At 49.5% G+C, this 115,343-nt stretch carries 112 protein-coding genes, 1 tRNA gene, 1 pseudogene and 1 CRISPR repeat array (2 of these 115 cut by a window edge); of the genes and pseudogenes, 40 read left to right on the top strand and 74 right to left on the bottom strand.

Annotated features, from left to right (window positions below):
• The 4 genes in view from MN202_RS02970 to rpoE are tightly spaced (at most 41 nt apart) and all read right to left on the bottom strand, a layout consistent with a single transcriptional unit that may run on beyond the window.
• On the bottom strand, window positions 1–62 hold the 5' end (the start) of the coding sequence (locus MN202_RS02970; RefSeq protein ID WP_335734600.1) for a SoxR reducing system RseC family protein. It extends 385 nt beyond the left edge of the window; only the first 62 of its 447 coding nucleotides appear in the window; its start codon is at window positions 60–62; its stop codon lies off the left edge, out of view.
• Window positions 62–991: a MucB/RseB C-terminal domain-containing protein gene (locus MN202_RS02965; protein ID WP_335734599.1), complete on the bottom strand. Its 930-nt coding sequence runs from the start codon at window positions 989–991 to the stop codon at window positions 62–64. Before MN202_RS02965 ends, MN202_RS02970 begins: the two co-directional genes overlap by 1 nt.
• Before the next feature lie 2 nt (window positions 992–993).
• Window positions 994–1,608 (bottom strand): sigma-E factor negative regulatory protein, encoded by a 615-nt coding sequence (locus tag MN202_RS02960; protein WP_335734598.1) that lies wholly within the window; start codon window positions 1,606–1,608, stop codon window positions 994–996.
• A 41-nt stretch (window positions 1,609–1,649) separates the two neighbouring features.
• The gene (gene rpoE / locus MN202_RS02955; RefSeq protein ID WP_335734597.1) at window positions 1,650–2,225 is read right to left on the bottom strand and encodes an RNA polymerase sigma factor RpoE; all 576 of its coding nucleotides are present in this window, start codon (window positions 2,223–2,225) and stop codon (window positions 1,650–1,652) included.
• A gap of 148 nt (window positions 2,226–2,373) precedes the next feature.
• Here rpoE and nadB point away from each other — a divergent pair, with 148 nt between their 5' ends.
• The gene (gene nadB, locus MN202_RS02950) at window positions 2,374–3,978 is read left to right on the top strand and encodes an L-aspartate oxidase (protein WP_335734596.1); all 1,605 of its coding nucleotides are present in this window, start codon (window positions 2,374–2,376) and stop codon (window positions 3,976–3,978) included.
• 8 nt (window positions 3,979–3,986) lie between these two features.
• Here the strand turns inward: nadB and MN202_RS02945 are convergent, their stop codons facing one another.
• Together MN202_RS02945 and MN202_RS02940 are read right to left on the bottom strand one after the other, a co-directional pair.
• Entirely contained in the window at window positions 3,987–4,406 is a 420-nt protein-coding gene (locus MN202_RS02945; protein WP_418333865.1) for a protein YgfX, read from the bottom strand.
• A complete protein-coding gene (locus MN202_RS02940) occupies window positions 4,393–4,644 on the bottom strand; it encodes an FAD assembly factor SdhE (protein WP_335734595.1) in 252 nt (83 codons plus the stop codon). Before MN202_RS02940 ends, MN202_RS02945 begins: the two co-directional genes overlap by 14 nt.
• 84 nt (window positions 4,645–4,728) lie before the next feature.
• Between MN202_RS02940 and ygfZ the strand changes: the two genes are divergently transcribed.
• From ygfZ to MN202_RS02895, 9 genes are all read left to right on the top strand, one after another.
• On the top strand, window positions 4,729–5,769 hold the full coding sequence (gene ygfZ / locus MN202_RS02935; RefSeq protein ID WP_335734594.1) for a tRNA-modifying protein YgfZ: 1,041 nt from the start codon (window positions 4,729–4,731) through the stop codon (window positions 5,767–5,769).
• 10 nt (window positions 5,770–5,779) lie between these two features.
• Complete coding sequence (locus MN202_RS02930) at window positions 5,780–6,265, top strand: FKBP-type peptidyl-prolyl cis-trans isomerase (protein WP_335734593.1); 486 nt, start codon at window positions 5,780–5,782, stop codon at window positions 6,263–6,265.
• A 42-nt stretch (window positions 6,266–6,307) separates the two neighbouring features.
• The gene (locus tag MN202_RS02925) at window positions 6,308–7,318 is read left to right on the top strand and encodes a DUF2804 domain-containing protein (RefSeq protein ID WP_335734592.1); all 1,011 of its coding nucleotides are present in this window, start codon (window positions 6,308–6,310) and stop codon (window positions 7,316–7,318) included.
• A gap of 102 nt (window positions 7,319–7,420) precedes the next feature.
• Window positions 7,421–8,371, top strand: coding sequence for a M23 family metallopeptidase (locus MN202_RS02920; RefSeq protein ID WP_335734591.1), 951 nt, complete (start codon window positions 7,421–7,423; stop codon window positions 8,369–8,371).
• The gene (locus tag MN202_RS02915; protein WP_335734590.1) at window positions 8,275–8,706 is read left to right on the top strand and encodes a bactofilin family protein; all 432 of its coding nucleotides are present in this window, start codon (window positions 8,275–8,277) and stop codon (window positions 8,704–8,706) included. Before MN202_RS02920 ends, MN202_RS02915 begins: the two co-directional genes overlap by 97 nt.
• 94 nt (window positions 8,707–8,800) lie before the next feature.
• The gene (locus MN202_RS02910) at window positions 8,801–10,114 is read left to right on the top strand and encodes an amidohydrolase (protein ID WP_335734589.1); all 1,314 of its coding nucleotides are present in this window, start codon (window positions 8,801–8,803) and stop codon (window positions 10,112–10,114) included.
• Between the two features lie 273 nt (window positions 10,115–10,387).
• Entirely contained in the window at window positions 10,388–11,764 is a 1,377-nt protein-coding gene (dbpA, locus tag MN202_RS02905; protein ID WP_335734588.1) for an ATP-dependent RNA helicase DbpA, read from the top strand.
• A gap of 161 nt (window positions 11,765–11,925) precedes the next feature.
• A complete protein-coding gene (locus tag MN202_RS02900) occupies window positions 11,926–12,252 on the top strand; it encodes a nuclear transport factor 2 family protein (RefSeq protein WP_335734587.1) in 327 nt (108 codons plus the stop codon).
• Complete coding sequence (locus tag MN202_RS02895) at window positions 12,249–13,175, top strand: helix-turn-helix transcriptional regulator (RefSeq protein WP_335734586.1); 927 nt, start codon at window positions 12,249–12,251, stop codon at window positions 13,173–13,175. Before MN202_RS02900 ends, MN202_RS02895 begins: the two co-directional genes overlap by 4 nt.
• Before the next feature lie 22 nt (window positions 13,176–13,197).
• On the opposite strand, the gene arfB is transcribed toward MN202_RS02895, so the two are convergent.
• Window positions 13,198–13,617, bottom strand: a complete 420-nt coding sequence (gene arfB / locus MN202_RS02890) for an alternative ribosome rescue aminoacyl-tRNA hydrolase ArfB (RefSeq protein ID WP_335734813.1) — start codon at window positions 13,615–13,617, stop codon at window positions 13,198–13,200.
• 159 nt (window positions 13,618–13,776) lie between these two features.
• On the opposite strand from arfB, the gene MN202_RS02885 reads away from it, so the two are divergent.
• Window positions 13,777–15,681 (top strand): propionyl-CoA synthetase, encoded by a 1,905-nt coding sequence (locus MN202_RS02885; protein WP_335734585.1) that lies wholly within the window; start codon window positions 13,777–13,779, stop codon window positions 15,679–15,681.
• Between the two features lie 39 nt (window positions 15,682–15,720).
• On the opposite strand, the gene MN202_RS02880 is transcribed toward MN202_RS02885, so the two are convergent.
• The 12 genes from MN202_RS02880 to MN202_RS02825 form a co-directional block, all read right to left on the bottom strand.
• The gene (locus MN202_RS02880) at window positions 15,721–15,957 is read right to left on the bottom strand and encodes a hypothetical protein (protein ID WP_335734584.1); all 237 of its coding nucleotides are present in this window, start codon (window positions 15,955–15,957) and stop codon (window positions 15,721–15,723) included.
• Window positions 15,958–16,282: 325 nt separating this feature from the next.
• Window positions 16,283–18,967: a CRISPR direct-repeat array (repeat unit 32 nt; unit sequence GTTTCAATCCACGCGCCTGCATGAGGCGCGAC).
• A 175-nt stretch (window positions 18,968–19,142) separates the two neighbouring features.
• Window positions 19,143–19,436: a CRISPR-associated endonuclease Cas2 gene (cas2, locus tag MN202_RS02875; RefSeq protein ID WP_305974171.1), complete on the bottom strand. Its 294-nt coding sequence runs from the start codon at window positions 19,434–19,436 to the stop codon at window positions 19,143–19,145.
• A 14-nt stretch (window positions 19,437–19,450) separates the two neighbouring features.
• Entirely contained in the window at window positions 19,451–20,467 is a 1,017-nt protein-coding gene (gene cas1c, locus MN202_RS02870) for a type I-C CRISPR-associated endonuclease Cas1c (RefSeq protein WP_335734583.1), read from the bottom strand.
• Window positions 20,448–21,098 (bottom strand): CRISPR-associated protein Cas4, encoded by a 651-nt coding sequence (gene cas4 / locus MN202_RS02865; RefSeq protein ID WP_335734582.1) that lies wholly within the window; start codon window positions 21,096–21,098, stop codon window positions 20,448–20,450. Before cas4 ends, cas1c begins: the two co-directional genes overlap by 20 nt.
• Window positions 21,088–21,927 carry a type I-C CRISPR-associated protein Cas7/Csd2 gene (cas7c, locus tag MN202_RS02860; RefSeq protein WP_335734581.1) on the bottom strand — a complete coding sequence of 280 codons (840 nt, stop codon included), beginning with the start codon at window positions 21,925–21,927 and terminating at the stop codon, window positions 21,088–21,090. The genes cas4 and cas7c overlap by 11 nt, the downstream gene beginning before the upstream one ends.
• Window positions 21,927–24,023 (bottom strand): type I-C CRISPR-associated protein Cas8c/Csd1, encoded by a 2,097-nt coding sequence (cas8c, locus tag MN202_RS02855; RefSeq protein WP_335734580.1) that lies wholly within the window; start codon window positions 24,021–24,023, stop codon window positions 21,927–21,929. Before cas8c ends, cas7c begins: the two co-directional genes overlap by 1 nt.
• The gene (gene cas5c / locus MN202_RS02850; protein ID WP_335734579.1) at window positions 24,020–24,730 is read right to left on the bottom strand and encodes a type I-C CRISPR-associated protein Cas5c; all 711 of its coding nucleotides are present in this window, start codon (window positions 24,728–24,730) and stop codon (window positions 24,020–24,022) included. Before cas5c ends, cas8c begins: the two co-directional genes overlap by 4 nt.
• 8 nt (window positions 24,731–24,738) lie before the next feature.
• The gene (locus tag MN202_RS02845; RefSeq protein WP_335734578.1) at window positions 24,739–26,169 is read right to left on the bottom strand and encodes a CRISPR-associated helicase/endonuclease Cas3; all 1,431 of its coding nucleotides are present in this window, start codon (window positions 26,167–26,169) and stop codon (window positions 24,739–24,741) included.
• A gap of 3 nt (window positions 26,170–26,172) precedes the next feature.
• Window positions 26,173–27,204 carry a CRISPR-associated endonuclease Cas3'' gene (locus tag MN202_RS02840; RefSeq protein ID WP_335734577.1) on the bottom strand — a complete coding sequence of 344 codons (1,032 nt, stop codon included), beginning with the start codon at window positions 27,202–27,204 and terminating at the stop codon, window positions 26,173–26,175.
• Between the two features lie 149 nt (window positions 27,205–27,353).
• Window positions 27,354–28,193 (bottom strand): BrxR family helix-turn-helix transcriptional regulator, encoded by an 840-nt coding sequence (locus MN202_RS02835; RefSeq protein ID WP_335734576.1) that lies wholly within the window; start codon window positions 28,191–28,193, stop codon window positions 27,354–27,356.
• A 72-nt stretch (window positions 28,194–28,265) separates the two neighbouring features.
• Complete coding sequence (locus tag MN202_RS02830) at window positions 28,266–28,565, bottom strand: nucleotidyltransferase family protein (RefSeq protein WP_335734575.1); 300 nt, start codon at window positions 28,563–28,565, stop codon at window positions 28,266–28,268.
• Window positions 28,558–28,992, bottom strand: coding sequence for a nucleotidyltransferase substrate binding protein (locus MN202_RS02825; protein WP_335734574.1), 435 nt, complete (start codon window positions 28,990–28,992; stop codon window positions 28,558–28,560). The genes MN202_RS02830 and MN202_RS02825 overlap by 8 nt, the downstream gene beginning before the upstream one ends.
• Before the next feature lie 149 nt (window positions 28,993–29,141).
• On the opposite strand from MN202_RS02825, the gene MN202_RS02820 reads away from it, so the two are divergent.
• Window positions 29,142–29,215, top strand: a tRNA-Gly gene (locus MN202_RS02820).
• A gap of 3 nt (window positions 29,216–29,218) precedes the next feature.
• On the opposite strand, the gene MN202_RS02815 is transcribed toward MN202_RS02820, so the two are convergent.
• The 8 genes from MN202_RS02815 to MN202_RS02780 all read right to left on the bottom strand — a co-directional run bounded on the left by MN202_RS02815 (window position 29,219) and on the right by MN202_RS02780 (window position 35,451).
• A complete protein-coding gene (locus tag MN202_RS02815; RefSeq protein WP_335734573.1) occupies window positions 29,219–29,506 on the bottom strand; it encodes a type II toxin-antitoxin system RelE/ParE family toxin in 288 nt (95 codons plus the stop codon).
• Window positions 29,499–29,711: a hypothetical protein gene (locus MN202_RS02810; protein WP_335734572.1), complete on the bottom strand. Its 213-nt coding sequence runs from the start codon at window positions 29,709–29,711 to the stop codon at window positions 29,499–29,501. Before MN202_RS02810 ends, MN202_RS02815 begins: the two co-directional genes overlap by 8 nt.
• A 167-nt stretch (window positions 29,712–29,878) precedes the next feature.
• On the bottom strand, window positions 29,879–30,826 hold the full coding sequence (locus tag MN202_RS02805) for an HAAS signaling domain-containing protein (protein WP_335734571.1): 948 nt from the start codon (window positions 30,824–30,826) through the stop codon (window positions 29,879–29,881).
• Window positions 30,826–31,173 (bottom strand): PadR family transcriptional regulator, encoded by a 348-nt coding sequence (locus MN202_RS02800; protein ID WP_335734570.1) that lies wholly within the window; start codon window positions 31,171–31,173, stop codon window positions 30,826–30,828. The genes MN202_RS02805 and MN202_RS02800 overlap by 1 nt, the downstream gene beginning before the upstream one ends.
• Before the next feature lie 237 nt (window positions 31,174–31,410).
• A complete protein-coding gene (locus MN202_RS02795; protein WP_335734569.1) occupies window positions 31,411–31,662 on the bottom strand; it encodes a hypothetical protein in 252 nt (83 codons plus the stop codon).
• On the bottom strand, window positions 31,652–32,131 hold the full coding sequence (locus tag MN202_RS02790) for a hypothetical protein (RefSeq protein ID WP_335734568.1): 480 nt from the start codon (window positions 32,129–32,131) through the stop codon (window positions 31,652–31,654). The genes MN202_RS02795 and MN202_RS02790 overlap by 11 nt, the downstream gene beginning before the upstream one ends.
• Before the next feature lie 9 nt (window positions 32,132–32,140).
• Window positions 32,141–32,455 (bottom strand): DUF883 C-terminal domain-containing protein, encoded by a 315-nt coding sequence (locus MN202_RS02785; protein ID WP_335734567.1) that lies wholly within the window; start codon window positions 32,453–32,455, stop codon window positions 32,141–32,143.
• Window positions 32,456–32,697: 242 nt separating this feature from the next.
• Window positions 32,698–35,451 carry a choice-of-anchor B family protein gene (locus MN202_RS02780; protein ID WP_335734566.1) on the bottom strand — a complete coding sequence of 918 codons (2,754 nt, stop codon included), beginning with the start codon at window positions 35,449–35,451 and terminating at the stop codon, window positions 32,698–32,700.
• 80 nt (window positions 35,452–35,531) lie between these two features.
• On the opposite strand from MN202_RS02780, the gene MN202_RS02775 reads away from it, so the two are divergent.
• The 4 genes from MN202_RS02775 to MN202_RS02760 all read left to right on the top strand — a co-directional run bounded on the left by MN202_RS02775 (window position 35,532) and on the right by MN202_RS02760 (window position 40,737).
• Entirely contained in the window at window positions 35,532–36,281 is a 750-nt protein-coding gene (locus MN202_RS02775) for an MbnP family copper-binding protein (protein WP_335734565.1), read from the top strand.
• Complete coding sequence (locus MN202_RS02770) at window positions 36,278–37,411, top strand: MbnH family di-heme enzyme (protein ID WP_335734564.1); 1,134 nt, start codon at window positions 36,278–36,280, stop codon at window positions 37,409–37,411. Before MN202_RS02775 ends, MN202_RS02770 begins: the two co-directional genes overlap by 4 nt.
• A gap of 79 nt (window positions 37,412–37,490) precedes the next feature.
• Window positions 37,491–39,443: a DNA topoisomerase III gene (locus MN202_RS02765; protein WP_335734563.1), complete on the top strand. Its 1,953-nt coding sequence runs from the start codon at window positions 37,491–37,493 to the stop codon at window positions 39,441–39,443.
• A gap of 139 nt (window positions 39,444–39,582) precedes the next feature.
• A complete protein-coding gene (locus MN202_RS02760) occupies window positions 39,583–40,737 on the top strand; it encodes a serine hydrolase domain-containing protein (protein WP_335734562.1) in 1,155 nt (384 codons plus the stop codon).
• 208 nt (window positions 40,738–40,945) lie between these two features.
• On the opposite strand, the gene MN202_RS02755 is transcribed toward MN202_RS02760, so the two are convergent.
• A complete protein-coding gene (locus MN202_RS02755; protein WP_335734561.1) occupies window positions 40,946–41,383 on the bottom strand; it encodes a hypothetical protein in 438 nt (145 codons plus the stop codon).
• A gap of 401 nt (window positions 41,384–41,784) precedes the next feature.
• Here MN202_RS02755 and MN202_RS02750 point away from each other — a divergent pair, with 401 nt between their 5' ends.
• From MN202_RS02750 to MN202_RS02740, 3 genes are all read left to right on the top strand, one after another.
• On the top strand, window positions 41,785–41,973 hold the full coding sequence (locus tag MN202_RS02750) for a hypothetical protein (protein ID WP_335734560.1): 189 nt from the start codon (window positions 41,785–41,787) through the stop codon (window positions 41,971–41,973).
• A gap of 170 nt (window positions 41,974–42,143) precedes the next feature.
• Window positions 42,144–42,572, top strand: coding sequence for a hypothetical protein (locus tag MN202_RS02745; protein ID WP_335734559.1), 429 nt, complete (start codon window positions 42,144–42,146; stop codon window positions 42,570–42,572).
• Between the two features lie 32 nt (window positions 42,573–42,604).
• Window positions 42,605–43,897, top strand: coding sequence for an Ig-like domain-containing protein (locus MN202_RS02740; RefSeq protein ID WP_335734558.1), 1,293 nt, complete (start codon window positions 42,605–42,607; stop codon window positions 43,895–43,897).
• A gap of 166 nt (window positions 43,898–44,063) precedes the next feature.
• Here the strand turns inward: MN202_RS02740 and MN202_RS02735 are convergent, their stop codons facing one another.
• From MN202_RS02735 to xerD, 12 genes and pseudogenes are all read right to left on the bottom strand, one after another.
• Window positions 44,064–44,648: a DUF6151 family protein gene (locus tag MN202_RS02735; protein ID WP_335734812.1), complete on the bottom strand. Its 585-nt coding sequence runs from the start codon at window positions 44,646–44,648 to the stop codon at window positions 44,064–44,066.
• A 58-nt stretch (window positions 44,649–44,706) separates the two neighbouring features.
• Window positions 44,707–45,138, bottom strand: coding sequence for an acetyltransferase (locus MN202_RS02730; protein ID WP_335734557.1), 432 nt, complete (start codon window positions 45,136–45,138; stop codon window positions 44,707–44,709).
• A gap of 110 nt (window positions 45,139–45,248) precedes the next feature.
• Window positions 45,249–46,007 (bottom strand): hypothetical protein, encoded by a 759-nt coding sequence (locus MN202_RS02725; protein ID WP_335734556.1) that lies wholly within the window; start codon window positions 46,005–46,007, stop codon window positions 45,249–45,251.
• A 119-nt stretch (window positions 46,008–46,126) separates the two neighbouring features.
• On the bottom strand, window positions 46,127–46,609 hold the full coding sequence (locus MN202_RS02720; protein WP_335734555.1) for a hypothetical protein: 483 nt from the start codon (window positions 46,607–46,609) through the stop codon (window positions 46,127–46,129).
• A gap of 254 nt (window positions 46,610–46,863) precedes the next feature.
• A pseudogene (locus MN202_RS02715) lies at window positions 46,864–46,983 on the bottom strand (amino acid--tRNA ligase-related protein); the annotation flags it as partial.
• A 52-nt stretch (window positions 46,984–47,035) separates the two neighbouring features.
• Window positions 47,036–47,257, bottom strand: a complete 222-nt coding sequence (locus MN202_RS02710; RefSeq protein ID WP_335734554.1) for a hypothetical protein — start codon at window positions 47,255–47,257, stop codon at window positions 47,036–47,038.
• Window positions 47,254–47,769 (bottom strand): type VI secretion system amidase effector protein Tae4, encoded by a 516-nt coding sequence (locus tag MN202_RS02705; RefSeq protein WP_335734553.1) that lies wholly within the window; start codon window positions 47,767–47,769, stop codon window positions 47,254–47,256. Before MN202_RS02705 ends, MN202_RS02710 begins: the two co-directional genes overlap by 4 nt.
• A 227-nt stretch (window positions 47,770–47,996) precedes the next feature.
• Window positions 47,997–49,517: a lysine--tRNA ligase gene (gene lysS, locus MN202_RS02700; RefSeq protein ID WP_335734552.1), complete on the bottom strand. Its 1,521-nt coding sequence runs from the start codon at window positions 49,515–49,517 to the stop codon at window positions 47,997–47,999.
• A gap of 34 nt (window positions 49,518–49,551) precedes the next feature.
• Window positions 49,552–50,650, bottom strand: a protein-coding gene (gene prfB, locus MN202_RS02695; protein ID WP_335734551.1) for a peptide chain release factor 2 whose coding sequence is annotated in 2 segments (ribosomal slippage) — window positions 49,552–50,574 and window positions 50,576–50,650 — 1,098 coding nt in all. Because the reading frame shifts where the segments join, the coding sequence is not laid out codon by codon here.
• A 119-nt stretch (window positions 50,651–50,769) separates the two neighbouring features.
• Window positions 50,770–52,503: a single-stranded-DNA-specific exonuclease RecJ gene (recJ, locus tag MN202_RS02690; RefSeq protein ID WP_335734550.1), complete on the bottom strand. Its 1,734-nt coding sequence runs from the start codon at window positions 52,501–52,503 to the stop codon at window positions 50,770–50,772.
• 6 nt (window positions 52,504–52,509) lie between these two features.
• Window positions 52,510–53,226, bottom strand: coding sequence for a bifunctional protein-disulfide isomerase/oxidoreductase DsbC (gene dsbC, locus MN202_RS02685; protein WP_335734549.1), 717 nt, complete (start codon window positions 53,224–53,226; stop codon window positions 52,510–52,512).
• A gap of 19 nt (window positions 53,227–53,245) precedes the next feature.
• Complete coding sequence (gene xerD / locus MN202_RS02680; protein ID WP_472511561.1) at window positions 53,246–54,190, bottom strand: site-specific tyrosine recombinase XerD; 945 nt, start codon at window positions 54,188–54,190, stop codon at window positions 53,246–53,248.
• Window positions 54,191–54,301: 111 nt separating this feature from the next.
• Between xerD and fldB the strand changes: the two genes are divergently transcribed.
• Entirely contained in the window at window positions 54,302–54,820 is a 519-nt protein-coding gene (fldB, locus tag MN202_RS02675; RefSeq protein WP_335734548.1) for a flavodoxin FldB, read from the top strand.
• 139 nt (window positions 54,821–54,959) lie between these two features.
• A complete protein-coding gene (gene yjjJ / locus MN202_RS02670; protein ID WP_335734547.1) occupies window positions 54,960–56,303 on the top strand; it encodes a type II toxin-antitoxin system HipA family toxin YjjJ in 1,344 nt (447 codons plus the stop codon).
• Window positions 56,304–56,377: 74 nt separating this feature from the next.
• On the opposite strand, the gene MN202_RS02665 is transcribed toward yjjJ, so the two are convergent.
• Complete coding sequence (locus MN202_RS02665) at window positions 56,378–57,088, bottom strand: tRNA1(Val) (adenine(37)-N6)-methyltransferase (protein WP_335734546.1); 711 nt, start codon at window positions 57,086–57,088, stop codon at window positions 56,378–56,380.
• A gap of 74 nt (window positions 57,089–57,162) precedes the next feature.
• Here MN202_RS02665 and srmB point away from each other — a divergent pair, with 74 nt between their 5' ends.
• Entirely contained in the window at window positions 57,163–58,386 is a 1,224-nt protein-coding gene (gene srmB, locus MN202_RS02660; RefSeq protein WP_335734545.1) for an ATP-dependent RNA helicase SrmB, read from the top strand.
• Window positions 58,387–58,530: 144 nt separating this feature from the next.
• Window positions 58,531–59,580 (top strand): S66 peptidase family protein, encoded by a 1,050-nt coding sequence (locus tag MN202_RS02655; RefSeq protein ID WP_335734544.1) that lies wholly within the window; start codon window positions 58,531–58,533, stop codon window positions 59,578–59,580.
• 164 nt (window positions 59,581–59,744) lie between these two features.
• Here the strand turns inward: MN202_RS02655 and MN202_RS02650 are convergent, their stop codons facing one another.
• The 4 genes from MN202_RS02650 to MN202_RS02635 all read right to left on the bottom strand — a co-directional run bounded on the left by MN202_RS02650 (window position 59,745) and on the right by MN202_RS02635 (window position 64,653).
• Window positions 59,745–60,641 (bottom strand): hypothetical protein, encoded by an 897-nt coding sequence (locus tag MN202_RS02650; protein ID WP_335734543.1) that lies wholly within the window; start codon window positions 60,639–60,641, stop codon window positions 59,745–59,747.
• A gap of 211 nt (window positions 60,642–60,852) precedes the next feature.
• The gene (locus tag MN202_RS02645; protein WP_335734542.1) at window positions 60,853–62,151 is read right to left on the bottom strand and encodes an inosine/guanosine kinase; all 1,299 of its coding nucleotides are present in this window, start codon (window positions 62,149–62,151) and stop codon (window positions 60,853–60,855) included.
• 83 nt (window positions 62,152–62,234) lie between these two features.
• Window positions 62,235–63,011 carry a peroxide stress protein YaaA gene (yaaA, locus tag MN202_RS02640; RefSeq protein ID WP_335734541.1) on the bottom strand — a complete coding sequence of 259 codons (777 nt, stop codon included), beginning with the start codon at window positions 63,009–63,011 and terminating at the stop codon, window positions 62,235–62,237.
• Window positions 63,012–63,036: 25 nt separating this feature from the next.
• Window positions 63,037–64,653, bottom strand: coding sequence for a tetratricopeptide repeat protein (locus MN202_RS02635; protein ID WP_335734540.1), 1,617 nt, complete (start codon window positions 64,651–64,653; stop codon window positions 63,037–63,039).
• A gap of 205 nt (window positions 64,654–64,858) precedes the next feature.
• Here MN202_RS02635 and tal point away from each other — a divergent pair, with 205 nt between their 5' ends.
• The 3 genes from tal to MN202_RS02620 all read left to right on the top strand — a co-directional run bounded on the left by tal (window position 64,859) and on the right by MN202_RS02620 (window position 67,745).
• Window positions 64,859–65,809: a transaldolase gene (tal, locus tag MN202_RS02630; RefSeq protein WP_335734539.1), complete on the top strand. Its 951-nt coding sequence runs from the start codon at window positions 64,859–64,861 to the stop codon at window positions 65,807–65,809.
• Between the two features lie 25 nt (window positions 65,810–65,834).
• A complete protein-coding gene (gene pgi / locus MN202_RS02625) occupies window positions 65,835–67,454 on the top strand; it encodes a glucose-6-phosphate isomerase (RefSeq protein ID WP_335734538.1) in 1,620 nt (539 codons plus the stop codon).
• Between the two features lie 117 nt (window positions 67,455–67,571).
• Entirely contained in the window at window positions 67,572–67,745 is a 174-nt protein-coding gene (locus MN202_RS02620) for a DUF3545 family protein (RefSeq protein ID WP_335734537.1), read from the top strand.
• Between the two features lie 46 nt (window positions 67,746–67,791).
• On the opposite strand, the gene ung is transcribed toward MN202_RS02620, so the two are convergent.
• From ung to MN202_RS02585, 7 genes are all read right to left on the bottom strand, one after another.
• Window positions 67,792–68,448 carry a uracil-DNA glycosylase gene (gene ung / locus MN202_RS02615; protein ID WP_335734536.1) on the bottom strand — a complete coding sequence of 219 codons (657 nt, stop codon included), beginning with the start codon at window positions 68,446–68,448 and terminating at the stop codon, window positions 67,792–67,794.
• On the bottom strand, window positions 68,448–69,731 hold the full coding sequence (thrC, locus tag MN202_RS02610; protein WP_335734535.1) for a threonine synthase: 1,284 nt from the start codon (window positions 69,729–69,731) through the stop codon (window positions 68,448–68,450). The genes ung and thrC overlap by 1 nt, the downstream gene beginning before the upstream one ends.
• 22 nt (window positions 69,732–69,753) lie before the next feature.
• Window positions 69,754–70,722, bottom strand: coding sequence for a homoserine kinase (gene thrB, locus MN202_RS02605; RefSeq protein WP_335734534.1), 969 nt, complete (start codon window positions 70,720–70,722; stop codon window positions 69,754–69,756).
• Between the two features lie 5 nt (window positions 70,723–70,727).
• On the bottom strand, window positions 70,728–73,187 hold the full coding sequence (gene thrA, locus MN202_RS02600; RefSeq protein ID WP_335734533.1) for a bifunctional aspartate kinase/homoserine dehydrogenase I: 2,460 nt from the start codon (window positions 73,185–73,187) through the stop codon (window positions 70,728–70,730).
• A 259-nt stretch (window positions 73,188–73,446) separates the two neighbouring features.
• A complete protein-coding gene (locus tag MN202_RS02595; protein WP_335734532.1) occupies window positions 73,447–74,406 on the bottom strand; it encodes a sensor domain-containing diguanylate cyclase in 960 nt (319 codons plus the stop codon).
• Window positions 74,406–75,020, bottom strand: a complete 615-nt coding sequence (locus tag MN202_RS02590) for a chemotaxis protein (RefSeq protein WP_335734531.1) — start codon at window positions 75,018–75,020, stop codon at window positions 74,406–74,408. The genes MN202_RS02595 and MN202_RS02590 overlap by 1 nt, the downstream gene beginning before the upstream one ends.
• The gene (locus MN202_RS02585; protein ID WP_335734530.1) at window positions 75,017–75,382 is read right to left on the bottom strand and encodes a response regulator; all 366 of its coding nucleotides are present in this window, start codon (window positions 75,380–75,382) and stop codon (window positions 75,017–75,019) included. The genes MN202_RS02590 and MN202_RS02585 overlap by 4 nt, the downstream gene beginning before the upstream one ends.
• Before the next feature lie 189 nt (window positions 75,383–75,571).
• On the opposite strand from MN202_RS02585, the gene MN202_RS02580 reads away from it, so the two are divergent.
• Together MN202_RS02580 and MN202_RS02575 are read left to right on the top strand one after the other, a co-directional pair.
• Entirely contained in the window at window positions 75,572–77,320 is a 1,749-nt protein-coding gene (locus tag MN202_RS02580) for a sensor histidine kinase (RefSeq protein WP_335734529.1), read from the top strand.
• A gap of 43 nt (window positions 77,321–77,363) precedes the next feature.
• The gene (locus MN202_RS02575; RefSeq protein WP_335734528.1) at window positions 77,364–78,263 is read left to right on the top strand and encodes a recombination-associated protein RdgC; all 900 of its coding nucleotides are present in this window, start codon (window positions 77,364–77,366) and stop codon (window positions 78,261–78,263) included.
• Here MN202_RS02575 and MN202_RS02570 read toward each other — a convergent pair whose 3' ends face one another.
• The 14 genes from MN202_RS02570 to MN202_RS02505 all read right to left on the bottom strand — a co-directional run bounded on the left by MN202_RS02570 (window position 78,264) and on the right by MN202_RS02505 (window position 93,154).
• A complete protein-coding gene (locus MN202_RS02570) occupies window positions 78,264–79,109 on the bottom strand; it encodes an HDOD domain-containing protein (RefSeq protein ID WP_335734527.1) in 846 nt (281 codons plus the stop codon). It lies immediately after the preceding gene.
• Between the two features lie 45 nt (window positions 79,110–79,154).
• Window positions 79,155–81,815: an ATP-binding protein gene (locus MN202_RS02565; RefSeq protein WP_335734526.1), complete on the bottom strand. Its 2,661-nt coding sequence runs from the start codon at window positions 81,813–81,815 to the stop codon at window positions 79,155–79,157.
• 97 nt (window positions 81,816–81,912) lie between these two features.
• Window positions 81,913–83,202 (bottom strand): NCS2 family permease, encoded by a 1,290-nt coding sequence (locus MN202_RS02560; protein WP_335734525.1) that lies wholly within the window; start codon window positions 83,200–83,202, stop codon window positions 81,913–81,915.
• Between the two features lie 79 nt (window positions 83,203–83,281).
• Complete coding sequence (gene nqrM / locus MN202_RS02555) at window positions 83,282–83,494, bottom strand: (Na+)-NQR maturation NqrM (RefSeq protein ID WP_335734524.1); 213 nt, start codon at window positions 83,492–83,494, stop codon at window positions 83,282–83,284.
• 10 nt (window positions 83,495–83,504) lie between these two features.
• A complete protein-coding gene (locus tag MN202_RS02550; protein ID WP_335734523.1) occupies window positions 83,505–84,530 on the bottom strand; it encodes an FAD:protein FMN transferase in 1,026 nt (341 codons plus the stop codon).
• A gap of 62 nt (window positions 84,531–84,592) precedes the next feature.
• A complete protein-coding gene (gene nqrF, locus MN202_RS02545; protein ID WP_335734522.1) occupies window positions 84,593–85,825 on the bottom strand; it encodes an NADH:ubiquinone reductase (Na(+)-transporting) subunit F in 1,233 nt (410 codons plus the stop codon).
• Window positions 85,826–85,843: 18 nt separating this feature from the next.
• Window positions 85,844–86,452 (bottom strand): NADH:ubiquinone reductase (Na(+)-transporting) subunit E, encoded by a 609-nt coding sequence (gene nqrE / locus MN202_RS02540; RefSeq protein ID WP_335734521.1) that lies wholly within the window; start codon window positions 86,450–86,452, stop codon window positions 85,844–85,846.
• Between the two features lie 10 nt (window positions 86,453–86,462).
• The gene (locus tag MN202_RS02535; RefSeq protein ID WP_335734520.1) at window positions 86,463–87,092 is read right to left on the bottom strand and encodes an NADH:ubiquinone reductase (Na(+)-transporting) subunit D; all 630 of its coding nucleotides are present in this window, start codon (window positions 87,090–87,092) and stop codon (window positions 86,463–86,465) included.
• Complete coding sequence (locus MN202_RS02530) at window positions 87,085–87,870, bottom strand: Na(+)-translocating NADH-quinone reductase subunit C (protein ID WP_335734519.1); 786 nt, start codon at window positions 87,868–87,870, stop codon at window positions 87,085–87,087. Before MN202_RS02530 ends, MN202_RS02535 begins: the two co-directional genes overlap by 8 nt.
• Window positions 87,863–89,074 (bottom strand): NADH:ubiquinone reductase (Na(+)-transporting) subunit B, encoded by a 1,212-nt coding sequence (locus tag MN202_RS02525; RefSeq protein ID WP_335734518.1) that lies wholly within the window; start codon window positions 89,072–89,074, stop codon window positions 87,863–87,865. The genes MN202_RS02530 and MN202_RS02525 overlap by 8 nt, the downstream gene beginning before the upstream one ends.
• A 2-nt stretch (window positions 89,075–89,076) precedes the next feature.
• A complete protein-coding gene (locus tag MN202_RS02520; RefSeq protein WP_335734517.1) occupies window positions 89,077–90,414 on the bottom strand; it encodes a Na(+)-translocating NADH-quinone reductase subunit A in 1,338 nt (445 codons plus the stop codon).
• A 317-nt stretch (window positions 90,415–90,731) separates the two neighbouring features.
• On the bottom strand, window positions 90,732–91,925 hold the full coding sequence (gene fabV / locus MN202_RS02515; RefSeq protein WP_335734516.1) for an enoyl-ACP reductase FabV: 1,194 nt from the start codon (window positions 91,923–91,925) through the stop codon (window positions 90,732–90,734).
• Between the two features lie 128 nt (window positions 91,926–92,053).
• On the bottom strand, window positions 92,054–92,395 hold the full coding sequence (locus MN202_RS02510) for a BolA family protein (protein ID WP_335734515.1): 342 nt from the start codon (window positions 92,393–92,395) through the stop codon (window positions 92,054–92,056).
• A gap of 126 nt (window positions 92,396–92,521) precedes the next feature.
• Window positions 92,522–93,154 carry an alpha-ketoglutarate-dependent dioxygenase AlkB family protein gene (locus MN202_RS02505; protein ID WP_335734514.1) on the bottom strand — a complete coding sequence of 211 codons (633 nt, stop codon included), beginning with the start codon at window positions 93,152–93,154 and terminating at the stop codon, window positions 92,522–92,524.
• A 23-nt stretch (window positions 93,155–93,177) separates the two neighbouring features.
• Between MN202_RS02505 and MN202_RS02500 the strand changes: the two genes are divergently transcribed.
• From MN202_RS02500 to MN202_RS02480, 5 genes are all read left to right on the top strand, one after another.
• On the top strand, window positions 93,178–94,341 hold the full coding sequence (locus MN202_RS02500; protein ID WP_335734513.1) for a methyltransferase: 1,164 nt from the start codon (window positions 93,178–93,180) through the stop codon (window positions 94,339–94,341).
• Between the two features lie 2 nt (window positions 94,342–94,343).
• On the top strand, window positions 94,344–94,898 hold the full coding sequence (locus MN202_RS02495) for a YajG family lipoprotein (protein ID WP_335734512.1): 555 nt from the start codon (window positions 94,344–94,346) through the stop codon (window positions 94,896–94,898).
• Window position 94,899: 1 nt separating this feature from the next.
• A complete protein-coding gene (locus tag MN202_RS02490) occupies window positions 94,900–95,481 on the top strand; it encodes a peptidylprolyl isomerase (RefSeq protein ID WP_335734511.1) in 582 nt (193 codons plus the stop codon).
• A gap of 54 nt (window positions 95,482–95,535) precedes the next feature.
• Window positions 95,536–95,856 (top strand): hypothetical protein, encoded by a 321-nt coding sequence (locus tag MN202_RS02485; protein WP_335734510.1) that lies wholly within the window; start codon window positions 95,536–95,538, stop codon window positions 95,854–95,856.
• Window positions 95,857–95,919: 63 nt separating this feature from the next.
• The gene (locus MN202_RS02480) at window positions 95,920–97,251 is read left to right on the top strand and encodes an AmpG family muropeptide MFS transporter (RefSeq protein WP_335734509.1); all 1,332 of its coding nucleotides are present in this window, start codon (window positions 95,920–95,922) and stop codon (window positions 97,249–97,251) included.
• 20 nt (window positions 97,252–97,271) lie between these two features.
• Here the strand turns inward: MN202_RS02480 and MN202_RS02475 are convergent, their stop codons facing one another.
• The gene (locus MN202_RS02475) at window positions 97,272–97,514 is read right to left on the bottom strand and encodes a helix-turn-helix domain-containing protein (protein WP_335734508.1); all 243 of its coding nucleotides are present in this window, start codon (window positions 97,512–97,514) and stop codon (window positions 97,272–97,274) included.
• Between the two features lie 226 nt (window positions 97,515–97,740).
• Between MN202_RS02475 and MN202_RS02470 the strand changes: the two genes are divergently transcribed.
• Complete coding sequence (locus tag MN202_RS02470) at window positions 97,741–97,914, top strand: hypothetical protein (RefSeq protein ID WP_335734507.1); 174 nt, start codon at window positions 97,741–97,743, stop codon at window positions 97,912–97,914.
• 65 nt (window positions 97,915–97,979) lie between these two features.
• Here MN202_RS02470 and erpA read toward each other — a convergent pair whose 3' ends face one another.
• Window positions 97,980–98,321: an iron-sulfur cluster insertion protein ErpA gene (erpA, locus tag MN202_RS02465; RefSeq protein WP_335734506.1), complete on the bottom strand. Its 342-nt coding sequence runs from the start codon at window positions 98,319–98,321 to the stop codon at window positions 97,980–97,982.
• A 165-nt stretch (window positions 98,322–98,486) separates the two neighbouring features.
• Here erpA and MN202_RS02460 point away from each other — a divergent pair, with 165 nt between their 5' ends.
• The 4 genes from MN202_RS02460 to hemL all read left to right on the top strand — a co-directional run bounded on the left by MN202_RS02460 (window position 98,487) and on the right by hemL (window position 103,067).
• Window positions 98,487–100,193, top strand: a complete 1,707-nt coding sequence (locus tag MN202_RS02460) for a chloride channel protein (protein WP_335734505.1) — start codon at window positions 98,487–98,489, stop codon at window positions 100,191–100,193.
• Window positions 100,190–100,621 (top strand): CopD family protein, encoded by a 432-nt coding sequence (locus MN202_RS02455; RefSeq protein WP_335734504.1) that lies wholly within the window; start codon window positions 100,190–100,192, stop codon window positions 100,619–100,621. Before MN202_RS02460 ends, MN202_RS02455 begins: the two co-directional genes overlap by 4 nt.
• Before the next feature lie 107 nt (window positions 100,622–100,728).
• The gene (locus MN202_RS02450; RefSeq protein ID WP_335734503.1) at window positions 100,729–101,742 is read left to right on the top strand and encodes an aspartate carbamoyltransferase; all 1,014 of its coding nucleotides are present in this window, start codon (window positions 100,729–100,731) and stop codon (window positions 101,740–101,742) included.
• Window positions 101,743–101,786: 44 nt separating this feature from the next.
• A complete protein-coding gene (gene hemL, locus MN202_RS02445) occupies window positions 101,787–103,067 on the top strand; it encodes a glutamate-1-semialdehyde 2,1-aminomutase (protein WP_335734502.1) in 1,281 nt (426 codons plus the stop codon).
• On the opposite strand, the gene MN202_RS02440 is transcribed toward hemL, so the two are convergent.
• From MN202_RS02440 to pepB, 6 genes are all read right to left on the bottom strand, one after another.
• Window positions 103,064–105,151 (bottom strand): winged helix-turn-helix domain-containing protein, encoded by a 2,088-nt coding sequence (locus MN202_RS02440; RefSeq protein ID WP_335734501.1) that lies wholly within the window; start codon window positions 105,149–105,151, stop codon window positions 103,064–103,066. The two genes, hemL and MN202_RS02440, sit on opposite strands and share 4 nt — an antisense overlap.
• 86 nt (window positions 105,152–105,237) lie before the next feature.
• Entirely contained in the window at window positions 105,238–105,453 is a 216-nt protein-coding gene (locus tag MN202_RS02435) for a hypothetical protein (RefSeq protein WP_335734500.1), read from the bottom strand.
• Window positions 105,454–105,534: 81 nt separating this feature from the next.
• Entirely contained in the window at window positions 105,535–107,685 is a 2,151-nt protein-coding gene (locus MN202_RS02430; RefSeq protein ID WP_335734499.1) for a winged helix-turn-helix domain-containing protein, read from the bottom strand.
• 21 nt (window positions 107,686–107,706) lie between these two features.
• Window positions 107,707–109,977 carry a penicillin-binding protein 1B gene (gene mrcB, locus MN202_RS02425; RefSeq protein WP_335734498.1) on the bottom strand — a complete coding sequence of 757 codons (2,271 nt, stop codon included), beginning with the start codon at window positions 109,975–109,977 and terminating at the stop codon, window positions 107,707–107,709.
• On the bottom strand, window positions 109,974–112,463 hold the full coding sequence (gene hrpB, locus MN202_RS02420; RefSeq protein WP_335734497.1) for an ATP-dependent helicase HrpB: 2,490 nt from the start codon (window positions 112,461–112,463) through the stop codon (window positions 109,974–109,976). Before hrpB ends, mrcB begins: the two co-directional genes overlap by 4 nt.
• A gap of 43 nt (window positions 112,464–112,506) precedes the next feature.
• The gene (pepB, locus tag MN202_RS02415) at window positions 112,507–113,799 is read right to left on the bottom strand and encodes an aminopeptidase PepB (RefSeq protein ID WP_335734496.1); all 1,293 of its coding nucleotides are present in this window, start codon (window positions 113,797–113,799) and stop codon (window positions 112,507–112,509) included.
• Window positions 113,800–114,047: 248 nt separating this feature from the next.
• Between pepB and dksA the strand changes: the two genes are divergently transcribed.
• Both dksA and gluQRS read left to right on the top strand, forming a co-directional pair.
• Complete coding sequence (gene dksA, locus MN202_RS02410; RefSeq protein WP_068232704.1) at window positions 114,048–114,497, top strand: RNA polymerase-binding protein DksA; 450 nt, start codon at window positions 114,048–114,050, stop codon at window positions 114,495–114,497.
• A gap of 1 nt (window position 114,498) precedes the next feature.
• On the top strand, window positions 114,499–115,343 hold the 5' portion of the coding sequence (gluQRS, locus tag MN202_RS02405; RefSeq protein WP_335734495.1) for a tRNA glutamyl-Q(34) synthetase GluQRS. 49 nt of this gene lie beyond the right edge of the window; the window shows 845 of its 894 coding nt (coding positions 1–845); it begins with the start codon at window positions 114,499–114,501; its stop codon lies off the right edge, out of view.

Here is a 115,343-nt window from a genome sequence, read left to right as displayed (position 1 = left end):
GTGGTGGTGAGCCAGACGCCGCCGGCTTGGGTGGCCACCACAGTGGCAATTTCTTCAACCATTAATGCACAGCCGCTGCCAGTTGCCGGGCCGTATCAATACTAACCGGACCTATCACGGTTACTTCGACCTGACTACCGCTTTGTACATAGATAGTGGTCGCACCATCACGATAGGCTTGTGTCGGTAAGCGCTGCGAATTCTGGACAAATACCGATACCTGATGCAGGCCATCGCTAAGCAGCCAGTAACTTAGCAGATTGCTATCCAATTGTGGCAAGGCTGCAGGCTCTGACACCTCGGTATAACCCTGCGGTAACCAGTTTAACTGATGGCTTTTACCGGTCACATTAGTTGCAGTAGCCAGCTCCGGCGCCGCGGGTAAGTCAGTCTGCAGTAAGGCGACTAAGCCTTCTGGCAATTGCGGAGCAATCTGCATATGGGTAACTAACCAGCGCTCCAGTGCATTTTGCTGCTCTGACATAGTATCTATGCGTAATGGAAAACCGGTTTGATCATCCAGCCAGAGCCAGTAATCATAGCGGCCATTGTCTTTTGCCGTCAGGCGCAGTAACTGCGCTGTGCGACCCGACATCACCGAGTTACTGCCAGCTACCGCATGGTACAATTGTTCAATATTGGCCCGCGGCTCAAACAATACCGCCGGTAACTCGGCAATACTGTCGCTGCGGGTAACAAAAGGCGGCCGGTCGGCCAGGAGGTAATACACCAACGCATCGCGGCGCAGTATATCAACGCCACTGGTATCAAGCGGGATTAAATGTTCAATCTCATGTTGCTCGGTTTTACCATGCAACCAACGGTAAGTGTCTACTTTGGTGCCTTTTAGTACCACAAAAGACGCATCAAAATTATATTGCTTTACCGCATGCTGCACTTTATCAAACAAATCCCAGGCAGTCTGTTCAGCCGACGCGGCGGCTGACAGGCTAACTAAGATTAAGGCACTACAAAAGCCAGTAAATCGCATGCTCATTGCTCAGGTTGCTGTTCGCTTCTTTCCGTGGTCTGGCTGGCCTGACGAGACTGCTCCATCACCCTGACCTGCTGGCGATGGGCGTTTAACAGTACTTGCAAACGTTGCTGTTGTTCCAGCATAGCCTGGCGCTCCTGCTCAGCAAAACGGTCTTCGACTGTGGTTTGACTTAAGCTAACCGGGGTATAAAACCCCCCTATAGGTTGGGTATGCAATACCGGTAATGGCGAAGTCACATCTGTTTGCGGTTGCTGATATTGCTGCATACCAATAACGGCTAACACGGCAACACCTGCGGCGACGGCGCCTTGCGCCACCGGCTGCAACCAGCTGCCATTTGCCGCCTGTACCACAAACTGGCGTACACGCTGCGACAAACTGCGGGAACTGTTTAAATGATACTCGGGCTCGTCAGCCAACAGGTTGGCAAAATCGGTCGCAAAATCGGCGTTTAACGGGCTTTGCTCCCGTCGCAGGACTGCCCCGACCAGCTGATAGCGGTCCAGTTGCTGCTGTAACTCGCTGTCGGCTAATAGCTGGTCAAGCTGCGCTTTTGTCAGCGGTTGATTATCGCTGGCAGCAGAGAGCCATTGCTGATGTTCTGACGACATAATGTTTCCTGTCTTTAAATTACTGGTTGTTACCATCACTGCTAGCTTATTAACGGCTTAAGCTGCAGATCAATTGCTTCACGCGCCCGGAAGATACGGCTTCTGACTGTACCTATAGGGCAGCCCATCACATCCGCAATTTCTTCGTAGCTTAACCCTTCCAGTTCACGCAATGTTATCGCAGTGCGCAGCTCGTCGGGCAGTTTTTCAATGGTGCTAAACACCACATTACGGATTTCATCAGATAACAACAGTTTTTCTGGTGAATCCTGCTCTTTTAATGCATCACTGCCGTCGTAATATTCGGCATCTTCTGCGTCTACATCTGTTGCCGGAGGCTTACGACCATTGGCAACAAGGTAATTTTTAGCACTGTTTACCGCAATACGGTAGAGCCAGGTATAAAACGCACTTTCACCGCGAAAACCGGGAATAGCGCGGTAAGCTTTAATAAAGGCTTCCTGGGCTACATCTGCTACGTCTCCGTGGTTAGAGACGTAACGCGAAATTAAGTTCGCAATACGATGCTGATATTTTCGCACCAATACATTAAACGCCGCTTTGTCGCCTTGTTGTACACGCTGGACAATCTGCCAGTCCAATTCTTGCTCGCTCATATCTGAGCTTATCCCCTGTAATACTAATTCTGATCCGCACTGGCGCTGGTCTAGCGTCACCTTAGGACCGGCGATGACAGAAATAGTTCTGCTAACGATGACAAAAAAGCTACAATAGCCCGACTTCAACTGATGGCAAGTGTATCGCATGATGCAAGCAAAAGAATATCTGTGTGATGTATTAATTGTTGGCAGCGGTGCCGCCGGCCTGTCGCTGGCACTGCAACTGGCCGAGCAGGCTCAGGTTATTGTACTTAGTAAAGGCCCGTTGCGCGAAGGTTCGACCCTTTACGCCCAGGGCGGCATTGCGGCGGTATTTGATGAAAATGACAGCATCGCCTCGCATGTCGATGACACCCTGATTGCCGGTGCCGGTTTATGTGATAGCACTGCGGTACAATATACGGCCGGCCATGCCAAAGCAGCTATGGAATGGCTGATAGCCCAGGGTGTTCCGTTTGATCAGTACCGCGATGAAGATGGCAGCCTGAAATACCATTTAACCCGCGAAGGTGGACACAGCCACAGACGCATTTTGCACGCCGCCGACGCTACCGGCCAGGCAGTACAAATTACGTTGGTGGCTCAGGTTAAAGCCCATCCGAATATTCGCTTACTGGAAAACTACAACGCCATAGATCTGATTAACGGCCGCAAAATAGGCCGGGATCCCAAGCAGTGCTATGGTGCCTATGTCTGGAACAAAAGCGCCGCCAAAGTAGAGCTGGTGCGTTCTCGTTTTACCGCCCTGGCTACCGGCGGCGCCAGCAAAGTTTATTTGTATACCAGTAACCCTGATGTCGCCAGTGGTGATGGCATTGCTATGGCCTGGCGCGCCGGTTGCCGGGTAGCCAACATGGAATTTAACCAGTTTCACCCTACCAGCCTGTACCATCCGGATGCGCCGAATTTTTTAATTACCGAAGCCATGCGTGGTGAAGGCGCCTATTTAAAGCGGCCAGATGGCAGCCGCTTTATGCCCGATTTTGATGAAAGAGCCGAATTAGCGCCACGCGATATTGTCGCCCGCGCTATCGATTATGAGATGAAACGTCTGGGCGCGAACTGCGTTTACCTGGATATCAGCCATCAGCCAAAAGATTTTATTATTGAGCACTTCCCGACAATTTATGCCAAATGCTTAAGTGTCGGTATCGACATTACCCGCCAACCGATACCGGTGGTACCGGCAGCACACTATACCTGTGGCGGCGTCATGACCAACCTTAACGGCCAGACCGACATCAGCAACCTGTATGCGGTGGGTGAAGTGGCCTACACCGGCTTACATGGTGCTAACCGGATGGCCAGTAATTCATTGCTCGAATGCGTAGTCTTTGCCCGGGCAGCGGCGCAGCGTATATTGAGTCAGCTCGATAGCAACAGTGAGTTGCCGGCGTTGCCGGTGTGGGATGACAGTCGCGTTAGCGACTCGGACGAAGAAGTTGTCATCACCCACAACTGGCATGAACTGCGGTTGTTTATGTGGGACTACGTCGGCATAGTGCGTACCAATAAACGCCTGGAACGTGCGCTACACCGGGTAGAGCTGTTAAAGCGTGAAATTCATGATTACTACAGCCATTTTCGTATCAGCCATAACTTACTGGAGCTGCGTAATCTGGTACAGGTAGCGGAGTTGATTATCCGCTGTGCCATGCAGCGCAAGGAAAGCCGCGGCCTGCATTATAATCTGGATTACCCGGCGTTGTTGCCTGACAGCGGCCCCAGCGTATTACAACCCCCGCAGTAAAGCTCGGGTTAACGGCCACCGGGCCAGTTGCATTGGTTAACTGCCCGCGCCAGCGCCCGAAATTCGCTGTCACTGCATTGATCGGCAAAGACCCAAAGCTGCGCAGGATGCTGGCTATTGTCCTGTCGCCAGCACAGTTTCAGCATATGCTGGCTTACCACACCGCCCTGGCACAAAGTAGCACTACCCAGCGCCGGCACAAACCAATGCAGGTGGTTTTGCTGTAAGGTTAACTGTGCCGTGGCGTGACTAGCCTGAAACCTGGCGTACCAACTGCTGTAAAACCACAGGCACAATGCCGCCAACAGCAGCAATACCGGCCAGGGTGCCGGTGTTAATGCCATAATCAACACCGGCAACACTGCCAGCAGCAACAATCCGGCTTGATACCAGCGTGAAGGTTTAAGGCAAATGTTAAACGCGGACACGATCCAGGATCAACGTAACCAATGCCTGCAAAGCTGCATCGTCAGATTTGGCGTGCCCCATAAACCAGGCAAATAAGTCTGGATCATCACACGCCAGTAAGCGTTCAAAATCACGCTTTTGCTGCAGCGACAAGGCGTCATAGCCTTGCTCAACAAAAGGTGCCAGCAATACATCAAGCTCCAGCATGCCGCGGCGGCATGCCCAGCGTAGTCTTGGTTTAATCATTAACTCTGTCATAGTCTTCCTTCAAAGTGACTGCTGTGTGCACCATGGCGATATCGGCGCGAATTCTAACAAAAATCTGCCTGCGGGGTTGAGCTTTTGCTGCTTTCCCCCAATGATAGTGCTATTGATCTTCAGCGCGATACAGATATTACCACTATGCATACATCCTGGTTAACTGCCGAACATTACGCTGCGCTGTCCAGCCAGCCCAGCGGCGCCTTTATTTCACCTTTGCCGGCGTTTGATTGTCTGACCCTGTCCGGTGTTGACAATCGCAAGTACCTGCAAGGGCAAACCACCTGTGACGTTAACAGTTTAACCGAGGATAACTTTTTACACGGTGCCCATTGTGATGCCAAAGGAAAGATGTGGTCACAGTTTTATCTGTTGGCTGATGCTGACAAGCTGATCGCTATTGCCTTTCGTGATGAGATGGCGGCGTCCTACGCGCAATGGAAAAAATTTGGTGTATTCTCCAAAGTAAGCTTCGAGCCTGGTCAGGCGCATTTTGCCGTGTTTGGTATTGGTGGCCCCAACGTCAGCCCTTTGTTGCAGCAACTGGGTTTTACCTTTGACAGCAGCACTATCAGTGCCGGTCAGTTATACCGGCACGGTAGTTACCGGTTGCTGGCGCTGAGCGCCGGGCATTTGTTGTTGTTAACCAGTCTGGACGACGCTAAGGCACTGATGCAGCAGCCATTGCCCTTTGCAGCACCTACCGTCTGGCTGGCGCAGCATATTCAGCAAGGTTTTAGCTATCTCGAACAGGCTTTAATTGGCGAGCTGGTGCCACAGATGCTTAACTTACAGGCACTCGATGCAATCAGCTTTACTAAAGGCTGTTATATCGGCCAGGAAACGGTAGCCCGGTTAAAGTACCGTGGCGGCAATAAAAGAGCCGCTTATATCCTTAGTGCGCAAACCGATGAATCGCCCGTTGCCGGCAGCGCCATTGAAATACAACTAGGTGAAAACTGGCGCCGCACCGGCCAGGTCGTTAATGCTGCAAATATCAACAACCAACTGTGGTTAATAGCAGTGTTACCCAACGACACAACAGCGGCAGACACGTTACGGCTTAGCAGCGACAGTGCCCCGCTACTGCGCATTGAACCGTTACCCTATTCGTTAAATTAAAGAGGTTTTCATGACCATTTCTCAGGACAAAGTTGTCGCCATGCACTACACCGTAGCCGATACCAAAGGCAACGAACTGGATACATCGGCAGGCGGCGAGCCTTTAGTCTTTTTATTTGGCCACGGCGCACTGATCCCGGGCTTAGAGCAGGCTCTGGCCGGCAAATCAGCCGGAGATAAATTTACCGCCAGCATCGCTGCGGCGGATGCCTATGGCGAGCGCCATGATGCGTTGACGCAGGCCGTACCCAAGTCAATGTTTGACGGTATGGACGTTGCGGTTGGCATGCGTTTTCGCGCCGCCGGGCCAGATGGCCACGAACAATCCGTAATAGTGCTGGACGTTACCGACGATGAAGTCGTTGTCGACGGCAACCATCCACTGGCCGGTATCGATTTAAGCTTTAGCGTAGAAGTAGTACTGGTACGCGACGCCACTGAAGAAGAACTGGCACACGGCCATGTACATGGCATTGATGGCCACGCCGGTCACTAAGTTAGCCGTTGCACCACCTGCAAAGGTGGTGCAGACAATAACATGACGACACTTATAGCCACAGCGCTGATCGACAGCGACGGCCAACCGCAGTTTGGCCACTTTGCCAGCCCGGTTACCGATTTAATGTTACATCGGTTTGACTACCGTACCGTAATGGACAAGCCAGCCTCAGGTTTGGCACGCTATTTTCACTTTAAGCAGTTTCAGTTTGTCAGCCTGTGCCATGCCGACTGGCAAATTGGCGTCGCCATTGCTGACATTCGCTACGCGGCCAACAGCTTCTGCTACTTTTTTAACCGCAACAGCCAGCAACTGGATGAAGTAAGCCAGCTTAAACCCTTAAGTATCGGTGTCAGCATGAGTGCGTCGCCTGTCAGCGGCACAGCGTTGTTTAATGGCAAGCAGCATATTCAACTAACGCCACAGGGCTTAAACTGGCAGCTAAAACTGAGCGGCAGCTTGCTGCAAGGCGATATCAATCTGACAGCCGCCCCCGGCAGCATGCCACTGGCTCTTTGTACTCCCACCGGCTACAACGGCTGGACCTACACACAAAAGCATAACGCCCTGGATGTCAGTGGCCAGTTACAGTATCGCAACCAAGCGCTGGATTTAACCTGTGCTCTGGCAGGCTATGATTTTTCTGCCGGCTATATGCGCCGCGAAACCAGTTGGCGCTGGGGCAGTATCAGTGCACTGTTGCCACAAGGCCGTTTTGGCTTAAATCTGGCCTCTGGTGTCAACGAAACCGGCGATAATGAAAACTGTCTGTGGCTCAATGGCAGCCGGCAATTGTTACCTGCCGTCAGGATCAAACTAAACCGGCAACAACCCGAGCAACCCTGGCACTATTGCAGTCACGATGCTGCTGTAGACTTGTACTTCAGCCCGCAACAATGCCGGCGTGAACGGTTAAATTTTGGCTTTTTGGCCAGTAATTTCCGCCAGTACTGCGGCACTTTCACCGGCAGTATCAGACTGCAAAACGGTGAAAAACTGCAGTTAGATCAAGTACCCGGCCTGGCTGAAGACCATTTTGCCCGTTGGTAACAGCCTGTTAGCACTGGCAGTAATTTCTTGACAGCAGCGGCAAAGCCACATATTTTTAGCCTCTTGTGCAATCGACTACCATTGAATTAATTACAGGCCCGAATGAAAGATCGCATTATCATCTCCGTGTCGACTATCAATGGTACACGCCATTTCAATATCAGTAAGCTGTTCAAACGTAACGCTATAATTGCCTTGTGGCTACTGCTGTTTGGCCTAGTGATCACCGCCGGTGTCATCGATTATCTGCTACGCAGCGTAGACAAAAGTCAGTTGCAACGACAGCATCTGTCGCAACAAGCCACAACGCTTCGGCAAGAAATTGCACTGCTACAAAGCAGTAAATCTGAACTGGAACAAGAACTTAACTTTAAACAAGATGAAATGCTGCGGGTAGTAAACCGGGTCGGTGAAATTGAGCTGGCGTTAGGGTTAGAGCAGCAATATCAGCAGGATCTGGAAAACCGCCTCGATACTGCTTCTGTAAACTCAGTCGCCCGCCAGACCATGTTACAACTGGTGCCTAATGGCTCACCGCTTGAATTCAGCCGTCGCTCGTCACGCTTTGGCTTACGCAGCCACCCTATAGTTGGCAAGCAGCAGCACCATAAAGGTGTCGATTTATCGGCCAATCGCGGTACCCCCATTTATGCCCCGGCAGATGGTGTGGTAGAAGTGGTACGGCCAAACAAACAAGGCTATGGCAACTTACTGAAAATACGCCATGCCTTTGGTTTTTCTACCTTATATGCTCACCTGGACGAATTTAAAGTTAAATCCGGCCATTTTGTTTATAAAGGCGAGTTGATTGCCACATCGGGTAATACCGGGCTCTCTACCGCACCACATCTACATTATGAAGTACATTTCCTTGATCGGGCGCTGAACCCACAGAACTTTATGGACTGGGATGCCAGTAACTTCGATCTGGTATTTGAAAAGGAAAGGAGCATTAAATGGGACTCTTTGGTAAGCATGCTGGAAACGAAGGCAAGCACTCAGTTACTACTGTCATCGCACAAGGATGTACAGTTAACGGCCACGTCAGACTAAGCGGCGACATCCAGGTCGATGGCTATGTCGAGGGCAAGATTGCCTGCGATCGCACGCTCGTCATTAGTGCTTCCGGGCGCATCAAAGGCGAAGTCACTGCCGATAAAATAATCATTAATGGCTTATATGACGGTGAATGTTATGCCAACAGTGTCGAGATCCTGCCACAAGGCAAAGCGCACGGCACCATTCACTGTGATGATTTAAGTATCGAACGTGGTGGTAGTTTCCTCGGTAAAACCCTGCCCACCAGCAATGAAGATGTTGTGAGCCTGCCGAAGAACGAACAGAAAAAAAACGCCCAGTTACAGGATAAAGCCGCAGATAAAGGCTAATATCGCCGGCTTTATGCCGTTAGCCGCAAAGATTGGTGTTTTAGCCGGGGTAGCGCTAGTTTAGAAGCTACTGTGTTACCAAGGCTAATCACTGATGAACAAAACCCTCATTGCTATCGTATTAAGTTGCAGTTTTTCCGCCACTGCTGCCGATTTGGCCAGCAGCATTAAACACGACTACCAGCAACATCTTGGCGCGCTGTTTAAGCACTTTCACCAACACCCTGAACTGTCGCATATGGAAACCCAAACCGCTAAACGGCTGGCTGCAGAGCTGCGTGCTGCCGGCTTTGACGTCACCGAAGGCGTGGGCAAAACCGGCGTGGTAGCCATGCTGAAAAACGGCCCCGGCCCGCTGGTGATGATGCGCGCCGATATGGACGGCCTGCCGGTTGAGGAAAAATCCGGCCTGCCTTATGCGTCTAAAGCCAGACAAACCGACTGGGACGGTAACGATGTGGCGGTCATGCATGCCTGTGGTCACGATGTGCACATTACCAGCCTGGTCGGTACTGCCCGGCGCATGGCTGCGATGAAAGATAACTGGTCCGGCACGCTGATGCTGGTGGGCCAGCCGGCTGAAGAGCGTGTCGGTGGTGCTAAAGGCATGATGGAAGATAATATATGGGGCCGCTTTGGCCAGCCGGATTATGCGCTGGCGTTTCATGTCTCCTCAGAAATTGAAGCCGGCAAAATTGTCGCCGTAGAAGGCTCACCCTACTCTGGCGTAGATAGTGTCGATATTATCGTGCACGGTGTTGGTGCCCACGGCGCCAGTCCGCACCGTGGTAAAGATCCAATTGTGCTGGGCGCACAAATTGTTATGGCGCTGCAAACCATTGTCAGCCGCGAAATTGCACCAAAAGAGCCGGCGCTGATTACTGTTGGTGCCTTTCACAGCGGTACCAAGCACAATATTATTTCCGACAAAGCCCATTTGCAGCTAACCGTGCGTAACGACAGCTGGGAAACCCGTGAGTACCTGATAGCAGCGATAAAACGGGTAGCGGAAAATTTAGGCCGCGCTGCTGGCCTGCCGGAAGATAAACTGCCGGAAGTGCTTATCAGCGATGAACCCACGCCGCCAACCGTTAACGATATTCCGCTAACACAGCGGCTGAAAAAAGCCTGGGCAACGCAGATGGGCCAGGCGGTGTTTGATGCCAGTTACAAACGTTTAGGCATGGGCGCGGAAGACTTCCCGTTTTTTACCACTGAGCCCTATATCCCCAGCACCTATTTTGCGGTAGGCGGCACCCCGGCAGCAGATTTTGCTGCCGAAAAAGCCGGCGGCCCGGCCGTACCCAGCCACCACAGCCCGCTGTTTAAAATCAGCCCGGAACCAGCGGTAACTAAAGGCGTGGAAGCAACCGTTATTGCACTGTTGGATTTAATGCCGAAGGCGTAATCAGGTTTAGTAGCATTGCGAAACCGGTTTACCAACGCTAACACGCCGTGAACCCATCCCTGGGGGCTCGATTCGGCCATCCTGGCCTGCAACGGTTAGCTTATGGTAATCCGGTTCCGCCGATATAATCAGGCTGACCATCCAAATAAGCAGAAAGCACCTGTCACTGCTGATTTTTTCAGCAGCGACAGGTGCATTTGCATTGCTTTCTGCTACAATGCCGCCCCTTTTGCAGGCATTAGCCCGCAGTATTTAATTTTGCGGAGCAACAGCATGAGCAACACCTCGTTTTCCAGCCTGGCTTTACCCGACGCCCTTGTCAGCAACCTTGCCGATCTTGGCTATAACAGCATGACAGACATTCAGGCGCAGGCGCTGCCGGCCATTCTTAACGGCCAGGATGTGATTGCCCAGGCAAAAACCGGCTCAGGCAAAACGGCTGCCTTTGGTTTAGGCCTGCTGGCCAAACTGGATGTTAAGTTTTTCCGGGTACAAACTTTAGTGCTGTGCCCTACCCGCGAACTGGCCGATCAGGTAGCGGCAGAGCTGCGCAAACTGGCACGCAGCATTCACAATATTAAAATATTAACCCTGTGCGGCGGCGTGCCTATTGGCCCGCAAATTGGCTCACTGGAGCACGGCGCCCATATTATTGTTGGCACACCGGGCCGGGTAATAGATCACCTGGATAAAGACCGTTTACGGCTGGACGATTTAACCACCCTGGTATTGGATGAAGCCGACCGTATGCTGGAAATGGGCTTCCAGGCCGATTTAGACGCTGTTATCGCCAAAGCGCCAAGCGCGCGGCAAACCCTGTTGTTTAGCGCCACCTACCCTGCAGCCATTGCCAAGCTAAGTGAGCGGTTACTCACTAACCCGCTGCGCGTCACGGTAGCGGAGCAGCATAATACCAGCAGTATCCAACAGCAGTTTTTTCAGATCACTGACAACGCAGTGCGCTTAGATGCACTGCGCCAGTTACTGCTTAGCTATCAGGGCCAAAGCAGCATGGTGTTTTGTAATACCAAACGCGAAACCCAGGATGTAGCCGATGCACTGCATGCTTTTGGTTTTAGCGTCCTGGCACTGCATGGCGATATGGAGCAAAAAGATCGCGACCAAACTTTAGTGCAGTTTGCCAATGGCAGCGCCTGTATTTTAGTCGCCACCGACGTTGCCGCCCGCGGCCTGGACATCAGCAGTGTTGATGCCGTATTTAACTATCAGTTGGCGCATGATGCCGATACTCATACCCACCGTATCGGACGCACCGGCCGCGCCGGCCAGAGTGGTATTGCTTTAAGCCTGTTTACCGCAAGTGATGCCGGTAAGCTGGTAACGCTGGAAGATGGCCTGGGCATAAAAATTGAGCCAGCCGAGTTACCGCCAACAGCAGCACAGGCACCGGCCAAACCACTGATGGCGACGTTGCAGCTGGATGGTGGTAAAAAGCATAAAATCCGCGCCGGTGATATTGTCGGCGCTTTAACCGCCAGTAAACAACTAACCAATGACGACTTAGGCAAAATTCAGCTACACGATATCTGGAGCTTTGTCGCAGTAAAACGCAGTGCGGTAAAACTGGCGCTGCAGTTAATCCAACAGGGTAAAATTAAAGGTAAAAGCATCCGCGCCCGCGCACTGTAAACCGCAACACAATAGCAGCGGGCAGAACATTTACTCTGCCCGGCTGACATTCACACTGGTCATCCTCACTGAAAAATAAGCATAAATCTGTTTTGCTACTGACATAGGGTTGTCAGTACACTGGCGCAGAATAGCCTTGTCTATTTTCTGAGGATATTGCCATGCAACAGCTCGAACCCGCCATTGCGCAGTTTATTCAGGCGCAAAATAGCCATGATACCGCCACCGCCTTAGCATTTTTTGACCCCGAAGCTGTAGTGCTGGCACAAAACCAAGTCTGGGTTGGCCATGCCGGCATCTTAAGCTGGCAGCAGCAACAGCCCGCCCGGCTTCAATTGGAAATTACCGCCGTACGCCGTCATTGTGGTGAGTTTTATTTGCAAACCCGCTGGCACAGCGCCGTTAACGCCACGGCTGATTGTCAGTTTGTATTCGCGCTGCAAGATGGCAAAATAAGCCGCTTAATAGTACAGAGCCAGAGCACATGAACCGGGTAGATCGGCTGTTAGCCCTTATTTTGTATTTACAAAGCCGGCGCTATTGCACGGCCGAGATGATGGCCGAGCATTTTGGCCTGAGTGTGCGCACTATTTATCGTGATCTGGCAGCGCTGGCCGAGGCCGGCGTACCGGTACTGGCTGAAACCGGCCTGGGCTACCGACTAATGAAAGGCTATATGCTGCCACCGGTGAATTTTTCCGAGCAGGAAGCCATGGCGCTGAGTACCGGCTTAATGCTGGCACAGCGCATGACCAGCCAAAGCTACCTGCAGCTGATGCAAAGTGCGCTGGATAAAGTGAAATCGGTATTACCACCTGATGCAAAACAGCGGCTGGAACATCTTGCGCGCGCTATGGCTACGCCGGCGAATACGCCGCCAATGCAGGCCGATCTTAGCGTATTACAGCAAGCCATTGCCCGTCAGCAGCTGGTGCAGCTTAGTTATCAAAAAGCCGACTTAACGTTAAGTAAGCGTGTAGCTGAACCGGCTGGTTTACTGTTTTATCTTGGCCGTTGGCATTTTATTGCCTGGTGCCGGCTACGCAATGCTTACCGCGACTTTCGTACCGACCGCATTAGCCAGTTGACATTATTAAGCGACACCGTAACCAGCCGTGGCGACTTCGATGCACAAAACTTTATTCGCCAAAGCATTCCACAAGCACCGCTGCGCGCCCGGGTAAGGTTTACTGCGGTAGCGGCCGATCGCGCAAAACGGGAATGGTGGCAAGGCATTAGCCACGAAGTGCAAACGGCGGCAAAGGTTGAGCTGACGCTAAACAGCAGTGACTGGAGCAGTCTGGCCAGTTGGCTGCTCAGTTTGGGTAACAGTGCACAGGTAATAGAACCGGCAGAGCTGGTCAGCGAAATACGCCGGCAAAGCACAGCCATACTGGCGCAGTATGCTTAGCCGTTATAGCGCAGCGCCATATTCAGCCTAGTGGCTTTTGTTGGCGCAGCGCCTTGGTGGCACCGCGCTGTTTTTTATGTTCCAGCCGCCTCTGCTGGCTGCCGTAGGTGGCTTTGGTTGCTATGCGTTTTTTTGCCACCCGCGCGACCGATTGCAGCAGTTCAATAAACTGCGCCAGGGCCTGCTCGCGGTTCATCTCCTGGCTACGGCTTTGCTGGCATTTAATAATCACTTTGCCGCTTTGGGTAATACGATGGTCTGCTTTGGCCTGCAACCGCTCTTTATAAAACTGCGGCAAACTGGAGGCGTTAATATCAAAAATCAGCTGGGCCGCGGTAGACACTTTATTGACATGCTGACCACCGGCGCCACTGGAGCGGATAAACTGCCACTCCAGCTCGTTATCGTTCAATACCACACTGTTTGAAATCTGAATTGCCATGCTGTCGCTGTAAGTTGCTGCGCTAATACCGCGATCAGACCACAAGCGCCGCCCCGACACAAGTTTACTGGCTTAGCCTTAAGTCTAAGTTCGTTAACACCGATTATTCGCTACAGTATGGCTATGGTCGTTAATTGTTATCGACGCGAGGATGCCAGCATGAGCACAAGCAGTCATTATCAGCAGCACTATCAGGCTGCAATCAACACCCCAGACGCCTTCTGGCAGCAGCAAGCGGCCAGATTAAGCTGGTACAAAACACCACATAACACCTTACAACAACAGGATGCCGACCATTATCAGTGGTTTAGCGACGGTGTACTCAATACCGCTTACCTGGCACTGGATTACCATATTGAACAAGGCCGCGGCGAACAGACAGCGTTAATTTACGACTCGCCGGTAACCAATACCAAACAACGCTTCAGCTACCGGGCGCTGCGCGACGAGGTGGCGCAGTTTGCCGGCGTATTAAAAGCGCTGGGCGTAACTAAAGGCGACCGGGTAGTAATTTATATGCCGATGATCCCGCAGGCGGCTATTGCTATGCTGGCTGTGGCCCGCTTGGGCGCTGTGCACTCAGTGGTGTTTGGCGGCTTTTCTGCCCATGAGCTGGCCCTGCGTATCGATGACGCCTGCCCCAAAGTGATCGTAAGCGCCTCCTGCGGTATTGAAATCAGTAAACTGATTGCCTATAAACCGCTGCTGGATGATGCGATTAACAAAGCCAGCCATAAACCCGGCTACTGTGTTATTTATCAGCGGCCACAGCTACGGGCCGACATGCAAAGCGGCCGCGATCTGGACTGGCAGCTTGCTGCAGCTAAAGCTGAGCCCGCCGGCTGCGTGCCGGTCAAAGCGACAGATCCGCTCTATGTACTGTACACCTCAGGTACCACAGGTAAACCTAAAGGCGTAGTGCGCGATAACGGCGGCCATGCCGTGGCGCTCAATTACAGCATGCAAGCCGTGTATAACGCCAAAGCCGGCGATGTATTCTGGGCCGCATCAGATGTTGGTTGGGTAGTGGGCCACTCGTACATTATGTACGGCCCGCTCATCACCGGCTGCACCACTGTATTGTATGAAGGTAAGCCGGTGTTTACTCCCGACGCCGGCGCCTTCTGGCGCGTCTGCGCTGAATATGGTGTAAACATCCTGTTTGCAGCACCTACCGCCTTTCGTGCTATCCGTAAGGAAGATCCGGACGCGGCGCTGCAGCGCTACGATTTATCCGCGCTGCATACTATTTTTATGGCCGGCGAGCGGCTGGACCCGGCCACCTATGACTGGGTAAGCGAAAAGCTGCAAAAACCGGTTATCGATCACTGGTGGCAAACCGAAACCGGCTGGCCGATAGCCGCTAATCCCACTGGCATTGAGTTAATGCCGGTAAAACCAGGCTCGTCTACCCTGCCGGTACCCGGCTTTAATGTGCAGATCTTAGATGATAACGGCCAGCAGCTTCGTGCTAACGAGCAAGGCTATATCGCGTTAAAACTGCCATTACCGCCGGGCTGTTTAACGACCATCTGGGGTAATGACCAGCGCTTTGTCGACGGCTATTTACGCAGTTTCCCCGGTTACTACGCCAGTGGTGATGGTGGCTATATCGATCAGGATGGCTATTTATTTGTCATGGGCCGCACCGATGACGTTATCAACGTCGCTGGCCACCGCTTATCCACCGGCGAAATGGAACAAATTGTCGCCAGCCACCCGGCTATTGCCGAATGCTGTGTCATCGGTATTCACGAGCCAATCAAAGGCCAGCAACCACTGGCGCTGGTGCTGATCAAAAACGGTATTGATGTGGATGAAACCATCTTAGAGGCGGAACTGGTAGCAATGGTGCGGCAGGAAATTGGCGCCCTGGCCTGTTTTAAACAAGCCATTATCGTAACACGGCTACCGAAAACCCGTTCTGGTAAAATACTGCGCAAACTGCTGCGACAAATCGCGGCTGGCAGTGAATACTCGGTGCCCTCTACCATAGACGACCCGGCCAGCCTGCCCGAAATTGCTGCCCTGATGCATAACAGAGGCCTGGTTTCGCCAGTATAAATAAGGGGCGCAAGCCCCTGTTTCATTAACCACCCAACACTACAGCGGCGGCGTATCTTTAACCGGCTTCTTGCAATGGTTTTTAAGCACACGTTCCAACTCCTGCAGCTTGGCCTGCAATTTTTGGCCGTGCTCAGCATCATAGGGCTGGCGTAACTGCTTACGCACTTCCAGCCGCTGCGCATTAAGCTTTTGGCATTCTGACTGGCTAAACTGTATCGCCGCCAGCAGAGGTAAAGGCTGTAACAGCAAAAGGCAAAATACAATCTGTCGCATAACAACACTCGTAATCCGGTGTTTAAACAAGTTAAACACCATAGCATTATTTGAGCGGTAGAGGGTGGCTAGTTACCAAGGTATAGGCCGGGGCAGATTCTAAACTCCTCGAATTCGAGGAGTTTAGAATCTGAGTTATTCGCTTACCTCCATGCTTCTGAAACCAGGTGCCACTTCTTTGTAGCAAGCGAAATTTCAGCGGGAGACCCGACTAATTTTGCTTATACGTACTGAACTATTTGTTTCAACTCACACATTTCTTATGGGCACCTGACTTTATGGGCACCTGACTTTATAGACATCACGTAGCTTCAAACTTCCTCTCGCATCAATCCACGCGCCTGCGAGAGGCGCGACGCGATTAAGAAAACGATCTACGAAATGGGAGATATGTTTCAATCCACGCGCCTATGGGAGGCGCGACAGCTGGTAACCCGCTACGAAACCCTAACCCTGCAAGTTTCAATCCGCGCGCCTGTGTGAGGCGCGACTACCGGCTATTTCAGGGTTAACCGCTTCACAGATGTTTCAATCCACGCGCCTGCGGGAGGCGCGACGTAGTCCATCAGTATAGCCTTCAACCTCTGGCAGTTTCAATCCACGCGCCTGCGGAAGGCGCGACAAAGGAAACCTGAGCAAAATTCGAAAAGGAACTGAGTTTCAATCCACGCGCCTGCGGAAGGCGCGACCTGCGATAGTTGTTTCAGGCTGCTGCAGCAGCTGAGTTTCAATCCACGCGCCTGCGGGAGGCGCGACTTCCAGATTCAGATTTTAACGGCGAGTGGGAGTTTGTTTCAATCCACGCGCCTGCGTGAGGCGCGACCATCTTTAATATACACCGTTGAGCGCCCAGCACTGTTTCAATCCACGCGCCTGCGGGAGGCGCGACCTTCTAACGGGTAGTGCTTGCCGTTATGTTCACGGTTTCAATCCACGCGCCTGCGGGAGGCGCGACTAGCCACGTAATGCGCTGCCAGCGTCGCTGTGCTGTTTCAATCCACGCGCCTGCGGGAGGCGCGACAGCCCGCCAGTTGCAGCAAGTGGGCGGCAGCTACCTGTTTAAATCCACGCGCCTGCGGGAGGCGCGACCTCCAGTCACGGGAGTTATATCAATAAATTTTGACGGTTTCAATCCACGCGCCTGCATGAGGCGCGACTATCCCATTTTGATTGCCAAATGTTGTCGGCTAGGTTTCAATCCACGCGCCTGCATGAGGCGCGACATGGTTTCAAATAACGATGCCATCAGGCATTAGGTTTCAATCCACGCGCCTGCATGAGGCGCGACGCTATGGTGTACTGCAGGTTTTCTACGGTGGCATGTTTCAATCCACGCGCCTGCATGAGGCGCGACAAATATCGAAAGCAACGCGACAGATTTGCTGTTGTTTCAATCCACGCGCCTGCATGAGGCGCGACTTGCCAGAAAATGGCTTTACCGCATGCTGAAAGAGTTTCAATCCACGCGCCTGCATGAGGCGCGACATTTCGATAACTTCAACAGTTGATCCCGTGTCAGGTTTCAATCCACGCGCCTGCATGAGGCGCGACTGAGGTATCAGTAACCCGCAGGACTAGGCGTTAGGTTTCAATCCACGCGCCTGCATGAGGCGCGACCAGAGCGACTTGAGAGAGAGCTCGCTGCGTTACGCGTTTCAATCCACGCGCCTGCATGAGGCGCGACAAGCTTATCAAGCTGGCCATAATCAACATCAACCGTTTCAATCCACGCGCCTGCATGAGGCGCGACACGACCTGACGAACAAGCGCACGGACGAGCAGTCGTTTCAATCCACGCGCCTGCATGAGGCGCGACAAACGCATTATCAAGATAGGTTGTCTTTAAGGTGTTTCAATCCACGCGCCTGCATGAGGCGCGACACATGATGGTTTACGTCAACAATCGAGCGCTCAGAGTTTCAATCCACGCGCCTGCATGAGGCGCGACGCTATGTGGGTATGTTTGCGCCTTCGGTAGTGACTGTTTCAATCCACGCGCCTGCATGAGGCGCGACTTTGATGTTGGCATAGAGTCAGCCAGCGGCAGCCAGTTTCAATCCACGCGCCTGCATGAGGCGCGACGTTCGTTTACACTGATAGGTAAGGGTGCGCCAAATGTTTCAATCCACGCGCCTGCATGAGGCGCGACGGTGAGCGCACGCGCAGTTTAATAACAGGGAATAGTTTCAATCCACGCGCCTGCATGAGGCGCGACGTCTGGTAAAACAGTAACAATTCCTTCTGGTGATGTATCAATCCACGCGCCTGCATGAGGCGCGACACCCGCTAATCGACACAGTTGCGGATTTATTATCAGTTTCAATCCACGCGCCTGCATGAGGCGCGACTAAGGGGTTTTATTTTAAGTTTTATCTGTCAACTGTTTCAATCCACGCGCCTGCATGAGGCGCGACGCACAACAGCGCGCTGCTCAGATTCGCGCAATTGCGTTTCAATCCACGCGCCTGCATGAGGCGCGACACTTTAGTCATATATTTAGCTAATGCTTGCGGTGTTTCAATCCACGCGCCTGCATGAGGCGCGACTTACATTTAAAGACCGTTCCGCATTATTCAGCCAGTTTCAATCCACGCGCCTGCATGAGGCGCGACACGCGCAGCGTTGTTATCGTGTCGCTGATGTTCTGGTTTCAATCCACGCGCCTGCATGAGGCGCGACGCGCATAGCGACAATTGCGCCGTCAGCCAACGTGTTTCAATCCACGCGCCTGCATGAGGCGCGACTGGCCGTAACAGCGAAAGGCGGTAGAGCTACCGAGGTTTCAATCCACGCGCCTGCATGAGGCGCGACTTTCAGCGACAGCTATTTTACTTTTGCCAGAGCCACGTTTCAATCCACGCGCCTGCATGAGGCGCGACAAATGCCCGGACATCAGAAAGGCTTGGCAGCTGGTTTCAATCCACGCGCCTGCATGAGGCGCGACTTCACCAACAAAACCCTGACTGGACATATGATCAGTTTCAATCCACGCGCCTGCATGAGGCGCGACTGCCTTTTTGCAAAGGCGGGTGTAGTCTAACGCTAAAATGTATTTAGCGCTAACCGACAAAGATTATTCAAATAACGAACGTAAAAATACAACGGGCTTACATTTAACTTTTAAATTCAGTTAGTAAGCCCGCCGCTAAAGATCTGGCTTTTTAAAGAGCACTACCGGTTAGCGATTAGATAATCAGCGTATCGGCAAATAAATCCAAAGCCGCTTTGGCGCCATGGTGTTCTACTTTACTGCGCCAGCTTTTACCCAGAATGTAAAACCGCAGGCTATCAACTTCTTCATCGTACGTAGCCAATAACTCAGCTTTCAACCTGACCCATTGCGCCGGGTCGATATCACACTCAAACACCGAGTACTGCACACGGGTGCCGTAGTCCTGACAAATTTTGGCAATACGTCGTAGCCGGGCTTTGCCATCTTCTGAACTAAAGGATACGTCGTAGGTAATTAGTACCATCATAAAAGAGCTACCTGCTACTTACTAAAAAAGGGTGGATACTCAGCTAGGTCACCACGCAGGTGCCGGGCCAGCAACATCGCCTGAATGTAAGGCAATAAACCGATTTCAACGTCTTCGCCCAAAAAAGCATGCTTAATGGTTTGCTGTTTGCGGCTTTGGTATTCTTGCAGTACTAGTTTGCGGGCATCATCTTTTAGCTTTACTGCGCCACCGGCTTCTGCCACAAAATCTGTTGCTTTAAGTTGTTGCCGGTTCAGTAGGGTAAGCACTAAACGATCAGCGATAAAAGCACGGAACTCTTCCAGCAAATCCAGCGCCAGGCTGTCTCTACCTGGCCGTTCCTGATGCAAAAAGCCCACCTGAGGGTCAAGCCCTACGCCTTGTAAAGCCGCACTGATATCATTGCCTAGTACTGAGTAAATAAACGACAGTAGCGCATTAACAGGATCGGTCGGAGGCCTCCGCACCCGGCCGCAAAAATTAAAGCCTTTTGCACTGCCGGTAAGCAATAAATTAAATACCGAGAAATACCGTGCAGCAGCATCTCCTTCGTAACCACGAATTTTATACAGGTTGGTGGCCAGCTTTAACGTATCCAAAATATGATTAAGTGCCGTTATCTGGGTAGTTAATTCAGGCAATACGCCATGATTACGCTGCTGACGCTGCAGTACCTGCTTTTGCATCTGTATTTTTGCCGCTACGATATTTCGGGCAATGGAGTGTGGATCTTCATCCGCTCTGCGGTATTGGCTTCTTCGCAACAATACATTACCCGATTGCTTGCCTTGAATTCTGGCCAGAAAACGGCCATATTCGGTAAAAAATGCCAGATTCACCGCGTTTTCACCACAAAACCCCATAACTTGCGGCGATACCATCACATTGCCAAAGCAAAAAATGGCGCCGATACCGTGAATAGGTAACTGCGCCACCTTTTGTTTATTGATATCAATAACAAGAGTTTCACGTTCTTTATGCAGATAAGCGCCCTGTGTATTGATATACAAACTATTCTGCAGTTTTTTCATCAGTATCATCCGTGGCAAAGAGTTTTTTTACATACTTGCGGCTGTTGTCTTGTTGCAGCAATTTGGGATTGCATAAGTCATACAAACTGCAGGCATGGCAATGCTTGCCATATACTGCCTTGGGTGTTTGGCCCGAGGCCAGCATTGCTGCTACGTCGGCGATTACTTGTAAAGTGCGCTGGCGCAGCTCAGTGCCCAACGCAATAACTTGCCGGTGGCGGGTTTGGTGATACCACAGTGCGCCTTCGGGTATATTCTGCCCGGTCATTTCTTCCAGGCACAGTGCCTGCGCACAAAGTTGAATTTCATCCCAATCACCGGGTTTGGGTTTGCCGCGTTTGTACTCTACCGGGCATAATTTGCCGCTGGATAAGTCACGCTCTACTAAATCCAGCTTACCGGTTATGCCAAGCTTAGGCGCCGCCACCTGCACACCGCGTTCAAACCGCACTCCTTTGCGGGTTTCCAGTTCGCCACTGTCTACCCGCTCATGCAGCAAGTTGCCTTGTGCAGTCAGATAATTGTCTGCCCACACTTGCTCGTTATGTATTAGTGCACACTGGCGGGGGCAAAAAGCAAAATGCTGTAAGGCCGCCAGTGGCACTAAACGCCTGTCAGCATCAGAAGCCATCAATCTCTTCTGGCGTTAACCCTGCTAACTGGCTTATTTCATAACTACCATCAGGTTTGACATTCAGCGTTCTGTGTACCTTGGCAGATGAATACTGCCCGGCCTTGCTGCTATGTTGCCACCAAATCACCTTTTCAACCGCCATAGAACCCTCTGGCCGTGCAGAGGATGCGTCGCCTTCAAACAATTTTGGTAGTATCGATTTAAGCGCATTCGCATCTGCGTCACTAAAACCGGTTTTTTCAGCCAGTTGAGGCGACATAGCACCAAATGCAACATAAACAGCGTGATCAACACGATGTTTCATACCCATAGTGTCTGAGCCTTTTTTACTGCCATCACCATCACCACTAACACTTTTGGTGATCTGCGTACTGGTAATACTTACCGGTTCAATGCTAAAAGCAGAATGAATGCTAACCGGCCCACGAATGGGTATAGATACACCGTCTCCTCCCTTCTTTTCTCCTTCAAACGCAAATAACTGACCAAATGCCCGAACATCAAACCACGCCTTGCATGCTTTTTCAGCAGCTTCTTTAGCTGGTGTTTTCTTAGCGTCCAGAGTGTCTTTACCTAAAACACCTTCCGCACGTTTTCTTAGAGAAACATAATGATCAATTTTTTTCTCGTCAGACTGTACAAAAATCGCTTGGCCGGAATCTTGTGAGCGGTCGCGAATTTTGCGCTTTAAACAAACATCAGTAATTTCGCCAAAGCCATCATAATCTGTGCGTGGGCGGTTACCATTTAACGGGTCGCCGTTTGGATTAGCATTTTTTACTGAAAAAATAACTGCAAAATCAATTTTCTGGCTCAGTGAACTCATTATTCTTCTCCTTCAAGTATTGTTAATTCTGGTTCTTCTACGGACTTAGATACCCACTGCCCCTTTTCTAACTTATGCTCTCTGAGCCATTTCCGCTGACAATGGTATCCGAGTAGATATTCCCCGCTTAATTTTTTAATCAATGAGAAATCGTCCCTGTCAAAAGCATCAGAAATATCATCTAACAACCTGTTATAAGCCGCCTCTAAAGGCGGGAGCTTAGCGCGAAGTCTCTGTTGGTAAGGCACCAATGCCTCGCGGATATTCACCCATGTTGATGCCGGACGATCTGCAAATCTTTGCATCAGTCGACTTGCATGGGTTGAACGGCTTGGTTCACTGGCAGCAATCATTGCCATTTCTTCAATACGCTCAGCAACCGCCAGTAATCGTCCGTACAGGTAGTCTCTTGAAGCACACTGCATGTCTAGTGACATAATATAGTTTCTCCTTTTATTTGAATCCGGTTGGCGTTCTGGATGGTGAAATCCACGATAAAGTGAACATGCAACGGCCAGATCGTTCATCCATGCGTTCAATTCACTTACTGGTGTTGAATACTGATCTTTGAGTCGTTTAATGTTTCTGTTACTAGCTCGCTGAATAGCAAGGTCGACAATATCTCTGGGTATAGGCCGCCCATCAGCAATGCAGGGTAACAAGCGTTCATATAAGTTTTTTCGTAGCTCTTTGTTGCTATCAACAATGCTGCCATAGGCAGCTTTCAAAATTTTGGATGGCGACGGAGCACTTATTACCCAATAAGTTTCTTTGTGCACTTTCTTTCCACTTTCTTGAGTCTCCTTGCTAATCTGCAATGACCAAGCAAAATGACGATGCCATTTTTCAATAGTGGTTACATATTCCTTAGCCATAAAATCACGGTAATAAGTGATCGCCATTCTTCCAGGCGTTGCTGAGTCAAGCGCCATGACAATGATACTTTCGTGTTCTTTAAGATGAGCTATACGTCCATCAAAATACCCTGCCATATAACGGTTTAGGGCTTTGGCAAAACTTTCCCCAAGATCCGACGTAAGATCAGTTGCAGTAGACAAAACATCCTTACTGTCATTAATGATTTCATCGAAGTCGTCCAAATCTAAAGTGGGCACCAAAGGTGCTGGAACTGATTTTCCTGATACTGCCCAAGCAATCACGGCCTGTTTTCCGTTTTCAACACCTTGTCTGCCCAGTAGCCATCTGAGTGCATTGTGAGCTTTCTGTGTAGTTTCAAAACTCACACCTAAGGCCTGATATCCTGATTTTTTGATGCTTCCTTTGCTATCAGTGAAGCGACCACGGAAGGTGAACCCATCGGTGTCATTAGCAGATATTAACTTCGCACCGTTTTCTGAGCGGAGTATTTTAGAGGGATGATTTGAAGCGAGGGGCTCAATGATACCTTTAACGAAGCACAGGCCTTCTGCTGAATCTAGTGAAGAATCAAATGCCACCCATCTACGCTGAAGCTCCAAGTCCACCCAAGTATCTGATAATGGCTCATTGTCCTGCTCCACCGTCCAGCACACTAAAGCACTACCTTGATCAAATTTTTTTGTTGTCCCATCTTTCACGATTGATTTAAATACTTCTGGAATAGTACCTGTGACCTCTTTTATTTCCTCAGAACTTGACGGTGTTATTAGTACTCCTGACCTTGTGAATAGTATTTTATGCTCTATGAGATCTTTAATTACGCTCCCTTTATCTACGTACTTCAAGACCGCGACAGCTTTTGGATGTGTAAATGCTGAATCACACCAAGAAGCCAAAAGTGCGCGGTAACTTTCAAAGAAGTGCGGTTTTTCACCGCCAAAGTCTGGATAGTCTTTAGCTATATAATGCAGCTTGTCGCCTAGCGGGTGAGGCGGTGGCAACTTTCCAGTTCGACTCGCTGACTGTTCCGTAGCAGGCAAAACAACAGGGGTTTTAGTGAGTACTGAAGCACGTTTAAAGTTTCCATCTATGTCAATTACTATATTGATATTGGCATTTTGCCTAGTGTGGCTAACAGGCATAGGTTTAACTTCATCAGGGATATCAAGCTTCATTGCCTGTTCATAGGTGTCATATAGCTTTGCCATCCAACTCATAACGAAGCCTCCTCACTCTCCACAGCTAACAGGTTTTCGTCCAAATAAAACTTTTTCGCTTCCATTTCGCGTACAAAACGTCGAATTTCACATTGTTCAGGCTTAGGAAACTCCAATACTCCCTTCATCATGGTGGCACGCCAAAAGCGGCTGTGTAATTCTTTCCCTCCAGTTTCGTCTGGATAATCGAAGCCATGAAACATCAGACCGAACGATAACTCATCTATTTCGTCAAAGGCTCCTGGACCTTCACCAAATTCACAAGGTTCCACATAGCCTTGGCAGTCCCTCACACCAAGAAAAATATCCTGCCGACCGCCTTTTTGCAGCATTCGCTGAACAATGGAAAAATGTTTACCGTCAATCCGATCTTGGCTCAACTCTGGTCTATGCGTGTTCCACTCAAAATGAGCCTGAACCTGATATTCCACATCACGAAGAAAGGTATAAATTGCTAACTCATTTTTGCTTCCATCATTCCAAACCAACGGTTTTGTCCCCTTGGTTTGGGTACGAATTGGTTTGATAACTCTAACCTTATCAACATGCCAGACAATGGTAGGCTTCCAGTAAATGGATTTAAGCACGCCTTTGATCGCTTCATAGGTGGGTACATGGTAAGTGCACTTCTCCCCGCCAATCTTAGTAATAGGGTCGGTAAACAATGCATAGCGCCCCGATAATTTGAAACTGATGCTGTTTTTCATGTTATCTCCTATAAAACCTGAGCCGACATCATGTTGACGCGCTCAGCTTCTAACCCGAAACTCGTGCTGTAGTGCGCTTCATCCAAGTAATAGATTCCGTGTCCCTGCTGTACTTCGTGCACGGCGTCCTGCTCCAGAAGTTTTTTCCATACATTGGGAAAGACATTGACGCTGTATTGCTGAGCCTGTCGTAATAACTGGTAATAGCGAGGAGCATCAAAATCCTTTGCCACCGAACAAAGCTCAGCTACCACCTCCCGACCTTCGCCGTACTGAACAATTACAGCCTGAGTTGGCGCATCAATTGCCTTGAATTGTTTACCTGCTTCCATAAAAGCCTGCCGTAGCAGCGGGATTTGTCCGTCACGGCCAGTGAAATTGCCGTTGCTTCCCGTTCTTGTACTTAACAGATTCAACAAATTGTCATCTCTATGAAGTTTGTTCCCGACCAATCGATAACTCATATCGTCAGCACGATCAAAAAAGTAGTAGCGGAAATATTGACTGATTGCGGCAGGTGACAATACATCATCGTATCCTTCAGACAAGACCCGCTCTGCTTTATCTTTACCTATCTCAATATCCTTTAACAGGCCAGTGCTTTCCTTGTCCGGATTCACCACATAAACTTGACCCTTAACTAAATTTCCCTCTGAATCAACTAGCCGACCATTGCGATTGCAACGTCCAGCTGCCTGAGCTATCGAGTCCAATCCAGCCAGAAAACGGATGACAGAGGCGAAGTCCACATCGACCCCAGCTTCAATTAACTGCGTTGAGATGCAAAGCACTGGCAGCTTCTGCTCCAGCCGGGATCGAATTTTTCCCAGCAAGACCTTACGATGAGCAGGGCATTGATTGGTGCTAAGATGAAATAGTTGGGATAGATCTACCTGCTCAGAACACTGTTGATACAATTCCTGCGCCCAGCCTTTGGTGTTAACAATCACTAGACAACTACCATGTTCCATAAACTGCTCCACAGCTAGCTGGGAAATTTCCTGCGCTTTCCAGCCACCAGCTTTTATCTGGTTATGGATATCTACCCGTCGCAACTGAATAAAATGCCGTTCAAAAGCTCCGGCCAGTTCGTTTTCAATGGGAATGTTTAACTGTCCTTTCTTCGGACTTTTCAACTCGTTTAGCAAGGGCTGAGTCGCTGTACAAAGCACTGCCGTGGTATTGGCTTGCTGCGTGAGAAAGTTCATGGCATTGCAGAAAATGTGGACACAATTTACCGGCAACGTCTGGATCTCATCAAAAATCAGAACACTTTTGGCCAGTTGATGCAACCGCCTCACGCCTTTAGTTCCTCCACTGAACAAGGTTTCCAACAGTTGAACCATAGTGGTCAGCACGATAGGTGCATCCCAATTTTCAGATACCAGCTTGGTTTGCCAAGTTTGCTGTTCCGGCTCCAGATTTGAGTGATGTTCCAACACTCATGGCCTGACATCACTATCTCTTTCTACCACTTCCCGGATTACATTGGCGTTTTGCTCAATGATAGAGGTATAGGGAATGACGTAGATAATACGCTCCAAAGCATGATGTCTGGCATGGTGCAGAGCGTAGCGCAAACTGGCATAAGTCTTTCCGCCACCGGTCGGTACTGTTAGGGTGTAAATGCCTTGTGCTCGTTCAGCATTGACTTTACAGTTATCAGAAATTTCCCTCCGCAATTCATCAACATAGTTTCGCGGAGTTAAAGTCGCCAAGTGTTTCTCCAAACGCTCCAGAGCCATATTCCAATCTACCGGAGCGGCATTATTTAACCTTTCACTTAGTCTGGCAGGATCTTCAAACTCGGCACTATTGAGCCGGTCTGCATCAATCAGGCAACTGAACAAAAAGCGGGTGAAAAAGCCCAGATTGAAGTAGTCGATCATTGATGGCTCTTTAAAGTTGACGAATTGAGCGAGTTGACCGAACACTTCCTTTACCAAATCCACCGTTGCAATTTGTTCAACAGCTTTAATAATTTTCTGATCTGCGGCCTGCAAACATTCGTCGAGGTGAACTTTTTCATCTGGTTTGCGCATACGCTCAGTAAACACGGCTCTGTCATCCATGCCAAAGCAATCAATCAGACCGCTGTGATGTGATGCAATACAAAGCGACAAAATCTGACCGCACAGCTCACCTTGCCCTCCAGCACCAAAACGGTTAAGTCGCCTCCAAACCAACTGAGCTCCGGCAGTAGAATGGTCGACCTTTCCTTTCATGCCTCTGGCATCGACATAATCATCTTCATCAGGGTTGATTTCGCCAGTGGCAGATTTGATATATATCTGAAATTCCTTGCTATATTTCCCAAAGTCATGCAAAAGACCAAGTAACTTTCCAGCGTTTTCAGCGCCAATTTTTTTAGCAAAAATGCTAGCAATATCTCCCACCTCGATTAAATGAGAGTGAAGCAACTGACATTGACCATCCACCTTTCTTTTGTGCGCAATAAAACTGGTCTTCAGCATTCTTTATCCCTTTCCACGCTGCTTTTTAATATTGGCCAATTCGCCACTATTAGCGTCAAAATTCAACATCACCACTCTACCCTCTATCCCTAATTGCACAACACTGTACAAAAACACCTGTAAACTAACTGTACGGGTGCTTGATAAACTTATGATTTTTCTTCAAATAACCAGGGTTTTACTGCGTCAACATTGCTTAGCACCAACTGCTGGGCTTCGGGGCTGATGTTGATGTCACGGATATTTACCTGCATTTCCTGCAGCACGTATTGAGCTAAACAAGCACGGGTGTGAATGTGTAATTTGCCGTGTTGCATTTGGTAATCGTGGGCCAGAACTTCTTGTTGTTCCGGTTTTAAGCGGGGGTCGGGTCGGAATTCCAAACACAGTTTTGTGGTCCAGCCGCTGTCTTGTGCTGCACTGATGTGGGTTTTGTTCATTAAATCAGGCTGGCCGCGAAAGCGGCTTAATACAAAATCGCGGTACTGGTTTGATTTTTCGCAAAAGGCCCGCAGGTGCCAACGCAAGCCGGTGCTAACAAAGTGGTGCGGTACAATAATGCGGCCCTGGCGATCGGGGTTGGTAACCGAGACATAGTCAACCTCTACCCGGCGCTGCTGGCGAATGGCACTTACCAAAACCCGGATAATGTCTGCACTGACCTGACGCGTTGGCAATGCCAGCGTGGTGTGCGGCAAGGCGGTGCTCACATCGGTGATGGCGTCCTGATGGCTGATCCAGTTTAGATATTCCACCACATCGCCGTTGATAAACTGCGCTATAAAGCTGCTTTGCGGTAAATAGCTTTTGTAGCTGGCGTGATACAGCAAATTGGCGGGTGCCAATTGTCGGTAGTACTGCAAATCTTGCTGTGCCTGGGTACGACTGATAGCAAATTGCTTAATAAGGTGGCTGGCGCTGATCCGGCCTTCCCACCAGGCTATCAGTTCGATAAACCATAAGCGTTTGTCCTGATTAATGCTAAGCACTTCATCTCCCTGAAGTTTGTCATAGGCTAACCATACCTTAACGTAACAGGTACAAAGACAACAAGCGGTTTGTTACTGGGTGGGTAAAACCAGATAGCGCTTAAGAATATGCTGCTGAAACTCTGGGGAAATGAGTTGCCAATCGAGCACGTCTACTTTAATCGGCAGGTCGGATTCTTCCAACGCATCTTGTAAAGCAAACAGCTGCCGTTGTGGTATCGCGCTAGCGGCTTTCAACACTAAGTCTAAGTCTGAGTGCGGTTTGGCATTGCCGTTGACGCGTGAGCCAAAGGCCCAAACGGTAACGCCGGGCACATGCTGTTGCAGAATACTTTGTAGTATTTGCAAATGCTGCGGCGCTAAATCAAGCATTGCGCTGTTCTAATTCGGTTAATACTGCCTGGGCTTGCTGCGCAAATTGAATTGCTGCCTGGTACACACTTTGTGCTTTTAGCTGATCATAAGTGTGCGAAGTAATATTGCGCTGGCGGCGAAATTCAAACCACTGCTCAGGCTCCGTTAGCAAGCCAGCTTCAAAAGCAGTGCGGATTAAATCTTTAAAAGAAAGCTGGTCTATTTCAGCCGGTACAGCGGCATCTTGCTCTAATTGCCGCTTCAGCATTTTGTAGCACAGCTCGTAGCTAAATTCGAAGTTTTGGATCACTCCGGCAATAATCAGGCGCTGCTGACTAGGTGTAAGGCTGGCAATAAAGGTTTGATTCTGGCTATCTTGTAAAGCCTGCTGTAACGACAACACCGCTTTCTTTAATGCGCTAAGTTCGAGTTTGGGTAACTCCATAGCCGTTACACCTTATGACAATGAATAGCGGCAATTTACCGCAACACCCGTCGGGCGGCAACGAATACCTGCATTAAACCACGGTTAACCATTGACAGGCTTAAAGCCGCACTTTACTTTAGCGGCTCTTCTCTGTGCAGTTCTCTACTGCGGGTGTAGTTCAATGGTAGAACGAAAGCTTCCCAAGCTTTAGACACGGGTTCGATTCCCGCCACCCGCTCCACTTCTATGGTAGGTTTTCCCGGTAAACCGATAGTATTTCAATCTGTATCGCGGTTACCCGATAGACGAAACTATATTTTTTATAACAGATTTTCCTGATATCAGCGCCAAATTCCGGCATCGGTATGCCCGAGTCTGGAAATTCCAACAGAACTTTGTTTAGCCACAATTCAAACTGATTCAGATAGTCGACAATAAAAGCGTTTGATAAGCCTTGTTCTGATAAGTGGCTGGCTATTTGTGCGAGGCGTTCACTGGCTCTGGGTGAAAAAACCAGCGCTAATTTACTCATACCTGGCGCGAATGCTGTTAAATACATCGGCCGATTTTAGCGCTTGCCCTTGCTCTAACTGACTTAGCGACACCTTAATGTCATCGTTAATACGTTTTGTCTGTACAAACTCAGCAAAGGCACGCGCAACCGATTGCGGATTATCGCCGAAAGCCTGTTTTAAATCCGCTTCCAGCGCTGGGTTGTCTATTTGAATATTTAACATTTACATACTCCACTTACGGTTGCCTGTTCAGCATACTGTGTAACTGAGTGTAGCTCAACTGTCCGGCACAGCTTCCCAAGCTTTAGACACGGGTTCGATTCCCGCCACCCGCTCCAGCCGCCTGCGGCAAGCAGACGGTGTTGTGCGTTACCGTGCTAAGTTGTGAATTAGCGCAGTTTGCGTAAACGAAATACATCCCGCAGCGCTTCCCAGGCCGGAAACATCGCAATAATTATCAGCGTTATCATGGCGCTACGTTCTAATTGCTGCAGGTTAAATATGCCATACCAGCGCTCGGCATTAAGCTGCAGCAGAGGTGAAGTACTGGCCAGATATAACGCTATAACGGCAATAGTAGTGTTAAGCAGCACATGGCTGGCTAACATGCTGCGGCTCCACAGCCGCTGCTGCAGTTGCCATAACGAATGCACTATGCCTAATACAATCACCGGCGTGCTGTATTGTAAAATTGTTCTGACATTGCTACTGAGGAACAAGCTACCCTGTGCCAGTTGCTCTGCCGATTGCCACCATGGGTACCAGATCACCACCAGCAAGAAAATGTAGCTGGCTAAATCAGTAAAGATGTCCTGCAGGGCTATATGTTGCCAGCCTGGCCCAGCCAGCGGCAGTTTTTCCGGTTGCCAGTTGGCGTTGCAGCTGGTATTGGCTGCAGGTTGCTGGCGTGACATCAACCAAAACGCCAGAGTAATAGAAGTAAAGCCAAAGCAGGCTTCATCTATAAAACCACCTAACAACACTAAGACATAACTGATCAGGCCCATATCAGCACTGCTTAACCAGTGCGTCGTTACGTCTACTATGTGCAATACAAATAATACGCCCAGTACCATAAATAAGGTGTTTTTATACAATGCCATATAGCTGGCATTAATCAGCGGCTGCACCGGCACAAACTGCTGGGCTACAGTGCGCGGATGGCCCATTTTTTTCAGTAATGCCGCAACATCAGCGTTACTCTGTTCACCCTGTTGCTCTGTCAGTGCGTCCAGTTGATCCATAATATTGGCATTTAACTCGCGGCCAATTTCATCGCGTTTGGATTCGGGCAACTCACGTTGCACCGCGGCAATATAGCGTTTTACCAGTTCCATTAACTCATCTCCTGTGGTGCCGTGCTTAGCAAGCCGCCAAGCGCGCCGTTTAAATGTTGCCATTCGTCAGTTAGCTGGCTAAGCAGCTGCGCGCCGAGCTCGGACAGCTGATAGTAGCGCCGTTCGCGCCCCTCACCCTGGCGCCATTCACTGCTTAGCAACTCCTGCTCGGCCAAACGGCGCACCAACGGATATAAGGTACCTTCGTCGATATCGATCCCGCCGTCCTGCAGTTGCTTGCGTAGTGAATAGCCGTAGTGCGGTTGCTTTAGCGAGGCCAGTACGGCCAGCACCAGTACGCCGCGCCGCAGCTCCAGCCGCATTTTATCCAGTTGTGCTGTAGTCATCTTCGTTGCTTCCTATACTGTGTCACGCATACTGTGCGTCACACAGTTAAATATACTATGCGCCATACAGTATAAAAGCAAGTTAGTTGCCCAAATAAACGTCAAAAAATATTAAACTGTTATTTTTCAAATACTTAAAACAAAATAGTTGGCAGTGAAGCGAGTAATAACGCAGTTTAGCGATGAGATAACAGGATGCGACGCCCGGTGCGCCGCATCATTAAGGTTGGTAAACGGTTAAAATGCCCACCTTAACCAGCGCAGCCCAACGGCACGGCGGACAGTTTTAACTACAGTGTTGTGTCGCAGGCTAAACATCACGCCGGCACTGCAGCTAAGCATTAAACCTGGCGCAGAGCTAATAAAAACAAGCGCGCGCTGCTGCAGCAGCTGCTGCTGAAATTGCAGATTGTGCTGCAGCCTGGCACCTTGCTCAGCAAGCTGCTGCACCCGCAGTCTGCGGCTTAATAATAGTTTATCAATCAGCATGCGATCCACCTGTTTGTGCAGGCTTATCTCTGGCGGCAAATACACTACACAGTTGTTGCCAGGTATGGCTAAACCCCACCTGAGATAACACGTAGCGTAAACTGCGCCAACACCAAAACAGCAGTAAACACTGCAACAGCAGCAAAACGCTGGCGGTAATAAGCGCTGTGCCGGTTACCTGAAAAACCACATATCCGATAACCAGCAACATACTGCCCCACAGCAAAATTAGCCCCGCGGCAAAACACACCACCAGGCCAGCCGCTACGGTAATACTGCGGGCAGATAACGACAACTCCGCCTGTGCGGTGTCGGCGGTCAGTTTTATTTGCTGCGTATAGTTGCTGCTAATACACCAACTGATAGCGGCAAGCTCAGTTAATTGATCCCATGTTTGTTCGCCAATATTTGCTGCCTTAGCAGGTTCAGGCGCCTGCGGCGGCGCCTCGGCTGTTTCACGACTTTGCATGCTAATGCCCTATCGGCGACGCAATAGTGAGGTAAGGAGCACGCCTGCGGCAAAGGCAATACCAGCAGTCGCTAACGGGTTTTGTTCCGCCAGCTGCCGGGTTTTGCTGTATGAGCTTTGCAGCTGCTGTTTAATGTGTTCCTGCTTTTGAGCAATATTGTCGCGCGATGTCGCAGCCGTTTTACGTAAGCTGTCTTCTGCGGCGGCAGCTTTCTCTGCCATCGCATCTACAGCATGATGCGCTGCCTGACTGGCTTTGTTGGTTACCGGCGAATTTGCAGCGCCATTTGCTGAACTGCCTGCCTGAGTTGATGAACTGGCCATAACAATCTCCTTGGTTAACGCGATGAATAGCAGCCCTCAGCTGCTTACTACAACGTTGACAACGCAATGGCTATGCCATAAAGAGAAAGATGATTATAAACAAATATTTATATTGTTTCGGTGGATAAAACCATCTGCAAAACCCTGAAAAAAACTGTAGATGTTACCTGCTGCAAGTAATCTTTACAGGGTAAAAAAGCGACCAAAACCAGACATCAGTCTGGCTTTGGCTGGAGAAAACATTAGTGGCTGTGGTTAAGGGCACATGCCTGGCGCAACTGACGCCACCACCACAACAACGCTGCGACTAACAGCGCTAAGGGTGAGCTGCTGCCACCGCCGGAACCTGAATTAACAGCGTTGTTTTGCCCGGCGGCAACCACGGCAATGCTGATATCGTCACTGCTACTGGCACCACGGTTGTCAGTTGTGGTGACTCTGAATGTCAGGCTGGCTGATGTGGCAGGCGCGACAAAACTGGCACTGGCGCTGGCAGCATTTTGCAAGGTGACCGCGGCGCCGCTGATTTGCTGCCATTGGTAGCTGATAGTATCGCCCTCGGCATCGGTTGCCACAGCACTAAGCGTTACCGTTTGTCCGGCATTGACCTGGCGGTTTTCTCCGGCATTTACCTGGGGAGCGGTATTGCTGTCGTTATCCAGAATGGTAACAACCAGACTGCCGGTTGGGCCGACCACACTGCCAGCCACACTGAGCAGCTGCACTGTAAAGGTTTCGTCCGGCTCTTGCAGTGCATCATCAATAACAGTCAGCATGATAGTTTTGTCGCTGCTATCAGCATCGGCCCAATCCAGTTGTGCGCTGGCGGCGCTGTAGTCGGCTCCGACGCTGGCGCTGCCATCCTGGGTCTGGTATTGCACACTCAGGGCACCGCTGCTGCCGCCAATTCGCTGCACGGTGATGGTAACGCTGTCGCCTTCGTTAGCCTGCACTGCGCTTTGCACCAGGCTCAGGCTACCTGGCCAGGGTGGCTCGGTACCAAAACCCAGCACTGCTATAGCCGGGGCGGCCAGGGTTGCACCGCCTTGCACATCATACAGCCTGACCAGCACAGTGCGCTGGCTCACTTCGCCGTTGTCCAGCGTCGTCACGCTAAGGGTTTTGTCACTGTTGTCATTAGCTGCCCAGCTTAAACGGCCTGCGCTGGTTTCATAGTCGCTGCCTGGCAACGCGCTGCCGGCAAAGGTGTGATATGCCACGCTAACCTCGCCTGCCCCCTGTGGCCGCTGCACCCGCAATTGCGCCACTTCGCCCGGCTCTACAACCACTGTACTGTTGGTAAAAGACAATGCTCCTGCCGCCACAGCTTTGGTATTGTCGGCCAGGATATACAGGCCAGAATTAATATCACTGCCTAAAATAAGTCCGGAGGGTAAGAAAGGATAAGTGCCCCACATACCGTTAAAGGCCGCACCGTCAGAGGGTAAAAAGGTGTCAAAAAAGCCCGCTTCTGTAGGCGCCGCCGGGTTAGTGATATCCAGTATCGTTAAACCACGCTGATAATTAGACATGTAGTAGCGGTTACCACGGACAAAGCCATTATGATCTATCGCCAGCGTCGGCCCACGCCAGAGGGGTTGCAATACCGGGTTACGTAAATCGTCCAGTGCGTAGATCCTAAGCGTGGTATTTAACGCAAAGCTGGATTCGTCCAGTTCATCATGCACAAACAGAAACCGGTTGTCTTCACTGCTCCAGCCGGAATGCACATAAGCTACCTGATCATAGCTAAACTGCGCTAACTGACTGGGTGACGCCGGCACTGAGCTATCCCACAGCCGCACGTCCTGCTCATTAAAATCAAACAGTATCTGACAGGGGCTTTGCTGACAGTCACTTAGTGCGCGCGCATCGTCAATTTGCATTGATGCCACATCATGGCTGTAGTCACCGGCAACAGCCTGTTGTTGCCACAGCGGCACCGGTGCGGTTGGGTTTGCCAGCGACAGGCTGCTTACTGCGCCGCGCTGGGTATTTTGCCCGGCCAGATGTAATAAAGGCGCGGTGGTGCTGTTTTGGCTATTACTGCTGTAATCGACACCACTGATATAAATATTGTGCGTTGACATAACACCGTTGTAAGTCGCGGCCAGTGAGATTTCAGAGGGTAAGCGGGTTAAATCGATGATCTGAATACCATCACTGCCTTCAGATGACACATAAGCATAGGCCTGCCAGCGGCGCAGTGTGCGGTCAAAATATTGATACACCTTAATATCGCGCCAGGTGGTGCTGCTGCCGGCTATAGTGCCGACTTCAACCGGGTTTTGCGGATCAGCCAGGCTAACCACAGCGGTACCATTGCGTAAGCCAATAAGCGCATATTCAGTGCCACTGTTTAGATCGACATGGCCCCAGATATCATTGGCAGAAGATGGCTGCGAGCTAAAATCAGCCAGCGCCATATGCGCCACTAAATCAATATTATGACAACTGAAATTACCGGCTTTGCCATTTACGCATTGCTGCGCGGTTTGCGAGTGACTCAGGCTTTGATGCTGCAACAGCCGCAGCGCTAAGCTGTCGGACAGCTGTGCCTTACCGTCGCGAATAAGATGAAAACCCCGCCGGCTAACCTCATCCTGCCATTGCAGCGGAATGCCACTTAACAAGGTGCGGTTGATATCCGGCGCCTGCAGCTGGTAATGGTCGATGCGGCTGTAACCGCCCAGTACCGGCACCAAATCACTGCTAAAGTAAAACAACTGCTCGTCATCTGTCAGCTGATAATGGCCGGCAGCCACCAACACCTTGTCACCTTTGTTGGCCTGCTGCACGGCATAAGCAATGCTCTGGCACGGCCGCAGCGGCTGATCACAACGGCCGGCATCCTTGCCGTCGGTCGCAACATAACGGGCTTTGTCATGCTCGGCATGCGCCTGTACCGGCAGCGGTGCTGTCAGTGCCAGTACTGTTAACATTAGTGCTGCTACGCCGGCCTGCTGCAGGCCAGAAACGGCTAATTGTTTATCCATTTGTCGCACCTTGTCCATCGACCCTTGTTGTAATTTGCGCTATTGTTAACGCCATCATATTGTTATGCAAGTGTTTCTTTATGTTAAGACTTAGTCTGGCACTGCTGCCCGTTTTACTCAGCGGCTGCGGCCCTGCGGCACCAAAATCCAGTACAACCCTGTCTGTGCAATTACACTTTAACGGCGCACCATTACACTGTAGCAGCCCTATCGACATTGCCGGGCAAAACTGGCATTTGCAGCAACTGCAGTTGTACTTAAGCGACTTTAGCCTGAACAATAACGCTTTATTGCTTGACCCGACGCTGCCCCATCAACAAGCCCGGCTGGCACTGCTTGGCAGCGTCTGTGACAACAGCGCCACCCAGAGCGCAAACTGGCAAGTTAAGTTTACCCGGCCGCTGACACCAGGTGAGCTGACATTTTTTGTGGCGGTACCACAGTCGCTTAATCATCAGGATCCGCTCAGCGCTAAAGCACCGCTTAACCAAAGTGATATGTACTGGAGCTGGCAGCAGGGTTATAAGTATCTGCGCCTGGAGTTAGCCGGCGCACAACAACAGTGGGCACTGCATTTAGGCGCCAGCGGTTGCCAGTCGGCCAGCCCGCTGCGCCCGCCTGCCACTGCCTGCGCAGCACAAAACCGACCGCACGTGCGGCTTAATTATCAATACGGCCAAAACCTGACGCTGGATTTAGCGCCGCTGCTTGCAGACATAGCCTTATCTGCCGATAACCACTGTATGTCAGATCCTAACCGCTTAAGCTGCCAAACCTTGCTGCCCCGGCTGGGCATAGAGGCACCGCCGCTGGGCTGGAGTATGCAATGAGAATTGCGGCTGTTTTACTGCTGGTTTTGCTAAGCAGCTGCAGCAAACCGCAGCAAGAATACCAGTGGCAGTTGCCCGACGGCTTTCCGTTACCGGTAGTACCGGCCGACAATCCAATGAGTGCAGCCAAAGTAGAGCTGGGCCGGCATTTGTTTTACGACACCGCACTTTCAGCTAATCAGCAGCAAAGCTGCGCCAGCTGCCATCAGCAGCAATATGCGTTTAGCCAGAGGCTCAAGGTGTCGGTGGGTAGTACCGGCCAGCCACACCGGCGCAATGCTTCAGCACTGGTCAATGTGGCTTACAACAATACACAAACCTGGGCCCACGATGGCCTTAGCCATATTGAAACACAGCTGATGCTGCCGCTGTTTGGTGACTCGCCGGTAGAACTCGGTGCCGGCGGCCATGAACAGCAGATCTTAAGCCGGTTACAGCGTGCGCCTTACCCGCAACTATTCGCCGCTGCCTTTGCCGACAGCCAGCCAAATTTTCATCGCATTATTGATGCCCTGGCCAGCTTTAGCCGCAGCTTGTTATCGTTTAACTCGCGTTTTGACCGCTATGCCTACCAGCAGGATGACGCTGCGCTTACCAAGCAAGAACTGCAGGGGCTGAATTTATTTTTCTCAGAAAAGCTCGAGTGCCACCACTGCCATGGCGGCTTTAATTTTACCCAGGCTACCAGCCACCAACGTCAGCCGCTGGACAGAAGGCCATTTCATAATACCGGCTTGTACTATGTCAGCCGGCCCGATTTAGCCGGTATGGGCTACCCGCAGCACGACACCGGCTTAAGTGAAGTTACATTAAACCTGGCAGACGACGGCCGTTTTCGCGCGCCTACGTTGCGCAACGTGGCATACAGCGCGCCCTATATGCATGACGGCAGTATAGCTACGCTTGAGCAGGTAATAGACTTTTATGCCGCCGGCGGCCTGGTAACAACAGTGAATGGCCAGCCAAGCGATGGCCGGCAGCATCCGTTAAAAAGTAGTTTTATACGCGGCTTTGCTCTAACCGCAGCAGAAAAACAGGCGTTACTGGCGTTTTTACACAGCCTGAGCGACGAGCAATTTATTACCAACCCGGCTTACGCCAACCCCTGGCTTAGCGAGCGCCCCCACTAAGCGTCACTAAATTTTTGCTATTTTAACTGCCACAGGCTAAATTACTGGATATTGATACAGTATAAATAAAATTACGCTTATGATGCTATACATCGCAGAGAAGCCCAGCGTCGGCCGTGCTGTTGCTGCAGTGCTGGCCAAACCGCAGCAAAAAGGCGACGGCTTTATTAAGCTGGCTAATGGTGACGTAGTGACCTGGTGTATTGGCCATTTACTCGAGCAGGCCGAGCCGGAAGCCTACAATGCCGAATACAAAAAATGGCGCAAAGAGCATTTGCCGATCATTCCAACCGAATGGAAACAACAAATAAAACGCGAAACCAGTAAGCAGTTTAGCCTGGTCAAAAAACTGATTAACCAGGCGGATGTGCTGGTTAATATGGGCGACCCGGATCGGGTCGGGCAAATTCTGGTTGATGAAGTGATTAACTATGCCGGCATCAGTAAAACCAAGCGCGACGCCACTCAGCGCTGCCTGGTAAACGACATGAACCCGACCGCAATTAAAAAGGCGCTGAATAACCTTAAGCCCAATACAGATTTTATTCCGCTGGCTACCTCAGCCTTAGCCCGGGCCCGCGCCGATTGGCTGTACGGCATTAATATGACGCGGCTATGTACCCTACTTGGCCAGCAAGTGGGCTATCAGGGGGTGTTATCGATTGGTCGGGTGCAAACACCGGTGCTGGGTTTAGTGGTACAGCGCGATCAGGACATTGAAAACTTTGTTAGCAAGCCATTTTATGACGTCTTTGTCACGTTAGAGACCACACAGCAGTGCACTTTCCAGGCTAAATGGCAGCCCAGTACAGCCTGCCAGCCCTACCAGGACGACGATGGCCGCGTTGTAGTTAAAAAGCTGGCCGAAACCGTATTACACAAGGTACTGCAGCAAACGGGTAGTGTTAAAGCGGTAACACGGCAACAAAAAAAGCAGGCAGCGCCGCTGCCTTACAGTTTGTCGTCACTGCAAATTGACGCCGCCAAACGCTTTAGTCTGCCAGCGCAAAAAACGCTGGATATTTGCCAGCAGTTATACGAGCGGCATAAGTTAATTACTTACCCAAGATCAGATTGCCGCTACCTGCCCGCCGGCCACTATGCTGAGCGCAGCGCCGTCACCACAGCCATTGCGAATACGGCAACCGACTTAGCCACAGCCGTAAGCCAGGCCGACCTGACACTTAAAAGCAAAGCCTGGAACGATAGCGAAGTTGGTGCCCACCACGCCATTATTCCCACCTCTACCAGCATGGCGGCCAGTCGCTTAAGCCACGAAGAGCTAAAGGTGTACCAGCTGATTGCCCGCCAGTATTTAATGCAGTTTTATCCGCCGTTTTTGTACAGCGAACACCAGATTGACTGCGAACTGGCGGGCGGGCTGTTTATCGCCAGGCAAAAGTCAGTTATCGCCCAGGGCTGGAAGGCGCTATTAACCACTGAGCGGCCCGGCGATAGCAATAACGCACAGGACACTGATTTTTCGCCCACGCCTCTGCCGGATGTGAAACAAGGCGATGTACTGCAATGTATTGACGGCAAGCTGGATGAAAAGCAAACCAGCCCACCGAAACACTTTACCGATGCCACTCTGTTGGCCGCTATGACCGGCATTGCCCGCTATGTTAGCGATCCGGAGATTAAAAAGGTGCTGCGGGAAACAGACGGTCTCGGCACCGAGGCTACCCGCTCCGGCATTATCGAATTATTATTTAAGCGGCAGTTTTTAACCCGGCAAGGCAAAGACATTCGTGCCACCGAGATTGGTAAAAAGCTGATTAACAGCTTACCCCAGCGTATGGTGGTGCCCGATATGACAGCGCACTGGGAAGCCCAGCTAGAAGCCATTTGTGCAAAACGGCTGCGTTACAACGATTTTATGCAGCCGCTGCAAAGTGGTTTAACAACACTGCTAACAGAGCTTGAGCAACAACAAAGCGGCTTTAGCGCATTAAAAGGCCTGGGACAGCAGCGCGGGCAACGGCGCAAACCGAAAACCAGGCGCTTTAGTGCGAAAAAGCCGACAAAATAAAGCTGAAGCTGTAACCGGCGTCTACACAGAACCAACGCCCGAAAGTGTTATACAAACGCAATTGGTTGCTACAGCTATTGCAGGCGCTTTAGCTTCAGGCCACTATTAGCGCTGTTATTTCATCTGGCCGGAGCTTACTGTGCGTTGTACTGTTACCTTATTGCTGGCGCTATTAGCGCTGCCACTTGCGGCGCAAAGCTATTACCCACCGCGAGGCGACTGGGCCAGCGTAAGCCCAGAGGCATTGCAGGTGGATGCCGCTAAACTCTCTGCAGCCGTTGACTATGCCCTTGCCAGCGAAAACCCGGCAGCTAAAGATCAGGCCATAATACAAGCCACTACTTTCGGTGCCCGCGAGCCCTATGATCAGATCATCGGCCCTATGGGCATACGCGCTGCTGCCAACGGTCTGATTGTGTACAAAGGCAAACTGATAGCCCGCTGGGGCGATGTCGACAGTGTCGATATGACGCACAGCATAGCCAAAAGCTTTTTAACCACTGTTACCGGCTTAGCCTGGCAACAAGGCTTAATTGACAATCTGCAAGATAAGGTTGGCCCTTATATGCCCCATGGCACCGCGCTGTATGATGGCGAGCACAACAGCCAAATCCGCTGGGAGCACCTGCTGCGCCAAACCAGCGACTGGCAAGGCACTTTGTGGGGCAAGCCTGACTGGGCCGATCGGCCCGAGAGCAAAACCCCGGCCGACTGGCCAAACCGGCCACTGCGCACACCCGGCAGCCACTACAAATACAATGATGTGCGTATTAACCTGCTGGCGCTGTCAACCTTGTATGTCTGGCGTAAGCCACTGCCTGAAGTGCTTAACCAACAGATTATGCAGCCGATTGGCGCTTCCTCTACCTGGCGCTGGTATGGCTACGACAACAGCTGGATCGAACTCGACGGCCAAAAAGTGCAATCGGTGTCCGGCGGCGGCCACTGGGGTGGCGGTATTTTTATTAACGCCTGGGATTTAGCCCGTTTTGGTTATTTATTTTTACGCGACGGTAAATGGCAAGACCTGCAGTTAATCAGTAAAGACTGGATCGCCATGGCAAGAACCGGCGGTAACGCCAATGCCGAATATGGTTTTGCTAACTGGTTTTTAAACCCGGGCCGTCAAGCCCTGCCCAATGCGCCGGAAACCGCCGTTACGTTTCAGGGCGCCGGCCGTAATGTGATTTATATCGATCAGCAAAATGACCTGTTGATGGTAACGCGCTGGATTGGCAATGGTGACGAGCTCAATCAACTGGTGGGTAAAGTACTAGCTGCGCTGCCGGACTAAAGGTTAGCGTTCATTTTCACTACCCTGGCTAAGGCTTTTGTTATAGCTCTTTAAACTACAGCAATTAACATGGCTAGGGTTCACGAGGTATCAAATTGGCCGCAGTAGACTTGATTTCTATCTGCCCCGGTTATTTAAGATTCAACATATTAAACAACAGACGATACGAGCCTGACCAGTGGCTTTCGTTGACTTAACTTATGATATTTCATTTAGTTAGTCGCGGCTCACTGTTTACTTCTTGCACAGCAATTAGATGAGCCCGTCCGTAACCACCAAACAGAAGCGGCTGCACTTCTAACGTTACGTTCAAGGTAACACCTCGTTTTTTCAGTTCGTGGGGACTAACCGCCCATAGTCGCTTTTTATCCTCTTTACTGACAAAAAAGCGCTGCCCTCCCTCAACAATTGACACAACAGAATTTCCTAAGATGATAGTTTCGATAAAGTCGCGATTCGAAATGTTGATATCAACGAAATCAAATACTATTTCACTTTCTATTTTTATCGACTGGTTAAAATCTGGCAATCGATATAAGACTATTGAAATCAGTAGGTATGACATTATGCCAATCAAAAGCAACAACACTAATTCTCCAATAATTTTCAACTGATGCTGAACCACGAGACGCAATCTTTGAATCAATTTTTCTCCAATGTCTACGCTGTATGCTTAACGCTAAGTTCAACAACTTACAAACTGTCCAGCAAGCGTAACTTGCGAGCTGGAACAATAATGTGGACTCCCCATGACTATCCGGCATCGACCTACCAAACTGAAAATATCTAATCAAACAGTGACAATTGTGGGGAAGTCGCACGGAGCAGTCTAAACGCTGTGGGGGCGATATTGCAAAGCTGATGTTTCAAATTTATGGCGTTAATGCTAATTCTGCTAAAACTGTTGTAGTGTACAAAATATCCAGCTACGAGGTACGGCGCTTTGTCGCTAATAAACCAGCGATATTGATTGGCATTAAAACCTGCGGTAGTGCATATAATTAAGCGCGCGAACACAGCTTACTGCTGAACAAAATCCGCAGCTATATGTATCTGTTTAGCATGGTGATTAACCAAGGCCGTTCAGCACTGGCCAAAGCATTACCGCTGGTTAGTGAAAAAGAGTCCCTGCCCTCACTGATTCATCAACGCATGGCAGCTTTAGCTGATAAGCCGACCTATTTAGGAACACGCTCTGATGCGCTCAGTAACCGGATTTTACAATTTTCATCATGATAGATTTGGTAGCGCTATTGATTTAACCCCACCACACAGATACAATTTTATCACTGCAAAATAATGGTTTTATAATAATTGTGAAGTATAAATTTTTCTTTGTTTTTTTTCCGCTCATTTCGTCTTTCCCATGTTTTTCTGATACTTATTATGCTGGAATCGATTATACGATGACAGGTATTGAACTTAGTGGAGAAAAAGCTAAACCAGATGCCACCGCAATACGATTGGGAGCCAGTAATAACAACATGGCGCTTGAGGTTCAATACCTCATCTCCAATGAAACAGATAACATTTATAATATGAAGTTCGATTTAGAACAAAGCGTTGGACTTTATTTTGTTATGCAATCAGGCATCACTGATGGCTACGGTTTAAATGTTTCACTAGGTTATGCCATGAATAAAATGGCGGTTTCTGGTCCATCGAATACCTACAACGGTAAAGACCAATACGACGGTTTTTCATGGCGCATAGCCTTACTTCAACAAATTCCTTACTTAGAGCGGACCCAGGTCAGGCTTGCTTATCAATCCTTATATAAAGACAGCGATATTGAAATAACAGGGATTTCCCTTGGTATTACATACCAGTTTTAGCAGCTGAATATTTGCTACAAAAAGGCATTTTTATGAAAATAAAATCATTTATCAACTTTCAAAAGTTGTCGTTTGTTGCCGTATTATCTATCAGTACTTTAGTGACAGCATGTGGCTCGGACAACAATTCAGACAAATTAGCTAAAGCTGTAAAGTTGGAAAGCGAACGAGCTAAGGGCACTATCATTGAGTCAGTGACAATACATGGAGATAGCACACGCTTAAAAGCCGGTGAAACACATCAACTTAGGGCCTCCGGAGTAGACAGTAATAATGAAACAAGGGATATAACTAACGAATTAACGTGGGAGTCAAGTGACACTAGCATCGCTACTGTCAATAATGCAGGTTTAGTCACGGCAGTCGCTAATTCCGATATCAACCAGGGCATTGTAACCATAACAGGCACTACAATTAATGATATTTCAGGCGAAGGCGAAATCTCTGTCAGTGATGTTGCAGTAAAGACAATAAGTCTAAAACAAGTCACTCCGAGTTCTGGCAATATAAATACCTGCATCGACGCTTATATTCGCGCAGATGTTGGCTATGTAGATGGTTATACTTCGCTAAATACAACAAAAGATATGAGCTTCAGTGTAGACAGTGACTCCAGTGCAGTTGTTACTTCTGACGGTGCGCTATACACATCTGCGCCCCAAGTGGAAAGTAGCACTATTACGGCTCGTATTGGCGACATTGAAGGACAATTAACCGTTACTGCTGATCCTGTTAATTTAGAGACTCTTGATGTACTGTTTGATGATAAGGTTACCAGAATAATTACTTTGAATATTGGTGAACGTATTAACGTTAATGCCCAGTCGAATTTAGACCCTACCGTTTCTACCAAGCAATATCAAATAGACAATTCGATCTCCTGGGCACAAAGCGATCACAGATTAATAGGCATTACAAACTCTGGTGAAAATAAAGGTACTATTTTAGGACTTGCGCAAGGCGTTACTACATTGATAGGAAGCTGTGGTGGCAAAGAAGCAAAAGCAACAATTGAAGTTAAAGGCCAATCTACCATCAATTCTATAAAAATTAATGATGGTAGTGACATTATTACCATAGCGCCATCAGAATCTATAGAGCTCATACTTACCGCAAATTATAGCTCAGCGCCAGACAGCATAAATGTTTCAGAATTTGCACACTGGAACCTCAATGGAAGTGACTTATTTGATGCTGAATTAACTGCTTTAGGCACAGACAAAGCAAGCTTTAAGTTAACGAGCTCAGCAAATAATAAAGGCAGTGCCATTATTTCTGTTATTTATGACAACATTATCAGTAGCGTACGTATTAATATAGAATAATACTGTTAGACTTGCAGAAGGCATAAAAGTAACGTACACCATGCGATCGAAGTCCAGAAAATGATTTCTTTCGACCTTTAAAAGCCAGACACGAGGTCAGGCTTTTTCACATCAGTACGCAGCTTACTTTTCGTGGTGCAAACGCATATACGGCGGCAGCAAAGGCCTATAGCTCATTTTTCAAAGCCGCCCACTCCTCAGCTGACAGTATCTTCGGCGCTACCCTGGGTAAGCCGGAAGCATAAAACAGCGGCGACGTTTTGTAGCTGCCGCTAATGCGGCTGGTAACCACAATCCAGATAAAGCGGGCGATAACGCCAAAGAGTCCGCGCTGCTTTAGCTGCGGTGTGCCAAGCGCGGTATCGGTGTTTACAGCAGCAACCTTGCTGCCGAAATCGTCATTCATCCGCTGCCGGTCCAGGCAACTGTGGATCAGGCCAATAAAGGCTACTTTGGGGTTAGCTATGGTGTTGCCAATCGGCGTATCGCAGCATGACGCATACCAACGCAGCATACCTGTGTCGCTAAGGCGGATGGCCGCCAGACAATCCTCGCCCTGCAAAAAACGCAGTCGAGATTGGGCAACTTGCACAATTTCAGTGCCGCCCTGCTCGTCCAGTACATCAGCCGCTTTGCCAAGGTAACCAGCAAATGCCCGGCAATCTGTGCAGTAGCAAATAATGCGGCTGTGGGTGCCTGAGCCTTCAACCTGGCCGCGCACACTGCCGCATTTACATTGGATTGCATGCATCACCAGTAACTCCTTTTTACGTATAATTTTTATCTGACACTAATTATTTCTTAAATTTTTAAAGCGCCATATGCAACAGTGGGTAAGCTTTGCCCTGTCCATCGACTGCTGAGCGGCCTGTTACTTTAAAACCAAGATGCTGGTAAAAACCAAGTGCCTGCACATTCTGTTCATTGACGTCGACTTTTAACGCGCCCTGCTCGTTGATAGCATGGGCTGCTAACATGGCACCAATGCCTTTACCGCGCGCAGCTGGCGCAATAAATAGCATTTCAATATTACCGTCGTGGACACCGCAAAAACCCTGTATTTCACCCTCGCCATTTTTAGCGCACCTTAAATCAACGGCGTCAAAATAGTGTTGCAGTATTAAAGGCTTTAACTCCTGCAGATCAGCTTCGGCCAGAAAATCATGGGTTGCTCTAACCGAGGCTTCCCAGATTTCTATCAGCTTTAAGTGATCCGCTTTTTCTACAATATCAATAATCATTAACAAACCCAGTTGAAAATTTAATGCTGCCAACTCAAGCTGCAGTAGAGACGCGGTGCGCCGTATAGGAAATTCGAACTATGTATAACAGAGATGAAGTGCTTGCCTTGTTATACGATGGTGCCATTTTTCTTGAATATCTCCATCGATATTCTTGATATCTTTAGCGCTAGCAAAAATGCCAACACGTGATGCCAATAAAAAACGCTATCAATTCTTGAAATATCGAATCCCTGCATACCGCGTGCATCCTCTCTCTGAGAAATTGCTTTTTCATTCTCTTTGCTTATTGTTATAAATTCTTCAGCTTTATCTTGAACATATTCCCATGTGCCTTCGAGTTTTTGACCTTTATATTCAAAGTTATCTGCCCAAACGGTGTCTGAGGTCATATTTTCTGGGCCTGTTTCCCGATCAAAGTCAAACCTCATTTGCGGGATCATATGCTTTAATCGATCGCACTCTCCAAAATTTGGCTCTGGAGAAACCTCCCATATATCAGCTCTTGATTTCAGCGGATCGCAATCATTTGTAACAACTGTCTCCGCGGCGTATATAAACTCAACTTGCGCTAGTTTTCTCTTAGCGAATTGTTCCTGTAGATATTTTTGTTTCGAAGCATCATTTAACCCTGAAACAGCTGCGATAATACTCAAGATGGCAACAACTTCAAATAAGTAGTCAGTAGACTTCCAGATATTTTCGTGTTTTTTGAATCGAAATAGAACGACATGAAAAAATACTAAACTCACTACAAAGATTACTATTGTAGCTTCTAAGCTATCGTCAAGAAAATGATAGCCGACAACTACAATAGAGAAAGTCATGAAACAGCAGAATAGAAAAGCTTTTAAAGTTTTTTTACGCACAATTATTGCCTCTCTATAACGCCGTTTTAAGCGACTTGTAATAGTTTGCTAAAATGTGAAGCGAAGCGGAACCGAGCAAACTGTTACGAGTCCGACTTGAAAACCCTTGTTAGGCATTTCTAGAATGCTGCAGTCGCACCTCTAATTATGGCTTTTATAAGATCAGTTCTTTCTATTAATGATACTAGATTATTTTCTTTAACTTTGTATTCGGATTGATTCTCGGCCACTTGCTGCTGGGATTCATCACCTTTACGTAAAAATGCAGGGACATCCATATACGCTACTTCGTCCCTATTCGAGTTGCTCTGGTTTAATATTTTGGCTGGCCTCTCATGAGTTAAGCTTTTACTTAATAATTCGGCTTCATTTTGAAGCATTAAAATTCTTTTCTCCATGATGGTTTCAAATTGAGAAAAGCGATCTTTTTGATGAGATAACTCCAATTGAAGTAACCTAATTTCTTTCTTATGAATTAAATTTGAAACAAACCAAGAAAGTCCAACAGCACCGCCAACTAAAGCAAGTATTGAGCTAAGGATATACTTCCAATTATTTATTACAGTTTCACCTATGAATCTAACTAATTCTGGATCTGACATAAATGTTAAATACTCCTTGAATGCCTAACAGCTTACCCAAAGGATCAGAACCCGCGAGTTGCGCTACTGAGATCCCGCAAGTTGCAATTTTGTGTCCAGTCTATGGCGCCAGCTCAATGTAAATCAAGCATTTTATCTTGTAGCAATTTATGCTGCTGCAAACTAAGGGATTGAAACCCTTAAGCTGGCGGTTTGAACCTCTAAAAACAAAAAAGCCAGACACGAGGTCTGGCTTTTTCACATCAGTACGCTGCTTACTTCTCGTGGTGTAACCGCATATGCGGGAACAGGATTACATCACGGATTGATGCGGCGTCGGCCAGTAGCATTACCAGACGGTCGATACCGATGCCCTCGCCTGTTATTGGAAGTAATTCGTCCAGCCGGTTGGTTCCCTTGCACCACCTGGCTACCAGTGGCACCTTGTTACGATTTCTTTTTAACTAAGCGTTTATAAACTATAGAAGCGCCTACACTGCCAGCAGTAAATAGAACAAATGCAACGCCTAAAAATATTTTGAAATATTTGGCTGCATCATCTTCACCTTGAGATAAAGGGCCAAATACATTTCCAATCACATAGAAAATTAAAATGCTCAGGCCAATGCCGATAACACCGCCGATTAGGGCAGTTACTAAACGCATCATATGATCGACCTCCAGAAAATTATTTCTTTCGACTTTTCAAAGTCAGACCAAACACCATCAATAGACAGTCCCGTCGAGATCCTCAGCCAAGACGACCAATCGGTCAACCTTGAGCCATTCCATAAATCAATATGGTCGCCGGTTGGATTGTTGACCGGATCAGTACTTCTTAGCCAATAATCTTTAAAATAAATGATCCCCTTTTTCCCAGAAATATACTTTTTGAAATCTTTAGACGGCACTTTGACTCCTTGTTCAAAAGACGTCGGCCTTACTTTTGACAAGGCATGCGCCAGTTGCTCAGCTCTTAAGATGTGCCCTTCTGATTTAGGATGGTGCCAGCAATGTTCCGCACCCGGTAAAGTTGTCGTATCGAACCCACATGTAGCTAAAGCATTGCCAATACGAATGGCGCATTGGTTTGAGAATGCCGGTTCATTATTCACTGTACACGGATTATCTACATCACTTATAGTCGCATGAGCTTGCCATAAATCTTTGAATTTAATCATATACACGTCCCTTTAGTGTTGCTCTCAGAAAACAATAACGCACCAGAAGAAAACCAGCTTGCTGAACAAGATCTCCCTCAGAGCTACATTGTTTATATTTTGTTATTTATTATGCATTGAAAGAATCAACAAACCAACATAGCAATCACATTTGTAGAGCAGCTTTTTGTTGTCCCTTGAAACAAAACAGCCAGGCATTGCCTGGCTGTTTTAGCGTAAGTGATAACTTACTTATCGTGGTGTAAACGCATATGCGGGAACAGGATCACGTCGCGGATTGACGCGGCGTCGGCCAGTAACATAACCAGGCGGTCGATACCGATTCCCTGGCCAGCTGTTGGCGGTAGGCCGTGCTCCAGCGCGGTTACGAAGTCGTCATCGTAGAACATGGCTTCATCATCACCGGCGTCTTTTTGCGCGACCTGCTCGCGGAAACGCTCAGCCTGATCTTCAGCATCATTAAGCTCGCTAAAGCCGTTGCCCAGCTCGCGGCCGCCGATAAAGAATTCAAAGCGGTCGGTGATTTCCGGGTTGTGGTCGTTGCGGCGCGCCAGTGGTGATACTTCTGCCGGGTATTCAGTAATAAAAGTTGGGTGACGCAGTTTGGTTTCTACCAGCTCGTCAAACACTTCCATTAAAATACGGCCGTGACCATAGTTGGCTTTAACGTCAATGCCCAGGCTCTTGGCTAATTCTGCTACTGCTTCACGTGTCGCCAGTTGCTCTTTAGTTAGCGTTGGGTTGTAGTGCAAGATAGACTCGGTAACCGACATCCGCGCAAATGGTTTACCAAAGTCAAACACTTCGCCCTGATACGGTACTTCGGTGCTACCCAGTACATGCTGCGCCAGGCCGCGGAATAACTTTTCGGTTAAGTCCATTAAATCGTTGTAATCAGCATAGGCCCAGTAGAATTCCAGCATGGTAAATTCCGGATTGTGGCGCGTTGAAACGCCCTCGTTACGGAAGTTACGGTTAAGCTCGAATACTTTTTCAAAGCCGCCAACAACTAAACGCTTTAAATACAGCTCAGGCGCGATACGCAAAAACATCTGCATATCCAGTGCGTTGTGATGGGTTTCAAACGGCCGCGCCGAAGCGCCGCCAGGTATCGCCTGCAGCATTGGCGTTTCAACTTCTAAAAAGCCTTCTTCGTTAAAGAATTTACGAATGTAGGCCACGGTTTTGCTGCGCACTAAAAAGGTATGGCGTGACTGCTCGTTAGAAATAAGGTCCAGGTAACGCTGGCGGTAGCGCGCTTCGTTATCGGTTAAGCCGTGGAATTTATCCGGCAGCGGGCGCAGCGCCTTGGTTAACAGACGAATATCACTTAGCCATACTGTTAGCTCGCCGGTTTGGGTTTTAAATAAATGGCCGCTAGCACCGATAATGTCGCCTAAATCCCATTTTTTAAACTGGTCGTTGTAAACACCTTCTGGCAGGCTGTCGCGCGCGACATACAACTGAATTTTGCCGCCCATATCCGAGATAGTAACAAAGCTGGCTTTACCCATAATACGGCGCGTCATAATGCGGCCGCCCAGGCTTACGGTAATTTTCTGCGCTTCCAGCTCTTCTTTGCTTAAATGGTCGTACTTGGCAATCACGTCGCTGGAGATGCTGTTACGGCGAAAATCGTTCGGGAACATAAAGCCGTCTTCGCGTAGCTGCGCCAGCTTATGTTTTCGCTCAGCAATCAGTTTATTTACGTCCTGAATTTCGTCTTGTGGTTGCTGTTGGTCAGACATAGTGTATTTCCTGATTGAGAGAGAAAGTTAACAATTACAGGCCGGCTTTTAAGCTGGCTTCAATAAATTTATCCAGATCGCCGTCTAACACCGATTGGGTGTTACGGGTTTCGATACCGGTGCGTAAGTCTTTGATGCGCGAGTCATCCAGCACGTAAGAGCGGATCTGGCTGCCCCAGCCGATATCCGACTTGGTGTCTTCCAGTGCCTGCTTTTCCGCATTTTGCTTTTGCAGTTCAAACTCGTATAACTTGGCGCGCAGTTGCTTGTAAGCATTGTCGCGGTTTTTATGCTGCGAGCGGTCGTTCTGACACTGCACCACGATATTAGTGGGTAAGTGAGTAATACGCACGGCAGAGTCGGTACGGTTTACGTGCTGACCACCGGCACCCGAGGCGCGGTAGGTGTCGATCCGTAAATCGGCCGGGTTGATATCAATTTCGATATCGTCATCAATTTCCGGCGAAACAAACACCGAAGCAAAGGAGGTATGGCGGCGGTTACCACTGTCAAACGGGCTTTTGCGTACTAAGCGGTGCACGCCGGTTTCGGTGCGCAGCCAGCCGTAGGCATATTCGCCACTAAATTTAATGGTACAGCCTTTAATACCGGCCACGTCACCGTCGGTTACTTCGTAAAGTTCTGGTTTAAAGCCTTTGTCTTCACCCCAGCGCAGGTACATGCGCATTAAAATGCTGGCCCAGTCCTGTGCTTCGGTACCGCCCGAGCCGGATTGAATATCCAGATAGCAGTCATTTTGATCATTTTTACCGGAGAACATACGGCGAAATTCCAGCAGACTGAGTTGTTTGTCTAAGTCGGCCAGTTCAGTTTTGGCTTCTTCGAAAGTGTCTTCATCTTCGGCTTCTACCGCCAGTTCCAGCAGGCCTTCTACGTCTTCCAGGCCACGGTCCAGCTTGTCGATAGTTCCCACGACCTGTTCCAGTGCCGAGCGCTCTTTACCCAGCGCCTGAGCTTTATCCGGCGTATTCCAGATGGCGGAATCTTCCAGCTCGCGCGAGACTTCTTCTAAGCGTTCTTTTTTGCCATCGTAGTCAAAGATACCCCCGAAGCACCTTGGTGCGTTCAGTAAGATCTTTAATGCTGTTGTACACCGGATTGACTTCAAACATGCTGTGCTCGGTAACCTTGAATAACGGGAGAAAAAACAGGCGGCGATTGTAGCAAATTTATCGCAGGACGTGCAGCCATCTAAGCATTAAAAAATGCCAGCCCAACTCTGCAGGCCGGTTTACAGTGCCTGCATATGCCGCACTATCAGCTGCAGGCTTTGTTTATCGCGGTATTCATTAATATCCAGCTGGTAAGCCAGTTGGACTTTTTGCACGTTAACATTAGGCCAGGCTTTGTTGTTAGCATTAAACCAGATGGCATCTACCAGGGTGCCCGTTGGCGTTTGCAGCATCATTTTCAGGTGTTTGTCAGCCAGCATTTTCTGGCTTATTAGAGTAAATTCACCGTCAAACACCGGCTCTGGAAAGGCCTGGCCCCAGGGGCCGGCATTTTGCAGCAACTGGCTAAAGCCAATATCAAAGCAGTCGGCCGGCAGCTCGCCGTCGGTGTAAATAACGGCGGTTAACTGCTCTGGCGTCAGGCGTTTTTTTGCCGTTAAATTCAGGGCCAGTTTAAAGGTGTCCAGCCGCTCGGCACTGATGGTTAACCCGGCTGCCATGGCATGGCCGCCAAATTTTTTGATAAGACCTGGGTAATGGCTGGAAATTTCTTCCAGTAAATCACGGATATGTAAGCCATTTATCGAGCGTGCCGAACCTTTTAACTCGCCTTCGTCACCCTGGGCAAACACTATGGTAGGCCGGTGAAACTGCTCTTTAATGCGGCCGGCCAAAATGCCAATAACGCCCTGATGCCAGTCGTGCCGGTACAAACATAAGCATTCTGGCAACTCAGCGCCGTCAAACGATAGCTGGCTTAAAAACGCCTGTGCCTCGGTTTGCATGCTTTGCTCTATCGCGCGGCGCTCTACATTTAAACTGTCCAGTTCAGCAGCATATTGCCGCGCCAGGCCTAAATCCCCGGCGAGCAGACAACTTATGCCAAGCGACATATCATCCAGCCGGCCGGCGGCATTTAAACGCGGAGCCAGAGCAAAACCAAAGTCACTGGCTGTCAGTTTGGCCGCACTGCGGTTAGCTACATCTATCAGTGCCTGTATCCCGGGGCGGCATTTACCACTGCGAATACGCATTAGCCCCTGATACACTAAAATACGGTTGTTGGCGTCCAGTGGTACGACATCGGCCACGGTGCCCAGTGCGACTAAGTCGAGTAATTCAGCTAAGTTTGGCTCTTTCTGCTCAGGCGTAAAATAGCCTTGCTGCCGCAATTTGGCTCTGAGCGCCAGCAGCAGATAAAAGGCTACACCTACGCCTGCCAGCGCTTTGCTGGCAAAGGTGCAACCGGGTTGGTTAGGGTTTACTATCGCATCGGCAGCCGGCAGTTCGGCACCTGCCAGGTGATGATCGGTTACCAGCACCTTAACACCGGCCTTTTTTGCCAGCGCTACCCCTTCAATCGCGGATATGCCGTTATCGACGGTGACAATCAGCTCTGCGCCTTGTGCCACCGCCAGCTCGGCCATTTCCGGCGTTAAGCCATAACCGTATTCAAAGCGGTTAGGTACCAGGTATTCTACCCGCTTAAACCCCAGCGCTTTAAGGCCGGTTACCAACACGGCGGTACTGGTGGCCCCGTCGGCGTCAAAGTCGCCAACTATCACCAGCTGTTGCTGCAGGGTAAGCGCCTGACACAGCAACTGCACTGCGGCATCTATACCTTTTAAGCTGCTAAACGGCAGTAAACCGGCGGCACCGCGCTCCAGCTCGGAGACATTGCTAACCCCCCGGCTGGCATACAGCCGGGTAAGCAACGGATGCAGGTTGTTGGCTAAATCAGGTAAAACGCCGGGTAAGGGCCGGCGCACTATACTGGGGTTAACTACAGACATAATGGCTTAAGATTTAGCCTCTAACTGCGCCAACAAGGCTTTGGCTGGCTGATAACCAGGAATTAAACGGCCACTGGGTAATATAATTGCCGGTGTGCCGTTAATGCCAAACGACTGGCCCATTTCATACTGGCTTTTAACCGGGTTGGCACACATGGCCGGCTGAATTTTATCGCCGTCTTTTGCGGCATCCATAGCGCCACGGCTGTCTTTGGTACACCAGATATGCTGCATCTGCAGATAAGTTTCCGAACCTACACCACCGCGCGGAAACGCCAGGTAACGCACGGTGATACCGGCGTTGTTGTAGTCTTTCATCTCGTTGTGTAATTTACGGCAGTAACCACAGGTGGGGTCGGTAAACACGTTGATGACGTATTTTTCATTTTTGGCTTTATATTCAATCACGCCATCGGCTGCCTTAGCCACTTGCTGCTTAATGTACGGCCGCATTTGCTGCTCGTTTACCAATTGCTGGTTTTTCAGATCGTAAATATTACCTTCAATAAAGAACTGGCCATTTGCAGAGGTAAAAAACAGCCCTTTGTTGGTAAACACCTGCAACATGTTGTCCATTGGCCCTTCAGATACCGCATTCACAGTTAAATTAAGGGCGGCAAATTGTTGCTCAATATGCTGGTACTGCGGCTCTGCCGGCAAGCTCTGCGCGGCCGCCCCTGCCATAAAACCTAAACCACAAAGCGCAACGACTAACTTTTTCATAACGATTCCTACCTGGCGCTCAAGGGCGCGGATGATGTAATTGATGCAGGCTTTGCAATCTGGCCTGCGCAACATGGGTATAAATTTGCGTAGTAGATAAGTCGCTGTGGCCCAGCAACATCTGTACAACGCGCAAATCGGCACCATGGTTCAGTAAATGGGTGGCAAACGCATGGCGTAACGTATGTGGCGACAGCGTAGCCTGAATGTGCGCTACTTTGGCATAAAACTTAATGCGGTGCCAGAACGTTTGCCGCGTCATTTGCTGCGCCCGGCTGCTGGGAAACACCACATCCAACAGCTGGCCACCCAGTAACTGCCCCCTGGCCTCGCGCAGATAGCGCTGCAACCAGTGTGCAGCTTCTTCGCCCATCGGCACTAAGCGCTCTTTCTGACCTTTACCCACTACCCTTACCAGACCGTGCTGCAGGTTAATTTGTTGCATACTCAGGCCAACTAATTCCGACACCCTAAGGCCACTGGCATACAGCAGCTCCAACATGGCTTTGTCACGAAACTGAATAGGGTCGTTAATATCAGGCGCATTTAGCAAGGCATCTACGTCCTGCTCGGATAAACTTTTTGGCAGGCTGCGGCCGATTTTCGGGTTTAACAGTTGCGACAACGGGTTATCAGCAATCTTGCCGCTTTGATGCAGATAAGCATAAAAGCGCCGCAGGCTGCTAAGCGCGCGGGAGGTGCTGCGCGGGCTAAATTGTTTGTCGACCCGCTGCGCCAGATAGCGGTTTACCAACAGGCTGTCGCAACTTACTAAATTGCACTGTTGGTTAGCTAAAAATAAGGCAAACTTTTTTAAATCAGTGCCGTAGGCGCTCAGTGTATGTTCGCTAACACCTTTATCCAGCCATAGCTGATCCAAAAAGGCGCTGATCAATGTCTGCTCTGTTGCTGCAATTGTAGTTGCTGTCACTGCTGTTACTGCCAAAGCCGCCTGTGCGTTCATGCCGCTTATGGTAGCGCATGCCGGCTAAGGCGCAAAGCCAGCATTTTGCCGCCTGTACTATTCTGCTACACTATGCCACCTTTTTTAGCGCCTGTTAGTTGTGAGACTGTGATGAAAATTGGCCTCTTTTACGGCTCTACCACCTGCTACACCGAAATCGTGGCAGAAAAAATTCAGGCATTAATCGGCGCCGACACTGTTGAGCTGAACAATATAAAGCAGGTGCCGTTAAGTAAAATGGCCGACTACGATATATTGATCCTCGGCCTGTCGACCTGGGATTTTGGTGAAATACAGGAAGACTGGGAAGCGCACTGGGACGAGATTTCAAGCGTCAACTTGCAGGGTAAAATTATCGCCATTTATGGCATGGGCGACCAGCTTGGCTATGCCGAATGGTTTATTGATGCGGTGGGCATGCTGCACGAGGTTATCGCCGCCCAACCAACGCAGCGGGTTGGCTACTGGCCGGTTGACGGTTATGACTTTATAGCGTCAAAAGCCCTGACTGAAGATGGTAAGTTTTTTGTTGGTTTGGCGCTTGATGATGAAAACCAGTACGACCAGACCGACGCGCGGTTAAATGACTGGGTTAGCCAGATTTTGCAGGAAATAGCCGAGCGGCTTTAATTAAATTAAAGCCGCTACATCACCAACAGATCAATTCAAGTATCTATTCATAAATCTATTCACAAAACACCTGGAATAGCTATGCATCAATAAGTTAGATGTGCTAACTTGATAACTAAATCAATTCAGCAACGTCGAAATGGATAACAAAACCAGCGCTCAGCACATCTTACAACTGTTGCAACGCCAGCCGATGACAGCGCGTCAACTACTAGATAGGTTGCAAATAAGCCAACCTACTTTGTCACGCCGAATTCAGCAATTGGGCGAGCAGATATTACAATTGGGGCAGGCACGTAACGCCAAATACTACGCCGTGCGTAAAACAGACAATAAGATTAACTGGCCACTGTATCAGGTATCTGCCGCAGGTGAACCGGCATTGGTTGGCCATTTAATCTCTTTGTATCCTAGTTATTACTGCTTCCAAGACGCCGCTGCGGACTTTGTCCTCTATGACGATCTGCCATGGTTTATCCAGGATATTAAACCGCGGGGTTTTATTGGCCGTGCTTTGGCGAATCAATGGTGGCAACGGGTAGGACTCTGCTCACCAGATCCCAAAGACTGGCGCGCTGAAGATGTGCTGACTGCATTAACGCTGATACCTCATGATTCTGTTGGCGATTTGTTGATAGGTGAACAAAGTTATTATTCCTGGCTTTCACAAGCGCCCAGAGAGATCTCATTACAGGATCTGCCGCAACAAGCTGCCCAGGCAGAGCAAGGTGAAACAACAGGCTCCTCCGTCGCTGGCGAACAGCCTAAATTCCTCTGTACAATAGACGAAACACATTACCTGGTGAAATTCAGCGCGGCAGTCAATAATGCGGTAAGCCAGCGTTGGGCAGACTTGCTTAAAGCGGAAGCCCTGGCGTTAAAGATGCTGACACAACTCAATATTGCGGCCGCCGACACCCACCTCTACCAGTCTGATGCAAGAGTGTTTTTGTTGTCAAAGCGCTTTGACCGGCAAGGTTTATTCGGACGCTGTGGCGTTGCTTCACTTGAGGCTATTGATGCAGAATTTATTGGGCAGGCGGGTTTACCCTGGCCCGCCATTGCAGAACAGATGCATGCTCAGGCGCTACTGCCCGATTTAGATCTGGCAAAGATCAAGTTGCTGTGGTGTTTTTGTTTATTAATAGGTAATACTGATACTCATAATGGCAATCTGTCATTTTTTTATGATGCTGTTTTTGATCTCAAAACCACTCCCCGCTTCAGGCTAACCCCTGCTTACGATGTACTGCCAATGGCATTTGCACCAACTCGTGCCGGCACTATGTTGCAACAGGGCTACAGGCCCCAATTACGGCCAGAAGTAGAAGGCAAATACTGGCGTCAGGCTTATCCGATTGCCTTAACGTATTGGCAGCAACTTAGTACAGATCACCAATTTAGCGAAGAGTTCCGCCAACTGGCAGCTGAAACGATATTGCAGCTGACACCGTTAGAGTCAGCAATTAAGCGGATGCTGTGAGCAGACTTAGGATCGGCGACGGCATCGGCTAATCCCTACCAGGGCATATACGGCTGTTAAAACGGGCTGCTGCACTAAAACTTCAGATAAAAATCCCGCAACAACGCTTTGTACTCCGCGGTATAACTGCCGTCGGCCTGCTGAATAATCAGGCTGCTATGTGCAGTATCCTGCACTTGCCGGCCTAAACTGAATAATAGCCGCTGCGCCGGTTTCAACGCCGTGCTGCGTACCTCGCAGCGCTGCGCTAAGTGCCAGCCAGTGGCAGTGGCAAGTGTTATCAACTGCTCTGCGCCCGTTAGTGGCAGTATCAGTGTAAAGACGCCGTGATCTGTCAGCAATTCAGCTGCTTTATCCAGCAAGGCGGCAAAGGGTAAGCTGTCGTTATGTCGTGCTAGTTGCCGCCTGACATCTTTAGCCGCCAGGGCTTGCTGAAAAAACGGTGGGTTAGACACAATTAAGCGGTAACGTTTGTCACTGCGATAGGTTAGAATGTCGCCCCTTATCAGCTGCACCGCGCTGGGCCAGGGGCTGTTTGCCACATTTTGTGCCGCTTGTGTTGCGGCTGCGTGGTCCAGCTCTACCGCATCGATAAGGTTGGCACCCAGGCTGCGCTGAGCTAACATCAGGCTTATCAGGCCTGAACCGGCACCAATATCGAGTATAGCGCTACCCGCGGGTGGCAAGGGCGCAAAGGCGCCCAGCAATAAGCCGTCAGTGCCAACTTTCATCGCGCACTGATCATGAGCAACATAGAATTTTTTACATTGAAAACCGGCTGACATCAGCACCTCCACCCCGCCAGTTTACGGCGAAGCAGGCGCGCTGTCACCGTACAGGCAATCAGGCTGAGGACACCATGACAACATTCGCAGATTTTCAACTGGACGACGATATTAACCGCGCCATCAGCATGCGCGGTTTTGACCAGCCGACGCTGATCCAGGAAATGGCGATCCCACTGGCACTGGAAGGCAGAGATTTACTGGCCAGTGCGCCAACCGGCACCGGTAAAACGCTGGCCTTTGTGCTGCCGGCCATTCAGTATCTGCTGGATTTTGGCCGCAAAGATCCCGGCTTTGCCCGGGTGCTGGTAATGACGCCAACCCGCGAGTTAGCCTATCAGGTATATGACGAGTTTAAGCACTTTACCCAGTTTACCGAGCTAAACGTTGGCGTGATCACCGGTGGCATTAACTATGGCAGCCATAAAGACACGCTGGAAAAAAACAACGATATTCTGATTGCCACACCTGGCCGCTTAACCGAATACCTGGATGAAGAAAGCTTTCAGGCCGACGAAGTAGAACTACTTATTCTGGATGAAGCCGACCGCATGCTGGACATGGGCTTTATTGGCGAAATGAACCGCATCGTGCTGGAAGCGCGCCGCCGCCGGCAAACCTTCTTGTTTTCAGCCACGCTCGAAGGCAGCAATTTAGAGCGCTTTGCAGCGCGGGCGTTAAAAGAGCCGGAGCGGATAGAAGCGATACCGTCACGTAAAGAAAACGCCAAAATCCTGCAATGGGTGCATTTGGCCGATGATGCCCAGCATAAACTGGCGCTGCTAATTCATCTGCTAAAGCAGCCGGAAGTCACCAAATCCATAGTGTTTATTAAAACCCGCGAGCGCTTAGCCAGTTTAACCGGCCAGCTGGAAACCGCCGGTTTACGCTGTGGCTGGTTACAGGGCGAGATGCCACAAGACAAACGTATGCAGGCGGTAGAACGCTTTAGCAGCGGCCGGGTAAAAATTTTACTGGCAACCGATATTGCCGCCCGTGGTCTGGATATCGATGATATCAGTCATGTTATCAATTTTGATATGCCGCGTACTGCCGATGTTTACCTGCACCGTATCGGCCGAACTGGCCGCGCCGGTAAAAAAGGTACCGCCATTTCGCTGATTGAAGCACACGATGTGGCCATACTGGCCAAAGTAGAACGCTATGTTGAACAAAAGCTGAAACGACGCGTAATAGAGGCACTACGGCCAAAAAACAAAGAAGCCAAAGTGCCGGTTAAAAAGAAAAAGCCCGGCAAAGTGGCGGCTAAAAAAATCGTTAAAAAAGTAAAAAAATAACCTGCTAAGCGGTAAGCCGCCCGTAAAACTGCGGGCGGTTATCGCATTTCTGCGCCTTCATCTTGGAATTTTTTAGTAAAGCTGCTATTGATGATAGGAATAAATTATGCCAAATAAATTATTTCTAATTGATGGAGCCAGCTGATGGATAAACGACAATTTATAAAAAACTGTGCCCTGACTGCCGCCTTATTGCCCTTAGCCGGATGCAGCAGCGTAATGGCCGCACCATCAGCTGCAGGTAAACGCCTGTTACCGCTGGCGCTGAATAAAGGTGACACCGTCGCCCTGGTTAGCCCGTCAAAGGCCACTGACGAAGCGCTCGACTTACAAATAGCGCAGGAAGTGATGCAGGCGCTGGGCCTGAAAGTAAAAACTGGTAAGCACCTGGCGGCACGCCGCGGCCATTTAGCCGGCACCGATGCCGAGCGCGCCAGCGACATCAACGCCATGTTTGCCGATAAAGACGTCAAAGCCATTATCTGCTTACGCGGTGGCTCAGGCGCGGCCCGCTTATTGCCATTGCTCGATTACAAGTTAATCCGCAATAACCCGAAAATACTGCTGGGTTACTCTGACATTACTGCGCTGCACAATGCCATTCATGCACAAACCGGTTTGGTAAGCTTTCACGGCCCCAACGGTACCGGCAGCTGGAACAGCTTTAATGCCGACCAGTTTCAGCGGCTGTTTTTTGACCGAGAGCTGATGCAGTACCAGAATGTTCTTGACGCCAAAGACGAGTTAGTTGCGAGGCAAAACCGCACTATTACGATTAATAGCGGCAAGGTACAGGGCGAATTAGTCGGCGGTAACTTAACGGTATTAACTGCCCTGGCCGGCTCTCCTTACCTACCTGATTTCACTGATAAAATTCTGTTTTTAGAAGACGTAGAAGAAGCACCATACCGCATAGATCGTATGTTCAGCACCTTAAAGCTAATGGGCGCGCTGGATAAAATTGCCGGCTTTATTTTCGGCGAATGCACTGCCTGTCGCCCCAGTGGCGGCTATGGCTGGCTGACGATGGATCAAATTTTTGACGACCACATTAAGCCACTGAATATTCCGGCTTACCGTGGTGCCATGATTGGCCATATTAAGCAGCAGTTTATTGTGCCTGTGGGCGGCCGCGTTGAACTGGACGCCGATGCCGGCACGTTCCGCTTACTGGATAGCGTGTTTCAAAGTTAGCACAGCGAAAAACTGCTTCAGATCAGACTAAGCCACGGACGGCAGCGAAGCTGACAAATTCTGGCACTAAGAATTTGTCAGTAGCCGTCCTTGACTAAGCCAAGGACTCTGCAATCGTTATAGTTAGCCACGGCTCTGCACAAAGCGCTAAAAGATTATAGGATTTATGATTTTGGTCGCAGCGTCTCAATGAAACTGGCATCAATCCAGAATACATCTGATTGCGCGTTTGCACTGCCATCAGCAGCGGGCACCATTCTATTAAAAAACAGATATAAACCATCAGGTGTGATCTGTGGTCCGCCTTCCTCAGCTGACGTGTTGACTGAATCGCCGAGGTTAATCGCCTCTCCCCAGCAGCCATCTTTCTGGCGGAAGCTAATATAAAGATCAGACTCGCCATAGCCGGTGTCTCTTACGCCGTCCCACATCATAAAACTTTCATCTGGTGCGATAAACGGGTGAGCATTCCACAAACCGGTATTTATGGTTTGAGGCAGCGGCTTGGGCGCTTCGCGTTGGCCATTAATAACACGGGAATAGCGAAGAATGCCTTCCCCGCCTTTACTGCGCGCATTTTCATCCAGCACTAAGGTACCTTGGGCTGATGCAGTCAGCCCCATAATAGGAATTTCTTCGAAAGCAGGGCCAAGACTTTTGAACTCTGACCAACCTTGCGCCGTACGCTGCTTATATTTGCCACGGTTATATAGGGTGTTGCCATCGGGTGAGTAAGACGGTTTGCGCCAGCCTTTTTGCATCACTATCTTCTGCCAGCTATCGCCCACGCGCTTATAGGTGACAGACTCAGGCTCCCGGGCGTCTTGAGTATGCCTCCATCTGTAGACATAAAACTCGTGCATATCTGGCGAGAAACCAATAGCGTCGCCCCATTCTGCTGTATTAACGATACCCGGCGCGAAGGGTGTAGCCGTCAGTCCCGGCGGCTTTTGTCCCAGATAGGAGCCGTCCGGCAGCGGCAGATAATCCTGACTGTAGCCTTTGCTGCACATAGCTAACGCAGCTAAGGGTAGCGCAATAAAAATATAGCGTTGTTTCATCGTTTAGCCCTTTTTCGATAACTTGAAAAGCAAGTCGTGGGCGAGAGCTGGCCATCGTAACAGCTAGCGGATGACCCCTCGTTCACGACCTGCTGCAGAACTAAACTGAACCTATAAGGCGGAAATTACATGACGTGCGGCTGACGTTTAGCTGATTTCTTGCTGACGACGCCAACACCAAACTTTATCAAGTGGTTCAAGCATTTAATGCTTATCTTTCCCAGTAAGCTTCTTCCAGGCTGTCTTCCCGCTCGGGCAGGCCTTTGGATAAGCGTGGCGCATTCTGCACCAGAATTTCGTAACTTACCCGGTTGGCATATTTACAGATCTGGGCAAAAGACGAATAAGCTAAATAGGGTTGCTCATGCTTGCCGGATAACGGTTGCACTTGCTTATGAAAATGATTGGCCGCCATATCATGCAAAATAGCCGACAGCGCACCATCACCGGCACCGTTAGTGTTTTTAATCCGCTCCGGCCCGCCTAAATAAGGGTCGATATGCGAATAGACTTTTAATGGCTTATCACAGCTAGCCTGCAGCATGGGTCGGCTGAATTCATACTGGTTAAAATCGGCCAGGCTGGCAGATTTAATCGGGTTGCTGCTTTCACGTTTTACGGCCTCGTCGGTATGGCCACACAGGTATAAGCCTTCCGGTCCGGCGGTAATAAGCACCATATCGGTATGCTCAAGTATCGCTTCGGCGGCTTTTAGCGGATCGGCAAAACCGGTTAAGGCTTCCGCTTCCAGTTCGTTCATCGCCAGCACATTAACGTAGTCATGAATAGTACGCAGAATTTGTTCGCGGTTTTCTTCTACCAGATGACGGGTACCCAGACTCATCACCACCGGCACCTGGTGTGCTTTGGCATCTTGCAGTGCTTTTAACATCGCTTGCTGGATCGGCTGATCAGTAGCACGCAGCGGATAAGCACTAACCACAAAAGCAGCAGCGCCGGCAATAATATCGGTAGGTATATAGTCCGGACTTAGCTGGTCCATATCACTGGGGTCAATAACAAAGGTGCGCTCGCCGTCCGGCGTGATCATAGTAATGCCGCGGCCAATGTCACCTGCTACGCCCTGCAGATGGTTCATATCCACCTTTGAGCTGGTATGGCATACATAATGGTAGGCCGGAGAGCCCAGCGCGATATTGGCTGACATTACGCCCAGTAACACCGATTTGTCATCAGCCAGTACTGAATAGTTGTGAATGGTATTACCGATAGTGCCACCGGCGAAATGGTCGGAAATAGCATTGTGAGCGACCAGCTCCTGATAAATCAGATTGGCTTTACCATGCTCGACTAGATTAGATAAGCCTTTGTGAATATTATACTTTTGCAGAAATTCATCACTAACGCTGGCCACCACATCCACTATGGTTTGGTCCAGGCCCACGATATAGGTATCCAGCTCCGGGCGCACTTCGAAGCTGGGCAGCTGAGGCTTGGGCTGGGATACCGGAAAATAATGTTTAATTTTACGCAGGCCGGGAAATTTCATCTGTGATACCGCTGTTATGCCGCTGTCAGGCTAAGAGAAGCAAAGCGCGCATTGTAACAAAAAAACCGGCCTGGCCGCAGTGCTTATTCTGCGCTATGACGTAAAAATACCAGCTCTTTGCCAGAAGAATGCTCCGGGCTAAACTGATAACCAGCCAGATCAAAGTGTTGCAACTGATCCGCCTGACTTAAGCGGTTTTGAATAATATAACGTGCCATTAAACCACGCGCTTTTTTAGCAAAGAAGCTGATAATTTTATACTGGCCGTTTTTAAAGTCTTTAAATACCGGCGTGATAAGGCGGCCATTCAGTAACTTGGGTTTTACCGCTTTAAAATATTCCTGCGACGCCAGATTCACCACCAGTTCGCTATTTAGCTCGGCCAGCTGCTGGTTTAACAGCCCGGTGATCGTATCCTGCCAAAACGCATATAAGTCTTTACCCTGCGGGTTGGCCAGTTTGATGCCCATTTCCAGCCGGTAAGGCTGCATTAAATCCAGCGGTCTGAGCACGCCATACAGGCCACTTAAAATGCGCAGGTGTTGCTGGGCAAAAGCGATATCCTCATCTGACAGACTTAAAGCGTCCAGGCCCTGATACACATCGCCATTAAATGCAAATAAAGCAGCCTTGGCATTTTGCTCAGTAAAAGGCAGCTGCCACTGGGCAAAACGGGCGGCATTTAAACCGGCCAGTTTATCGCTGATATGCATCAGGCTGGACAGATCTGCCGGTGTCAGCGTTTTACAAATATCGGCCAATTGCTGGCTTTGTTTAAGTAGCTCTGGCTGGCTAACAGAGATTGGTTTTGCCAGCGGCTGAACATCCAAATCTTTGGCGGGAGAAACAAGCAACAACATAAAAAAGTCCTGAATACGGGAAAAATTATTTGAGATAAAGCTCTGGCAGTTTCGGCAATAAATTGGCCAATCGCTGCTGATTGGCTGGCGTTTTACTGCTGAATTCCAAGGCGTTTAGCGCAGCTTTTGCCAGTGTCGCCAGCTTTTTATCTGGCGGCAGCTCTGTCAGCGCCTGCAGCAGGTTTAATATTAACCCTGCATTGCATGGCATATACATAAAAGCCTGGCGCAGAGACGTTAAAGCCGCAGCGGCATCGCCCTGTTGCATCAGATCCATGCCAGCCTGATTCCACTGCCGGATTTTAGCACGCAGCTTTTGCTCCAGCTCTGGCAGATTGGCGGCTAACAGGTTTTGGCCGCCACTGTATAAATCAGTACAGGGGCGCTGGCTGGCTTTTAGCTGGGCTAAATATTGCTCGGATAACTTGGTCTCCCCCAGGGCAAATGCCAGACTGGCGCAGTCGAGCACAACAGCCGGCTCGGCAGACAACTCTTGCTGTTGCAGCAGTTCCAGCTGTTGGCGGGCATCAGCGTAATTGCCTTGCAACAAACTGAGCCTGGCGCGTAGCACAGTTACAGCAAGCTCAGTTTTTTCGTTTTGCAGTTTATTGGGTAGCGACGCCAGCGCATCGCTGGCCTTTTTTAACAGACCTGGCACTTCGGTTGCTGCAGCCTGCAGCGCCTGCTGCAGAAATAAGCGGGTTAAACCAAAATAAAACTCGGCACGGTCAAAGCCGGAGAATCTGTACTGCTGAATCAGCTTTTGCCAATACTTAATCGCCTCGGCGGCATTGCCGCTAAGCTCCAGCGCCGTAACGGACGCAAGATGAGCGTCTATATGCGTTGGCTGGTTTTTTAGCAGTTCAGCCAGTTGTTGCCGCGCTTCAGTGTATTGGCCCTGTTGCAAATACAAGCACGCCAGCCACTGCTGGGCTTCGGGCCTGATATCATCGGCTTCAGTCATCTCCAGCAGCAAGCTTTGCGCTTCGGTAAACTCCTGCTGCAATAATAAGGTTACCGCAAAGCCTAACCGGCTCCAGCTGAAGTCACGCTGCTGCAGTACCTGCTCGTACAGTTTTTGCGCTGCAACAAAATTGCCCTCTGACAACAGTACCTCGCCCATCAGCCGCAGCGCCGGCAAGGATGCTGAACTGCGGGCATTGATCACCTGATCCAGCTCCAGTTGAGCGCTATGATGATCGTTGTCCTGCAGCGCCTGATACACCTTGCGCAGTTTAAGCCGTTGGTTCCACACCTTGGCCAGCCGTTTTTCCAGCTCAACGTAGGAAAAAGGTTTCAGAATAAAAGCGTCCGGAGCGCCCTTTAACAAACCCAGTACCGGCAATCGCCGTGGTTCGGCGCTCATCAGCACAAAGCAGCAGCCCGACTTTAGCGGCGTAAGCTGACTTGCTTCAGTAAAAAACTGTAGCGCGTCCTGGCCGGCGCCCAGGTCAAAATCGGCCAGCACAAAATCAAAGCTATGCTTTTTACTTAGCGCAACTGCCTGCACAGCATCCGACGCCGTGGTAATATCATCGAAACCTATTTGCTGTAACATGCCTTTTATCGAGGCACGCACCGGCTCACAGTCTTCAATTAACAATAGTTTTTTACTTTTATAGAAGCTGGCTTGAAAGATCATCGCGATCCTGTGCTAATTTACTGTTACAACTTAGTATCGGCCTAGTACCGACAGAACAGGCAATATAGTAACTTAGATTACTGCATGCAACGCTATTATCATGAGTTTTCCATTACAACAGCTTTTTGTTGTAATATTCCTACAACAATTGCTTATTTAAGCGCTTATCACTAATATGTAAGCAAAAATACGGTAATAAAACAACATGACTACTTTACTATCCCAACTTAAAGCGGTAACCACTGTAGTAGTAGACAGTGGCGATTTGACAGCTATTGAACAATTCCGGCCGGTTGATGCAACAACTAACCCCAGCCTGCTGCTAAACGCCAGCCAGCAAGATTTTGCCAAGCCCATATTGGCCAATGCTGTAGCCTATGCCAGAGCCAAAACCTCTGACAGCGCAGCGCAGCTTAGCCTGGCGTCTGACAAGTTTGCTGTCGATATTGGTACCAGTATCAGTAAACTGGTACCGGGCCGTGTATCAACCGAAGTTGACGCCCGCTTGTCGTTTGATACCGCTGCAACTGTTGCAAAAGCACAGCAGTTGGTGGCGCTGTATCAGGAAAATGGTATCAGTACCGAGCGCATCCTAATCAAAATTGCTTCGACCTGGGAAGGTATTCAGGCTGCCCGTCAGCTGGAACAGCAAGGCATTCAGTGTAACTTAACCTTGTTATTCCATATGGCACAGGCCAGAGCCTGCGCGGAAGCCGGCGTGTATTTAATCTCTCCTTTTGTTGGCCGTATTCTCGATTGGTACAAAGCCAACACAGGGCAGGACTATAACAGCGAAACCGATCCGGGCGTGTTGTCGGTACGTGAAATATATCGTTTTTATAAGCAACACGGTTTTAGCACTGTGGTAATGGGTGCCAGTTTTCGTAACACCGGCGAAGTACTGGCATTGGCCGGCTGCGACCGGTTAACCATTAGCCCGGCTTTGCTGGCAGAGTTAAGCCAGATGCAAGGCGAGCTGACTGTGCACTTAAGCAACAACGGTGCCAGCCATGCTGCACCTGAACAACTGACAGAGAGTCAGTTCCGCTGGGCCATGAATGAAGATGCGATGGCCACAGAAAAACTGGCTGAAGGTATCCGTAAGTTTGCTATCGACCAGCGCAAACTGGAGCAATTAATCCAGCAAGCGCTGTAACAACATTTAATTCAGGGAGTAGTTTATGTCAGCAAGCCATTGGTCAGCGTTAAAAACGCTGGCTGCCCAGCCGCTATCTTTACGCCAGGCCTTTGCCGCCGATCCAAACCGGGCCAGCCGCTATAGCATGACCGCCTGCGGTATTATGCTGGACTACTCAAAAAATCTGATCAATGAGCAAAGTTGGCAAGCTTTGCAGCAACTGGCGCAACAAAGTCCCCTGCAGCAACAGCTGCAGGCGATGTTAGCCGGCGAAAAAATCAATAACACTGAACAGCGTGCAGTATGGCATATGATGTTGCGTAAAACTGACGTCAGCGGCCTGACACTGGATGGCGAAGAGGTCGGCAGCCAGATCCTCTCTTGCAGAGCCAAAATGACAGCGCTGGTCAGCCAGTTACATAACGGTGAATATAAAGGTTATAGCGGCAAAGCGATTACCGATTTGATATGGGTTGGTATTGGCGGCTCGTTACTCGGGCCACAAATGGCTGTAGAGGCATTAACGCCTTATCATTGCAGCCCGGTAAAACTGCACTTTGCCGGCAATATAGACGGCGCTGTAGTATCTGATGTCGTAAAACACCTCGACCCCGCGACGACTCTGGTGGTTGTAGCATCGAAATCTTTTGGCACCGAAGAAACCAAACAAAACGCCCTGGCTATCCGGCAGTGGTTTAAAGAGCATGGCGCTGACAGTGCGGCTATTGCCCGCCATTTTTGGGCAACATCGTCCAATATTAGCGCTGCGGCAGAGTTTGGCATTATCGCCGAGCATATTTTACCGATGTGGGATTGGGTTGGTGGCCGTTACTCTTTATGGTCGGCTATTGGTTTACCGCTGGCACTGATGATTGGCAATACTCATTTTGCCCAGCTGCTGGCCGGTGCTGAAGCCATGGATCAGCATTTTATTAGTGCGCCGGCGGCAGAAAACATGCCGCTGACACTGGCGCTGTTAGGTATTTGGTATATCAATGGTTTTGGCTGTCAGGCCCAGGCCTTATTGCCATACAGCCACTATTTACGTTTGCTGCCTTCTTATGTGCAACAGCTCGACATGGAATCGAACGGCAAAAGTGTTGACCTGAACGGCCAACCACTTACCGATGCTACTGCGCCGGTGATCTGGGGCGACGCTGGCACTAATGGCCAGCATGCTTATCACCAGTTGTTGCATCAAAGTGCACTTGCCGTACCAGCCGATTTTATTTTGCCGGTAGCCTGCGCGCATAATTTAACTGATCAGCATCAGCGCTTAGCGGCGCATTGTTTTGCACAAACTCAGGCACTGATGCAGGGCAAAACACTGCAGGAAGCCACAGACGAATGCCTGGCAGCAGGTATGACTGCAGAGCAGGCCGCCGCTTTGGCACCGCACAAGGTGTCACCGGGTAATAAACCCAGCAATACCCTGCTGCTACCGGCTCTGTCGCCTTACTATCTGGGTGCGTTAATTGCCCTTTACGAGCACAAGGTGTTTTGCCAGGGCGTATTGTGGCAGCTCAATTCGTTTGATCAATGGGGTGTAGAACTGGGTAAGCAGTTATCCGGACCCATTTATCAGGCACTTAGCGGTGCAGATGCCAGCGCACTGGACAACTCAACTCAGGCCTTGATTGCGCACTTTATGCGACAAAAATAATAGTAAATACGCCGGGCTTGTCATCAGGCTGTCACTTAGGTGTTTTATTTTCAGCAGAAATGTGGTAAACACTTTGTTGAAAATAACAACAACAACAACACTCAGAGAGGCACAACTATGGAAAGCTTCGAAGATTTACTGAATATGTTGGAACGCCCAGCCGCAAAACCTAAAGCGGTGAAGCGAAAGTGGCGCGAAATAGAGCAATTGAAAGAACGGCAACGTTTGAAAAAGGAGTTAAGCGACATAGACTGGACCATAGAGCCAGAATTGTCTGACATAGAATTGTAAAAAAACGCCCGCTTTATACAGCGGGCGTTTTTATTATTTGCTGCTGTCACAGTTGCCAGTCAACCGGGCTTTTACCCTGTTGCTGCAACAAGGCGTTTGCTTGTTTGAAGTGGCCACAACCAAGAAAACCGCGGTGGGCTGACAGCGGTGACGGATGCGGTGCTTCCAGTACATGGTGACGCTGGCGGTCGATAAAGCGACCTTTTTTCTGTGCGTGCGAGCCCCACAGCAAAAACACTATGCCGCTACAATGACTGCTGATTTGCGCAATCACCTTGTCGGTAAATTGCTCCCAGCCCAGATGGCGGTGTGAATTGGCTTGGGTTGCTACTACCGTCAAAACCGTATTCAGCAGTAACACGCCCTGCTTTGCCCAGGCTTCCAGACAACCATGAGCCGGGATTTGAAAATCCGGATACTCCAGCGCCAGCTCTTTATACATATTTTGCAATGACGGCGGCACCCGTACGCCGCTGCGCACTGAAAATGCCAAACCATGCGCCTGATTCGGCCCATGGTAAGGATCTTGCCCCAGGATCACCACTTTAAGCTGATCCGGTGCCGTTAGTTTAAAGGCATTAAACACATCCGCTTCGGGCGGGTATATAACCTGCCCCGCCAGCCGCGCCTGTTTTACCGTTTCCAACGTGGCGATAAAATAATCCTGCTGCTTTTCTTCGCCAAGTAACTGCTGCCACGACATTAGCTTGGCTCCAATGACAACAGAGCCTGTTTCAGCGCGCTGAAATCGGCTGCAATGTCCCGGCATAGGCTTTGCTCGGCTGCACAGCGTGCTAAGGCCTCCGGCAACGCTAATGGCGTACCGAGGATATTTTCAACCTGCTCTTTAAACTTTGCCGGGTGCGCGGTACCAAGAAAAATACCAAACTCGTCAGCCTGTATACTGCGCTTCAACGCCTTAAACGCTACCGCTGCGTGCGGCTCACTTAAATAGCCCAGCTGCGACAGCTGCCTGACGCCCAGAACGGTATCATCTTCATCAACCATCACCGCTTCAATATCATCACGGCTGATCACGCCCTGCGCCAGCAAGGCTTCAACCCGTGGCCAGTTATTCGGTGCCGCCACATCCATCGCGTTAGACAAGGTAGCGACTGTGGTTTTGGGTTGCCAGTCGCCACTGCGCCAGTAACGCGGTACAGTATCATTGCTGTTGGTGGCCGCAACCATCCGCTTGATCGGTAAGCCCAGCGCTTTGGCGATCAAGCCGGCGGTCAGGTTACCAAAGTTGCCGCTTGGCACAGCAATAACCACCTGCTGCCGCTTTTCAGCCGGCACCTGGGCCATAGCTTCAAAGTAGTAACACACCTGGGCAAACAAGCGGCTGATATTAATTGAATTAGCAGAATTGATACCCAGTTGCTGCACCAGTGCTTTATCATCAAATACCTGTTTAACCAGTGCCTGACACTGGTCAAAATCACCGTCTACCGCCAGCGTGGTGATATTGTCACCTAAGGTTGTAAACAACTTCTCCTGTAACGGGCTGATTTTACCCTTCGGGAATAAGATCACGACTCTGACGCCGGCTTGACGGTAAAACGCATGCGCCACGGCAGCACCGGTATCACCTGAAGTAGCGGTAACTATCGTTGTTTCTTTACCTGACTGCGCCTTAGCCAGGGCCTGCGCCATAAAGCGGCCGCCAAAGTCTTTAAATGCCAGTGTCGGACCATGAAACAACTCCAGGCAGGCCAGATCATCTGCTACCGCGGCCAAAGGTGCCGGAAAAGTAAAAGCCTGACGTACCATCTGTGTTACTTCGCTGGCGCTGAGCTCGTCGCCAATTAATGCCTGTAAGATCTCGCTGCTGCGCTCTACCAGCGGCATAGCCAGCAGCCGGTCAATATCCAGCTTTGGCCATTGCGTAGGAAAAAACAACCCCTGTTGCTGGCCCAGGCCCTGGCGTACGGCCTGTAAAAAGCTCACCTGCTCTGCTGCTACTTTTAAGTTAGTTAATTGCATAATAATTTTAAGGCCTCTTTCACTACAGCGCCCGTGCGCCCTGTGCTGACAAACGACAGATTTGCGTTGTCGCGTCCTGATTTTTGGCATAATGCCGCGATAAATACTCTGCAGCAAGTTGCGCCTGTGCGTCATTGCTACACAGCGCAAACAAGGTCGGGCCGGCACCGGAAATGCCCAGATGCAGCACGCCTTGCTCTGTCAGTGCTGCACGCAGCGCGGCTAACTCGGGTATCAGCGGCATGCGCGCCGGCTCGGCGATCAGATCGCGGATTGCAGCCACGGCTTCAGTCTCATCCGCCACATACATGGCACTGACAAAACGGCTTAGTATGCCGGCAAAGGCAATACTTTGCGCCAGCGATAACTGCTGCGGTAACACAGCTCGGGCGGCCTTGGTTGATAATACTGTACCGGGATAACACAATACCACGCGCCAGTGCTCAAACCAGGGCAAAGCGCGGCACAGTTTAGCGCTGTCGGGTAACATTAGCTGTAACCCACCTAAATACGACGGTGCCACATTGTCATAATGCACACTGCCGCTTACCCCACCTTCAGCCTGCGCCATCAGTTGCAGTAATTCATGCGCCGATAAAGGCTGGCCAAAATACTCATTAAAGGCGTAACAAGCCACCACGATAGAACAGGCGCTGGAACCCAAACCGCTGCCGACCGGTAGATTTTTATGTAAGCGCAATGACAGACGAGGCAATCTGCGGCCGAGTTTTTGCTCAAAGGCGTAAAAACAGCTCAACACCAGATTATCATTGCTCGTTTGCGGTAGCTGATGGACATAGCGACCGACAATGTCGAGGCTTAGCTCTTCGCTTTCAGCGACGATATCCAGCACATCGCCAAACACCTCGCCGTTAAGCGGTTCAAAAGCCGCACCGAGCAAATCAAAACCGACCGAAAAATTACCGGTTGATGCCGGGGCGTAATAACGCTTCAGGTAACTTAAGCTTGCTAAATCAGAAACTTGCTGCATCGTCATTACACCTGCTGTTGCCAGCCAAGGGTGCGCATCAGATCGCTGAACACCCCGGCTGATGTAACGGCTGCACCAGCACCATAACCACGCAATACAAACGGGATCGGCTGATAATAACGGGTGTGAATGGCCAGAGCGTTTTCACCATCTTTAACCTTCGCCAGCGGATGATCAACCTGCAGCGCTTTAATGGCGACTTTACACTTGCCATCAACAATTTCACCGATATAACGCAGCACCTTGCCTTCTGCTTTAGCCTGAGCAATACGTTTGGCAAATTCAGCATCAAGCTGGGGTAACTGCGCCAAAAATGCCTCGGTACTGCAGTCTGTGGCAAAGCCGGCCGGCAATACGGCTTCGACTTCGACATCGCTAAGCTCCAGCGTCATACCGGCTTCACGCGCCAGTATCAGTAGCTTGCGGGCCACGTCCATACCGGAGAGATCATCTCGTGGATCCGGCTCGGTAAAGCCCTTATCCCGTGCTTTATTGGTCACGTCTGACAGACTGCTGCCAGCTTCCAACTCACCAAAAATATACGACAACGAGCCTGACAAAATGCCTTCAAAGGCCAGCAGCTCATCGCCTGCATTCAGTAACCCCTGCAAGGTATCGATAACTGGCAAGCCGGCACCTACGGTGGTTTCGTATAAAAAGCGCCGGCGATTTTGCTGCGCCAGCTGCCGCAGTTTCTGGTAGTAACTGTAAGATGCGGTATTGGCTTTTTTGTTCGGTGTTACCACATGGAAACCGGCCGCCAGAAAATCCGCATACTGGCCGGCTACGGCCTCTGCACTGGTGCAATCGACTAATACCGGATTAGTCAGGTGCTGCTGGCGCACAAAGTCAGCCAGTACCGGCAACGAAAACTGATGCTTTGCTCCACTTAACTGCTCAGCCCAGTGTTGTAAGTCAATACCGTCAGGTTGCAGCAACAGATTTTTACTGTTGGCAATGCCATACACGGTCAGTTTAACCTGGCGGCTGTGCAAAAATGCTTGCTGGCGGTGGATCTGTTGCAACAGCTCACTGCCCACTACGCCACAGCCGACCAGAAAAATATCAATACTGGGAATATGGCTGAAGAAGTTCTCGTGACAGACCTTAACGGCATTTTTACAGGCCGCCTGCTCAATAACCGCTGAAATTGAGCGTTCGCTGCTATCCTGTGCTATGGCCACCACATTGACACGCGCCTGAGCCAGTGACGCGAAAAACTTGGCGGCAACGCCTTGATGCTGGCGCATACCATCACCTACCAGACTCACTATCGCCATATCTGACTGAATATTCAGCGGCCGCAATAAACCGGTTTGCAATTCCAGCTCAAACTCTTGTTGCAAAGCCCGTTTGGCAGCGGATAAATGCAGCTGTGGTACGCAAAAGCTGATGCTGAACTCTGAAGAGGATTGGGTAATTAAACTAACCGAAATCTGCGAGCGTGCCATAGAAGCAAACACCCGGCTGGCCATACCCACCACGCCTTTTAAACCCGGGCCTGACACCGTGATCAACGTCAGATGTTCCAGACTGGAGATCCCCTTTACCAGCGCATCGCCTTCACCGTCGTTGTCAATGCAAGTACCAGGTGCAGATGGATTAAGTGTGTTTTTGATATAACAAGGGATCTGATAGCGTGCCAGCGGGCCTATGGTTTTGGGATGTAATACTTTAGCGCCAAAATACGACAGCTCCATGGCTTCATCGTAAGATAAGCGGTCTATTAGTTTGGCATTTTTTACCTGACGCGGATCGGCACTGTAAACCCCGTCGACATCGGTCCAAATCTCACACGCATCAGCCCGCAGGCTGGCTGCAACTATAGCACCGGAATAATCTGAGCCGTTGCGGCCAAGCAGACAGGTTTCACCCTGCGCATTGCTGGATACAAAACCGGCGATAACATAGACTCTGGCACTGCTGCTGGCGACAGCACTTTGCAATGTTTGCTCTGACGCGCTGATATCTGCTGTCGCATTTAAATAGTCGCCACTGCTTTTAACCAATTGCACCGCATCCAAGGCCTGGGCGGCGATATCTGCCGCTTTTAACAATGCAACCATCAGTGCCACACTAAATTGCTCGCCTAAGCCCAGCAACTGCGCTTTGATATGATCCGGACAATGACGCAGCAAAGATATGCCAGTTAACTGGGCGTTCAGTTGCTGTAGCTGCTGTTCAACCACCTGCCGTGCCGCGGTTAGCTCGACGGTAGCAAACTGAGCCGCTGCATCTGCCAGCAGTTGTTGATAACGTTGTGCCAACTGTTGCAGTAGCGGTGCAAAATCAGACCCCAGATAAGCTAAATCGGTCAGCTCAACCAGGGTGTTTGTTACTCCTTGTGGCGCAGATAACACCAGACAAATACTGTCCGTGCTGCTTTGCTGTTGCACTATAGTTGCAACTTCAGCAAAACGCTGCACTGATGCCAGCGACGACCCACCAAACTTGAGCACCCTCATTTTTAACTCCTTGCGCTGTTATGACTGTTATTGTTCAGCTATCGCGACTCTTGGTTTAAAACAGGCCAGAAAACCAGGCCAAAAAAAAACCCGTGACATCTGAGGTCACGGGTCTTTTAAACAGACAATACTCCGCCGACCTCCTACCCCGAAGGGTTGGTGGTAATAATAATGGTGGTGAGTACAGTTGTTTTTATTTTCATAGCCACACTATGCACAGACTTATAGACGGCTGTCAATGGCTAAATGTGCGACCAATTCAATTTACCTTTTTAAGGTAATTTTGCTCACTGGCATAAGCTCTGACGCAGTTGCGCCCCTGTCGTTTGGCGTTGTACAGGGCAATATCGGTTTGCTGGATCAATTCATCAATACTTTGACCGGTAAAACTGGCCACACCGATACTTAAGGTCACCGCGATGTGCTGCTGGTTGTAACTGACGGTTTGGCTGGCAATAGCCTGGCACACCCGGTTGGCTACCATCATGGCACCACTCAGCGCGGTCTCGGGCAATATTACGCCAAATTCTTCACCACCGTAGCGGCCAAAAATGTCGGTGTCACGCAGCAAAGTGGCGATCTGCTGCGACACTGAAATCAGCACGGCATCACCACCCTGATGGCCATAGGTATCATTGAGTTGCTTAAATTTATCTAAATCAAACAGCAGTAACGACAGCGGATGCTGATAGCGCGTTGCCCGTTGCAGCTCTAATTGCAACTGCTGCTGCCAGTAACGGCGGTTAAAAATGCCAGTCAGACCATCAATCCGGTTGGCTTGTTCCAATTGCTGCATACTGCTGTGCAACTGCTGCTGATAAACAAAGGCATCGGTAGCATCTTCAATCAGAATACAAATATAACCGGCGTTGTTGTCTGCACTGCTAAGCGGCATGATGCTGCAGTTTTGCGCCATATACTGGCTACCGGTACTGAGTGGTCTTAAGTGCGGTAACTTAAAAATATACTGCCGCTGCTCCCAGTTACTAAATGCCGGAATTTGCAGTTCCTGTACACTGTCCAGCTTGCGCTGCAACCAGGCTCTGGGTAGATCAGTAAACACATCAAACAACAACCTGCCCTGCACTTCAGCCAATACCAAATTGGCTCTGCGGGCAATAAACTGATTAATAAACACCAACCGGTATTCTGCGTCCAGTACCAGCACGCCGCTGTTCAGCTGCGCTAACAGTGGCTGTAATAACCCTGCTATCTGCATCAGAAACCGGCCAGCACTTTATTCAGCATCTGCCGAAGTTGAAGTACCGCTTCTCCCGGTACCAGCAACATCATGTCGCAATTAAAACTGTAATCTATCAGCTGATAACGAATATCCACCTGCAACGCCAGCTGCCACTGGCTGGCGGTATCGGCAAGCTTTTGGACAAAATGCTGATCGCGGCTGGATAAAATTCGCGGTGCGGCATAAGAAAAACTATTTTCCAGCTGTTCAGCCAAACCATTTAAAAACGTTGTCGTCAGCACAGAGCTAATGTCAGTCAACATTTCGGCCTCTGAACTGTCATCGTCAGCGTAACCAAGTAGCTGCGCTATCACGCCGACGTTTTCCAGCTGGTACAGCATGATGGTTTCGCCACGTAAGCCCTGATCACCAAAAAATCCCAAGCTGATCAGGCTGGCATTGTGCTGCGGATAACGCCGGGCGAAATGCTCGGGTAATTGCTCTGTTTCAACCAATGCGATGGCCGGCACCTGCAGATGCACCAGGGTGTCGAGATAGCGTGCCAGCTTGTCGCTGGCCAGGCCCATGGCAACATTAACCAGCTCTTGCAAGCAATCGCGTTGCTCTTCGGTGAAATACAAAGTGGTCATATCAATCCGTACTTATGCATAACCTCGGCTAGCTTTTCTGCACTGGCCGGTTTGCGCACAAAGGCCAGCGCCCCCAAATCCAGCACCCGTTTTTGCATCTCAGGTTGAATATCCGCCGAGACGACAATCACCAGACAATCCATGGCTTCAGCTTTAATCGCTTCCAATACACCAACTCCGTCCAGCTCAGGCATAGTAAGATCCAGAAACACCAGGCCAATTTCGGTGGAGCGCAAAATAGCCAACGCTTCCAGGCCATTGCTGGCCGTGACAATGCTGGCGTCAAAATCAGCAGGCAGCGATTTCTTTAACTGATTGCGGGCAAGAAGGGAGTCGTCACAGATTAATACGGTTAGTGCCATGTACTGCAGCCTGTATTGTTGTAATGTTTTGGGCGTAAACTGGTTAAAAAATATATACATGCTGCGGCCATAATGCAATAACTGAGCTATAAATAGCAGAGATTAGATACCACTATTTGCAAACAGGTGTTTATTGGTTATGGTAGTCTGACAATTCCAAGAAAAACGCCGTTCACACAAGGTTACTTCATGCAGCACAAAAGTCTGTCCCGCAAACTGTTGACCAAAGTCTTGTCTGTGTATTTTATCCTGACATTTGTGGTAACACTGGGGCAAATTGTCGCCGAGTATTTTAATACCAAAAACCATATCAATGGCGAGTTAGAAACCCTGCAGCAAACCTTTTCCGGCAGTCTGACCCGCGCTATCTGGGAGCTGAATACCCAGCAAGCTCTGGTTATTGCCGACGGCTTATTAGCCATACCAGCCATTGAAGGCATTATAGTGCGCGATGACAGCGGCGCCGTTATTACCCAATTGGGCCGCTATATCAATATTCAGGAACGTTTCAGCACCCAGCTGGTACGCGAAGGGGTGCGCCTGACAGAACAACAGTCAGGTATTTTTGGTTATACCTTTCCACTTATTTTCGAGTTTTCCGGCCGTGCTACTCAGGTTGGCGATGTCACCCTGTTTTCCAGCCGGGCGGTGGTGATTGATCGCATTAAAATTGGCATCTACTTTTTGGTTGGCAACGCGTTTTTAAAAACCACTTTCTTGATCATTCTGTTTCTGATGGCATTCAGGCGTCAGCTGACGTTACCGTTGACAGAACTTACCCAGCAAATTGAAGACCTTGAGCTAGACCAGCTCGAAGGCACCAAAGTTGAAATTCAGCACGATGATACCTCTGAATTAAGCGTAATGGCCGATGCCTTTAACCGCTTAATCGGCCGGGTACAGGATTACAAAACTCAGCTGGAAACCACGCAAAAGCAATTGATGCTGTCGAACGAAAAACTCGATCAGCATAATTTAATGCTGGAGCAGGAAGTTGCCCGTAAAACCTCTGGCTTAAGCCAGGCCATGATGGATTTACAGCAGCAAAAGCAAGAGTTGGAAGTAAAGCAGCAAAGCCTGCGTGAAGAAATTGAACGCCGCCGCCATACCGAAGACGCGCTGCGTGGCAAGCAAAGCGAACTGGAACGCATTGTTGATGATTTAAAACAAGCACAGGACCGCCTGGTGCAATCAGAAAAAATGGCTGCATTAGGTGGTTTGGTGGCCGGTATTACCCATGAAGTGAATACGCCTGTGGGTATAGGTGTCACCGCAACCAGCTTTCTGGCGGAAAAGCTGCACGCTCTGGCGCAGTCATATCAGGATAAAACGCTATCACCTAAGGCACTGGAGCATTTTATTGCCGAAGCCACCCAGGGTACTGAATTACTGCAATCGAATTTGGTCCGCGCATCTGAACTTATTGCCAGCTTTAAACAAATTGCGGTTGATCAAACCAGCGAAGCAGTACGCACCATTAACCTGGCTGACTATCTGCACGAAGTGATCCGCTCGTTACAGCCTAACTTTAAAAAAACCCGCCACCAGATAGAGCTGAACTGCCCGGATAACATCATATTAAGTTGCCCTGCCGGAGCTATCTCACAAATTTTTACGAACCTGTTGATGAATTCCTTAATCCACGGTTTTGAAGAGATGGACGCCGGCCAAATCCGCATTACGGTGTTAGACGAAGGCAATAATGTCGATATCAAATACAGCGACAATGGAAAGGGTTTAGCGCCTGAGCAACTACAAAAACTGTTCCATCCGTTCTTTACCACTAAACGTGATCAGGGTGGTAGCGGCCTTGGCACTCACATAACCTATAACCTGGTGCGTCAAACGCTGGGAGGCAGTATTACCGTGACCAGTGAGCCCGGTAAAGGTTTGCATTACCATATTTGCTTTCCAAAAAACCTGAAGATATCCGCATAATCCGCGTTATACTGCAGGCCTGATTTTGCTAAGTGAGTAGTTTATGTGGTTTAAGAATGCCCGGGTATATCGTCTCAGTGCCCCTTTAACAACCGATGTATCAGTTTGGGAACAAGCACTGAGCGAGTTTAAATTTAGCCCGCTGACAGCACAGGAAATGGTTAGAAGCGGTTTCAGCTTTCCGCTACATCAAAGTATTAAGCAATATTGTCACTCGCTCGATTCACTGCTGTTTTTTGCCGTAAAACGGCAGGAAAAAATTCTGCCGGCTGCCGTGATCAATGAAGAAATGCAACCGCGGCTTGAAGCCATGGAGCAAGAAAAAGGCCGGCCACTTAGCCGCAAAGAAAAGCAGGCGCTAAAAGAAGAACTGCAACTGAGTTTATTGCCACGCGCTTTTAGCCGCTCGTCATTGACGCAGGGCTACTACGATGCACAAAACCACTGGTTAGTAATAAATACCAGCAGTGCCGGCAAGGCTGAAGATATATTGGCTTTGTTGCGCAAAGCTCTTGGCTCACTGCCTGCGCTGCCATGGCTGGACAACCATAAATTAAACACTAATTTGCAACTGTGGTTGCAAAATAAAGCATTGCCTGAGGGCTTTGCGCTGGGTAGTGATGCTGAGTTAAAAGCGCCGGATGAAGAAGGTGCCAAAGTAAAATTCAGCAACCATCTGCTTAGCGCTGATGAAGTGCAAAGTCATTTACAGGATAAGCTGGTTACCTGTATCAGCCTGGAGCAATCAGATGCGCTGGCGCTGCAAATTACCGATGACGGTGCACTAAAACGGTTAAAATTCCATGAACTGCTGACTGCGCAGAATGACGAATTAGGCTGGGAAGACCTTAGTGCCCGGCTGGATGCCGATTTGTTATTAATGAGCAGTGCGCTCAATAGTGCCCTGCTGCGGATTGCCGGGCAACTTGGTACTGAACAATAACTAGCTGAAAATGGCCCGCACATCCTGATAACATTGTTGAATATCAGGATGTTGCATAAAGTCAGTCTGCGGGATCACGCCACATTGCAGATAGTAATTCAGCAAGCGTTGTTGCAGGTTGGCATCTGCATAGTTGCCTTGGGCCATTACCGCCAGCCGGATAAAATCGGTGTAGCCCGGGCCAGGTTGCTCGGGCTTTGCAATGCGCCAGTTTAGCGCAGCCTGCACAAAAAGCTCGGCAAACCCCCAGGCATACAAAATACGCGCACTGATTTGCGGTGCCAGCTGATCGGCCAAATTAACCAAAAAACGCGGATCACCAAGCAAGTCTTCATTGCGTTCAGCTTCTGTCAGCACTGGCATAGCACCGATATTGTGTACCAGCGCCATTAACGTCAACACATCTTTATTTAAGCCGGTACCCGGAACATGGCTGGTGTAATAGGAAAAGGTCGCAGCGGCTATCGCGGCTACCTGCACGCTATTTTGCCATAGATTGTCTAGATGTTGTTGTACCTGCTTATGCCTGGAGACAAACACCTGCTCTAATGCCATGGCAATGGCAATATTGCGAATTTGGCTTAAGCCAATCCGGGTAACCGCCTGATTTAACGTACTCACCTTGATAGAGCGCCCCATAAAAGCGCTATTGGAAACTTTAATCATACGGGCAGCTAACGCCGGATCCTGTGAGATAACGTCAGCCATCTGTGGCAGGCTGATATCCTGCTCGGCACTGCGCTGCCGCACTTTTAGTGCTACTTCGGGTAAGGTTGGCAATGTCAGCTGATCATGCTGTATCTTATGTTGCAGCATTTGTTCAATAGTGTGGTGCACAGACATCATGTTCCCCCGGCTGCAGCAGGTACACTACCCCAGCTGATGCTAAACTCAGTTATCATCGCGGGCCAGATCTGGCTGCGCGCTGTTAATAATAACGCCTATTTGCATAAGTTGCCCGGCACATTGTTCTGCCTGTTGCGAGCGGGCGCTAATTTCAAGTTCACCCGCCAGCACAGTAATTTGCGGATAGCCCATACTACCGGCACTGCCCTTTAAGCTATGAGCGGCATAAGCCAGCTCGGTCCACTGCTGGCGGGAAAAATGCTGCTCTAGCTGCTGGTGTAACGCCGGTAATTGCAGGGTAAACTGCTGCTTTAATGCCAGCATTTGTGGATCTTGTGCTAATTGCTGCTCTAATTGCTCGGCACGTGATACGGTTTTACTGCCAAACTTTGCCAATACCGCTAACAGATCAGCCTGCATTACCGGCTTAGCCAACAGTGCCTGGCATCCGGCCTGTTTATAGCGCTCGGCATCTTCTGACATTACATTGGCTGTTACCGCAATCACCGGTGTTTCAATACCTGCATGCCGGATCAGCCGGGTGGCTTCTTCACCGCCCATTACCGGCATTTGCATATCCATAAAAATCAGGTCAAAGTCTTCCGCTAGTGCACATTCAACCGCTTTTTTACCATTGTCGACCAGTATGCAGCCAGCCTGGGCTTTTTGCAGCATTAACTGCAACAGTAGCTGGTTATCCGGGTTATCTTCTGCCACCAGTATTTTAAGTTGCTTTTCCGTTACCATATCCGGTTGCACTGCATCTGTCATATTGTGACGATAATAGGCTGTTACCAGCTCTGGCTGGCGCGCGCTGCAGTCAAACACCAACTCAAAGCAGCTACCGATACCTTTGACACTTTCAACCTGGATATCACCACCCATCTGTTGCATCAGTTTCTTTGAGATAACCAGCCCCAATCCTGTACCACCAAAATGCCGGGTTACTGTTGAATCGGCCTGCACAAACGGCTGGAAGATACGGCTTAGCTCATCCACTGACATACCAACGCCGGAATCTTTGACTTTGATCGACAACTGCTGCGACAGGACGTCGTATGCTACCACTATGACAATCTTGCCTTTTTTAGTAAATTTAACCGAGTTGCTGGTCAGGTTTAGCAACACCTGGCGAAACCGTAACGGATCATTAAAGATTTGTTCCGGTAACGGGAAATGCAAATCAAGCACGCACTGTAGCCCCTTGGCTTCAGCCTGGGTGCGGGTAAGCAGATATACATCATCGAGTAATGCCAGCCAGTTAAAGTCCTCGTAGTTGAGCTCCAGCTTTTCTGCTTCTATTTTTGACAAATCAAGAATATCGTTAATCAGCCCAAGCAAATGATCGCCGCTTTTTAATACCCGTTGCAGGTAATTTTGTAATTTACCGGCATCAGATTCATATTGTGCTTGCTCGGAAAAACCAATAATAGCGGTAAGTGGCGTGCGGATCTCATGGCTCATATTGGCCAGAAACACGCTCTTTAACCGGTTAGCCTGTTCAGCGGCTTCGCGCGCCAGTATCAGCTCCTGGTTGGCAGCAGCTAAGTCATCATTGGCACGGGCCAAATCCTGAGTACGGCGTAAAACTTTGTCTTCCAGTTGCTGCTTATATGCCCGCTCGCGCTCGCGATATACCCGCAGCTGGCGCACCATGACATTAAAAGCGGCAAACATGTCGCCTAATTCATCCTGCTTTTTAACTTCAAGCAATGTCGACAGATCGCCTCTGCCCACTGCGGTTTTAGCAGCCGTAAGTTGTTTAATCGGTGCAAAAATATTACGGATCAACAACCAGTACACCAGCATTGGTAATGTTAAGCACACCAGCACAGTCAATAATGCCAGCACTAAAGACACCAGACGTTGCTGGCTAAACAGCTCAGTTGGATCAAGCCCAAACAGCAGTTGATACTGACCAGGTAAACTCTTGCCCAGCAGTAACCTGCGCTGGCCGAGCAGTACTACCGGTGAAAACTCACTGGCATCTATGGTTTGCTGAATTGCACGAAAATTTGTTGGGGCAAAGGCGCTGCCAATCAGAGCTTTGTTGTCAGCATAGGTTACCGTTGCCGCTTTATTGATCAATAAAGTAACGCTGGCTGGCGTATGCCGATAGCCAACTATCTGACTGAGTTCATCCGGGCTAACCACCAGTACCAAATATCCCCATAGCCGCCGGGCTTCGGTGACCGAGCTGGCATACAGCTTTTGAGCAAAAAATAACTGTAGCTGGCTGGTATCATTGTCTTGTGCCAAAAAGTAGCCGCTGTCTTCCACCTGGGCCTGTAATGACGAGAAATATTCGTTGCGAAAGCGGTTGGGCACACTGGACAATTGCGCCCGCTCAGGTAGCTGTAAAGCGTAATCGCCGGTAAGGTGAATAAGCTTAACGGAAACAACATGGCTGCTATTACGCATAAACTGACGTAACTGCTGCTTAAGCTTTATTAACGCCGTATCACTTTGTTGTTGTGTAAACTCAGCCAGCAAAGGATTTTGCGCCAGTATCGCCAATTGTGTTTGTTTTTCTTGCAAAAACCCGCTGAGTTGCAGTTGCTGCTGCGCCAGCACGCGCTCGGCCTGATACAGCGCCTGGTGTTGTAAATACTGCTTACTAAATTGATACGCCAAATAACCAAAGGCCACAACAGGTATAACCAGCAGTGGAAATATATAGGCGACCAGCGTCTCGCGTAACTTCATCCTTGTCCTGCACACTTGCAGGGGCTGGCCCTGCGTGTTTTTGTAGTGCTACAGCATAACCAGCAGCGCAACGCTTTACAACAGAGTAGGTACTAAGTTATGCCCAGATAAATTTTGCTAAAAATACCAGCGCCAGTATCCAGACACTTAGCGTAGTCCGAGACAACTTGCCGGTAAGCAAACACAAAACTGCATAACTAATAAAGCCCATACCAATACCGTCTGATATTGAAAACGTCAGCGGCATCATAATAAGCACAACCGACACTGGTACGGCCTGGATCACGTCGTCCCACTGTACGTGTTGTAAACTACTCAGCATCAAGGTCGCCACATACAATAGCGCCCCTGCGGTGGCATAGGCCGGCACCATGGCCGCTAAAGGCGAAAACCACAACGCAGCCAGAAACAGTAAACCGGTGACCACAGCGGTTAAACCAGTACGTCCTCCAGCTGCTACACCACTGGTGCTTTCAACATAGCTGGTTGTTGTTGACGTACCGAGCATAGCGCCGGCAATAGTGGCACTGCTGTCAGCAATTAACGCCTTGCTTAAATCCGGCAGCCGGCCATCTTGTTGCATTAAGCCGGCTTTATGGCTCACCGCAACCAAGGTGCCGGAGGTGTCAAACAAGTCGAGGAACAGCAAGCTCAATATAACCGGCAACATACTTAATTGCAGTGCTGCAGCAAAATCCAGCTGCATAAAGGTAGGCATTAATGACGGTGGCATAGCTACTACGGCGCTAAACTGCGTATCGCCCAGCCACCAGGCCGCAGCAGTCACCAGCACAATGCTTATTAACACCGCAGCGTGCCAGCCCCGATGAGCCAGCGCAAAAATAATAAAAAACCCCAGCAGTGCCAGCACTGCCTGCGGGCTGTGCAAATCGCCCAGTGTTACCAGCGTAGCAGGACTGGCAACGATAATATTGGCTGTTTTCAGGGCAATAAGCGCCAAAAACATACCAATACCGGCAGCGATACCCATTTTTAATGGTAGGGGGATGCTATTTATAATCCATTCCCGCACTTTAAACAGACTAAGCAATAAAAACAAACATCCGGAAAAAAACACACAAGCCAGTGCGGTTTGCCAGCTATGGCCCTGCTCCAGCACGATAACATAGGTAAAAAAGGCGTTTAGTCCCATTCCGGGTGCCAGAGCTACCGGCAAATTAGCCAGCAGCCCCATCAGCAAGCAGCCCAGAGCAGCCGCCAGACAGGTTGCAACAAATACAGCCCCCTGATCCATACCGGTTTGAGCCAGCATAGCCGGGTTAACAAACAGCACATACGACATAGCCATAAAGGTTGTGCACCCCGCCACCACTTCACGCTTAAAGCTGGTGTCTCTGGCTTGCAGAGTAAAAAGTCGTTGCAACAAAACAATACTCCTGAAAAAGTAAAAGCTGGCGCACAGCCAGCTTTTAGTTCACGTAACAGGTTTAGCGCGGCAGCAACAATCAGATAATTTTATTTTGCTGCCAAAATTTTTCTTTTTCTAAGCGCTTTTGCCGTTTTTCGCAAGGTTTATCACAGTCACAGGCTTTTTCGATGCCTATTTCACCTAAACCACCACAACTACCGGCAATGGTTTTGCGCTGCACTAAATAGCCCACCGCCATCGCTAAGATCACCAGCAAAAACAAAGCAAAGGTTAATAAAAACAGGGTCATACGGGCTCCGTTACTCGGCTAAAAAAGGTTTAAAGGCGTCTGATGCCAGCTCGGTAAAACCATCGTCAGTTTTTACCACTATCAAAGCGGCAATATTATAGCGGTTTGCAAAGCTTAAAGCTTCATCTGCTGTCATCACATTTAACGCCGTGGCATAGCCATCTGCCGTCATACATGAAGGGTGCAGTACGGTAACGGATACAGTACGGTGCTGGATCGGCTTGCCGGTGCGCGGATCAAGTAAATGCGAATAGCGCACACCATCCTGTTCAAAATAATTACGGTAATCACCTGAGGTGGCGACCCCCATATCACCGGTTTGTAACACCCGCTGCACCGCACGCTCTGTTGTTACCGGCTTTTCAATGGCGATTTTCCATGGCTTTGCCGTAGCTTTTTCGCCTTTGATCCGCATTTCACCGCCAATTTCTACCAGATAATTAACGATGCCGTGCTGTTCCAGAATGCCAGCTACCTGATCTACGCCATAACCTTTGGCAATAGTGGACAAGTCGACAGCCAAAGCAGCAACTGACTTAGACAGTTGGTTAGCTGCCAGAGTTAATTTGTCATAGCCCACCACTGCCCGGGTATTAGCAATATCGGTATCCGACGGTGCACGCTCTATCCGGCCACGGGCACCAAAGCCCCACAATTCGGTAAGCGGGCCTACTGTAACATCAAGCACGCCTTCAGTTTGTTGCGCCAGCCGCAGGGCTTCCGCCATCACTAGCCGTGTTTGTTCTGACAAGGCAAAAGGAGTTGTTGCACTATGCCGGTTAAAACGCATTAATTCAGACTCTGGCCGATAGGTCGACATCAGGTCATTAATCAGCTCCAGCTCCTGGTCTATCGCCTGCTGCAGCGTGCTTTGGTCAACAACGGTGTCGCTGTAATACTTCACTACATAATAAGTGCCCATGGTATTGCCATTCAGCTGCATTTGCTGCTGCACAGGTTGCGCCGGGCTACAGGACACAACAACAGCCAGCACAACAATGGCCAACCAGGTTTTAACTAAGGAAATGCTGTACATAACGGGTCCAGATAGCAGAAGGGGCAACCTTACGGACGCCCCTGCTGATGTTACGGTGTGTGTTAGCCGCCGAAGTCGTCTAACAGGATATTGTCATCTTCTACGCCTAAATCTTTCAGCATATTGATTACAGCTTTGTTCATCATCGGTGGACCACACATATAAAACTCGCAGTCTTCCGGAGCTTTATGGTTTTTCAGGTAGTTTTCATAAATAACGTTATGAATAAAACCGGTATAACCTGCCCAGTTATCTTCTGGTTGTGGGTCTGACAGTGCAACATGCCATTCAAAGTTATCGTTTTCTGCTGCCAGCATGTCGAAATCTTCTACGTAGAACATTTCGCGCTTAGAGCGAGCACCATACCAGAAAGTAATTTTACGCTTTGATTTTAACCGGCGCAGTTGGTCGAAAATGTGTGAACGCATTGGTGCCATACCGGCACCACCGCCGATAAATACCATTTCAGCTTCGGTCTCTTTCGCGAAGAACTCACCAAACGGACCAGAGATAGTAACTTTATCGCCTTCTTTCAGACTCCAGATAAAGGATGACATCTTACCGCAAGGCAGGCTCAGATTATTTGGTGGCGGCGTTGCAATACGCACGTTCAACATAATAATGCCTTCTTCTTCCGGATAGTTTGCCATGGAGTAAGCGCGGATAGTTTCCTCGTCTACTTTTGACTCCAGACTAAAGAAGTTAAAGCGTTCCCAGTCACCACGGAACTGTGCCGGAATATCAAATTCCTTGTACTTCACGTGGTGAGCCGGAGCTTCAATCTGAATATAACCACCGGCACGGAACGGCACTGACTCACCATCCGGGATCTGCAGTTTCAGTTCTTTAATAAAGGTCGCTTTGTTATCGTTAGAAATAACAGTACAGTCCCATTTTTTGATGCCGAAGATTTCTTCTTCAACTTCAATATCCATGTCTGACTTTACGTTTACCTGACAAGACAAGCGGCAACCCTGACGCGCTTCACCTTTGGTGATATGGCCCAGTTCCGTTGGCAATATTTCGCCACCACCAGCATGTACATGTACCCGGCACTGACCACAAGAACCACCGCCACCACAAGCAGACGATAAGAAAATACCGTTGTCTGCCAAAGCACCCAGCAATTTACCGCCTGCTTTGGTTTTTATCGCTTTGTTTGGGTCACCATTAATGCTGATAGTAATGTCACCCGACGCTACCAGCTGAGATTTTGCTACCAGGATAATGGCTACCAGAGCCAATACCACTAAGGTAAACATCGCAACGCCAAGAATAATGTCTAGATTTTCCATCTTGTGTTCCCTTACCCCTTACAGTGATACACCTGAGAATGACATAAAGCCAAAGCCCATCAACCCCACCATTAAGAAGGTAATACCCAGACCACGTAAACCATGTGGAATGTCTGCATATTTTAACTTCTCACGAATACCTGCCAGCAAGGTTATAGCTAACATCCAGCCAATACCGCTGCCCAGACCAAATACCACGCTTTCGCCAAAGTTGTAATCACGCTCAACCATAAAGCATACCGCACCAAAGATGGCACAGTTAACGGTAATCAGTGGCAGGAAAATACCAAGCGCGTTGTACAGTGCCGGAAAAAACTTATCTAAAATCATCTCCAGAATTTGTACCAGCGCCGCGATAACGCCAATGTAAGTCAGAAAACCCAGAAAGCTTAAATCAGCTTCCGGAAACCCAGCCCAGGCCAGGGCACCAGGAGCCAACAGGTTTTGATAAACCAGGTTGTTTAACGGTACGGAAATACCCAGTACCACAACAACAGCTACCCCCAGGCCAAACGCCGTAGTGATTTTTTTCGATACGGCAATAAAGGTACACATACCGAGGAAGAACGACAGTGCCAGGTTTTCAATAAATACCGCACGCACAAATAAGCTAATGTAATGTTCCATTTATTGCTCCTTATGCCTTCTCAACTTGTTCAGTACGGAAGGTGCGCAGTAACCATATAAGACCTGCAATGATGATAAAGGCGCTAGGTGGCATTAACAGTAAACCCATTGGCTGATACCAACCACCATCTTTAACCAAAGACAGCACTTCAACACCAAACACTGTACCTGAACCGCCTAATTCGCGGATAAAAGCCACTGTCATCAGTACTACGCTGTAACCTAAACCATTACCGATACCATCCAGGAAGCTGATACCCGGCTTACTTTTCATGGCAAAGGCTTCGGCACGGCCCATTACAATACAGTTGGTGATAATCAAACCAACAAATACCGACAGCTCTTTTGCCACATCATAAGCAAAGGCTTTCAGTAACTGGTCAACCACAATTACCAGAGACGCTATGATGGTCATCTGCACGATAATCCGTACACTGGAAGGGATCTGATTACGGATTAACGAGATAAAGAAGTTAGAAAAAGCAGTAACCAGGGTAAGTGCAATGCACATTACCAGCGCTTTATCCATCTTAGTGGTTACGGCCAGTGCAGAACAGATACCCAGTACCTGCAATGCAATAGGGTTGTTGGCGAAAACCGGCCCAAACAGTACGGTTTTAATTTCTTTTGCATTAGCCATTGTTTAATGCTCCGTCACGAACTTTAGCCAGGAACGGGGCAAAGCCCTTAGCACCTGCCCAGAAATCGAAAGTGTATTGCACGCCATTACTGGTTAAGGTAGCACCAGATAAGCCATCTACTTCAAAAGCAGAGTCGGCACTGGCATTGCCTGGTTTAACCACTTTAATAGCTGGCTGACCAGAAGCATCCAGAAGCTTTTTACCGGCAAATTGCTTAACCCATTGCGGGTTTTGCACTTCACCACCTAAGCCTGCGGTTTCGCCTTGTTCGTAATAGTTCAGGCCTAAAATAGTAGTACCATCAGGCCCCAAAGCTAAAAACGCATGCATCGTCGACCATAAACCATAGCCATGCACCGGCAACACTATTGACGTTAGCTCGCCAGATGACACACCTTTTTCATACGCCAGATAAACCGGCGCTATATTAGCGCGGGTTTTGATCGAGGCTAAATCATCTTCGCCAGATAAACGCACGCTTTCTTTAGGATCTTTCATAAACTTACGATAATCGTAGTTAGCAGGTTTCTGTACAAACTCACCTGTATCCAGATCGACAAAACGCTCTTCAACATGTTCGCTGTACAGTTGCGCGATATTATCGCCAGTCAGCAAGCCTGTTACAGCCAAGACGTTCTTTTGCGAATCGAGCAGTTTATTGGCAGTTTGCTGCGGGCGTAACTGCACCGCAGCAGTAGATACCACCACTGCACAAACTAAACATAAAGAGATGACTACGATCAGCGTTTTGCTGATGCTATCGTTATTACTAGACATTGCGTGCCAGCCTCCGCTTAATGTTGGCCTGAGCCACGAAGAAATCGAACAATGGCGCAAACAGGTTGGCGAATAATATGGCTAACATCATACCCTCAGGATATGCCGGGTTAGCTACACGGATCATCACCACCATAAAGCCAATTAAAATACCGTAGGCCCATTTACCTTTATCAGTGAACGAAGCTGATACCGGATCGGTAGCCATAAAAAACATACCAATGGCAAAACCGCCCAGCACCAGGTGCCAGTGCCATGGCATAGCAAACATAGCGTTCGACTCTGAACCAATAGCATTGAACAGGTAAGCTGTCAGCACCATACCCACCATCACACCTGCAACAATGCGCCAGGATGCAATACGGAAATATATCAGTGCCAGGCCGCCAATTAATAAGGCCACTACTGAGGTTTCACCCACTGAGCCGGGAATAAAACCGTAGAATGCGTCTAACCACTGTTGTGAACTGGCAGCCCAGCTGTAATCCAGCTCGCCTGAAGCAGCTCTACTTAACCAGGTAGCACCTGAATAACCATCAGCCACGGTCCATACTGCATCACCGGAGATTTGCGCCGGGTAGGCAAAGAACAAGAACGCACGACCTGCCAGAGCAGGATTCAGGAAGTTACGGCCGGTTCCACCAAATACTTCTTTGGCAATAACCACACCAAAGGTGATCCCCAATGCAACCTGCCAAAGTGGAATACTGGCCGGTAATATTAAGGCAAACAGAATAGAGCTGACGAAGAAACCTTCGTTGACTTCATGCTTACGTACAGAGGCAAATAAAACTTCCCAGAAACCACCAACAACAAAGGTCACCGCATAAATAGGCAGGAACCACACGGCGCCATACCACATTTTGCTACCCCAGCCGGAGTTTGCGCTTAGTTCACCGCCCAAGGCCTGGTAGATAGCGACCTGCCAGGTATCCGGTGTACCAAAACCGGCCTGCAGCGCGATAACCGCCTGATGACCAATATTGTACATACCAAAGAACAGCGCCGGGAATAATGCCAGCCAAACAAAGATCATGATGCGCTTTAAATCGATACTATCGCGAACGTGAGTACCGTTTTTTGTCACCAGACCCGGGGTATACAACACCGTAGCAACAGCTTCATACAGCGCGTACCACTTTTCATATTTGCCGCCCTTTTCAAACTGCGGCTCAATGCGCTCTAAAAAATGCTTTAAACTCATTATTAGCCTTCCTTCTGAATGGTCGTCAGGCAGTTACGTAAAATGGTGCCATAGTCGTATTTACCCGGACAAACAAAGGTACATAGCGCCAGATCTTCTTCATCTAATTCCAAAGCGCCCAGTGTAATAGCACTGTCTGTATCACCTGAAATAATGTCACGCAACAGCAGCGTTGGCAGTATGTCCAGTGGCATAACACGTTCGTAGTTGCCAATTGGCACCATAGCGCGTGAAGAACCATTGGTGGTGGTGGTCATATTGAACAGACGCTTAGGGCTCAGATGCGATAAATAAGCCCGGGTAACAGAGAATTTAGTTGCGCCCGGCGCAATCCAGCCTAAAAACTCTTTTTCATCACCCTCGGCCAATACCGAAACCTGTGTATGATAACGACCAACATAGCCGTGTACACCGTGTGCCGTTGCACCTGACAGAACCGAACCGGAAATAATACGGTTTTTGCCGTCGGCCAGTTCACCTGCTGTCAGCTCGCTAACTGAAGCGCCCAATACGGTTTTAATCAGACGTGGATTATTTACTGCAGGGCCAGCCAGTGACACAACGCGCTCACTATGAAGCTCACCGGTAGTAAACAGCTTACCAATGGCAATTACGTCCTGATAACCCAGATGCCAAACCACTTTTTTTGCACTAACTGGGTCTAACAAATGAATATGGGTGCCGACTAAACCAGCCGGGTGCGGACCAGAAAACTCTGCCACTTCGGCTTGGCTGATTGCAGGTACTGAAGTACCGGCCTTTTTGCTCAGGTACAACTTACCGTCGGTCAATTTTGCCAACACAGTTAAACCTTGAGTGAAGGCTTCACTGTCAGCTGCAAGCACTACTGTCGGATCTGCTGCCAATGGATTGGTATCCATCGCATTGACAAAAATGGCCCGCGGTACGCTGTCAATTGCCGGCGTCTGGCTGAATGGCCGGGTGCGCAGCGCAACCCATAAGCCTGAATCAACCAGATTTTGCACCACTTGCTCACGGCTGATGCCTGCAAGCTCGTTAGCCGGGTATTTGGCGAATTGCACAGCATCATCACCTGATGCAGCAATCACCACAGATTGTAAAACCCGTTTTGCACCGCGGTTGATTTCTTTTACAGTACCAGCAACAGGTGCAGTAAATTTAACGCCAGGGTTTTTCTTGTCTTCGAAAAGCACCTGACCTTTTTTTACTGTATCGCCAACTTCGACTGCCATGGTCGGGCGCATACCATTAAACTCTTCGCCTAGGACGGCGACAGTGCTGATGGTATTGCCCGTACTGATCTCTTGTTTAGGACTGCCCGCGAGGGGAATGTCCAAGCCTTTTTTGAGTTTTATCATACGTACTTGCACTACTATTTTGGGAAGAAACAGGGCCTAGTTTTTCAGCTGCTCACCGCGCAGCGCATCCGGCATCTTTTTTCAGGCATTAACCTGTATATTGTTTAACCAGATACACGTATTAAAGTCGCGGATTCTAGCACTAATACAGCCGTCTATCCATGCCATTACAGAAAAATTCCGGCAATCTGACCGCTTAAAACAGCTATTAACCGCCAATAAAAACCGCGCGACTTTACTGCATGGATCTAATAAGTTCTAGTCAACTTTAGTCCATTTTTACATAAACAAAAGCCGCCTTGCGGCGGCCTTAGCGGTTAACGTTGCAAATTTTGCAGTGGAACCATAGGTGAAACATCAGCATCATAGTCAACATGGCTGTAACCAAAGCCAAATAACCTCAGAAATTCATTATGATAGCCAACATAATCCGTCAATGTATCTATAGTGTCCGTGGTTACCTGGCCCCATAAATCTTTTACGGCCTGTTGTATATGCGGGCTAAGTTCTTTTCCGTCCATCCGCAACCGGCCAGCGTCGTCCATTATCGGCGCGTCACTGTACAGCCCCTGACGGAATAAACCGTTAATCTGCTCAATACAGCCCTCATGCGAACCTTCCTGTTTCATCACGCGGTATAACAACGAGATATAAAGCGGCATGATTGGAATAGCTGAACTGGCCTGAGTGACCAGGGCTTTTAAAGAGGCGACATAAGCTTTGCCTTTTTTGCCTGCAAGTTGGCTACTAATTGCCGCAGCGGCGCGGTCCAGATCTTCTTTGGCTTTGCCGATAGTCGCTTTACCATAAATAGGCCAGGTCAGTTCTTTTCCGATATAGGTGTATGCTACTGTCTGGCAATTGTCGGCTAATACGGCAGCGGCATCTAACTGGCTTAACCAGCGCTCCCAATCTTCTCCGCCCATTACTTTTACCGTTTGGTAAATCTCATCATCGTTAGCCGGATCTACCGACACTTCTTCTATTTCACGCTTACTGGTATTTAGGGTACGGGCGGTATAAGACTGGCCAATAGGTTTTAACACTGAGCTAAACACTTCACCAGTTACCGGATCTTTACGTCGCGGCGCTGCCAGGCTGTACACCACTAAGTCAATTTTGCCCATTTCACGGCGGATAATATCAATAGCCTGCGCTTTTAACTCATCGGTAAAAGCATCGCCATTCAAATGTTTGTTCCACAAGCCCTCAGCGTTAGCCGCCTGTTCAAAAGCCGCCGTGTTATACCAACCGGCGGAGGCCGTTTTGCTGTCAGATGGTTCTTTTTCGAAAAAAATACCCAGGGTTTTCGCACCTGAGCCAAAAGCTGCGGTAATACGCGAGGCCAGGCCATAGCCGGTTGAAGCACCGATAACCAGCACATTCTTCGGGCCATTCGCCACCGGGCCGAGTTGTTTTACATAATCAATTTGTTCTTTAACATGTTCGGCGCAGCCGACAGGATGGGCATTAGTACAAATAAAACCACGAATTTTCGGTTGAATAACCATGACAGCTCCTGCTGTTGTCTCGACAAAATTGGCGTTAGTGTAAAACTTTACCGCAGAAAACAGGTCTGATCAGCCGTTATTGCAGAAAAATCAGTGTTAAACATGGACAGCGGCGCAAAAATAAAGCGTCACACGGACGCTTTTTCTGGCTTATCCAACTTGCTGCCTCCATAGCAGCGTGGTGAAACCGGTGGTTTTTCTGCATAGTATTCGTACCATTCCGAAGGTGTATAAGTGTGCAGGGCTAACGCATGAATTTTTTCTGCCAACTCCTCTGCAACCACGGCATTTACTGCCCGATGACGCTGTAGCAGACGCAGGCCGTCAAAAGCAGGTGTCACTATCACGACTTTAAAATGTGACTCCGATCCCTGTGGTACGTTGTGCAGGTAGCTCTCATTCACCACGTCCAGGAACACAGGATCAAATGCACTAAGTAACTTCTGTTCAATAGCGGTATGAATCAACATAGTCCTAATCCTTTTTTATTCCTGTTACTAACTCTAGATGCCAGGCTTAAACTTGCCAGCTGGTTTTGCTGTCAAGAAAAATAAGCGGGACTAACGGGCTGGCAGCCATACAAAAAATAATTTTGTCTAAGCCATGTTTTTAATATAACGAAACGTCAGATTTAACCGGCAGCCACTAACCCGGCTTTGCTTTGGTAGCCGGTGCAGCCAATGCTGCTGGCAGCCGCCAGCCATCAGAAGCAAACTACCTGGCGTCAAATCGAGCGCCAATTGCCAGGCCGCAGAGCGATGCTTAAGCTCAAACCGGCGGGTTACGCCAAGGCTGACAGACGCTATTGCCGGATCATGCCCCAGTTCCCGCTCGTTGTCAGCATGCCAGCCCATATGTTGCTGGCCATCAGCATATAAGTTCAGCAGCACGCAGTTAAACGGCTGGCCTAAAAACTCACTCAAGCGTTGTGCCAGTGCCTGTACAGACGGATGCCAGGGCTGAGGTGTAAAAGTGGTAGCAGAATAGCGATACTGGCAATGCGCTTCGCCCATCCACACCTGCTTACGCGGAATTTTCACCGTCTTGCCAAACATCAGAATACTGTCCTGTGTCCACGGCAGTTGCAGCTGTAATTGCGCCAACAAAATGCTGGCCTGCTGTGCTGACAGCCAGTCTTGCCATAAACTGATAGTGGCGCCCGGCAGGTTAAATTGCTGCAGCGGGTAATGCAGGTTGTCGCTGTGCACTTGCCGTGTCAAAATGCCCACCTTATTTGCTTAGCCGTGTCTCTATGAATACAACCTTTAGTTATGCCAATGGCAGCCTGCAGTTACATCGCTGGCCTCTGCATCAGCCCAACACTAGTTTACAAGCCTGGGATGCCGCTGATGAGCTGCTGATCGAACATGGTCTGGCAGCCGCTGCGCAGTTTAGCGCGCAGCATCAGCGCGCGCCACTGATACTATTGATAAACGATAGCTTTGGTGCCCTGTCTTGTGCCCTGAGTGAGTTCCAGCAAATTCAGATAAATGACTCTGTACTGGCTGAATTGGGTACCCGGCACAACCGGCAACAGAATAAGCTGGACAGCGCCAAGCTGCAGCAACAATCCAGTCTGGACAGTTATCCATCTAACGCCGACATCGTATTGTTAAAACTGCCCAATAATCACAGTTATTTGCAATATATATTGCAGCAGTTGGCGACAATAGTAACGCCAGACACTGTTATCCTGGCCAGTGCCAAAGCCAAAGACATTAACCGTAATGTGCTGGCCAGGTTTCATCATACTCTGGGCCCGGCCTCGGCTTCGCTGACCGTTAAAAAGTGCCGGCTGATCCAATGCCAATTTGATCCGGCACTGGCGCCAACGGGGCAAGAAGTGTTTCCGTTGCAGTGGCCATTAGAGCAAAGCCACTTTACTTTGCTCAACCATGCCAATGTATTTTCCAGGGAAAAGTTGGATCAGGGCGCCCGCTTCTTTTTGCAGCACCTGCCCGTGCCTGCTGCCGACCAAACAGTGATTGATTTGGGCTGTGGTAACGGCGTATTGGGGCTGACACTGCTGGCTCAACAGCCGCAAATGTCGATGCTGTTTTGTGATGAGTCGTACATGGCCGTTGATTCCGCACGCCAGACTATAGCGCACAACCTGCCAGATCAGTTGGCTCAGTGCCAATTTATCGTTGACGATTGCTTAAGCCAGCAAACGGATCGCAGCGCCGACATTATTGTGTGTAACCCGCCATTTCATCAGCAACAGGCAGTTACCAGCCATATTGCCAGTCAAATGTTTGCTGAAGCAAAAAGGGTATTGAAACAGGGCGGTCGGCTGCGTATCGTCGCCAACAGACATCTGGAATACGCTGCTGTGTTAAAACGCTTATTTGGCAACTGCCATCAGTTGGCGGCCGATGCAAAGTTTGTTATTTTAGAAGTTATTAAAAGGAGTTAACCATGCGCTACCTCTGCATCCTGCTGCTGTCGCTGCTTGCCGCTTGTGCCAGCCAGCTACCGGGCTTTATTTTGTCACCACAGGTATTCTGGCCGCAGTCTAACCAGCTGCAACAAAGCCGTTTTGCTTTTAACGTAGCAGATGTGCGTGGCCAGCAATACACCTTACGTTTACAGCAGGGCGCCAAGGTGCAGCATATTGGCACAGCTAATGATGTCAGAGCTCAGCTGGAGCAAACCCTGGCACAGGCTTTTACTGCCCAGGGTGCCAGTTTAACTGCGGACAGTAGCAAGCGCCTGACGATTAAAATCAGCCAACTGCAAGCCATAGTCGACCAGCGCACTTTAGAGCATGCCGTCACCAACCAGGTCGCTTTGACGGTATTTGTTGAACATCCGCAGGGTACCTTTAGCAAAACTTACTCTGGCGATAGCAGCTTTACTGCACCGTTTAAAATGGATATTGCCGCGGTAGAACGTGAACTGCGGGTGCTGACCGAACAAGTTCTGACACAGCTGTTGCAGGATAACAGCTGGCAACAACTGCTCAGAGGATAATATGCGGGTTTTACTGCTGCTTGTTCTGTTGTCGTTTAGCTGTATGCCGCTGGCCGGTCAGTTTGTGCAGCCGGATAACCTGTACCCTAAGGTGCGGCTGCTAACATCGCATGGCGATATTGACGTGGAACTGGATCGCGCCAAAGCACCGATCACGGTAAATAACTTCCTCAGCTATGTGAAAAAGAAACAATACGACAATACCCTGTTTCACCGGCTTGAAAGCGAATTTGTGCTGCAAGGTGGTGGCTATGACATTAACTACAAAGCGATAAATGAACTAAAGCCTATTTTTAATGAATCAGGAAATGGCCTGAAAAATCAGTTAGGTACCATTGCCATGGCCAGGTTGAACGACCCCCACAGTGCCACCAGTCAGTTTTTCTTTAATCTCAATGACAATAGCCATTTAGATCCGGGCCGCAATTGGGGCTATGCCGTCTTCGGCTACATTACTGCTGGTCAGGATGTTATCGAGAAGATCCGTGCTATTCAGACAGATACCTCTGTTGAACTGGGTTGGCCCAATGTACCGACAGAAAAGGTCATCATAAAAACCGTATTGATACTGCCAGAGCCCTGAAACTGTCTATACTTGATGTAATATTTATTACCCACTGATGTGGTTACATCAACTATGCCCGACAGCTTCATTGAACACAAATCGCAGCAACTGATATTTTATATCTCACGCTATTTTCGTGGCCGCCTGCCACATAGCGAGCTGCATTTGTTTGTTTGGGACACGCTGGAAGAATGGGCTCAGCTTACAGCTGAATTGCAATTGCCTTACAACCATAAAGAAAGAGTGTTCTGGCATCTGATCCACCAGCTGGAATACTGGCCGGATCAAGCGCTGCGCGAAAACAAAAAACTGCGGCGAAATATTCAGGACTGCATCTGTTTTCTTAAAGGCCGCGGCGTGGCCCCCAGCGATTGTGTTGGTGTGCGGCCTTAAAGACTTGACCATATCTATCTGACAGGTAAGCTACAGCTAACTTTACTGACCGCGGATTGTCTTTTGTCTTTCTTTCCTTCCTGGTTAAACGGCCTGAACATTTACTTGCAACGCCGGGTGCTGGCTATTTTTATCCTGGGCTTTTCCAGCGGCTTGCCATTGATGCTGGTATTTGGTGTTTTGTCATTCTGGTTACGTGAAGCCGGAGTATCCCGGGCCGATATCGGCTACTTTAGCTGGGTGGCACTGGCTTATGCCATTAAATGGCTTTGGTCGCCACTGGCAGACCATCTGCAGATCCCGCTACTACATAATCGTTTGGGCCGGCGCCGTAGCTGGCTACTGCTATCTCAGTTGGCCATTGTTATCGCCATAGTGTGTATGGCGACTACAGATCCACAACAAAACCTGGCGGTTATGGCGGCCTTTGCCGTACTGCTGGCCTTTGCTTCTGCAACTCAGGATATTAATGTCGATGCCTTTCGTATTGAAAGTGCGCCAGAGCAGTTGCAGGCTGCGCTGGCAGCTGCGTACCTCTGTGGCTACCGGCTGGCAATGATACTGGCATCGGCCGGCACATTATGGGCGGCTGCTTTATTTTCTGCCTCAGAGGCTTATGATTTAGCCGGTTGGCAAAGCGCTTATTTGCTGATGGCGCTATGTATGCTGCCTGGCATACTCACCACCCTGTTTAGTAAAGAGCCGCTTAGTAATTTACAGCAACACAGCATCACGCAAGGCCCGGCGCTGCAACGCGTCCTGGCCTGGTTGCGTCAGGCAGTGGTTGCGCCATTTATCGACTTTTTCAGCCGTTATAAATGGCATGCAATACTAATATTGATGCTGATAGCCTGTTACCGCCTCAGCGACGTTGTGATGGGGGTGATGGCAAACGCTTTTTATGTCGATATGGGTTTTAGCAAAGAAGAAGTCGCCAGCGTCTCCAAGATCTATGGTGTTATCATGACATTGCTCGGCGCCGCCCTGGGTGGCGTGTTAATTAATCAGTTTGGCGTAATTAAAATCCTGTTTATTGGTGCCATGCTAAGTGCAGTGACTAATTTGCTGTTTTCTGCATTAAGCCAAATTGGCTATGATTTGATGTGGTTAACCTTAGTCATCTCGGCTGATAACTTAAGTGCAGGCATTGCGACCAGCGCCTTTCTTGCTTATTTAGCCTCTTTGGTAAATCTGGCGTTTACCGCAACCCAGTACGCCATATTCAGTTCGCTGATGTTGCTTTTGCCTAAATTTGCCGGTGGTTTTTCCGGCCAATGGGTCGATCAGATGGGTTATAGTCAGTTTTTTATATTTACTGCGCTATTGGGTATACCAGCACTGATTTTGATTGTTTTACTTGAACGTCAGCGTTTAAAGCAGAACGCCGCAAACTAGCGGCGCTCCCCAAACGGTAGTCAGGCTGTAAGTACCTGCTTTAACCCTTCCGTTGGGTCAACTTCTAACGCCTGGCAATAACGGACATATTCAATTACATCCAACCGGCGTTCCTGATTCTCTACCTTACCAATAAAGGAATGCGGCGTTCCTAAAATCTCCGACAAGCTACGCATGGTGTGGCCTTTTTCCTGACGTTGCCGCTTCAGCCATACACACAGGCGCTTGTTCTCTTCAGAAATAACGCTTTTTGTACCTTTCATACTTTTTCTTCTCCCAGCGTGTTACGCTTTTATTATGTAAAAATACTTCCTGCAAAGTAAAATCCAAACCCTATTGCCAGCGCAATAAGCAATAAAAAACGGTTAATTAAACCACAGGTTGCGACGAGCGTACAGCTACAAGCGTTAAAAACTGTAAAGTTGCTTTACACCGACACCAACACAAACGAATTGACTGACGATTGAAACGTCAGCGGGAGAAAATAAAATGATCAAGTTGCTGTATCTGATGCCCGTACTAATGTGCGTATTTTGGTTCTGGTACTTGCAACAACGCGGCCTGAGCGTTAAACAGGGGATAAAAGGCTTTGGCTATATTATTGGTTTTAATCTGATTATTGCACTGAGTCTGTGGCTGTTGATGATTTTGACACAGCGCTGAGATCAGACCAGCGCACGCTGCTTACGCCGGCCTGAATGTATTTATTTTTTTACATAAATGCAAAGTTATACCGAGAATGACGAACCACAACCACAAGTTGTTGTCGCATTGGGGTTTTGCACGATAAAACGGCTACCTTGCAGACCATCGGTATAGTCGACCACGCCGCCCATCAGGTATTGCAGACTCATCGGATCTACCACCATGGCTACGCCTTGCTTTTCGACGACGAAATCACCGTCGTTCACTTTCTCATCAAAGGTGAAACCATACTGAAAGCCAGAGCAACCACCACCGGTAATATAAACCCGTAATTTCAGCAGCGGGTTTTCTTCCTCACTTACCAACATAGCCACTTTACGCGCCGCCGCTTCAGTAAATTCAATTGGCACTACAGGCTCTGACATAATAACTCCGATACTAAATTGCGGGCGCAAATTATCCAATACCTGAGTGTTTTATTCAAGTATTACCCCCGAACTAAGCAAAACTGCGTTATTTGTGCCACTTTACAGCGCTTATTCAGCAACTTATGTTAAACTGCTGAGAAAATTCATCGGGTTTTGGTTGTTATGCGACGCTGGCAGAACTGGCTTCCATCCTTGCAACGTCAACTGGCGTTTCCACAAACGTCTTTGCAGCTGTGTGTGCTTGGCATGTTGGGCGGTTTAGCCGCAGCCATTCTGATTATTCTGTTTCGTCTTGCCATTATTGGCCTGCAAAGTTTTTTTCTTAGCCACACCGACGATTTCTCAACCATCAGTGCCGATATCCGCTGGACGTTACCCTTGGGTGGTGCCGTACTGATAGGTCTGCTGGCCTGGCTTACCGGCTACAAACATTACCGTTTAGGCATTCCCTTTGTCATACACCGCATTAAGCTAAAATACGGCCTGATGCCAACGCGCAACACCATCAATCAGTTTTTTGGTGGCATACTGGCGTTATCCAGTGGTTTCTCAGTCGGCCGTGAAGGCCCCTCGGTGCATCTTGGCGCTTACGGTGCCAGCTTTATTGGTAAATACCTGCAGCTGCCTTACAACAGCATTCGTATTCTGGCAGGCTGTGGTATCGCAGCAGGCATCTCAGCCTCTTTTAACACCCCGTTAGCCGCCGTTATCTTTGTGATGGAAGTGGTACTGCGCGAATATAGGGTGCATGTGTTTATCCCGATAATGTTGTCATCGGTAGTGGGTGCACTAATCACTCAAACCGTGTTTGGCAGTGACCGCGAGCTGGCGCTATTGAATATCGTCTCCATCAGCGGCTGGCATATGCCCTATCTGGTATTATGCGGCGTAGTATTTGGCGCCATCGCGTATGTGTTTAATAAAAACCTGATGCGTCTGATCAAGCTGTTTCGTAACTGGCCGCTAATGCTTCGGCTGACGCTGGCAGGTGCGGTAACGGCGGCGGTGGGCTTTTTAATTCCGCATGCTATGGGCGCAGAAACCGGTGCAATTTTTTATGCTGTTAATGCGCCCAACGATGTCGCCCTGTTGCTGACTATTTTTATTGGTAAAATGTTACTTACCTTATTTGCGCTGGGGCTGGGTGTACCCGGCGGTGTAATTGGCCCGGTTTTTGGTATTGGGATAGTGCTGGGTACTTTGCTGGCTATCATTCCATCGGCACTACTCGGCGACAGCAGTATTGCCGGCACCTATGCCGTATTGGGTATGGCCGGCCTAATGGCCGCGACTATGCATGCCCCACTGGCGGCGCTGGTCGCCGTGATGGAACTGGCACACAATCCTGGCATCATAGTTCCGGCTATGCTGGTTATCACAACGGCCTATGTGACCGGCGTGCAGTTTTTTAATAATAAATCCATATTTACCCTGCAGCTCGATTTTCTGCAAATGCCCTATAAGCTGTCACCTGCTGATGATGTATTGCAAAAAGTAGGCGTACTGGCATTGGTAAACAACCAATACCAGTTGCTGGACAATCCCGGGGAAAATGACATTCAGCAAGTGCTGGATAAACTGGAACCACCACAACAACTTATTGTAAAGCGCAGCGGTACAGACGGCGATGAATACTGCCTGGCCAGTTATGACGTACAGCTGTCAATGACCGGGGCCAGCGCCGTGCAGTACCAACCAATGCAGGGGCTTAACCATCAGGCCACCATGGCTGAAGTATTCGCCATTTTAGAAGATAAGCGTGAAGGTGCGGTATATATTTATCGCGAAGATCAGCCGGCGCAGCTGATAGGTATTATCCGCTGGGATCAGGTGCGCGGATTATTGGTAAAGCAGAACAATTTATTATGACAATTATGCTTGTATACAAAGCCTTACATGTGTTCTTTATGGTGGCCTGGTTTGCCGGCATTTTTTATCTGCCGCGGCTATTTGTCTATCATGCTGCAACTAAAAGCCCCGACTGCGACGCCGAGTTTAAAGTGATGGAGCGTCGCTTGCTGTATTTTGTTACCCCCTTTGCGCTGTTAACGCTACTGTTTGGTATATTGCTGATCTACAGCTATGGCGCTGCCTGGTTTAACGCCAGCAGCTGGCTGCATTACAAATTAGTGCTGGTCATGCTGCTATATGTGTATCATGGCTATTGCTTTAAGCTATTAGCCGATTTCAAACATAACCGTAACCGGCGCAGCCCGCGGTTTTACCGTATTTTTAATGAAATGCCCGTGCTGATTTTATTAGCGATAATATTGCTGGCCTATCTGAAACCAGTCTAGCGCCCTATTCGCTTTTGCCGGCTGTTTTCGCGTATAATAGCACGGTCTATTGCCGGTTCCGGGCCAGTTCCGGGCCGGGTTAATTCTCAGCGAAAAGAGCACTGACTATGAGCTTTAAAGGCGAACACATCCTCTCGGTAAGCCAGTTTGATCGCGACACCATCCAGCACGTTTTTACTATAGCCCGAAAAATGCAACCTTATGCCAGCCGGCAAAAACGCACCAAGGTGCTGGAAGGCGCTATATTAGGTAATCTGTTTTTTGAACCCAGCACCCGCACCCGGGTCAGCTTTGGTTGCGCCTTTAATTTACTTGGTGGTGAAGTACGTGAAACCACCGGTATGGAATCTTCTGCATTATCAAAAGGCGAATCGCTGTTTGATACGGCCCGTGTGATCAGCAGTTACAGTGATGTGATAGCCATGCGTCACCCGCAGGCCGGTTCAGTGGCTGAATTTGCCTTAGGTAGCCGGGTGCCGGTACTAAACGGCGGCGACGGTGCCAATGAACACCCCACCCAGGCCTTGTTGGATCTATTTACCATAGAGCGCGAGCTGGCCTCGTCCGGTCAGAGTATTGATGGCATGCATATCGCTATGGTAGGCGATTTGAAATTCGGCCGTACCGTACACTCGTTGTCCAAGCTGTTAAAGCTATACAAAAACCTGCGCTTCACGCTGATTGCCCCAAAAGAGCTGGCAATGCCGGACGAAATCGTCAGTGCTATTGAAAACGCCAGCCATCAAGTTACCGTTACCGATGTTCTTGAGGGCAACCTGAACGCAGATATTGTCTACCAAACGCGGATCCAGGAAGAGCGCTTTCCGTCAAAAGCCGAAGCCAATCTGTATCGCGGCAAATTCCGCTTAAACCAGGAAATTTATACCCGTTACTGCAAATCCAATACGGTAATTATGCATCCGCTGCCGCGTGACTCACGGGTAGAAGCCAACGAATTAGATAACGATTTAAACCTGAACCCTAACCTGGCCATTTTTCGTCAGGCCGACAACGGCATTCTGGTGCGGATGGCGCTGTTTGCGTTAACGCTTGGAGTAGACGACATTATTAGCAACTACGAGTGCGCCGTGCCCTGGTACAGCAATAAGCACAGTGGTTAACCCGGCAGACGGCCGGCTCTTTTTACTTATCGGAAACTGATTTTATGTCTTTATCTGCAGAACTGTTTCAACGTGCTCAGCACACTATTCCAGGCGGCGTCAATTCGCCGGTGCGCGCTTTTAAAAGCGTTGGTGGAACGCCAGTGTTTATCGAGCGGGCTGACGGCGCTTACCTGTTTGACGTAGATGGCAAACGTTACATTGACTATATCGGCTCCTGGGGGCCGATGTTATTAGGCCATAATCACCCGGCCATCCGTAATGCAGTCATTGAAGCCGCCGGCAAAGGCCTGAGCTTTGGCGCGCCCTGCCCGGCGGAAGTAACCATGGCTGAATTAGTCAGCAAACTGGTTCCTTCAATGGAAATGGTACGCATGGTTAGCTCCGGCACCGAAGCGACGATGAGCGCAATCCGCCTGGCACGCGGCTACACCGGACGTAATACCATAGTTAAATTTGAAGGCTGCTATCACGGCCACGCTGATTCCTTGCTGGTAAAAGCCGGTTCAGGCGCGTTAACTCTGGGTGTACCTAATTCACCTGGCGTACCGGCCGATTTTGCCAAATACACCCTAACCAGTGAGTTCAACAACCTGCCACAGTTAACGCAACTGTTTGCCGAGCACGGCAAGGACATCGCCTGCATTATTGTTGAGCCGGTCGCTGGCAATATGAATTGCATCCCGCCTGCAGATGGCTTTTTACAAGGCTTGCGCCAACTGTGTGATCAATACGGCGCAGTATTAATTTTCGACGAAGTGATGACCGGTTTTCGGGTAGCACTCGGCGGTGCCCAGGCGGTATACCAGGTAACGCCGGATTTAACGACTTTAGGTAAAATTATCGGTGGTGGCATGCCGGTAGGCGCCTTTGGTGGTAAACGCGAGATTATGCAACATATAGCGCCGCTGGGGCCGGTATACCAGGCAGGTACTTTATCCGGTAACCCCATCGCCATGGCGGCCGGGTTAGCTGCATTGACCGAAATCAGCAAAGCCGGTGTTTATGACGCCTTAGCCGCTAAAACTACGCAGCTGATCAATGGCATCAGTAAAGCCGCAGCAAAACACGGTGTACCGCTGGCAACCAACCAGGTTGGTGGTATGTTTGGTTTCTTCTTCACCAAGGAAGCCACGGTCTCCAACTTTGCCCAGGCAACCCAGTGCGATACAGACGCCTTTAAGCGTTTTTTCCACCTGATGCTGCAACAAGGTATTTATCTGGCGCCATCAGCTTATGAAGCTGGCTTTTTATCGCTGGCACACAGTGATGACGACCTGGCGCAAACTATTGCCGCCGCAGAGCACAGCTTTAAACAGCTTTAACGACGGTTTTGCAACCAGACAATATCAGTGTCGTGCGGCCGTTGCCGCACGACAAAACCAATCCCCTTACCCCCGCTGTAAATGGCTAATGGCATATTGCTTTGTGGCCAGTTTAACTCGGTAAGTTGCTGAGTGTGCCAGTCGTAATATTTCAAGGCATCATGCTGCGTGTCCAACCAATAGATGCCGCTACTATCAGTAAACCATTGTTCAGGGGATAACTGGCGCCAGTTTAACTGTGCCGGCAAAATACTCAACTGTCCGCCGTGCAACACCGCCAAATCGTTGCGGTGAGAAAACTGCAATACTAAACCATTGTCAGGGCCACAACGCACATCTACCACATCAGCGTATACTACGCTTTTACCGCTGTCCGTTTCGCTGAATAGCTGCCAGCCGTGCGCTGTCAGCTCTGTCCAGTACAAGCGGTCATTGCAACTACTGACACGCCCGGCAGTATTGATATTGGCCGGATAAGAGGTTAACTCAGCACTATGCTGGTCTAGTTGAAACAACTGATTATTAAGCATTAACAACAAGTTAGCCTTGTGCCATAACAATTGCTGCACTTGCTGTTGCTCGTTCAGCCTTGTCAGCTGCGTACTGTCGCGGCCTCGCGCCAGCCATACCTGAGGCAGGCCGGTACGCTGTGAAACAAAGGCAGTGCCATGCTCAGATACCGCCAGCAAACTCTCACTACGATTACTAATATGCCAGGGAGAAAATGACAGTAAGGCGCGCTGTCCATTGTCGGCAATTTGGTAAATATCTGTGGTGTAATCCAGAAACTGCGTCGCCAATACCTGTCCCGGCGCTTTACTTGCCTGAGTCAGGTCAATAGTAAGGGGGCCTAAACGCTGCACAGACTTGCTTGTCAGATCAAATATTTCCAGTTCTCTGCCCATTGCCGACAGTAATAACTGTTGCTTGCTCCACCAGGAAAATTGCTGCACTAAATACGGAAAACTTATCACCAGTTCCGGCTGGCCATCCGGAAGCGCTAAACGATACAGGGTACTGCTGCTGACACTCTGTTGTACCAATAAATACAAGTTGTCATCCGACAACAGCATAGCGCTTAGTTGGCGCCAGTTATTAGCAATACGATTTATCGCTGTAACACTGTCTTGCCCTGTTGTGCGGTACAACAACACGTCGCTTGAGCCGGGTTCTGTATCGGCCCACAACCATTGTTCCTGCCAACGCAACAGCGCTTGCGATAATACCTGATGACAAGGCCAGGCTTGCAGCAATTGCGCAGGTTTGGCTACGGGCAATAATTGTTGCTGATAAAATGCACACTGTTGCTGAGCTGTGCCACCACGAAACAGTAAATTTTGGTCGTCCAGCCAGACGGGTTCTGACAGGGTCTGATAATATTGTGCTACATGCTCAACTTTTAAATCAGCCAGATTTTGTACACTCCAGTTCAGCAATGGCTGCTCTGGTGCGCGGTGTTGATACACTACATGGCTGAGTGAGGCGTTTAGTATTGGCCAGTATTCCTGCCCGCTTAGCGCACTTATCGGTGTAATGGTGTCTGGTAACCGCACCAGTGGCTCGGCGGTATATTTAGCCAACACATAAGCCAGACTGGCACAGCATAGCAGCACTACAGCAGCGGTCGTGCTAATAAAGCGCCATGGCAAGCCTGCTGCGTTATCATCAGCAAGCGGTTTAGCGCCGCCCTCTGCTACAGACTCTGTTAGTGGATTATCCGGTGCCGCGCTGGGTGCCAACAGCTCAACCGCCTTAATCTCAGCTAACCAACAATAGCCTTTTTTCGATATTGTTGCGATATAGCAAGGCGAGCGTACATCATCGCCGAGAATTTTGCGCAAGGCGCCCACAGCACGCATTACCGCTGCATCAGTGCCTTCTTCAGCAGGCCAAACTTTATCAATAAGGGTATCTTTAGCTAGCAGGGTGTTTGGATGACGTAAGAAAAAATTCAGCAGGCTTTGCAAGCGCGGTTCAAGCCGGTGCGGGTGCTCAGGTTTAGCTATGGTAACGGGCCACAGTTCGCCATAAACGACCTGATAATACCAGTCGCCAATCTGTACCACAGGGTCCAAATTTGACATTAAGGTCCGCCCAACATAACTATGTTGGAGCGGATTATACCTTAAGCATCAGAAATGTTTAGCGTTTCTAATTGTAAAACAATATGTCAGGCAACTTTGTCGCCTTTAGCTTTATCTTTAGTATCTATTTTTTTGTCGCTTGGCTGCGGTGCCGGGCTATAGATATCTAAATCACATAGTGGATATAAAGCACAAGAAATTAACGTATCATCTATCTGCGGTTTTTGCGCTGGCGCATCATTAGTTAACTGTGTACTGGCAGCAAATAATAAAGCGGTAGCAAGTGTGGTTGTAAGTTTCATTTTTTAGTTCCTTTACGTTGGGTAGTACCTCTAACTTAATGAAACTAATCAAATAAACTCTATGATTTTAATATAAATTCTTTATAAAGAATCGACTAATTGCTCCAAAATACCAATGTCGATATCTGCCAGCTCGTACTCCAGAATGTAGACATATTTTTCATCAGCACTGACACTAAAGCGGCCAAGGCTCATCTGTTCTACTACCACCTGTACTGTTTTCGTATTTAAGTCGTAGTAGTGTAGTGCATAACTCATTTCATCTACGAGCCTGGAATAATAGATGCCATTTGCTGCGAGGTGAAATTTGGTAATCACTTGTGTATCAGGCAGCGATATAGCCAACTCTTCAGGTTGTTGTCCGGCGCGCTGCAGGTAGAATTTATTGGTGTTACTTTCGCGCCAGAATGCATAGTCAGCGGTATAGCTTTGATAGTAAAACTCGCGTTCAACCGCCGTGATATTACGAGACTGTAGATCCTGTGTACTTAACTCAACAATGCGCCACTTCCCCTGCAGCACCTCGGCAAAGTAAATGGTTTTGCCATCCCGGCTCCATGATGGCAGCCCCAGCAATACCGCTTCACTGCCTGCAACCTTCTTATAAGTACCATCAAAAGCATATAAAAATATTTGCTGGTTAGCATGCACCAGTAATTGAGTACCGTCAGGCGAAAATACCAGGCTGCGTATACGTTCGCGCTCGGAGAAATGGGTTAGTTGCTTTTGCGTTTTATCCGGGTACATCAGCCAGACCTGAGGCAAACCAGAACGTCGCGATACCACAGCTAAAGGACCGTCTGGATTTGGATTCGCCTCTATCAGGGTTTCATTTCGGTTAGAGCTGAATACAGGTTCGTTACTTTGTTCGGAGTTAACCAAGCTATTGGATATTTTCTTTAAATTAATCCGCGAAAAATTACCGATAGAGGCCACCAGATTACCAGAGCGGGTAACTTGGATTTCACTGGCACTATTATCTGTATGGGCAATTACTGAAACTTCACCATCTAAGCTTACCTTGCTGATAGATGTAGCTGACGATGGAAAAATAATATGTTGATCCTGCAAGTCCCAATCTATATTACCCGGATAGGCATCGACAACTTTTGCCAACAATTTACTGGCTCGGGTAGTTAGATCTATAACCCAAATTTGTGCCACGCCCGCTGCCTCGCGCAAAAACGCCACTTTATCCCCTTTACGCGAATATCGTGCACTGTAATCGCCGAAGCTGCTTGCCGGTGGCACGGTTAACTTCTCGGTGGTACCGGAATTAACAGATAAAACACTCAAAGTAAGTTGCTTATCACCATCGCGCATTTCCGGATAAACCAGATAATTACCATCCGCCGACCAGCTTAACCGTGCCGATATAGACCGTTTTCCGCAGGTGCTAAGCAGGTCATCCGACTTTACACTAATTAAATCACTCTGCAGCTGTATCAGTCTGATCTCACATAACTCATTTATAATTAACCGCTGATAAGCAATCGCTTTACCATCCGGGCTAAAAGCTGCGCCCAAACTACTGTAAGAATTAGCTGTCAGCGCAACACGCTTATGCTGGATTAAATCCTCCAGCATAAGTACAGTGATCGTCTCATTTTCAGGGCTGGCATAGCTATACACCATATAACGCTCGTCGGGTGAGACGTTGTGATAGAACTCCAGGCCATCAAGTGCGGTAAGGGGTTTATAGCGCAGCATTGGAATGACATCAGCATCTGAGGTTGCAGCGTCATCCGGCACTAACAGCCAAAACATCGCAGCTATAAATACACTGGCAAAAGCGGTTATCGGTAACCAGTAGCGCCGCGGTTTACTGTCGTTTTGAGTAATATCTATAATATCAGCTTGTTGCACACCGCTTTTTTCCGGTAACTGTATCGCTGTAACCGGCGCAACAAAACGGTAGCCGCGCTTAGGAATGGTTTCAATGTAGCTAGGTTCACGGGTATCGTCGCCCAGAGCGACACGCAATACCCGGATCACCCGGGTTACCCGACCGTCAGACACATCCCGGATGCCCCAGACATCGGCCAGTAATTCGTCTTTGGTAATTAAACGCCCGGCGTTGACGATAAAATAATTCGCCACCTTTTGTGACAAATTGTCCAGATCTGCAGTAACAGCTATTTTACCATCGGCGCCAAGCTGAACCAGCTTGTCCTGCTCAGGTAAATATTGCCAGTCTCCAACCTGTAGCGGCTTGTCGGGTTTTATCGTCATATTACTGGTTTTAGCTTCTTATTAATTAATACACTCAGGACCTGCAGGCATTTCAACTGATATCGCAGGTAATAACAATATGTTAAGGCAACTTTGTGACACAGCGTAACCTGTTTTTAACGAAAAAGCCTGTAAAGAAACTTGCTCTGGCATGGCGGTGATCAGCGAATTCGCCCCTTTGCTGCTGTAAAACTGGCTAAACAGCGCTAAAGCGCCACTGGCGCCGGTCAGGCCTATTGGTTTGTTATCGTCCCGCCCCAGCCAGACAGTGGTCAGGCTGTCCTGATCAAAACCGCTAAACCAACTATCGCGATAATCACTGGAGGTACCGGTCTTACCGGCCAGTTTAATACCCGGAAATGCAGTAGCCAGGGCTCTGGCGGTACCTTTTTCTGCCGCCTGGATCAGAGCGTATTGCAGTAAATAGATTTCGGCTTCCTGGTAACGCCGGGTTAACTGATGCTGACGCTGATACAGCGGATGACCATTGTGATCAGTAACGGCAAATAAACTGCTAAGTTGCTGATGCAAACCTTTGTTGGCGATAGTTTGATACAACTGCGTCACTTCCAGCGGGCTGAGTTCAACTGCACCTAAAAGTGCCGCCGGGTGCAGCTTTACTTTGCGGTTAAGCCCTAATTGCCGCAAACCATCGTGAATTGCCGGCAAGCCCAACTGCAAACCCAGCCGCACCGTCGGTACATTCAGTGAATACACTAAAGCATCGATTAAGCTGACCGGCCCCCGGTACTGCTTATCGAAATTTTGCGGTTGCCAGTCCTGATCATTGCTGCGCAGTCGGATTGGACTGTCGTCCAATTGACTGGCCAATGTATAACGACCTTGCTGCGCTACAGCTTGCAGGTAAATAACCGGCTTGATAATGCTGCCAATTTGCCGTCTTGCATCCAGTGCCCGGTTAAAACCACCCTGGGTAGCCTCTTTTGCCCCTACCATGGCAATGAGCTCAGCATTACGATAGTCGGCGACGACCATAGCCGCTTGCAGTGCCTTATCCTGTGGTGCTAATTGCTGTTTCACGGCTTGCTCTGCCTGCTGCTGAGTAACAGTGTCCAGATAAGTAAATACTTTAATGCCCTGATCCTTGTAAGCAGGATCTATGCTGAGCTGGCGCAGTTCTTTGCGCACTGTATCCAGATAAGCGGCATTGCCCTGCTGCAGATACTCACCACGGGGGATCACCTTCACATCTTGTTGCACGGCATGCTGATAATCCGCCCGACTGAGCAGGTGTTGCTCAAACATCAGCCGCAGTACCAGATCCCGGCGTTGTTGTGCCCGCTGCGGAAAACGGCGCGGGTCAAAATAAGACGGGCCTTTAAGTATGCCTATCAGCAGTGCGGCTTCCGCCGGCTGTAATTCAGTTAGTGGCTTGCCAAAATAGAAACGGCTGCCCAAACCTACGCCATGCACGGCATTGGCAAAGTTTTGCCCGACAAAGACTTCGTTTAAATAGGCTTCGAGGATCTGATCTTTGTTAAAGCGATAATCCAGTACCAGCGCGATAAAGGCTTCATTAACCTTGCGCCATAAGGTACGGTCGCTGCTTAAAAACATATTTTTGGCTAATTGCTGAGTTAGCGTAGAGCCGCCCTGCACTGTGCGTCCGGCACTGATATTTACCAGCAGGGCTCGCAGTACCGATAGCGGTGACACACCGTGATGATGATAGAACTCCCGATCTTCCACCAACAGCAATGCATCTTTAAAAAGCTCCGGCACTTGCTGCAGCGCTACCAGTTCGCGGTCTTCCTGCTGCGCAGCAACCAGATGTTCTATCAGCTGCGGTTCCAGCCGGGCAAAATTAACCGGCTCATTCAGGTTGCGCTGCATTATGCGGTTAATACCGCTTTGATTAAACTCAACGCTGAATAGCTGCTCGCTCTGGTAGCCGTCAACATAGACAAAAGGCCGCCGGTAAATGGTAACGTGATTGCGCGACACACTGTATTGGCCCGGCGCGGTTAAAGCGGCATTGCGCTGGTACTGCAAGGCGTCGAGTCTGTTGATTAATTGCTGCGGTGTCATCAGTTTGCCCGGCAGTAATTCCGTACTGCGGGCATAAATCTGTGCCGGCACCTGCCATTTTTGGCCGGCAAATTTCTTACTGATCTTACTGTCAAGGTATACCAGATAAAACAGCAGCACCAATACAGCAAGCAATAGCAACTTAAACACGAACAACACACTACGCTTTGCCCAATGCGGTTTGTGGCTAAGCACAGCAGTTTTTTTACTACGGCCATTCCCGGTGGCGGCTTTACGACTCATTTATGCATGGCCTTTTTTGTTTTTGTTGTAGGTAGAGCCTGAGCCGGATCTTCCGGCCAGTAATGTTTGGGGTAACGCCCACGCATTTCTTTGCGCGCTTCCAGCCAGGCATTTTGCCAGAAACTGGCCAGGTTTTGCGTAACCTGCAATGGCTGACGCGAAGGCGATAACAGTTCGACAGTAATGGCCAGTTGCCCCTGTAGCAACATCGGTGACTGCATCTGGCCATACATTTCCTGAACCCGTACTGAAAGTCTGGGCCCACCTTCAGCAAGATAATCAATACTCAGCCGTGAGCCGGTTGGTGCTTGCCAATGCGTGGGCAACAGCTGGTTTAGCGCCTGTTGCTGCTGATAACTTAAACATTGCAACAGGGCATCATACAAGGGTAACTGAGCCAGAGCGGCACTTTTACTCAGCGGAGCTAAATAAGCACCAAGCCACTGTGGCAGGGTAGTTAACAAGGCCTCGTCAGAAAAATCCGGCCAGCCAGCATCAGGTTGATACTGATTTAATAATGCTACTCTGGCCCTTAACTGCAAAGCAGTATCGCTCCAGTTCAAACAGCTTAATCCTTTATTACTAATATAAGTTTGCCATGCCAGCTGCTTTTGCTCTGCCGTCAGTTGCAGCGGCGCTGGCTTGGCATCAAGCAAACACTGACCAAAGTTCAGTTGCTGCTCAGTAAAAAAACGACCGTTTTTGTCATCCCAGAAGGTTTGCGTGCGCCAACCAAGCTCTGCCTGCCAGTCTGCCATAATGGCATCGCTACTGATAGCAAGCGCGTGATAAATGCGGTTATCGCGGCCAAATTGCTGCATATGCAGCACCACTAACCAGGCTTGCCCGGTTAAGCTGTGGTCCTGCTGTAATACAGCGCCAATACCATTGGCTAACTGATAGCCCTGGCCACGGCGTTTGGCCAGCCGGTCTGGAAATGCTCTTAATGTCAGTAGCGGGGCTAATTCCAGCGGTAGCGAGTCTGTTAACTGACAACCAAGCAAACGGGCAAAACTTTGTGCCTGTTGCCACTGTTGCGGCAGTGTTTGCCTGACCCGGCCAAGCAAGCTGTATATATCGCCCTGCAGCACGCGCGTATCTTCCAGTACAGCAGCCAGTACACAAGCCAGTGCCGCTGCATGCTGGTGCCCTTGCTGCGCCAATTGTTGGCCATGCAGCAACATGGCCGCCAGCCGGGGTTCTGTACCCAATTTGTGCGCCAGGCGCCCGCTGGCAGTAATAATGCCGCGGGTGTCAATAAATCCCAGTTGTTGCAGCAGTTGCTCTGCCACCGCTAAAGACGCTGCCGGTGGTGGTGTAAGCCAGTACAAATCGCCCACCTGACAACCCCAGGCGGCAACTTCAAGCCGCAATGCGGTTAAATCACTGATTTCAATCTCCGGCGAATCAAACCGGGCTCTGCGCTGCCATTTTTCTGCCGTATCCAGCCGGTAGCAATGGCCGGGTAATAACCGGCCGGCACGGCCGGCACGCTGAATAGCCGACGCCTGACTAATAGCGGCGGTTTCCAGTACACTGATACCCTGACGCGGGTTAAAACGGCTTTGCCGGCACAGACCGCTGTCAATCACTACGCTGATACCGTCGATGGTTAAACTGGTTTCGGCCAGATTGGTCGACAAAACTACTTTGCGCATACCTGCCGGTGGCGGCGCAATAGCCGCTTGTTGCTGTGCCAGTGTCAGGCTACCAATTAAACGATGCAGCTGCACATCGGCAGCTAACCCCTGTTGCTGCAACAACTGAGCACTTTGGTTGATTTCTGCCTGGCCGGGTAAAAACACCAGTATATTGCCGTTATGTTTGCTTAGCGCCTGCTGCACTAACGCCGCTATTTGCTGCGTCAGTGGTTGGCTGCCCGGCAGCGCATATTCTACCGTTACCGGATAACTGCGCCCTGCACTGCTCAGCACCGGCGCATCCAGCCGGTTAGCTAACTGCGCCATATCCAGCGTGGCAGACATGATCAGCAATTGCAGCTGTGGCCGCAGTTGCTGCACTTCCAGACACAGCGCCAGGGCTAAATCAGCATGCAGCGACCGTTCGTGAAATTCATCAAACAGCAGCAGATCCACAGTGCTAAGCTCAGGATCTTGCTGCAATTTTCGCGTTAAGATACCTTCGGTAACAATCAGCAAACGCGTGTTGCCGCTGTGTTTGTGTTCCTGCCGAATTTGATAGCCGACGCTGTCGCCAACGACTTCGCCCAGCTGCGCCGCCAGATAGGCAGCAATACTTTTTGCTGCCAACCGGCGTGGCTCCAGCATTAACAATTTTTTGCCGGCAAAATCCGGATGCTGCAATAAGTACAACGGCAAATAAGTCGATTTACCAGCACCGGGCGGCGCTGACAACAACACTTTATTATGGCTGTGTAACAGCTTGATAAGATCAGCAAAGATCTCGGCAACAGGTAGCACTATCACATCCGTAAAAATCTGCCAGCGTGCCGGCGATAAACGCAAAGTGCTGACTTAACAGCACCTTGCCATAAAATATCTGTATTGGTTATATTTCACCCAGCAGCGTCGCGCTAATAGTGCGGATCCCCAGCCCGGTAGCACCTGCAGCCCAATAGGCATTGCCACTGCTGTTGTAGGCGGCCGCCAGGTCAAAATGAAGCCAGCCCTTGCCTTCGTTTGGCACAAAGCGGCTCAAAAAGCCGGCTGCATTGCTGGCACCGCCGGCACCACCACCTTTTACCGGTTTACTGTTGGCAGTATCTGCAAAAGGCGACGGACATTGATGTTGGTGCCACGGCTCCAACGGCAACTGCCAGGTCAGCTCCTGCTGCTGCCCGGCATAGGCCAAGGCTTTTTGCGCCAAGGCTTTATCCAGCGCAAACAAGGCATTGTACTCGCCACCAACCGCGACCATTGCCGCACCGGTTAAGGTTGCAGCATCAATAATTAACCCGGCACCGCTTTCTGCCGCGCACATCAGGCCATCTGCCAGCACTAACCGCCCTTCAGCATCGGTATTGACAATTTCAACCGTAGTGCCGTTTTTATAGCGGATAATATCGCCCAGCTTATAAGCATTACCACTAATCAGGTTTTCGGCGCAGCATAAAATCAGCTGCACGCGTTTATTTAACCCCTGCAAAATGGCCAGCGCTAAGGCTGCGGTAACCGTAGCTGCGCCGCCCATATCACATTTCATGCTTAGCATGCTTTCAGTGGCCTTAATAGAGTAGCCACCACTGTCAAACGTAATGCCTTTGCCTACCAGTGCGGCAGCTACCGGCGCAGCCTCGTCACCCTGTGGATTATAATCCAGCACCAGCATAGCCGGCTTGCGATCACTGCCACGGCCCACTGCGTGCAAGCCGTACCAGCCGTCTGCCAGCAGCGCATCGTCCAGTAAGATCTTCTGACTAACGGTGCCAGGTGCCGCCACGCTGCTAATAAAGGCAGCGGCTTGCTGCGCCAGTGCCTGCGGATACAATTGATCCGGCGTTTGATTGACAATATCTTTGGCCCAGCTATAACAGCGCTCCAGCTGCTTTAACTGCGTTACAGTAGCGGCATCACCGCAAAAACCGACACCAGCTTGTTTTTTTGCTGAACAATAACCCTGATAAAAGGCCCACTGCAACGGCAATGTCCAGTTAGCACCGCTGAGCTGCACCTGAGTAAGCCCCAGGCTGTCCAGGCTGCGGGCCGCTTTTTGCACAGTACGCAGTGCGTCATTAGCATTTAGATGGATTTGAAAACCATTACCGGCAGGCGTAAACAGTGCTTTGCCCCATTTTTCACCTGCTGCAGCTTCTTGTAGTGTAATCTGTACCACGTCTGTCATACTGGCCCCTGTATACTTGATCGTTATTTAAAAAGGCGATATCGGCCAGTGTACCACAAGCTCCGCTAAGCCAAATAACCCCCTTAACGGACGAATAACGCCTGTTTGGCGCATTTGCCGAAAACAGATGACGTAACTATAAGAGCTCTGTATACTGCCGCGTCTTTTTAAATCTGATTGCGATGCCGGCAATATTCTGCTATCTATAGCCGCCATATTTTTTGCTGGGCATTTTACAGGAGATGATTATGCCAGAGGGCAATACTACCAAAACGCTGGGTTTACTAGCCCTTGCAGGCGTAGCGCCATATCAGGAAGCTGTCGGGGAAGAGTACATGAACCCGAAGCAACTGGAGCATTTCCGCCGTATTCTGGACGCCTGGCGTCAACAATTACGTGAAGAAGTTGACCGCACCAAGAACCACATGGCGGACGAAGCAGCTAATTTCCCGGATCCGGTTGACCGTGCCGCCCAGGAAGAGGAATTCAGTTTAGAACTGCGTGCCCGTGATCGTGAGCGCAAACTGCTGAAAAAAATTGAGAAAACACTGCAAAAAATTGAAGATGAAGACTTTGGTTTTTGTGATACCTGTGGCATAGAGATTGGTATTAAACGCTTAGAAGCCCGTCCTACTGCCGATATGTGTATCGACTGCAAAACCTTAGCTGAAATCAAGGAAAAGCAACTGGGCGGCTAAGATGCCCAAAGCACAACCTTGCTATATTGGCCGGTTCGCGCCATCGCCTTCCGGCCCGCTTCATTTCGGTTCCCTAATAGCTGCTGTTGGCAGCTATCTGCAGGCTAAATCTCAGCACGGCCAATGGCTGGTGCGAATGGAAGACATCGACACCCCACGTATGGTGCCTGGCGCCGACAGCGATATCCTGCGCACACTGGAGCAATTTGGTTTGCACTGGGACGGCGTTGTGCTTTATCAAAGCCAGCGGCTTGAGCGGTACCAGCAAATATTACAACAACTAAAAGCACAACAACTGATCTATGGTTGTCAGTGCAGCCGTAAGCAAATAAGCAGTCTGGGCGGGCTTTACGACAACCGCTGTGCCCAGGCGCAACTTACAACAGAGCCACTGGCCTGGCGATTACGCAGCAGCAATGTCAGCACAGATTTTACCGACTTGGTATTTGGTCAGCAGCAGATTGCCGCCTCATTGGCACAAGAAGACTATATAGTGCGCCGCCGTGATGGCTTGTTCGCTTATCAGTTGGTTGTTGTGGTTGACGACATCGATCAGGCGGTTACACAAGTGATCCGTGGTGCCGACCTGCTGCAAATGACACCCCGGCAACAGGCATTGTGCCAACTATTAGGCGCAGCAGCACCCCAATATGGTCATCTGCCACTGGCGGTAACTAAACCGGGTTTTAAACTTAGTAAGCAAAACCATGCGGCAGCAATAGCACAATGGCCAGCAGCAGCAATACTCAGCCGGGTGCTGGGATTTTTAAACCATATGCCGCCAACAGAGTTACAACAGGCGCCGGTTACAGAGCAGTTAAATTGGGCCAGTAGCCAATGGCAACT

This window comes from Rheinheimera muenzenbergensis (genome assembly GCF_036984005.1).
Classification (GTDB): Bacteria; Pseudomonadota; Gammaproteobacteria; order Enterobacterales; family Alteromonadaceae; genus Alishewanella; species Alishewanella muenzenbergensis.
The sequence above is the reverse complement of the archived record's forward strand: the minus strand, read 5'-3'. Positions and strand labels throughout refer to the sequence as shown.

Coding starts and splice junctions, on each gene's coding strand:
- MN202_RS02735 (WP_335734812.1), bottom strand. CDS start 44,648: ATGCATGCAATCCAATGTAAATGCGGCAGTGTGCGCGGCCAGGTTGAA.
- MN202_RS02815 (WP_335734573.1), bottom strand. CDS start 29,506: ATGAGTAAATTAGCGCTGGTTTTTTCACCCAGAGCCAGTGAACGCCTC.
- yaaA (WP_335734541.1), bottom strand. CDS start 63,011: ATGTTGTTGCTTGTTTCTCCCGCCAAAGATTTGGATGTTCAGCCGCTG.
- MN202_RS02635 (WP_335734540.1), bottom strand. CDS start 64,653: ATGATCTTTCAAGCCAGCTTCTATAAAAGTAAAAAACTATTGTTAATT.
- MN202_RS02930 (WP_335734593.1), top strand. CDS start 5,780: ATGACCATTTCTCAGGACAAAGTTGTCGCCATGCACTACACCGTAGCC.
- MN202_RS02490 (WP_335734511.1), top strand. CDS start 94,900: ATGCGGGTTTTACTGCTGCTTGTTCTGTTGTCGTTTAGCTGTATGCCG.
- thrB (WP_335734534.1), bottom strand. CDS start 70,722: ATGCAGCAAGTTTCTGATTTAGCAAGCTTAAGTTACCTGAAGCGTTAT.
- MN202_RS02500 (WP_335734513.1), top strand. CDS start 93,178: ATGAATACAACCTTTAGTTATGCCAATGGCAGCCTGCAGTTACATCGC.
- hemL (WP_335734502.1), top strand. CDS start 101,787: ATGTCTTTATCTGCAGAACTGTTTCAACGTGCTCAGCACACTATTCCA.
- cas1c (WP_335734583.1), bottom strand. CDS start 20,467: ATGAAAAAACTGCAGAATAGTTTGTATATCAATACACAGGGCGCTTAT.
- MN202_RS02470 (WP_335734507.1), top strand. CDS start 97,741: ATGATCAAGTTGCTGTATCTGATGCCCGTACTAATGTGCGTATTTTGG.
- MN202_RS02485 (WP_335734510.1), top strand. CDS start 95,536: ATGCCCGACAGCTTCATTGAACACAAATCGCAGCAACTGATATTTTAT.
- MN202_RS02925 (WP_335734592.1), top strand. CDS start 6,308: ATGACGACACTTATAGCCACAGCGCTGATCGACAGCGACGGCCAACCG.
- MN202_RS02450 (WP_335734503.1), top strand. CDS start 100,729: ATGAGCTTTAAAGGCGAACACATCCTCTCGGTAAGCCAGTTTGATCGC.
- MN202_RS02580 (WP_335734529.1), top strand. CDS start 75,572: ATGCAGCACAAAAGTCTGTCCCGCAAACTGTTGACCAAAGTCTTGTCT.
- MN202_RS02830 (WP_335734575.1), bottom strand. CDS start 28,565: ATGCTTGATTTAGCGCCGCAGCATTTGCAAATACTACAAAGTATTCTG.
- cas4 (WP_335734582.1), bottom strand. CDS start 21,098: ATGGCTTCTGATGCTGACAGGCGTTTAGTGCCACTGGCGGCCTTACAG.
- MN202_RS02590 (WP_335734531.1), bottom strand. CDS start 75,020: ATGACCACTTTGTATTTCACCGAAGAGCAACGCGATTGCTTGCAAGAG.
- rpoE (WP_335734597.1), bottom strand. CDS start 2,225: ATGAGCGAGCAAGAATTGGACTGGCAGATTGTCCAGCGTGTACAACAA.
- MN202_RS02800 (WP_335734570.1), bottom strand. CDS start 31,173: ATGACTACAGCACAACTGGATAAAATGCGGCTGGAGCTGCGGCGCGGC.
- recJ (WP_335734550.1), bottom strand. CDS start 52,503: ATGTCTGTAGTTAACCCCAGTATAGTGCGCCGGCCCTTACCCGGCGTT.
- nqrM (WP_335734524.1), bottom strand. CDS start 83,494: ATGACCCTGTTTTTATTAACCTTTGCTTTGTTTTTGCTGGTGATCTTA.
- lysS (WP_335734552.1), bottom strand. CDS start 49,517: ATGTCTGACCAACAGCAACCACAAGACGAAATTCAGGACGTAAATAAA.
- MN202_RS02920 (WP_335734591.1), top strand. CDS start 7,421: ATGAAAGATCGCATTATCATCTCCGTGTCGACTATCAATGGTACACGC.
- thrA (WP_335734533.1), bottom strand. CDS start 73,187: ATGAGGGTGCTCAAGTTTGGTGGGTCGTCGCTGGCATCAGTGCAGCGT.
- MN202_RS02895 (WP_335734586.1), top strand. CDS start 12,249: ATGAACCGGGTAGATCGGCTGTTAGCCCTTATTTTGTATTTACAAAGC.
- yjjJ (WP_335734547.1), top strand. CDS start 54,960: ATGGATAACAAAACCAGCGCTCAGCACATCTTACAACTGTTGCAACGC.
- MN202_RS02565 (WP_335734526.1), bottom strand. CDS start 81,815: ATGAAGTTACGCGAGACGCTGGTCGCCTATATATTTCCACTGCTGGTT.
- ung (WP_335734536.1), bottom strand. CDS start 68,448: ATGTCGTGGCAGCAGTTACTTGGCGAAGAAAAGCAGCAGGATTATTTT.
- MN202_RS02655 (WP_335734544.1), top strand. CDS start 58,531: ATGGATAAACGACAATTTATAAAAAACTGTGCCCTGACTGCCGCCTTA.
- MN202_RS02885 (WP_335734585.1), top strand. CDS start 13,777: ATGAGCACAAGCAGTCATTATCAGCAGCACTATCAGGCTGCAATCAAC.
- MN202_RS02915 (WP_335734590.1), top strand. CDS start 8,275: ATGGGACTCTTTGGTAAGCATGCTGGAAACGAAGGCAAGCACTCAGTT.
- MN202_RS02665 (WP_335734546.1), bottom strand. CDS start 57,088: ATGTCAGCCGGTTTTCAATGTAAAAAATTCTATGTTGCTCATGATCAG.
- MN202_RS02795 (WP_335734569.1), bottom strand. CDS start 31,662: ATGCTGATTGATAAACTATTATTAAGCCGCAGACTGCGGGTGCAGCAG.
- MN202_RS02585 (WP_335734530.1), bottom strand. CDS start 75,382: ATGGCACTAACCGTATTAATCTGTGACGACTCCCTTCTTGCCCGCAAT.
- MN202_RS02790 (WP_335734568.1), bottom strand. CDS start 32,131: ATGCAAAGTCGTGAAACAGCCGAGGCGCCGCCGCAGGCGCCTGAACCT.
- MN202_RS02960 (WP_335734598.1), bottom strand. CDS start 1,608: ATGTCGTCAGAACATCAGCAATGGCTCTCTGCTGCCAGCGATAATCAA.
- MN202_RS02805 (WP_335734571.1), bottom strand. CDS start 30,826: ATGGAACTGGTAAAACGCTATATTGCCGCGGTGCAACGTGAGTTGCCC.
- nadB (WP_335734596.1), top strand. CDS start 2,374: ATGATGCAAGCAAAAGAATATCTGTGTGATGTATTAATTGTTGGCAGC.
- MN202_RS02940 (WP_335734595.1), bottom strand. CDS start 4,644: ATGACAGAGTTAATGATTAAACCAAGACTACGCTGGGCATGCCGCCGC.
- MN202_RS02650 (WP_335734543.1), bottom strand. CDS start 60,641: ATGAAACAACGCTATATTTTTATTGCGCTACCCTTAGCTGCGTTAGCT.
- pgi (WP_335734538.1), top strand. CDS start 65,835: ATGTCAGCAAGCCATTGGTCAGCGTTAAAAACGCTGGCTGCCCAGCCG.
- MN202_RS02765 (WP_335734563.1), top strand. CDS start 37,491: ATGATGCTATACATCGCAGAGAAGCCCAGCGTCGGCCGTGCTGTTGCT.
- MN202_RS02965 (WP_335734599.1), bottom strand. CDS start 991: ATGCGATTTACTGGCTTTTGTAGTGCCTTAATCTTAGTTAGCCTGTCA.
- MN202_RS02810 (WP_335734572.1), bottom strand. CDS start 29,711: ATGTTAAATATTCAAATAGACAACCCAGCGCTGGAAGCGGATTTAAAA.
- MN202_RS02780 (WP_335734566.1), bottom strand. CDS start 35,451: ATGGATAAACAATTAGCCGTTTCTGGCCTGCAGCAGGCCGGCGTAGCA.
- mrcB (WP_335734498.1), bottom strand. CDS start 109,977: ATGAGTCGTAAAGCCGCCACCGGGAATGGCCGTAGTAAAAAAACTGCT.
- MN202_RS02520 (WP_335734517.1), bottom strand. CDS start 90,414: ATGATAAAACTCAAAAAAGGCTTGGACATTCCCCTCGCGGGCAGTCCT.
- MN202_RS02710 (WP_335734554.1), bottom strand. CDS start 47,257: ATGATGCGTTTAGTAACTGCCCTAATCGGCGGTGTTATCGGCATTGGC.
- MN202_RS02770 (WP_335734564.1), top strand. CDS start 36,278: ATGAGAATTGCGGCTGTTTTACTGCTGGTTTTGCTAAGCAGCTGCAGC.
- MN202_RS02705 (WP_335734553.1), bottom strand. CDS start 47,769: ATGATTAAATTCAAAGATTTATGGCAAGCTCATGCGACTATAAGTGAT.
- dsbC (WP_335734549.1), bottom strand. CDS start 53,226: ATGAAAAAGTTAGTCGTTGCGCTTTGTGGTTTAGGTTTTATGGCAGGG.
- MN202_RS02535 (WP_335734520.1), bottom strand. CDS start 87,092: ATGGCTAATGCAAAAGAAATTAAAACCGTACTGTTTGGGCCGGTTTTC.
- dksA (WP_068232704.1), top strand. CDS start 114,048: ATGCCAGAGGGCAATACTACCAAAACGCTGGGTTTACTAGCCCTTGCA.
- MN202_RS02775 (WP_335734565.1), top strand. CDS start 35,532: ATGTTAAGACTTAGTCTGGCACTGCTGCCCGTTTTACTCAGCGGCTGC.
- tal (WP_335734539.1), top strand. CDS start 64,859: ATGACTACTTTACTATCCCAACTTAAAGCGGTAACCACTGTAGTAGTA.
- MN202_RS02785 (WP_335734567.1), bottom strand. CDS start 32,455: ATGGCCAGTTCATCAACTCAGGCAGGCAGTTCAGCAAATGGCGCTGCA.
- cas2 (WP_305974171.1), bottom strand. CDS start 19,436: ATGATGGTACTAATTACCTACGACGTATCCTTTAGTTCAGAAGATGGC.
- cas7c (WP_335734581.1), bottom strand. CDS start 21,927: ATGAGTTCACTGAGCCAGAAAATTGATTTTGCAGTTATTTTTTCAGTA.
- MN202_RS02475 (WP_335734508.1), bottom strand. CDS start 97,514: ATGAAAGGTACAAAAAGCGTTATTTCTGAAGAGAACAAGCGCCTGTGT.
- MN202_RS02495 (WP_335734512.1), top strand. CDS start 94,344: ATGCGCTACCTCTGCATCCTGCTGCTGTCGCTGCTTGCCGCTTGTGCC.
- MN202_RS02550 (WP_335734523.1), bottom strand. CDS start 84,530: ATGTACAGCATTTCCTTAGTTAAAACCTGGTTGGCCATTGTTGTGCTG.
- MN202_RS02430 (WP_335734499.1), bottom strand. CDS start 107,685: ATGACGATAAAACCCGACAAGCCGCTACAGGTTGGAGACTGGCAATAT.
- MN202_RS02455 (WP_335734504.1), top strand. CDS start 100,190: ATGACAATTATGCTTGTATACAAAGCCTTACATGTGTTCTTTATGGTG.
- MN202_RS02825 (WP_335734574.1), bottom strand. CDS start 28,992: ATGGAGTTACCCAAACTCGAACTTAGCGCATTAAAGAAAGCGGTGTTG.
- MN202_RS02740 (WP_335734558.1), top strand. CDS start 42,605: ATGAAAATAAAATCATTTATCAACTTTCAAAAGTTGTCGTTTGTTGCC.
- nqrF (WP_335734522.1), bottom strand. CDS start 85,825: ATGGAAAATCTAGACATTATTCTTGGCGTTGCGATGTTTACCTTAGTG.
- MN202_RS02530 (WP_335734519.1), bottom strand. CDS start 87,870: ATGTCTAGTAATAACGATAGCATCAGCAAAACGCTGATCGTAGTCATC.
- xerD (WP_472511561.1), bottom strand. CDS start 54,190: ATGAACGCACAGGCGGCTTTGGCAGTAACAGCAGTGACAGCAACTACA.
- MN202_RS02900 (WP_335734587.1), top strand. CDS start 11,926: ATGCAACAGCTCGAACCCGCCATTGCGCAGTTTATTCAGGCGCAAAAT.
- MN202_RS02910 (WP_335734589.1), top strand. CDS start 8,801: ATGAACAAAACCCTCATTGCTATCGTATTAAGTTGCAGTTTTTCCGCC.
- MN202_RS02720 (WP_335734555.1), bottom strand. CDS start 46,609: ATGTCAGATCCAGAATTAGTTAGATTCATAGGTGAAACTGTAATAAAT.
- MN202_RS02510 (WP_335734515.1), bottom strand. CDS start 92,395: ATGTTGATTCATACCGCTATTGAACAGAAGTTACTTAGTGCATTTGAT.
- dbpA (WP_335734588.1), top strand. CDS start 10,388: ATGAGCAACACCTCGTTTTCCAGCCTGGCTTTACCCGACGCCCTTGTC.
- MN202_RS02880 (WP_335734584.1), bottom strand. CDS start 15,957: ATGCGACAGATTGTATTTTGCCTTTTGCTGTTACAGCCTTTACCTCTG.
- srmB (WP_335734545.1), top strand. CDS start 57,163: ATGACAACATTCGCAGATTTTCAACTGGACGACGATATTAACCGCGCC.
- fldB (WP_335734548.1), top strand. CDS start 54,302: ATGAAAATTGGCCTCTTTTACGGCTCTACCACCTGCTACACCGAAATC.
- arfB (WP_335734813.1), bottom strand. CDS start 13,617: ATGGCAATTCAGATTTCAAACAGTGTGGTATTGAACGATAACGAGCTG.
- MN202_RS02840 (WP_335734577.1), bottom strand. CDS start 27,204: ATGCTGAAGACCAGTTTTATTGCGCACAAAAGAAAGGTGGATGGTCAA.
- MN202_RS02745 (WP_335734559.1), top strand. CDS start 42,144: ATGACAGGTATTGAACTTAGTGGAGAAAAAGCTAAACCAGATGCCACC.
- MN202_RS02730 (WP_335734557.1), bottom strand. CDS start 45,138: ATGATTATTGATATTGTAGAAAAAGCGGATCACTTAAAGCTGATAGAA.
- thrC (WP_335734535.1), bottom strand. CDS start 69,731: ATGCAATTAACTAACTTAAAAGTAGCAGCAGAGCAGGTGAGCTTTTTA.
- MN202_RS02435 (WP_335734500.1), bottom strand. CDS start 105,453: ATGAAACTTACAACCACACTTGCTACCGCTTTATTATTTGCTGCCAGT.
- MN202_RS02570 (WP_335734527.1), bottom strand. CDS start 79,109: ATGATGTCTGTGCACCACACTATTGAACAAATGCTGCAACATAAGATA.
- MN202_RS02750 (WP_335734560.1), top strand. CDS start 41,785: ATGTATCTGTTTAGCATGGTGATTAACCAAGGCCGTTCAGCACTGGCC.
- pepB (WP_335734496.1), bottom strand. CDS start 113,799: ATGACAGACGTGGTACAGATTACACTACAAGAAGCTGCAGCAGGTGAA.
- cas5c (WP_335734579.1), bottom strand. CDS start 24,730: ATGAAAAACAGCATCAGTTTCAAATTATCGGGGCGCTATGCATTGTTT.
- MN202_RS02575 (WP_335734528.1), top strand. CDS start 77,364: ATGTGGTTTAAGAATGCCCGGGTATATCGTCTCAGTGCCCCTTTAACA.
- MN202_RS02645 (WP_335734542.1), bottom strand. CDS start 62,151: ATGAAATTTCCCGGCCTGCGTAAAATTAAACATTATTTTCCGGTATCC.
- MN202_RS02440 (WP_335734501.1), bottom strand. CDS start 105,151: ATGTCAAATTTGGACCCTGTGGTACAGATTGGCGACTGGTATTATCAG.
- MN202_RS02525 (WP_335734518.1), bottom strand. CDS start 89,074: ATGAGTTTAAAGCATTTTTTAGAGCGCATTGAGCCGCAGTTTGAAAAG.
- MN202_RS02595 (WP_335734532.1), bottom strand. CDS start 74,406: ATGCAGATAGCAGGGTTATTACAGCCACTGTTAGCGCAGCTGAACAGC.
- erpA (WP_335734506.1), bottom strand. CDS start 98,321: ATGTCAGAGCCTGTAGTGCCAATTGAATTTACTGAAGCGGCGGCGCGT.
- MN202_RS02460 (WP_335734505.1), top strand. CDS start 98,487: ATGCGACGCTGGCAGAACTGGCTTCCATCCTTGCAACGTCAACTGGCG.
- fabV (WP_335734516.1), bottom strand. CDS start 91,925: ATGGTTATTCAACCGAAAATTCGTGGTTTTATTTGTACTAATGCCCAT.
- MN202_RS02620 (WP_335734537.1), top strand. CDS start 67,572: ATGGAAAGCTTCGAAGATTTACTGAATATGTTGGAACGCCCAGCCGCA.
- cas8c (WP_335734580.1), bottom strand. CDS start 24,023: ATGAGTTGGATGGCAAAGCTATATGACACCTATGAACAGGCAATGAAG.
- nqrE (WP_335734521.1), bottom strand. CDS start 86,452: ATGGAACATTACATTAGCTTATTTGTGCGTGCGGTATTTATTGAAAAC.